At 44.3% G+C, this 115,343-nt stretch carries 87 protein-coding genes, 2 tRNA genes, 3 rRNA genes, 1 other RNA gene, 2 pseudogenes and 2 other annotated features (2 of these 97 cut by a window edge); of the genes and pseudogenes, 85 read left to right on the top strand and 10 right to left on the bottom strand.

Going from position 1 to position 115,343, the window contains the following annotated elements:
* From EYS05_RS17305 to EYS05_RS17265, 9 genes are all read left to right on the top strand, one after another.
* A protein-coding gene (locus tag EYS05_RS17305; protein ID WP_138277645.1) for an ATP-dependent Clp protease ATP-binding subunit crosses the window boundary here: on the top strand, positions 1-1,970 show its 3' portion. It extends 496 nt beyond the left edge of the window; the window shows 1,970 of its 2,466 coding nt (coding positions 497-2,466); its start codon lies off the left edge, out of view; the stop codon is at positions 1,968-1,970.
* 96 nt (positions 1,971-2,066) lie between these two features.
* On the top strand, positions 2,067-2,480 hold the full coding sequence (locus EYS05_RS17300; protein ID WP_118626401.1) for an endosialidase: 414 nt from the start codon (positions 2,067-2,069) through the stop codon (positions 2,478-2,480).
* Positions 2,474-3,847 carry a DNA repair protein RadA gene (gene radA, locus EYS05_RS17295; protein ID WP_118626403.1) on the top strand — a complete coding sequence of 458 codons (1,374 nt, stop codon included), beginning with the start codon at positions 2,474-2,476 and terminating at the stop codon, positions 3,845-3,847. The genes EYS05_RS17300 and radA overlap by 7 nt, the downstream gene beginning before the upstream one ends.
* Before the next feature lie 122 nt (positions 3,848-3,969).
* A complete protein-coding gene (locus EYS05_RS17290; RefSeq protein WP_173733054.1) occupies positions 3,970-4,203 on the top strand; it encodes a hypothetical protein in 234 nt (77 codons plus the stop codon).
* Between the two features lie 75 nt (positions 4,204-4,278).
* Positions 4,279-4,473, top strand: a complete 195-nt coding sequence (locus EYS05_RS17285) for a hypothetical protein (protein ID WP_138277644.1) — start codon at positions 4,279-4,281, stop codon at positions 4,471-4,473.
* Positions 4,474-5,994: 1,521 nt separating this feature from the next.
* Positions 5,995-7,524: ribosomal RNA gene (locus EYS05_RS17280) — 16S ribosomal RNA — on the top strand.
* A 111-nt stretch (positions 7,525-7,635) separates the two neighbouring features.
* Positions 7,636-7,753 (top strand): 5S ribosomal RNA (gene rrf / locus EYS05_RS17275).
* Between the two features lie 441 nt (positions 7,754-8,194).
* Positions 8,195-11,082, top strand: a 23S ribosomal RNA gene (locus EYS05_RS17270).
* The 16S, 23S and 5S rRNA genes sit together here with 1 tRNA gene alongside, the layout of an rRNA operon.
* A 288-nt stretch (positions 11,083-11,370) precedes the next feature.
* Positions 11,371-11,443: transfer RNA gene (locus EYS05_RS17265), tRNA-Asn, on the top strand.
* Between the two features lie 105 nt (positions 11,444-11,548).
* On the opposite strand, the gene EYS05_RS17260 is transcribed toward EYS05_RS17265, so the two are convergent.
* Positions 11,549-11,800: an RDAC family protein gene (locus tag EYS05_RS17260; RefSeq protein ID WP_021977951.1), complete on the bottom strand. Its 252-nt coding sequence runs from the start codon at positions 11,798-11,800 to the stop codon at positions 11,549-11,551.
* 345 nt (positions 11,801-12,145) lie between these two features.
* On the opposite strand from EYS05_RS17260, the gene EYS05_RS17255 reads away from it, so the two are divergent.
* The 18 genes and pseudogenes from EYS05_RS17255 (at position 12,146) to EYS05_RS17175 (ending at position 33,531) form a co-directional block, all read left to right on the top strand.
* Positions 12,146-13,231 (top strand): IS701 family transposase, encoded by a 1,086-nt coding sequence (locus tag EYS05_RS17255; protein WP_055290736.1) that lies wholly within the window; start codon positions 12,146-12,148, stop codon positions 13,229-13,231.
* A gap of 312 nt (positions 13,232-13,543) precedes the next feature.
* A complete protein-coding gene (locus EYS05_RS17250; protein ID WP_138277048.1) occupies positions 13,544-15,160 on the top strand; it encodes a mannitol dehydrogenase family protein in 1,617 nt (538 codons plus the stop codon).
* Positions 15,161-15,230: 70 nt separating this feature from the next.
* A complete protein-coding gene (locus EYS05_RS17245) occupies positions 15,231-16,589 on the top strand; it encodes a GntP family permease (RefSeq protein WP_118512608.1) in 1,359 nt (452 codons plus the stop codon).
* Positions 16,590-16,603: 14 nt separating this feature from the next.
* Positions 16,604-16,741 (top strand): annotated as a pseudogene (locus EYS05_RS18265) (HPr family phosphocarrier protein); the annotation flags it as partial.
* A gap of 126 nt (positions 16,742-16,867) precedes the next feature.
* Positions 16,868-17,836 carry a carbohydrate kinase family protein gene (locus EYS05_RS17240; RefSeq protein WP_243119298.1) on the top strand — a complete coding sequence of 323 codons (969 nt, stop codon included), beginning with the start codon at positions 16,868-16,870 and terminating at the stop codon, positions 17,834-17,836.
* A gap of 81 nt (positions 17,837-17,917) precedes the next feature.
* On the top strand, positions 17,918-18,310 hold the full coding sequence (locus tag EYS05_RS17235) for a VOC family protein (protein WP_118623640.1): 393 nt from the start codon (positions 17,918-17,920) through the stop codon (positions 18,308-18,310).
* 301 nt (positions 18,311-18,611) lie between these two features.
* Positions 18,612-19,622, top strand: coding sequence for a leucine-rich repeat protein (locus EYS05_RS17230; RefSeq protein WP_138277050.1), 1,011 nt, complete (start codon positions 18,612-18,614; stop codon positions 19,620-19,622).
* Between the two features lie 279 nt (positions 19,623-19,901).
* Entirely contained in the window at positions 19,902-21,188 is a 1,287-nt protein-coding gene (locus EYS05_RS17225; protein WP_243119300.1) for a vWA domain-containing protein, read from the top strand.
* 93 nt (positions 21,189-21,281) lie between these two features.
* Positions 21,282-22,868 (top strand): AAA family ATPase, encoded by a 1,587-nt coding sequence (locus EYS05_RS17220; RefSeq protein ID WP_138277051.1) that lies wholly within the window; start codon positions 21,282-21,284, stop codon positions 22,866-22,868.
* 239 nt (positions 22,869-23,107) lie between these two features.
* Positions 23,108-24,193 (top strand): IS701 family transposase, encoded by a 1,086-nt coding sequence (locus tag EYS05_RS17215; protein WP_055290736.1) that lies wholly within the window; start codon positions 23,108-23,110, stop codon positions 24,191-24,193.
* Positions 24,194-24,331: 138 nt separating this feature from the next.
* Positions 24,332-24,916 carry an NUDIX hydrolase gene (locus EYS05_RS17210; RefSeq protein ID WP_021977952.1) on the top strand — a complete coding sequence of 195 codons (585 nt, stop codon included), beginning with the start codon at positions 24,332-24,334 and terminating at the stop codon, positions 24,914-24,916.
* Entirely contained in the window at positions 24,913-25,473 is a 561-nt protein-coding gene (locus tag EYS05_RS17205; RefSeq protein ID WP_021977953.1) for a flavin reductase family protein, read from the top strand. The genes EYS05_RS17210 and EYS05_RS17205 overlap by 4 nt, the downstream gene beginning before the upstream one ends.
* 460 nt (positions 25,474-25,933) lie before the next feature.
* Positions 25,934-26,551 (top strand): annotated as a pseudogene (locus tag EYS05_RS17200) (sugar O-acetyltransferase).
* 193 nt (positions 26,552-26,744) lie between these two features.
* On the top strand, positions 26,745-27,974 hold the full coding sequence (gene hydF / locus EYS05_RS17195) for a [FeFe] hydrogenase H-cluster maturation GTPase HydF (protein WP_138277643.1): 1,230 nt from the start codon (positions 26,745-26,747) through the stop codon (positions 27,972-27,974).
* Between the two features lie 461 nt (positions 27,975-28,435).
* Positions 28,436-29,062 carry a TetR/AcrR family transcriptional regulator gene (locus EYS05_RS17190; protein ID WP_021977956.1) on the top strand — a complete coding sequence of 209 codons (627 nt, stop codon included), beginning with the start codon at positions 28,436-28,438 and terminating at the stop codon, positions 29,060-29,062.
* Between the two features lie 66 nt (positions 29,063-29,128).
* On the top strand, positions 29,129-30,874 hold the full coding sequence (locus tag EYS05_RS17185) for an ABC transporter ATP-binding protein (protein WP_138277642.1): 1,746 nt from the start codon (positions 29,129-29,131) through the stop codon (positions 30,872-30,874).
* 13 nt (positions 30,875-30,887) lie between these two features.
* Positions 30,888-32,615, top strand: coding sequence for an ABC transporter ATP-binding protein (locus EYS05_RS17180; RefSeq protein ID WP_138277641.1), 1,728 nt, complete (start codon positions 30,888-30,890; stop codon positions 32,613-32,615).
* A gap of 229 nt (positions 32,616-32,844) precedes the next feature.
* Entirely contained in the window at positions 32,845-33,531 is a 687-nt protein-coding gene (locus tag EYS05_RS17175; RefSeq protein WP_174235854.1) for a hypothetical protein, read from the top strand.
* A gap of 77 nt (positions 33,532-33,608) precedes the next feature.
* On the opposite strand, the gene EYS05_RS17170 is transcribed toward EYS05_RS17175, so the two are convergent.
* A complete protein-coding gene (locus EYS05_RS17170) occupies positions 33,609-35,372 on the bottom strand; it encodes an ABC transporter ATP-binding protein (RefSeq protein WP_138277639.1) in 1,764 nt (587 codons plus the stop codon).
* Positions 35,369-37,135: an ABC transporter ATP-binding protein gene (locus tag EYS05_RS17165; RefSeq protein WP_138277638.1), complete on the bottom strand. Its 1,767-nt coding sequence runs from the start codon at positions 37,133-37,135 to the stop codon at positions 35,369-35,371. Before EYS05_RS17165 ends, EYS05_RS17170 begins: the two co-directional genes overlap by 4 nt.
* A 307-nt stretch (positions 37,136-37,442) precedes the next feature.
* Between EYS05_RS17165 and EYS05_RS17160 the strand changes: the two genes are divergently transcribed.
* Positions 37,443-38,318: a LysR family transcriptional regulator gene (locus EYS05_RS17160; RefSeq protein WP_138277637.1), complete on the top strand. Its 876-nt coding sequence runs from the start codon at positions 37,443-37,445 to the stop codon at positions 38,316-38,318.
* A 32-nt stretch (positions 38,319-38,350) separates the two neighbouring features.
* On the opposite strand, the gene EYS05_RS17155 is transcribed toward EYS05_RS17160, so the two are convergent.
* Positions 38,351-40,510 (bottom strand): SulP family inorganic anion transporter, encoded by a 2,160-nt coding sequence (locus EYS05_RS17155; RefSeq protein WP_138277636.1) that lies wholly within the window; start codon positions 40,508-40,510, stop codon positions 38,351-38,353.
* A gap of 205 nt (positions 40,511-40,715) precedes the next feature.
* Here EYS05_RS17155 and mnmA point away from each other — a divergent pair, with 205 nt between their 5' ends.
* Together mnmA and EYS05_RS17145 are read left to right on the top strand one after the other, a co-directional pair.
* Positions 40,716-41,804 carry a tRNA 2-thiouridine(34) synthase MnmA gene (mnmA, locus tag EYS05_RS17150; protein WP_138277635.1) on the top strand — a complete coding sequence of 363 codons (1,089 nt, stop codon included), beginning with the start codon at positions 40,716-40,718 and terminating at the stop codon, positions 41,802-41,804.
* A gap of 261 nt (positions 41,805-42,065) precedes the next feature.
* On the top strand, positions 42,066-43,373 hold the full coding sequence (locus EYS05_RS17145) for an O-acetylhomoserine aminocarboxypropyltransferase/cysteine synthase family protein (RefSeq protein WP_138277634.1): 1,308 nt from the start codon (positions 42,066-42,068) through the stop codon (positions 43,371-43,373).
* A gap of 176 nt (positions 43,374-43,549) precedes the next feature.
* Here the strand turns inward: EYS05_RS17145 and EYS05_RS17140 are convergent, their stop codons facing one another.
* Entirely contained in the window at positions 43,550-44,407 is an 858-nt protein-coding gene (locus EYS05_RS17140; RefSeq protein ID WP_138277633.1) for a polysaccharide deacetylase family protein, read from the bottom strand.
* 621 nt (positions 44,408-45,028) lie between these two features.
* On the opposite strand from EYS05_RS17140, the gene eno reads away from it, so the two are divergent.
* The 17 genes from eno to EYS05_RS17060 all read left to right on the top strand — a co-directional run bounded on the left by eno (position 45,029) and on the right by EYS05_RS17060 (position 61,878).
* Positions 45,029-46,378, top strand: a complete 1,350-nt coding sequence (gene eno / locus EYS05_RS17135; RefSeq protein ID WP_138277632.1) for a phosphopyruvate hydratase — start codon at positions 45,029-45,031, stop codon at positions 46,376-46,378.
* A 70-nt stretch (positions 46,379-46,448) separates the two neighbouring features.
* The gene (gene secG, locus EYS05_RS17130) at positions 46,449-46,682 is read left to right on the top strand and encodes a preprotein translocase subunit SecG (protein ID WP_118515926.1); all 234 of its coding nucleotides are present in this window, start codon (positions 46,449-46,451) and stop codon (positions 46,680-46,682) included.
* A 155-nt stretch (positions 46,683-46,837) separates the two neighbouring features.
* Positions 46,838-49,129, top strand: coding sequence for a ribonuclease R (rnr, locus tag EYS05_RS17125; protein ID WP_138277631.1), 2,292 nt, complete (start codon positions 46,838-46,840; stop codon positions 49,127-49,129).
* Positions 49,130-49,140: 11 nt separating this feature from the next.
* Positions 49,141-49,611 (top strand): SsrA-binding protein SmpB, encoded by a 471-nt coding sequence (smpB, locus tag EYS05_RS17120; protein WP_021652954.1) that lies wholly within the window; start codon positions 49,141-49,143, stop codon positions 49,609-49,611.
* Between the two features lie 54 nt (positions 49,612-49,665).
* On the top strand, positions 49,666-50,157 hold the full coding sequence (locus EYS05_RS17115; protein WP_138277630.1) for an acyl-CoA thioesterase: 492 nt from the start codon (positions 49,666-49,668) through the stop codon (positions 50,155-50,157).
* 198 nt (positions 50,158-50,355) lie between these two features.
* Entirely contained in the window at positions 50,356-51,378 is a 1,023-nt protein-coding gene (locus EYS05_RS17110; protein WP_243119170.1) for a hypothetical protein, read from the top strand.
* A 14-nt stretch (positions 51,379-51,392) separates the two neighbouring features.
* Positions 51,393-52,088: a UMP kinase gene (gene pyrH / locus EYS05_RS17105; RefSeq protein WP_138277628.1), complete on the top strand. Its 696-nt coding sequence runs from the start codon at positions 51,393-51,395 to the stop codon at positions 52,086-52,088.
* 43 nt (positions 52,089-52,131) lie between these two features.
* Complete coding sequence (frr, locus tag EYS05_RS17100; protein ID WP_015526785.1) at positions 52,132-52,683, top strand: ribosome recycling factor; 552 nt, start codon at positions 52,132-52,134, stop codon at positions 52,681-52,683.
* Positions 52,684-52,749: 66 nt separating this feature from the next.
* Entirely contained in the window at positions 52,750-53,457 is a 708-nt protein-coding gene (locus EYS05_RS17095; protein ID WP_015526784.1) for an isoprenyl transferase, read from the top strand.
* A 3-nt stretch (positions 53,458-53,460) separates the two neighbouring features.
* Entirely contained in the window at positions 53,461-54,255 is a 795-nt protein-coding gene (locus EYS05_RS17090; protein ID WP_021652949.1) for a phosphatidate cytidylyltransferase, read from the top strand.
* Between the two features lie 12 nt (positions 54,256-54,267).
* The gene (gene dxr, locus EYS05_RS17085; protein WP_138277627.1) at positions 54,268-55,410 is read left to right on the top strand and encodes a 1-deoxy-D-xylulose-5-phosphate reductoisomerase; all 1,143 of its coding nucleotides are present in this window, start codon (positions 54,268-54,270) and stop codon (positions 55,408-55,410) included.
* Positions 55,411-55,420: 10 nt separating this feature from the next.
* The gene (gene rseP / locus EYS05_RS17080) at positions 55,421-56,698 is read left to right on the top strand and encodes an RIP metalloprotease RseP (protein ID WP_330575621.1); all 1,278 of its coding nucleotides are present in this window, start codon (positions 55,421-55,423) and stop codon (positions 56,696-56,698) included.
* Positions 56,699-56,855: 157 nt separating this feature from the next.
* Positions 56,856-57,017 carry a hypothetical protein gene (locus tag EYS05_RS17420; protein WP_158293345.1) on the top strand — a complete coding sequence of 54 codons (162 nt, stop codon included), beginning with the start codon at positions 56,856-56,858 and terminating at the stop codon, positions 57,015-57,017.
* Between the two features lie 123 nt (positions 57,018-57,140).
* A complete protein-coding gene (locus EYS05_RS17075; protein WP_138277625.1) occupies positions 57,141-58,415 on the top strand; it encodes a peptidoglycan-binding protein in 1,275 nt (424 codons plus the stop codon).
* A 224-nt stretch (positions 58,416-58,639) separates the two neighbouring features.
* Positions 58,640-59,698 carry an FUSC family protein gene (locus EYS05_RS17070; protein WP_138277624.1) on the top strand — a complete coding sequence of 353 codons (1,059 nt, stop codon included), beginning with the start codon at positions 58,640-58,642 and terminating at the stop codon, positions 59,696-59,698.
* A gap of 84 nt (positions 59,699-59,782) precedes the next feature.
* Positions 59,783-61,051 carry a M18 family aminopeptidase gene (locus EYS05_RS17065; RefSeq protein ID WP_022426517.1) on the top strand — a complete coding sequence of 423 codons (1,269 nt, stop codon included), beginning with the start codon at positions 59,783-59,785 and terminating at the stop codon, positions 61,049-61,051.
* 17 nt (positions 61,052-61,068) lie between these two features.
* On the top strand, positions 61,069-61,878 hold the full coding sequence (locus tag EYS05_RS17060; protein WP_138277623.1) for a Cof-type HAD-IIB family hydrolase: 810 nt from the start codon (positions 61,069-61,071) through the stop codon (positions 61,876-61,878).
* A 182-nt stretch (positions 61,879-62,060) separates the two neighbouring features.
* Here EYS05_RS17060 and EYS05_RS17055 read toward each other — a convergent pair whose 3' ends face one another.
* Positions 62,061-63,005, bottom strand: a complete 945-nt coding sequence (locus tag EYS05_RS17055; protein ID WP_138277622.1) for an AEC family transporter — start codon at positions 63,003-63,005, stop codon at positions 62,061-62,063.
* Positions 63,006-63,158: 153 nt separating this feature from the next.
* Between EYS05_RS17055 and EYS05_RS17050 the strand changes: the two genes are divergently transcribed.
* The 3 genes from EYS05_RS17050 (at position 63,159) to ilvC (ending at position 65,978) form a co-directional block, all read left to right on the top strand.
* Positions 63,159-64,199 (top strand): tyrosine-protein phosphatase, encoded by a 1,041-nt coding sequence (locus EYS05_RS17050; RefSeq protein WP_138277621.1) that lies wholly within the window; start codon positions 63,159-63,161, stop codon positions 64,197-64,199.
* A 164-nt stretch (positions 64,200-64,363) separates the two neighbouring features.
* The gene (ilvN, locus tag EYS05_RS17045) at positions 64,364-64,861 is read left to right on the top strand and encodes an acetolactate synthase small subunit (RefSeq protein ID WP_015526774.1); all 498 of its coding nucleotides are present in this window, start codon (positions 64,364-64,366) and stop codon (positions 64,859-64,861) included.
* A 97-nt stretch (positions 64,862-64,958) separates the two neighbouring features.
* The gene (ilvC, locus tag EYS05_RS17040) at positions 64,959-65,978 is read left to right on the top strand and encodes a ketol-acid reductoisomerase (RefSeq protein WP_118515940.1); all 1,020 of its coding nucleotides are present in this window, start codon (positions 64,959-64,961) and stop codon (positions 65,976-65,978) included.
* A gap of 161 nt (positions 65,979-66,139) precedes the next feature.
* Here ilvC and EYS05_RS17035 read toward each other — a convergent pair whose 3' ends face one another.
* The 3 genes from EYS05_RS17035 to EYS05_RS17025 all read right to left on the bottom strand — a co-directional run bounded on the left by EYS05_RS17035 (position 66,140) and on the right by EYS05_RS17025 (position 68,003).
* Complete coding sequence (locus EYS05_RS17035; protein WP_118625543.1) at positions 66,140-67,036, bottom strand: LysR family transcriptional regulator; 897 nt, start codon at positions 67,034-67,036, stop codon at positions 66,140-66,142.
* A 105-nt stretch (positions 67,037-67,141) separates the two neighbouring features.
* Positions 67,142-67,215, bottom strand: a tRNA-Pro gene (locus tag EYS05_RS17030).
* Between the two features lie 263 nt (positions 67,216-67,478).
* A complete protein-coding gene (locus EYS05_RS17025; RefSeq protein WP_138277620.1) occupies positions 67,479-68,003 on the bottom strand; it encodes a hypothetical protein in 525 nt (174 codons plus the stop codon).
* An 802-nt stretch (positions 68,004-68,805) separates the two neighbouring features.
* Here EYS05_RS17025 and EYS05_RS17020 point away from each other — a divergent pair.
* From EYS05_RS17020 to tnpB, 20 genes are all read left to right on the top strand, one after another.
* Positions 68,806-70,011, top strand: coding sequence for a zinc ribbon domain-containing protein (locus EYS05_RS17020; protein ID WP_138277619.1), 1,206 nt, complete (start codon positions 68,806-68,808; stop codon positions 70,009-70,011).
* Between the two features lie 209 nt (positions 70,012-70,220).
* Complete coding sequence (locus EYS05_RS17015) at positions 70,221-73,298, top strand: fucose pyrophosphorylase domain-containing protein (RefSeq protein ID WP_243119167.1); 3,078 nt, start codon at positions 70,221-70,223, stop codon at positions 73,296-73,298.
* A gap of 64 nt (positions 73,299-73,362) precedes the next feature.
* Positions 73,363-74,643 (top strand): glycosyltransferase family 4 protein, encoded by a 1,281-nt coding sequence (locus EYS05_RS17010; protein WP_138277618.1) that lies wholly within the window; start codon positions 73,363-73,365, stop codon positions 74,641-74,643.
* Positions 74,644-74,658: 15 nt separating this feature from the next.
* A complete protein-coding gene (locus tag EYS05_RS17005) occupies positions 74,659-75,243 on the top strand; it encodes an acyltransferase (RefSeq protein WP_138277617.1) in 585 nt (194 codons plus the stop codon).
* A complete protein-coding gene (locus EYS05_RS17000) occupies positions 75,243-76,334 on the top strand; it encodes a glycosyltransferase family 4 protein (RefSeq protein WP_138277616.1) in 1,092 nt (363 codons plus the stop codon). The genes EYS05_RS17005 and EYS05_RS17000 overlap by 1 nt, the downstream gene beginning before the upstream one ends.
* Positions 76,335-76,382: 48 nt before the next feature.
* Positions 76,383-77,774, top strand: coding sequence for an O-antigen polysaccharide polymerase Wzy (gene wzy / locus EYS05_RS16995; RefSeq protein ID WP_158293344.1), 1,392 nt, complete (start codon positions 76,383-76,385; stop codon positions 77,772-77,774).
* Between the two features lie 99 nt (positions 77,775-77,873).
* Complete coding sequence (locus tag EYS05_RS16990) at positions 77,874-79,136, top strand: hypothetical protein (protein ID WP_138277614.1); 1,263 nt, start codon at positions 77,874-77,876, stop codon at positions 79,134-79,136.
* Between the two features lie 15 nt (positions 79,137-79,151).
* Positions 79,152-80,606 carry a flippase gene (locus tag EYS05_RS16985; protein ID WP_138277613.1) on the top strand — a complete coding sequence of 485 codons (1,455 nt, stop codon included), beginning with the start codon at positions 79,152-79,154 and terminating at the stop codon, positions 80,604-80,606.
* The gene (locus EYS05_RS16980; RefSeq protein ID WP_138277612.1) at positions 80,599-81,528 is read left to right on the top strand and encodes a glycosyltransferase; all 930 of its coding nucleotides are present in this window, start codon (positions 80,599-80,601) and stop codon (positions 81,526-81,528) included. The genes EYS05_RS16985 and EYS05_RS16980 overlap by 8 nt, the downstream gene beginning before the upstream one ends.
* 20 nt (positions 81,529-81,548) lie before the next feature.
* Positions 81,549-82,379, top strand: coding sequence for a LicD family protein (locus EYS05_RS16975; protein ID WP_138277611.1), 831 nt, complete (start codon positions 81,549-81,551; stop codon positions 82,377-82,379).
* Positions 82,380-82,394: 15 nt separating this feature from the next.
* On the top strand, positions 82,395-82,829 hold the full coding sequence (locus EYS05_RS16970; protein WP_138277610.1) for an adenylyltransferase/cytidyltransferase family protein: 435 nt from the start codon (positions 82,395-82,397) through the stop codon (positions 82,827-82,829).
* Between the two features lie 5 nt (positions 82,830-82,834).
* Positions 82,835-84,058, top strand: a complete 1,224-nt coding sequence (locus EYS05_RS16965) for a DUF1015 domain-containing protein (protein ID WP_138277609.1) — start codon at positions 82,835-82,837, stop codon at positions 84,056-84,058.
* A 22-nt stretch (positions 84,059-84,080) separates the two neighbouring features.
* The gene (locus EYS05_RS16960; RefSeq protein WP_207670814.1) at positions 84,081-84,476 is read left to right on the top strand and encodes an adenylyltransferase/cytidyltransferase family protein; all 396 of its coding nucleotides are present in this window, start codon (positions 84,081-84,083) and stop codon (positions 84,474-84,476) included.
* A gap of 121 nt (positions 84,477-84,597) precedes the next feature.
* Complete coding sequence (locus EYS05_RS16955; RefSeq protein ID WP_138277607.1) at positions 84,598-85,641, top strand: SGNH/GDSL hydrolase family protein; 1,044 nt, start codon at positions 84,598-84,600, stop codon at positions 85,639-85,641.
* A gap of 136 nt (positions 85,642-85,777) precedes the next feature.
* Positions 85,778-86,941 (top strand): ATP-binding protein, encoded by a 1,164-nt coding sequence (locus EYS05_RS16950; RefSeq protein ID WP_138277606.1) that lies wholly within the window; start codon positions 85,778-85,780, stop codon positions 86,939-86,941.
* A 21-nt stretch (positions 86,942-86,962) separates the two neighbouring features.
* Positions 86,963-88,537: an ATP-dependent nuclease gene (locus tag EYS05_RS16945; RefSeq protein WP_138277605.1), complete on the top strand. Its 1,575-nt coding sequence runs from the start codon at positions 86,963-86,965 to the stop codon at positions 88,535-88,537.
* Positions 88,538-88,739: 202 nt separating this feature from the next.
* Complete coding sequence (locus tag EYS05_RS18260) at positions 88,740-88,880, top strand: cupin domain-containing protein (RefSeq protein WP_158293343.1); 141 nt, start codon at positions 88,740-88,742, stop codon at positions 88,878-88,880.
* Complete coding sequence (locus EYS05_RS16935) at positions 88,877-89,284, top strand: hypothetical protein (RefSeq protein ID WP_138277604.1); 408 nt, start codon at positions 88,877-88,879, stop codon at positions 89,282-89,284. Before EYS05_RS18260 ends, EYS05_RS16935 begins: the two co-directional genes overlap by 4 nt.
* Positions 89,285-89,361: 77 nt before the next feature.
* Entirely contained in the window at positions 89,362-89,568 is a 207-nt protein-coding gene (locus EYS05_RS16930; protein ID WP_138277603.1) for a hypothetical protein, read from the top strand.
* Positions 89,568-89,921 carry an IS66 family insertion sequence element accessory protein TnpB gene (tnpB, locus tag EYS05_RS18255; RefSeq protein WP_138277602.1) on the top strand — a complete coding sequence of 118 codons (354 nt, stop codon included), beginning with the start codon at positions 89,568-89,570 and terminating at the stop codon, positions 89,919-89,921. Before EYS05_RS16930 ends, tnpB begins: the two co-directional genes overlap by 1 nt.
* A 51-nt stretch (positions 89,922-89,972) precedes the next feature.
* Here the strand turns inward: tnpB and EYS05_RS16920 are convergent, their stop codons facing one another.
* Complete coding sequence (locus tag EYS05_RS16920; RefSeq protein ID WP_138277601.1) at positions 89,973-92,243, bottom strand: glycoside hydrolase family 3 C-terminal domain-containing protein; 2,271 nt, start codon at positions 92,241-92,243, stop codon at positions 89,973-89,975.
* 316 nt (positions 92,244-92,559) lie between these two features.
* Positions 92,560-92,833 (top strand) — a binding site (T-box leader).
* A gap of 97 nt (positions 92,834-92,930) precedes the next feature.
* Here EYS05_RS16920 and EYS05_RS16915 point away from each other — a divergent pair.
* The 15 genes from EYS05_RS16915 to EYS05_RS16845 form a co-directional block, all read left to right on the top strand.
* Positions 92,931-94,586 carry a 2-isopropylmalate synthase gene (locus EYS05_RS16915; RefSeq protein ID WP_174235852.1) on the top strand — a complete coding sequence of 552 codons (1,656 nt, stop codon included), beginning with the start codon at positions 92,931-92,933 and terminating at the stop codon, positions 94,584-94,586.
* 123 nt (positions 94,587-94,709) lie between these two features.
* Positions 94,710-96,656, top strand: coding sequence for a DUF2142 domain-containing protein (locus EYS05_RS16910; RefSeq protein WP_138277600.1), 1,947 nt, complete (start codon positions 94,710-94,712; stop codon positions 96,654-96,656).
* A gap of 488 nt (positions 96,657-97,144) precedes the next feature.
* Positions 97,145-97,978 (top strand): cell wall hydrolase, encoded by an 834-nt coding sequence (locus tag EYS05_RS16905; RefSeq protein ID WP_138277599.1) that lies wholly within the window; start codon positions 97,145-97,147, stop codon positions 97,976-97,978.
* 215 nt (positions 97,979-98,193) lie between these two features.
* On the top strand, positions 98,194-99,684 hold the full coding sequence (gene thrC, locus EYS05_RS16900) for a threonine synthase (RefSeq protein ID WP_021652923.1): 1,491 nt from the start codon (positions 98,194-98,196) through the stop codon (positions 99,682-99,684).
* An 82-nt stretch (positions 99,685-99,766) separates the two neighbouring features.
* Positions 99,767-99,944: non-coding RNA, 6S RNA (gene ssrS / locus EYS05_RS16895), on the top strand.
* A gap of 59 nt (positions 99,945-100,003) precedes the next feature.
* Positions 100,004-101,062, top strand: a complete 1,059-nt coding sequence (locus EYS05_RS16890) for an aldose epimerase family protein (RefSeq protein ID WP_138277598.1) — start codon at positions 100,004-100,006, stop codon at positions 101,060-101,062.
* Positions 101,063-101,097: 35 nt separating this feature from the next.
* Positions 101,098-101,685 carry a GNAT family N-acetyltransferase gene (locus tag EYS05_RS16885; protein WP_129975315.1) on the top strand — a complete coding sequence of 196 codons (588 nt, stop codon included), beginning with the start codon at positions 101,098-101,100 and terminating at the stop codon, positions 101,683-101,685.
* 21 nt (positions 101,686-101,706) lie between these two features.
* Complete coding sequence (locus tag EYS05_RS16880) at positions 101,707-102,600, top strand: YihY/virulence factor BrkB family protein (protein WP_118369068.1); 894 nt, start codon at positions 101,707-101,709, stop codon at positions 102,598-102,600.
* A gap of 47 nt (positions 102,601-102,647) precedes the next feature.
* Positions 102,648-102,869: a binding site (T-box leader), on the top strand.
* Between the two features lie 95 nt (positions 102,870-102,964).
* On the top strand, positions 102,965-103,984 hold the full coding sequence (gene pheS, locus EYS05_RS16875) for a phenylalanine--tRNA ligase subunit alpha (RefSeq protein ID WP_118515952.1): 1,020 nt from the start codon (positions 102,965-102,967) through the stop codon (positions 103,982-103,984).
* Positions 103,985-104,050: 66 nt separating this feature from the next.
* On the top strand, positions 104,051-106,468 hold the full coding sequence (gene pheT, locus EYS05_RS16870; RefSeq protein WP_138277597.1) for a phenylalanine--tRNA ligase subunit beta: 2,418 nt from the start codon (positions 104,051-104,053) through the stop codon (positions 106,466-106,468).
* Positions 106,468-107,076, top strand: a complete 609-nt coding sequence (locus tag EYS05_RS16865; RefSeq protein ID WP_138277596.1) for a histidine phosphatase family protein — start codon at positions 106,468-106,470, stop codon at positions 107,074-107,076. Before pheT ends, EYS05_RS16865 begins: the two co-directional genes overlap by 1 nt.
* A gap of 296 nt (positions 107,077-107,372) precedes the next feature.
* Positions 107,373-107,585 carry a ferrous iron transport protein A gene (locus EYS05_RS16860; RefSeq protein ID WP_044962386.1) on the top strand — a complete coding sequence of 71 codons (213 nt, stop codon included), beginning with the start codon at positions 107,373-107,375 and terminating at the stop codon, positions 107,583-107,585.
* 145 nt (positions 107,586-107,730) lie between these two features.
* The gene (locus EYS05_RS16855) at positions 107,731-109,392 is read left to right on the top strand and encodes a MotA/TolQ/ExbB proton channel family protein (protein WP_138277595.1); all 1,662 of its coding nucleotides are present in this window, start codon (positions 107,731-107,733) and stop codon (positions 109,390-109,392) included.
* Between the two features lie 14 nt (positions 109,393-109,406).
* Entirely contained in the window at positions 109,407-110,501 is a 1,095-nt protein-coding gene (locus tag EYS05_RS16850; protein WP_138277594.1) for an OmpA family protein, read from the top strand.
* 40 nt (positions 110,502-110,541) lie between these two features.
* A protein-coding gene (locus EYS05_RS16845; protein ID WP_138277593.1) for a leucine-rich repeat protein crosses the window boundary here: on the top strand, positions 110,542-115,343 show its 5' portion. Its footprint extends 193 nt past the window's final position; only the first 4,802 of its 4,995 coding nucleotides appear in the window; it begins with the start codon at positions 110,542-110,544; its stop codon lies beyond the right edge, outside the window.

Below are 115,343 nucleotides of genomic sequence, written 5' to 3'. Positions count from 1 at the left end.
GTGTAACACCAACTCTGGATCAGTATAGCCGAGATCTGACGGCCATGGCAGAAGAAGGTAAGCTGGATCCTGTAGTGGGAAGGGATAAAGAGATTGCCAGACTGATCCAGATCCTGAGCAGAAGAACAAAGAACAATCCCTGCCTGACTGGAGAGCCGGGAGTAGGAAAAACGGCTATCGTAGAGGGACTTGCACAGCGGATCGTCACAGGAATGGTACCGGATACTGTGAAGGATAAGCGGGTCGTAGTTCTGGATCTTTCCGGAATGGTCGCAGGAAGTAAATATCGCGGTGAGTTTGAGGAACGTATCCGAAATGTGATCGATGAGGTAAGCGAACAGCAGGGAATATTGCTCTTTATTGATGAAATCCATACGATCATCGGAGCAGGTGGAGCGGAAGGTGCACTGGATGCTTCCAATATCCTGAAACCGTCTCTTTCCCGCGGAGAGATCCAGCTGATCGGAGCAACGACACTGGAAGAATATCGGAAATACATTGAAAAGGATGCGGCGCTTGAACGGCGTTTTCAGCCTATCATCGTGGAAGAGCCTACAGAAGAGGAGGCTGTTGAAATCCTGAAGGGGCTGCGCCCGTATTATGAAAAACATCATGGTGTAGAGATTCTGGATGAGGCGATTGAGGCTGCTGTAAAAATGTCCGTTCGTTATATCAATGACCGGTTTCTTCCGGATAAGGCCATTGACATTATTGATGAGGCAGCGTCGAAAGTACAACTGGCGGGATATTGTCCGTCTCCGAAAGCAGAAGCCCTGGAAAGAGAAATCCACGATATTCTGAAACAAAAAGAACAGGCAGTCATAAATGCAGATCTCGAAGGTGCGAAAGCAGCACAGGCAAAGCAGAATGAAGCGGAAGCAGAATTGGAAAAGATCCGAAGAAAGGCGGAGCGGAAAAATCGGAAAAATCCACTTACAGTTGATGAAGAGGCAGTTGCCGGTATTGTGTCTGACTGGACCAAAATACCTGTACAGCGTCTGACAGAGGGGGAATCCCGTAGGCTTGCAAATTTGGAAAAGGTTCTGAAAAAACGTGTGATCGGACAGGATGAGGCGGTTTCTGCAGTTGCCCGTGCGGTAAAAAGGGGAAGAGTAGGATTAAAGGATCCCGCAAGGCCTATAGGTTCTTTCTTGTTCCTGGGACCTACCGGAGTGGGAAAAACGGAGCTTTCCAAAGCACTGGCGGAAGCTGTATTTGGAAGTGAGCAGGCAATGATCCGTGTAGATATGTCCGAATATATGGAAAAACACAGTGTTTCTAAAATGATCGGATCGCCTCCCGGATATGTAGGCTATGAAGAAGGTGGACAGCTCAGCGAAAAAGTGCGCAGAAATCCATACAGTGTCATTCTTTTTGACGAGATTGAAAAGGCTCATCCGGATGTGTTTAATATTCTTCTGCAGGTACTTGATGATGGTCATATTACAGATGCTCAAGGCAGAAAAGTGGATTTTAAGCAGACGATCATTATCATGACTTCCAATGCAGGTGCGCAGATGATCATGGAACCGAAACATCTTGGATTTATGTCCGGAGATACGGAAAAGCGTGATTATGAACGGATGAAGTCCGGAGTGATGGAAGAAGTGCGGCGGATGTTTAAGCCGGAATTTCTGAACCGGATCGATGAGATCATGGTATTCCATTCTCTGAATAAAGAAAATATCAGGAAGATCGTTACTATTCTTTTGAAAAACCTGGAAAAACGCTGTCAGGAACAGCTGGATATCATACTGAAAGTTACCGGAGCAGCTAAAGATCTTATCGCAGATGCAGGCTTTGACAGTAAATACGGTGCAAGACCGCTGCGTCGTGCGATCCAGACAAAGATCGAGGATGAGATGGCAACAGAAATCCTTGCAGGTCAGATCAAAGCCGGTGATACCGTACAGGTGAAGGTCAAAGACAAGAAAATCTGCTTTGAAGTAAAAGATGCGGAGAAAGCGTAAGAATTTTATTACTTTCTATAGCCAAAAAAACAGAAATAAGTTATAATTAACAAAATTAAAACTATACAACGAAAGATTTCAGGAGGACATAAGATCATGGCAGTGGTACAGGAATTGATCCGCACAGAAGATAATGGGACTATCAGTTTTGGAAATTATGAATTAAATCAGAAATCCAAATTGTCGGATTATCAGTATCAGGGAGATATGTATAAAGTAAAAACATATAAGGAGATTACCAAACTTGAGCGTAATGGAATGTTCGTATATGAGTCTGTTCCGGGAACCAGTGTGTTCCATCTTCAGCAGGATGGAACAGCAATGAGGTTTGAGGTTCAGGGCTTTGAGGATTCTCAGATTACTGTTGAACTGGAAGCTGAGACAGAGTATCAGGTATTTATTGACGATGTAAGTACAGGTACAATGACCACAAACCTGGGCGGCAAGCTTTCATTCAGTGTTGAACTGGATGCGAACACCAAAGCAGAAGTTAAAATTGTAAAATGCTAAAAAATAAAAAAACGGTTTATTTCTGTCAGGAATGCGGGTATGAATCAGCCAAGTGGATGGGACAGTGCCCGGCATGTAAGGCATGGAATACTTTTGTGGAGGAAACGGTTTCTTCCCAAAAATCTTCCTCGGGGAGTATTAAAACTACACAAAAGAAAACGGAGCCTGTAGTTCTGAAAGATATCAGTCTTTCTTCAGATGAACGTCAGAGTTGCGGAATCAGTGAACTTGACAGGGTGCTGGGAGGCGGAATCGTCCCCGGCTCCCTTGTTTTGGTAGGTGGAGATCCTGGTATTGGCAAGTCTACATTGTTGTTGCAGGTGTGCAGAAATTTATCTTCACAGGGGGTTTCTGTTTTATACATTTCTGGTGAGGAGTCTCTCAGACAGATCAAGCTCCGGGCAGATCGTCTTGGAACGTTTAATGATAAACTGAAACTGCTCTGTGAGACGAATCTCGAAAATATCCGAGAGATCATTGAGCGGACGAAGCCAGATGTAGCTGTTGTGGATTCTATCCAGACGATGTTTCATGAAGATATTTCGTCTGCACCGGGAAGCGTTTCTCAGGTGAGGGAATCTACCAATGTACTGATGCAGATCGCTAAGGGTATGGGTGTGTCCATTTTTATCGTGGGTCATGTGACTAAGGAGGGAAATGTGGCAGGTCCTCGTGTACTGGAGCATATGGTAGATACTGTGCTTTACTTTGAGGGGGACAGGCATGCGTCTTACCGGATCTTGCGTGCGGTGAAAAATCGTTTTGGTTCTACCAATGAAATTGGTGTTTTTGAGATGCAGAATTCCGGACTTGAAGAAGTGAAGAATCCTTCCGAGTTCCTTTTGAATGGAAGACCGGAGAATGCTTCGGGATCTGTTGCTGCATGTTCTATGGAGGGGACGAGACCGATTTTGGTGGAGATTCAGGCTCTGGTGTGTCAGAGTAATTTTGGAATTCCGAGAAGAACAGCAGTTGGTACGGATTTTAATCGTGTGAATCTTTTGATGGCGGTTCTGGAGAAGAAGGCGGGAGTTCATCTTGCTGCTTCAGATGCTTATGTGAATATTGCGGGTGGTATGAAAATGACAGAGCCGGCAATTGACCTGGGTATTTGCCTTGCTATTATTTCCAGTGCGAAGGAGATCGTGATCCCGGATTCGGTGATGGCGTTTGGTGAAATTGGTCTGAGTGGCGAGGTTCGTGCAGTGAGTATGGCCGGACAGCGTGTGCAGGAAGCGAAAAAGCTTGGGTTTGAGACGGTGATACTTCCTAAGGTGAACCGGACGGCTACAGAGAGGATTAAAGGAATTAAATTGGTTTATGTGGCTGGAATCAGGGATGCGATTTCTTTTATCAGAGGGTTGTGAGTTCCCGGCAGGTTATTTTGAATATGAGCATGTGGTCAGCCGCTGTATGGTTTGTACGGCGGCTGTGTTTGGGTTAATAGATAAAAAACATAGATAATAGTAAGGAAAGGCTGGTGTTGATTATGGGTATTGGTAATATTGGAAATATGATGAAGGTTATGAATGCATGGAATACATTTAAACAGAATCATCCGAAGTTTCCGGCATTTTGTAGTGCGGTTTCACGGCGTGGGATTCGTGAGGGGAGCATTCTTGAGGTGACGTATATTAGTCCTGAGGGTGAGAAGCTGACTACGAATATTAAAGTTCAGGCCAGCGATCTTGAGTTGCTGAGAGAACTTTCTGGTGGTAATTGAGTTGAGCAGATGGCGAATGTTGATTATATATTGTATATGTCTGTTTGACGGGTGTTTTGTTTCCGGTGTCTGGCAGTGTTGAATCTGCCGGGTGCCGTTTTTTTTGTTGGGATGGAGAGGGGGACGCCAGAGGAAGGTGGAATCGGTCCGGGGGTGGATGGAGTTGTGGATGCTGTTGAGGTTTTGTGGGGGATGGAGAGGGGAACGCCAGAGGAAGGTGGCATCGATCCGGGTTTAGATGCAGTTGTGGATGCTGTTGAGGCTTTGTGAGGGTAGATGGAGAGAGGGACGCCAGAGGAAGGTGGCATCGGTCCGGGCAGGGACTCCGTCGGGGGATACTACTAGGGCTCCGTGAGACGGCTAAAAGCATTGCGGCAGGGCCAGAACTCGCCTTCGGCTCAGACAGCAGACCCTGCCGCAATAACGCCGTCTCCCGCAGCCCAAGTAGTAATCACCCCTCCTCCGCAGCAGCCCGGCCCGATGCCACCTTCCTCTGGCTGACACTTCCAACCGACAGGAAAAAAACAGAACAGGTGACGGAAGCGGACTGGGCGTCCTGTCCTGAAATGCCAGATTGGTACAGAATATTCCTATAAGTACCGAAGAATCCCCGGAACCAGATTGGCTCAACATACCACTATAAGTACCGAAGAATCCAGAAACGAGATCGGCCCAACGTACCACTATAAGTACCGAAGAATCCAGAAACGAGATCGGCCCAGCGTATCACTATAAATATCGAAGAATACAGGACCGGATCGGCCCAGCATACCACTATAAATATCGAAGAATACAGGGATCAGATTGGCCTAGCGTACCACTATAAATATTGAAGAATACAGGAACGAGATCGGCCCAACATACCACTATATTGAAGAATACAGGGACCAGATCGGCCCAGCGTACCACTATAAACATCGAAGAATACAGGACCGGATCGGCCCAGCGTACCACTATAAATATTGAGAATCCAGAAACGAGATCGGCCTAACGTGCCACTATAAATATTGAAGAATCCGGAAACGAGATCAGCCCAGCGTATCACTATAAATATCGAAGAATACAGGGATCAGATCGGCACAACGTTCCACTCTGAGTACCGCAGCATACAGACAAAAGTCAACAACGCAGCACACACAACAATGAAGAACTCCTTCCGTGCCCAACGGGGTGGGAGCGCGAGGGAGGGCGTTCGGGCTACGGAACTCTGAGATCGCCTTCCCTCGCACTTACCGCATTGAAAATGCGACCGGCATAGCGCACTCAGCGAAGAGACTTATAAAAAACATATATATAATAAATAATAAACAGGGAGATAATAGGATAATAAAAGAAAAGAAATTGTCCCTTTAAGATAAACTTCCAGGAAAATCTAAAAAAATTGAATTTTATGGTTGACAAGCATAAAACCCTATGGTAATATAACTGAGCTGTCGCAAATAATTGTTTTTGGAAAACAAACAATTAAAAAGAATTTCAGAAAAATGAAATCCACAGTTGACAAAAGACAGAAGATATGATAAAGTATCCAAGTCGTCAACGAAGCGACAACAAAATCTTAACTCAAAAATGTTTGAAAAAAACTTAAAAAAGTTCTTGACAAACAGTTGAGGATGAGATAAAATAAGCAAGCTGTCTGAGAGACGGACGCAACAAACCTTGATAACTAAACAGTGAAACACATACGATTCTCGAAAATTTCTTTACATTTAAAGAACGGTTTAAACAAACCAAAAGCAGTAAAAACGAGAGATAGCCAAACGGTTGTCTTGAGTAAATGAATCAAACATTTTATCAGAGAGTTTGATCCTGGCTCAGGATGAACGCTGGCGGCGTGCTTAACACATGCAAGTCGAACGGGAAACCTTTTATTGAAGCTTCGGCGGATTTAGCTGGTTTCTAGTGGCGGACGGGTGAGTAACGCGTGGGTAACCTGCCTTGTACAGGGGGATAACAGTCAGAAATGACTGCTAATACCGCATAAGCGCACGGAGCTGCATGGCTCAGTGTGAAAAACTCCGGTGGTATAAGATGGACCCGCGTTGGATTAGCTAGTTGGTGAGGTAACGGCCCACCAAGGCGACGATCCATAGCCGGCCTGAGAGGGTGAACGGCCACATTGGGACTGAGACACGGCCCAGACTCCTACGGGAGGCAGCAGTGGGGAATATTGCACAATGGGGGAAACCCTGATGCAGCGACGCCGCGTGAAGGAAGAAGTATCTCGGTATGTAAACTTCTATCAGCAGGGAAGAAAATGACGGTACCTGACTAAGAAGCCCCGGCTAACTACGTGCCAGCAGCCGCGGTAATACGTAGGGGGCAAGCGTTATCCGGATTTACTGGGTGTAAAGGGAGCGTAGACGGATGGACAAGTCTGATGTGAAAGGCTGGGGCTCAACCCCGGGACTGCATTGGAAACTGCCCGTCTTGAGTGCCGGAGAGGTAAGCGGAATTCCTAGTGTAGCGGTGAAATGCGTAGATATTAGGAGGAACACCAGTGGCGAAGGCGGCTTACTGGACGGTAACTGACGTTGAGGCTCGAAAGCGTGGGGAGCAAACAGGATTAGATACCCTGGTAGTCCACGCGGTAAACGATGAATGCTAGGTGTCGGGAAGCAAAGCTTTTCGGTGCCGCCGCAAACGCATTAAGCATTCCACCTGGGGAGTACGTTCGCAAGAATGAAACTCAAAGGAATTGACGGGGACCCGCACAAGCGGTGGAGCATGTGGTTTAATTCGAAGCAACGCGAAGAACCTTACCAAGTCTTGACATCCCTCTGACGGACTCTTAACCGAGTCTTTCCTTCGGGACAGAGGAGACAGGTGGTGCATGGTTGTCGTCAGCTCGTGTCGTGAGATGTTGGGTTAAGTCCCGCAACGAGCGCAACCCCTATCCTCAGTAGCCAGCATTTAAGGTGGGCACTCTGGGGAGACTGCCAGGGATAACCTGGAGGAAGGCGGGGATGACGTCAAATCATCATGCCCCTTATGATTTGGGCTACACACGTGCTACAATGGCGTAAACAAAGGGAAGCGAACCCGCGAGGGTGGGCAAATCCCAAAAATAACGTCCCAGTTCGGACTGTAGTCTGCAACCCGACTACACGAAGCTGGAATCGCTAGTAATCGCGGATCAGAATGCCGCGGTGAATACGTTCCCGGGTCTTGTACACACCGCCCGTCACACCATGGGAGTCAGTAACGCCCGAAGTCAGTGACCTAACCGCAAGGAAGGAGCTGCCGAAGGCGGGACCGATGACTGGGGTGAAGTCGTAACAAGGTAGCCGTATCGGAAGGTGCGGCTGGATCACCTCCTTTCTAAGGAAAATGGATTTAGTAAGCTGTGAAAGCAGCTGAATCAATCCAACTAAAACGGAAAAAGTAGAGAAGAGAAATGTGTTTTACTGTTTAGCTATCAAGCAAAACTTTTCTGGTGCCGATGCGGTTGGGGGACACACCCGTTCCCATCCCGAACACGACGGTTAAGACCCAATCGGCCGATGGTACTGCACTGGAGACGGTGTGGGAGAGCAGGTGGGCGCCAGATCAAAAAAAGAAAAACAGGGAGACCTGATGAGAATAGATACTGGTTTTACCAGTGATTTAAGAAGAAAAGATATTTTCTTTTTAAATGGCTGATAAAACATCAGTCAGCATTGTACCTTGAAAACTGCATACATGAGATTTGATTAAGTTAATCAAATATCCTTAAACGCAAAGTATTAAGAAATTAATGCAAACGCAAAGATAGGAAGACATCGATTTATCTGTTATGAACAGAGTAATCAAACACATACGTTACGAACGTAAGTGCGAGCTTCATGAATCTTCGATTCATTCAGCCGCGACTGCGTCGCATATACGATCAAATTTAAAAAGCCTTATGGAAGCGAGCTTCCAACAGCTTTTCAAATCCGATCGTGCACTTACTGGTAGTAACACGAGAATCAAGAGACCGCATCACCTACGCTAGGGTGATGAAGCGAAAGGTCAAGCAATAAGGGCACAGGGCGGATGCCTTGGCACTAAGAGCCGATGAAAGACGTGATAAGCTGCGAAAAGCTTCGGGGAGGAGCAAATATCCCGTGATCCGGAGATGTCTGAATGGGGAAACCCGCATGAGCAGACCTCATGCATCCATACGCCAATCCATAACGTATGGAGGGGAACCCGGGGAACTGAAACATCTAAGTACCCGGAGGAAAAGAAAGAAACATCGATTCCGTAAGTAGCGGCGAGCGAACGCGGAGGAGCCTAAACCGGTGTGCGTGCATGCCGGGGTCATGGACTGCATTTAAGATTCAGCGAAGTTAACAGAACGGTTTTGGGAAAGCCGGCCGGAGAGGGTGAAAGCCCCGTACGTGAAAGCAGAGCTGACTGAGCAGGATCCGGAGTACCACGAGACACGAGGAACCTTGTGGGAAGTAAGGGGGACCACCCCCTAAGGCTAAATACTACTTAGTGACCGATAGCGCATAGTACTGTGAAGGAAAGGTGAAAAGGACCCCGGGAGGGGAGTGAAAGAGAACCTGAAACCCTGTGTCTACAAGCTGTGGGAGTACTTTATATGTACGACCGCGTACTTTTTGTAGAACGGTCCGGCGAGTTACGCTTACTGGCAAGGTTAAGCACTTCAGGTGTGGAGCCGTAGGGAAACCAAGTCTTAAGAGGGCCAGAGTCAGTAGGAGTAGACCCGAAACCGGGTGATCTATCCATGTCCAGGTTGAAGCTGCCGTAAGAGGTAGTGGAGGACCGAACCCACATCCGTTGAAAAGGGTGGGGATGAGGTGTGGATAGGGGAGAAATTCCAATCGAACCCGGAGATAGCTGGTTCTCCTCGAAATAGCTTTAGGGCTAGCCTCGGTGTGAGTCTTGCGGAGGTAGAGCACTGAATTTCCTAGGGGGCGTCAAAGCCTACCGAAGAATATCAAACTCCGAATGCCGTGTAGATATCACCGGGAGTCAGACTGCACGAGATAAGTTGGGCGGTCAAAAGGGAAAGAGCCCAGACCTACAGTTAAGGTCCCAAAGTGCGCGTTAAGTGGAAAAGGATGTGGGATTTCGAAGACAACCAGGATGTTGGCTCAGAAGCAGCCATACATTCAAAGAGTGCGTAATAGCTCACTGGTCGAGAGGTCCTGCGCCGAAAATGTCCGGGGCTGAAACGCGCCACCGAAACTAAGGAATCTGAAAAGATTGGTAGAGGAGCATTGCATGCGGGAAGAAGCAGTACCGAAAGGAGCTGTGGACTGCATGGAAGAGAGAATGCCGGAATGAGTAGCGAGATAGAGGTGGGAATCCTCTAGGCCGAATATCCAAGGTTTCCAGGGTAAAGCTGATCTGCCCTGGGTGAGTCGGGACCTAAGGTGAGGGCGAGAGCCGTAGCCGATGGACAACAGGTTGATATTCCTGTACTGCAGTATAACAGAACTGTGGGGACACGTAAGGAGAGCGGGAGCCGGGAATGGAAAGCCCGGTACAAGCGAGGTACCAGTACGGTAGGAAAATCCGCCGTGCAATGGGAAGACGTGATGTGGAGCGAAATATAGTAGCGAAGCCCGTGAGCCATGCGTCAAGAAAAGCCGCTATTGTTTATACTGTACCCGTACCGTAAACCGACACAGGTGGATGAGGAGAGAATCCTAAGGCCGGCGGAAGAAGTATTGCCAAGGAACTCGGCAAAATGGCCCCGTAACTTAGGGAGAAGGGGTGCCTGCGAGAGCAGGCCGCAGAGAATAGGCTCAAGCAACTGTTTAGCAAAAACACAGGTCTATGCGAAACCGAAAGGTGAGGTATATGGGCTGACGCCTGCCCGGTGCTGGAAGGTTAAGAGGAGAGGTTAGCAGCAATGCGAAGCTTTGAATTTAAGCCCCAGTAAACGGCGGCCGTAACTATAACGGTCCTAAGGTAGCGAAATTCCTTGTCGGGTAAGTTCCGACCCGCACGAAAGGCGTAATGATTTGAGCGCTGTCTCGGCAATACATCCGGTGAAATTGAAGTGCCAGTGAAGATGCTGGCTACCCGCGCCAGGACGGAAAGACCCCATGGAGCTTTACTCCAGTTTGGCACTGGGGTCCGGTGTTGCATGTACAGGATAGGTGGGAGGCTGAGAAACGGTAACGTCAGTTGCCGCGGAGCCGCTGTTGGGATACCACCCTTGTGATATTGGGCTTCTAACCAGCCGCCGTAATCCGGCGGTGGGACAATGCCAGGCGGGGAGTTTGACTGGGGCGGTCGCCTCCGAAAGGGTATCGGAGGCGCCCAAAGGTTCCCTCAGAATGGACGGAAACCATTCGAAGAGTGCAAAGGCAGAAGGGAGCTTGACTGCGACACCGACGGGTGGAGCAGGTACGAAAGTAGGGCTTAGTGATCCGGTGGTATTAAGTGGGAATGCCATCGCTCAACGGATAAAAGCTACCCTGGGGATAACAGGCTTATCACTCCCAAGAGTTCACATCGACGGAGTGGTTTGGCACCTCGATGTCGGCTCATCGCATCCTGGGGCTGTAGTAGGTCCCAAGGGTTGGGCTGTTCGCCCATTAAAGCGGTACGCGAGCTGGGTTCAGAACGTCGTGAGACAGTTCGGTCCCTATCCGGCGTGGGCGCAGGATATCTGAGAGGAGCTGTCCTTAGTACGAGAGGACCGGGATGGACGGACCGCTGGTGGACCGGTTGGCTTGCCAAAGCCATGGCCGGGTAGCCAAGTCCGGAAGGGATAAACGCTGAAGGCATCTAAGCGTGAAGCCCCCCTCAAGATGAGATATCCCATTCTTAGTGAAGTAAACCCCCTTGAAGACGACGAGGTAGATAGGGCAGAGGTGGAAGTGTGGCAACACATGGAGCTGACTGTTACTAATCGGGTGAGGGCTTGACCAACCAGTCGAGGAAGCGGGCAAGGCAGGTAAGGGTCATACGGGAGCAAGCTTGCTTGTGGACGTATGAGCATTAGCTGACTTGAACATTTGCGAAGCAAATGACATCGAACGACGGAGTCGTGAGATGACCCCCGCTGGAGTAGCCTAAAAGAACAGGCGATGCAGCGCAAGCTGCGAGCCCGTGAAAAAAGGCAAATCGGCACGCAGGTTAAAAATTGATTCAACAAAAATGATTAACCATCAACAAACACATGTATGTAGTTTTTAAGGTACAAACCTTAATAAATAATCCTCCTTAGCTCAGTCGGTAGAGCATGCGGCTGTTAACCGCAGTGTCGTTGGTTCGAGTCCAACAGGGGGAGTTTTTTTATGCCTGTAAACAGAGTGCTGTTTACAGGCATATTTATATTTTCACATAATATCTGTTTTAACTGAATCGGGCAAGTCTCCTGCGGGATGGCGAATCCTCAATCTGCAGACAAAATCCAGAAATTCAGTTTACTCTCATCATACTCGATCGAGGCTCTTTTTCCTGCAAAAAAATTCTCCAGAACCTGATACATTTCATCAAAATGTCCTTCACATGCACAATTCCCAAGCGGTTCGATCCAACAGGATTGTTTTCCACAAGCATCACGAAGATGAATGCGAAAATGAAGTCCCTGATCTTTAAGTAGTCCATTTAGTTCAATGATATCATTAAAAGAAATACAATACATAAAATCAACCTCCCGTCAAATAATTATTGTGGTTAGAAATATCATAGCAAAGAAAAGAAAAACAGGCAATACAGATGCCGGTTTTCCGACAACAGACTGGAAACTGTTTTCAAATCATGTTAAAATATATACTATACTATAAATGAGCAAGTTCGTGATTTTGCATAAAAGAAAGACACCTCGATTCCATGTGTTGTATAATGAAAGTGCCAAAACAAACATTTGCAACATTTACGAAAGAAGGTGTCTCTCGCAAATACTATACATCATTCCTCATTCATATACAACCAGTTTAAAAAATTAAACTTATGCAAATTTTATTCGAACCGAGTAATAAACCATCTTATGAGTATCCTAATCAGTATTTTCATTTCAGGATATCATGGAAAAACCACGGACTTTGCTAAAAACAGTTCCTGCCACAGAACTACGATTGCCCATTTCCTCAATTCCGGAAAATGGGATGATTCCTTACTTTCAGATACGTTAAAATGCTCTGTCATTGAGATTATTTATTCAGAAGCAGCACGCACCGGAAAACCTGTTCTCTGTATTGTGGACGATACGATTGCTTCAAAGACAAAGCCTTCGTCACAGGCTTTACATCCGATTGAAGATGCGTATTTTCACCAATCCCATTTAAAGGGAAAACCGGATTACGGGCATCAGGCAGTTGCTGTTATGCTTTCCTGCAATGGCATTGTTCTGAACTATGCTTTTGTAATGTACAATAAGTCAATTTCCAAGATTGACATTGTACAAAGCATTGCAAAGGAGCTGCCTGTTCCACCGGTAATGTCCTATTTTCTTTGCGACTGCTGGTATGTTTCTGAAAAGATAATCAATACCTTTGCACAGAGAGGGTTCCATACCATCGGTGCTTTGAAAACAAACCGTTTGCTGTATCCATCGGGAATGAAAAAGAAACTTCGTGAACTGGCCGCCGAATTGTCTGTTACACATCGTGAATTTGACCTTGTGACAGTCAAAAAACGAAACTATTATGTGTACCGGTACGAGGGAAACCTCAACGGCATAGAAAATGCGGTAGTTCTTTTGAGTTATCCGGAAAAAGCATTTGGTAATCCCAAAGCATTGCGTGCTTTCATCAGTACAAACGCAGCCCTGTCTACACAGGAGATTCTTTCCTGGTATGTGTGTCGATGGCCGATTGAAGTATTTTTCCGCCAGTGTAAGGATAAACTGGCACTGGACAGCTATCAGATACGCTCTGCACAGGGAATCAAAAGGTACTGGCTACTTATGTCACTGGCACATTTCATGTGTGCAGTGGGTACTGGTAGGTTCTGTTCGTTTGAAACTGGATATCACGAAATCTGTGATACCATTCAGCTGGAAAAGTATCGTTATCTTTTTCAATGCGCAAAGGAAAGCAATGATTTTGATTCATTTATGAAATTCGCAGTGTAGTTTTGTGCAATTTTTCAAATTTGCTCATTTATAGTATTTTAGTATAAATTTGCAGGAAATGCAATGTCAGCGCATGAAGCAGAGCAGAACAAAAGTTTTTTCGAGGAATAATAAGTAACAGTATATGGATTGGCAAAGGATATATGTCTTGTGCATAAGTAAAAGTAAACAAAAATATAAGAACAAAATTAGGTGTTTTGTCAATGGATTTTTAAAAAAAATAGTTTTATACTCTACTTACAGTTAAGACATAAGCATAAGTGAAACGCATAAATGACAACGAAATAGAAGAAAACAGGGAGGTCTAAGATTATGAAATTAACAAGAGAAGGAATCAAAGAACGTGAAGCATGGAAGAAAGCAGGCATCGATCTTCCAGGATACGATGTAGAGGCAGTTACTGAGAAAGCGAAGAAGGAGCCAGGCTGGGTACATTTCGGAATCGGAAATATCTTCCGTGTATTTATCGGAGGTATTGCAGATGGTCTTCTGGAAGAGGGAGTTCTTGACAGAGGCATCACATGTGTAGAAACCTTTGATTATGATGTAGCAGATAAGATTTACGCGCCATATGACAACCTTGGCTTAAATGTCATTCTCCATGGTGATGGAACCCGTGAATACAAAGTTCTTGGGGCACTTGCAGAAGCAGTGAAAGCACAGTCTTCTGATGCTGAACAATGGAACCGCCTGAAAGAAATTTTTGCGGCTAAATCCCTGCAGTTAGTTTCCTTCACTATCACAGAGAAGGGTTATGCACTCCGGAAAGCAGACGGAACATGGTTCCCGTTTGTGGAAGCAGATATTAAAAACGGATCGGATAAGGCAACGGGAGCAATGGCAGTTCTTGTGGCTATGCTGAATGAGAGATATAAAGCAGGGAAATATCCGATCGCCCTGGTATCCATGGACAACTGCTCACAGAACGGCGCCAAGCTTCGTGAGTCCGTACTGACTATGACAGAGGAATGGCATAAAGCGGGCTTCGTAGATGATGGCTTCGTAGATTATGTAACGGATGAGAAGGTGGTTGCATTCCCGTGGACCATGATCGACAAGATCACACCTCGTCCAAGCGAGCAGATCGCAGCAGACCTTGAGAACCTGGGCGTTGAAGATATGCAGCCGGTGATCACAGGAAAGAAAACATACATTGCACCATTTGTTAATGCTGAGAAGCCACAGTATCTTGTTATCGAGGACAGCTTCCCCAACGGACGCCCTGCTTTGGAAAAAGGCTTCGGCGTATACATGGCGGACAGAGATACCGTCAATCTCTCCGAGAGAATGAAAGTAACCGTCTGCCTGAATCCGGTACATTCCGCAACCGGCCCTCTTGGTGTGGTACTTGGATATGATCTCTTTGCACATATGCTGAACACCAACGAAGATATGATGAAAATGGCCCGTATGGTTGCTTATGACGAGGGACTTCCGGTAGTTGCAGATCCTGGAATCCTTTCCCCACAGACATTTGTGGATGAGCTTTTCAATGACCGTTTCCCGAATGAGTATCTTGGAGACACCAACCTTCGTCTGGCTGTAGATGTGTCCCAGATGGTAGGTATCCGTTTCGGTGAGACTGTAAAAGCATATGTGAAGAAATTTGGAGATGCTTCCAGGCTGACAGCAATCCCGCTTGGAATCGCAGGATGGCTGAGATACATGCTGGCTGTAGATGACGAAGGAAACAAATTTGAGCTTGCACCGGACCCGATGAATGAGGAGATCACAGAGCAGCTTGACGATATCGTGATCGGAAAACCGGAGACCCTTAAGAATCAGCTGAAGCCGATCCTTTCCAATGAGAGACTGTTCTTCACAGACCTTTATAAAGATGGTGTCGGAGAGAAAATCGAGGATATGTTCCGTGAGATGATCGCAGGACCGGGAGCTGTAAAGGCAACTATTCATAAATATGTAAAATGAAACATCAGAGTTCAAAAGTCAGACAGCAATCCGTAAGTAGTGAATAAAGAGAAATGAGGTAAATGGAAAGATGACAGAACCGGTATTTGCGGCAGATCCGTTAAGACTGTTGATCGCGGCAGCAGCAGGGATTTTATTATTATTGTTACTTATCATAAAATTTAAGATTCACCCGGTTTTATCCCTGTTGATCGCTGCACTGGTTATCGGGCTTGGTGCCGGAATGCCGGTTCCAACGCTGGTAAGCACTGTGGAAAACGGCGCAGGAGAAACCTTACAGGGAATCATACTCCTGATCGGATTGGGCTCTCTGTTCGGTGGGATATTGGAAGTGTCCGGCGGCGCACAGTGCGTTGCCCAGACACTGATAAACAAATTCGGTGAGAAAAAAGCGGGGATCGCTCTTGGAATTACAGGACTTGTTGTAGGAACCACCGTGTTTTTTGAGGCAGGCGTTGTGATCCTGATCCCTCTGGCATTCGGACTTGCGAAGAAAACAAAGAAATCTACTTTATATTATGTGATTCCTCTTCTCGCCGGACTTGCCACCGGTTTTGCATTCATTCCGCCATCAGCAGGATCTGTTCTGGTGGCAAATATGCTGAATGTGGATCTCGGAGTGATGATCGCGGTAGGTGTGCCTGTGGGTATTTTATCATTGATTTTTGCAGGAATCTTATGGTCCAAATTTATCGGCAAAAAGATCAACACAGGGCTTCCCTCCAATATCCAGGAGGTACGTGAGGAGGAAGAAGCCAATCTGCCGAAATTTTCTACAGTATTATGTATCATTCTTGTTCCGCTGGTACTGATCCTGTGCAATACAGTTTCTGAATACATTCCGGGAATCGACGCGGCACGTCCTGTTCTGGAATTTCTGGGAACACCTTTTGTGGCACTGATCATAGCAGTATTGCTTGCCATGTATTTTCTCGGAAAGAAGCAGGGCTATAATGGAGAGCAGCTTAAGAAAATCCTGGATCGTTCTCTGAAGCCTACCGGACAGATCCTTCTGGTCATCACTGGTGGAGGTATCATCCGCTGGGTTCTTCAGGACTGCGGTATGGGAAACATTATAGGACCTGCCCTGGAAAAAAGCGGACTTCCGCTTGTACTGGTCGCATTTCTTATTGCAGCTCTGATCCGCGCATCTGTTGGTGCGGCAGTTGTGGCTATGACAATGGCAGCAGGAATTATGGCTGCTATGCCCGGAGTTGCAGACTTGTCACCGGTTTATCTGGCAGCAATGGTCTGTGCCATCAACGGTGGTGCAACCGCATTCAGCCATGTAAATGATTCTGGATTCTGGCTGGTAAGCTCTCTTCTGGAGATTGATGAAAAAACAACCCTGAAATCCTGGACAATGATGGAAACTATCGTAGGAGTAACAGGCCTGGTTTGTGCTGTTGTGATCAGCCTGTTTGCATAGGAGAGTGGACAAAAATGATAGTAAAAGTAATTTTAGGCACAATGCAGAATGCAAGAAAGTTGGTAAGTATTGCAGAATCCATCCCATGTGATGTAGAATTATGTTACGGTCGTTATGTTGTAAATGCAAAGTCTATGCTTGGGGTCTTAAGTATGCCTGAGTTTGATGGGGGAGAGCTTCATATACATACAGATAATGAGAAAGAATGTGAGAAGATCCTTTTTCAGCTGCTTGATCAGAACCTTCTTGTGGACACAGGAGATGCTGTGAAAAGATCCATCTATGATATCACAACTTTTGGTGAGATCCTGATCGATTTTACTTCCCGGAATATTAATGAGGACGGACAGATGCTGTATGCCAGAAATCCGGGCGGTGCACCAGCCAATGTTGCAGTTGCAGCCAGCAGACTGGGAGCTCATACTGCATTTATCGGTAAAGCAGGAAAAGACATGCACGGAAAGTTCCTGAAATCTGTTCTTGAGAAAGAAAGCGTGGATACCAAGGGTATGCTTCTGGACGAAAATTATTTTACTACCCTGGCTTTTGTGGAAGTCAGGGAGACCGGAGAGAGGACTTTCTCTTTTGCAAGAAAACCGGGAGCGGATACGAAGATCCAGAAGGAAGAAGTGGACGTGGATGTGCTGGATCATACCCATATTTTTCATGTTGGATCATTGTCCCTGACGGATCAGCCTGCAAGAGATACCACGTTTTATGCGGTAAAAAGAGCGAAAAACAAGGGCAGCGTGATTTCTTACGATCCCAATTACCGTGCATCTCTGTGGCCGGATGAAAAAACTGCCAAAAAACATATGAGAAGTCTGGTACCCTATGTGGATCTCATGAAGATTTCAGATGAGGAAACCGAGCTTCTGACAGATCATAAGGATGTCCGGGAAGCAGCGAAGATACTGTATGAGCAGGGCGTGAAAGTCGTGGCAGTTACTCTTGGCGGTGAAGGAGCTTATATTTACAGCAAAGATGGAGGCTATATGGTGCCGGGATTTTCAGTGAAACAGATTGCGGATACGAACGGAGCCGGTGATTCCTTCTGGGGAGGATTCCTGTATAAGGTCAGCACATCGGAGAAACAGCCGGACGAGCTGACACAGGAGGATCTGAAGGAATTTGCACGTTTCGGTAATGCGGTGGCCAGTCTATGCGTGGAGAAAAAAGGTGCGATCCCGGCAATGCCGGAGCTTGCACAGGTGGAACGCAGAATTGCAGAGGAATCGTATTCATAAACCTGTAGCAGAGTTATATCTAAATTGCGAAGCAATTGTGTTTATGAGCATGTCAGATTTATGAAAGGATGGGGTTTTGAAATGAATTTAAAAGATCAGATGAACGGAATTCAGCACGTAGGTGTGCCGACCAATGACATTGAGACAACCATTAAATTTTATGAAGCACTGGGATTTGAGATCGCTTTTCAGACAGTGAACGAGGCTGCCAATGAGAAGGTTGCTTTCCTGAAGCTTGGAAATCTTGTGATCGAGACGTACGAGAACAAAGCTGCAAAAATGGAATCCGGTGCCATCGACCATGTTGCCATTGATGTGAAGGATGTGGAGAAAGTCCACGAGCTGGTAACAGCAGCCGGACTGAATACTACCAATGATGAAGTCCATTTCCTGCCGTTCTGGGAGAATGGCGTGAAGTTCTTTACCATTGAAGGCCCGAATAAGGAGAAAGTGGAGTTCAGCCAGTACTTATAAGAAGTAAATAAAGTTGTGCTCATGGGTGTGAAACAGAGTATAATGCAGATGTTTATTTTGTGTTGCATACAGCCTGTCAGATATCAGATGAATTAAAGATCATCGTATGTCTGACGGGCTGTTTTATGTATCAGAAAGAATTTACGGACATGGGAAAATTTCTTGCATGAAATGGATAATGAGACTACAATGAAATGCAGACGTGCTATAGAAGATCAGGATCAGCAGTAGATGAGATGATTCCTGAAGAATGAAAACGGGAAATGGATTTCGGATATCCGTTCACGTATAATGGAGAATTATGAAAATACATTACAGAATCAAAAATAATACAATAGAAATCATCCGTTGTTACGGTACTGATGACCGGATCGTGCTTCCGGAAGAGATCAATGGTCTTCCGGTAGTCAGTGCGGCGCCGTATGCGTTTTCCGTACACAAGGATGGAGAAGAAGAGGCGGAAGTCTGGGAGAATGAAGATACATTTTCGTTTGGAGAAGAGAGGCTTCTTGCCGGCGAAGAAGTGCAGGAGATCGTTTTCCCGGATACGCTGAAGGAAATCGGAAGATATATTTTTTATGGATGCAAAAAACTGGAGCGGCTGGAGTTTTCGGATACGCTGATGCAGGTGGGAACCGGGGCATTTACGGGATGCAGCGGGTTGAAGGAGCTTGTGATCCATCAGAAAAAGGGAACCAAATCCTGTGCGAAGGAGATTCTTGGGGAGTTATGGCAGAAGATCGATGTGGATTTTCTGTACGAAAATGGCGAGGCAAGTGGAAAACGTGCGCATATGGTTTTTCCGGAGCATTATGATGAGGCGGTGGAGAATACGCCTGCGAGAATTTTGTTTACGGAGTATCATGGATCCGGGACCAATTACCGGCAATGCTTCTATAGTAAAGAACTGGATTTCGCGGAGTATGACAGCCTGTTTGATATGGCAGTGGTGATGGATAAGCTAGAGGTCCTGGTGGATATGAGCTTCGGACGACTTTGTTATCCGTGGCTGCTGAGTAAAAAAGCGAAGAAGCAGTATGAGGATTATATCCGGGGAAATATTAAGGATATCGGGGAATATCTGGTGGAGAGCGGAAACTTAAATGGTTTGGAACTGCTTTCCCGGGAAAAACTCTGGAACAGAGAGGGCCTGGAACACAGTATTGATGTGGCTTCCGGAAAGAAGGATATGGAGATTTCCGCGTTTTTGATGAATGAGCGCAGCAGGATGCTGGAGGAAGAACAGAAGGTGGCCGGGGAGACAGAAGATTCAGTTCGACCGGTGAGAAGGAAACAGAAATTTCAGTTGTAAGTTGGAAGTGCCCACTGATAACTGCGGAGTGACTGCACTAACTTTATAACATATGTGAGTATGTGAAAAATAAGTTGCATGTAGATAGATTACGATATTATGAAGTAGTAATGGCAATTATAGTAGTTTCTGAGAGAACTATAATGAAGACAGAATTGTGACAGCAGATCAGAGGGGGTGAGAATTCTGAGTGAAATAGAAATAACCGAAAATAACAAAAATAACTATCTATCCGGTCAGGGATCCAATTCCCAGGAAGCAGCCCAGCGTCTCCAGGACATCGGCAGCAGCATCCTGCGGGCGGCAAGAGACGAGCTGTATCTGGGCATGCGCTTTCTGGACGTGGCGCTGAGCAGCTTTGTTTATCGGATGGATGGTTCGGTCAGTCCATTTGGAACAGACGGGGCTGTGATATACTTCCATCCGGCGCAGCTTGGCGGGCTTTATAGGGAGAACCGGATACTTGTGAACCGGGGATATCTTCACATGGTGTTCCACTGTATTTTCCGACATTTCGGAAAGCCAGGGGCAGACAAGCGCCTATGGAATTTAAGCTGTGACATTGCGGTGGAGCATATGATCGACGGTATTTATCACCGCTCAGTCCGATATTCCAGAAGTCTTCTTCGGAGGGAGACCTACCGTCTTCTGGAAAAGGAAAAGAAGACGTTGAATGCGGAGTGGATCTACAAGATTTTGAAAGAACAGTTCCTGAAGGAAAAAGAACTGCTGCAGCTGGAAAAAGAGTTCTATGTGGATGATCACAAATACTGGGTCAACCAGCAGCCGAATCAGAAACCCAATCCCCTGATGAGCAAAAAATGGGGAGATATCAGCGATGGGATCGAAACAGACCTGGAGACTTTTTCCAGGGAGGCAGGAGAACAGGACGGAGATTTTCTGGATCAGCTGAAAATAGAGAACAGAGAACGGTATGATTACCGGGATTTTCTGCGGAAGTTTGCGGTATTCCGGGAAGAGCTGACGGTAGATCCGGATAGCTTTGATCATAATTTTTATACCTATGGGCTTTCTCTTTATGGGAATATGCCGCTGATTGAACCCCTGGAAACCAGAGAAGTGAAAAAAGTTTCGGAATTTGTCATCGTGATCGATACCTCCATGTCCTGTTCTGGGGAACTGGTGCGGAGATTTCTGGAGGAAACTTACGGAATCTTAAGTGACAGCGGGAATTTTTTCCAAAAGGTAAATATACACATTATCCAGTGTGACGAGAAGGTGCATTCAGATGTGAAAATCACCGGCAGAGAAGAACTGCAGGATTACATGGATAGTCTGGAGCTTTACGGCGATGGGGGCACAGATTTTCGCCCGGCTTTTGCTTATGTGGAAGAGCTGATGGAGAAACGAGAGTTTGAAAATCTGAAAGGCCTGGTGTATTTTACAGACGGTTACGGCATTTTTCCGGCAAAGATGCCGCCATACCGGACTGCATTTGCATTTATGGAGCAGGAGCCGGAGGATGTGGATATCCCGGCCTGGGCCATGAAGCTGGTGATCACGGAGGATGAACTGGAGGATAAGCGGGATACGTCGATAAAGTAATCCGCTGCAGGCAGGAAATGAGATATTTTGGATCAGAGAAACGTGCAGCCGTGAGACAAAGAGAAGCATACAGAAGGAGACAATAAGAAAACCATGAACATAAAACGAGCAAAACAGGAGATCAGAGATTCCATAGAAGCATATCTTGCAAAAGACGAATTCGGTGAGTACCGGATCCCGGCAATCCGTCAGAGACCGATCCTTCTTATGGGCCCTCCGGGAATCGGAAAGACACAGGTTATGGAGCAGATCGCAAGGGAATGCGGGATTGCCCTTGTTTCTTATACTATTACCCACCACACCAGACAGAGTGCCGTGGGACTTCCTTTCATTGTAAAAAAGAATTACGGTGAGGAAGAATTTTCTGTCACGGAATATACCATGAGTGAGATCATTTCATCCGTTTACGACAAAATGGAAAAAACAGGTCTGAAAGAAGGCATCCTGTTCATTGATGAGATCAACTGCGTATCTGAAACACTGGCACCGATGATGCTGCAGTTCCTTCAGGGAAAAACCTTCGGAAACCAGAAGGTGCCGGAAGGCTGGGTAATCGTCACAGCAGGCAACCCGCCGGAATATAACAAATCCGTCCGGGAATTCGATGTGGTCACTCTGGACCGTATCAAGAAGATTGATGTGGAGGCAGACTTTGATGTATGGAAGGAATACGCCTACCAGCAGGGAATTCATCCGGCGGTGATCTCCTATCTGGAGCTTCGCAGAAAAAATTTCTACAGGGTGGAGAATACCGTAGACGGAAAGATCTTTGCCACAGCCAGAGGCTGGGAGGATCTTTCACGTCTGATCCAGGTTTATGAGATCCTTGGAAAAACCGTAGACCGTGAGGTGGTCAGCCAGTACATCCAGCACAGGATGATCGCGAAGGATTTCGCCAGCTATCTGGCTCTTTATTATAAGTACAGAACGGATTATAAAGTGGAGGACATCCTGAAAGGAAAGTGGGATTCCATTACCCTGGGTAAGATCCGCACGGCCTCTCTGGATGAGCATCTGAGCATTGTAAGCCTTCTCAATGGAAAGCTCAGCGAGCTTTTTACAGAATGCTATCTTACCGATGCCTATCTCACGAAACTGTATGATTATATGGTGTACTTCAGAGAAGATCAGGACATCCTCACAGCAAAAAATCTCATGGAAAAAGCAGAGGCGGATCTTGAAAAGGACAAAAAGAGTGAGCTTCTTACAAAACAGCAGGAGCGTATACAGAAACGTGTTGTGTCATTCTTTGAAAATGCGTCCGGATTGAAATCAGCTTCGGAATCAACCGGATCAGATAAAACCGGATCAGGTTCAGAGCCGGCAGGAGGCAGAAGTGCTGCAGCAGAATCGGAAGTTTTATCGTCAAACAGGAACTATGAGTTTGTGAAAGCCCTCTTTGAATCCGAAACCGAAGCCTACGAAAACCGAACCGACGAAATATCCTTTACTCTTCAGAACGTTTTCGACTTTATGGAAGCTGCCTTTGGGGACAGTCAGGAAATGGTGGCATTTATCACGGAACTGAATGCCAACTACTATAGTCTCTGGTTCATTCGGGAGAACGGTTCCGACCAGTATTACAGGCATAATAAAGGTCTTCTTTTTGACGACCGCCAGAAAATGATTCTGGGTCAGATGGAGGAAGTGGAAAACATTCTCAATAATGGAATAATGTAATATGTCTTACCAATTTATTATTTACTATTGCTATAAATGAGCAAGTTCGTGATTTTGCATAAAAGAAAGACACCTCGATTCCATGTGTTGTATAATGAAAGTGCCAAAACAAACATTTGCAACATTTACGAAAGAAGGTGTCTCTCGCAAATACTATACATCATTCCTCATTCATATACAACCAGTTTAAAAAATTAAACTTATGCAAATTTTATTCGAACCGAGTAATAAACCATCTTATGAGTATCCTAATCAGTATTTTCATTTCAGGATATCATGGAAAAACCACGGACTTTGCTAAAAACAGTTCCTGCCACAGAACTACGATTGCCCATTTCCTCAATTCCGGAAAATGGGATGATTCCTTACTTTCAGATACGTTAAAATGCTCTGTCATTGAGATTATTTATTCAGAAGCAGCACGCACCGGAAAACCTGTTCTCTGTATTGTGGACGATACGATTGCTTCAAAGACAAAGCCTTCGTCACAGGCTTTACATCCGATTGAAGATGCGTATTTTCACCAATCCCATTTAAAGGGAAAACCGGATTACGGGCATCAGGCAGTTGCTGTTATGCTTTCCTGCAATGGCATTGTTCTGAACTATGCTTTTGTAATGTACAATAAGTCAATTTCCAAGATTGACATTGTACAAAGCATTGCAAAGGAGCTGCCTGTTCCACCGGTAATGTCCTATTTTCTTTGCGACTGCTGGTATGTTTCTGAAAAGATAATCAATACCTTTGCACAGAGAGGGTTCCATACCATCGGTGCTTTGAAAACAAACCGTTTGCTGTATCCATCGGGAATGAAAAAGAAACTTCGTGAACTGGCCGCCGAATTGTCTGTTACACATCGTGAATTTGACCTTGTGACAGTCAAAAAACGAAACTATTATGTGTACCGGTACGAGGGAAACCTCAACGGCATAGAAAATGCGGTAGTTCTTTTGAGTTATCCGGAAAAAGCATTTGGTAATCCCAAAGCATTGCGTGCTTTCATCAGTACAAACGCAGCCCTGTCTACACAGGAGATTCTTTCCTGGTATGTGTGTCGATGGCCGATTGAAGTATTTTTCCGCCAGTGTAAGGATAAACTGGCACTGGACAGCTATCAGATACGCTCTGCACAGGGAATCAAAAGGTACTGGCTACTTATGTCACTGGCACATTTCATGTGTGCAGTGGGTACTGGTAGGTTCTGTTCGTTTGAAACTGGATATCACGAAATCTGTGATACCATTCAGCTGGAAAAGTATCGTTATCTTTTTCAATGCGCAAAGGAAAGCAATGATTTTGATTCATTTATGAAATTCGCAGTGTAGTTTTGTGCAATTTTTCAAATTTGCTCATTTATAGTACTATAGTAAATTTTGTCAGTTCTCAGACATTTTGGTAATCAGATAAAAAATCATCTGATTCACTTAAGAATAATTATAAGAGAAAGAAGCAGACAGATAAGAATGGAAATATTTGATATCATAGATGAAAACGGAAATCCCACCGGAAAGACCGTAGAACGGAGCATTGCCCATGCAGAGGGAATCCGCCATCGCACTGCGCATATCTGGATCATCCGCCGGAAAAATGGAAGAACAGAGATCCTTCTTCAAAAAAGATCCAGAAACAAGGATTCTTTTCCAGGAAAATTTGATACTTCATCTGCAGGCCACATACAGGCAGGGGATGAACCGTTGGAATCAGCATTGCGGGAACTAAAGGAAGAACTGGGGATACATGCAGTGCCAGAAGATCTGCAGTTTGCAGGAAAATTCCCGATATCTTTTGCCAAAGAATTTCATGGAAAAATGTTCCGGGATGAAGAGATTGCCTTTGTTTATATCTACGATCATCCGGTAGAGATCGATCGTCTTACACTTCAGAAAGAAGAAGTAGAAGAGGTACAGTGGTTTGATCTGGAAGAAACGTATCAGCAGTGCAGACAGCACAGAGATAAATTCTGTGTTCCATTAGGAGGCCTGCAGCTTGTGCGGGAATTCATAAAAAATAACAACAATAACGAATATAAAGGAGAGAAACAGTCATGAGAAAAGATTTTGGTGCAAAACCTTATACCTATCCACAGCCAGTATTAATGATCGCCACATATGGCGAGGATGGCAAACCGGACGTTATGAATGCTGCCTGGGGCGGAATCAGTGATGATAAGGAAATTTCCATCTGTGTCAGTGAGAGTCACAAAACAACCGAAAATATTCTGAAAAAAGGCGCTTTCACAGTAAGCATGGCGGATGTGGATCATATGACAGCCTGCGATTATGTGGGAATTGTTTCCGGAAACAAAGAGCCGGATAAATTTGCAAAAGCCGGATTTACAGCAGAAAAGTCCGAAAAAGTAGATGCCCCCATCATCAAAGAGCTTCCCATCTGTGTAGAATGTAAACTGAAAAGCTACGACAAAGAAACCTGCCGTCTGGTTGGTGAGATCGTAAATGTCAGCGTGGACGAACGTGTTCTGGACAAAAACGGAAATGTAGATGTAGCAAAAGCTGCACCGATCACGTTTGATCCGTTTAACAACGCATATATCCGTCTTGGCGAAAAGGTGGGCGATGCTTTTAAAGCTGGAGCTGCATTGAAATAAATAATATTTATGGAAACAAAAAAGTCTCTTTAAGAAGAAAGGATTGAAAAACCTGCCTTCTGGAAGAGACTTTTTTTATAATATTCCAAACTCTTTAACCAAATCAAGTAAGTCCCCTGCTTCAATTGCGAAAAGCAATAAGCAGTGGGTGGGGACTTGCTTGTATCAGGAGGAGTGCAAGCTCCTCCTGATAAACTGCGGAGCAGTTATTTGGTGTAGAGCCACGTAGCGAAGCGGATTGCGAATATCCGCTTGACATGCCTGGAAAATCCCGTCCTGATCATTACTTTTTGTTATAAAAGAAACAGCAGATGAAGCTACAGATCATATATGAACATAACAGATTCACGAAAAAACTTCGGATTATTCAGAAATTTCATGCTTGTATGTAAATATACGATATGATAACATAATCCATATATTATTTTTTGTAAAAAACATACAAAAAGGAGGAGCTGCCATGCGCCCAATGAGAGAAAAAATGCATACAGGAGAATTATATCTCCCTAATGACGATGAAATCTTTCAGGATCAGATCAGGAAACTGGACAGGCTTTATGATTTCAATATGACACGCCCTACATAGCTGGATAAAAGAAAAGAAATGCTGAAAGAGATGTTTGCGGAGATTGTTGAAGATTGTTATATCGAGCCACCGCTTCACGCCAATATGGCAGGTGCATATGTCCATTTTGGAAAAAATGTCTATGCCAACTTTAACCTGACACTGGTAGATGACGGTCATATTTATGTTGGCGATTATACCATGATCGGTCCAAATGTGACCATCGCAACTGCGGGGCACCCGATCTTACCGGAGCTTCGTGAAAAAGGATATCAGTATAATATGGAAGTTCATATCGGTAAGAACTGCTGGCTGGGATCTGGAGTTGTTGTGTTACCGGGAGTTACTATTGGTGATAATGTTGTAGTTGGGGCCGGAAGTATAGTAACGAAGGATCTGCCTTCCAATGTGGTTGCAGTCGGTAATCCATGCAGGGTGCTGAGAGAAATGAATGAGCGGGATAAAGAATATTATTTTAAAGACAGAAAAATTGATTATTCTGAGATCGTTTAACCAAATCAAGTAAGTCCCCTGCTTCAATTGCGAAAAGCAATAAGCAGAGGGCAGGAACAGAGGCGTAAGCTTTTGCACATCAACAGATAATGCCGGGAGCAAAGGTCGAATGATCTTATGAAATATGAAACAGGTGGATGAGAACAGGAATGGATGAGGACCTGTCTGATGCTGAAAGAAAAGAGGAAAAATTATGGGAATGAATGAAACACCGTCAGCAGACCGTGTACATATCGGTTTTTTTGGCAGAAGAAATGCAGGAAAATCCAGTATTGTAAATAAAGTGACAGGTCAGGAACTTGCTGTGGTTTCCGATGTTAAAGGAACTACCACGGATCCGGTGAGCAAGGCCATGGAGCTGCTTCCAATGGGACCGGTTGTAATTATTGATACGCCGGGTATTGATGATGAAGGACATCTTGGAGAACTTCGAGTCCGAAAGGCAAAACAGGTACTGAACCGTGTGGATGTGGCAGTTCTTGTTGTGGATGCTACCCTTGGAAAAACCAATGTGGATGAGGAGCTGATCCACATTTTTAAAGAAAAGGAAATTCCGTACCTGGTTGTATACAATAAATCCGACCTTCTTTCGGAAAATCAGAAAATAAATGCGGATTCTCCGGATCGGAATCAGGAACCCTTCATTTACGCCAGTGCGGCAACAGGTCAGAACATCTATGAACTGAAAGAAAAGATCGCATCTCTTGCAGTAACCGATGATCTGAAATTACGTCTGGTAGGAGATCTCCTGGAGCCGTCAGACTTTGCGGTTCTTGTAGTACCGATCGATAAAGCCGCACCAAAAGGCCGCCTGATCCTTCCACAGCAGCAGACAATCCGGGATGTGCTGGAGGCTGGAGCAGCAGCCATTGTCATCAAAGAAAACGAGCTTTCCAATACACTGAAAACCCTGGGCAAGAGCCCCAAAATTGTGATCACAGACAGCCAGGTTTTTGCAAAGGTCAGCAAAGAAACACCGAAGGATATCTGGCTCACTTCATTTTCAATTCTGTTTGCCAGATTTAAAGGAAATCTGAAAACAGCGGCAGCCGGTGCAGCAGCCATTGACCGACTGAAAGACGGAGATAAGATCCTGATCTCTGAGGGATGCACCCATCATAGACAGTGTGATGATATCGGAACAGTCAAGCTTCCACGCTGGATCCGAAATTATACGGGGAAAGATCTGGAATTTGAGTATTCTTCAGGAAGAGATTTCCCGGAAGATGTGACGAAGTACAACTTGATCGTGCACTGTGGTGGATGTATGCTCAATGAGCGGGAAATGCGCTACCGTCAGAAATGTGCGCTGGACCAGGAAATCCCCATTACCAATTATGGAATTGCCATTGCTTACATGCAGGGAATCCTGAAACGATGTGTGGAAATGTTCCCGGATGTAAGAAAAGAGCTGGATGTTTAACCAAATCAAGTAAGTCCCCTGCTTCAATTGCGAAAAGCAATAAGCAGTGGGTGGGGACTTGCTTGTATCAGGAGGAGTGCAAGCTCCTCCTGATAAACTGCGGAGCAGTTATTTGGTGTAGAGCTACGTAGCGAAGCGGATTGCGAATATCCGCTTGACGAAAAGTCTGTAAAAAAAGCCAGATGTTAAATACAACAGTGACATTAGGTTTCGGATGCGTAGAGAATTATGCTACGCTAATGATGGAACAGAAAGATATAGTAAATTTATGAAGCAGTTGTTTTTTGTACAGAATTGATTTCTGTGCAGAGAGCAGCTGCTTTTTGCATGCCATTCGTAAATCTGGAAATTTTTGAAAAAAGATAGTTTTATTTAACTTAACCAATTGACAAACAAAGAAAGTTATCTTAAAATAACATTGTTATTAAATAACGGCGTTATTGAATAAAGGAGACAATCATATGAGACCTGTAAATGAGAAACTGGCAGCAGATCTTCTGGAAGCAGGAAAGCAGGAATTTCTGGAAAAAGGATTTCAGGGAGCTTCCATGCGTGGGATCGCATCCAGACTGTCTGTGACCACAGGAGCACTGTACCGCTATTATACAGACAAGGAATCTCTGTTTGATGTACTGGTGGAAGAACCGGCCAGAGTGCTGGAAGAGAGATACCGGGCGATCCAGAGAAACTTTGCAGATCAGCCGGTGAAGGACCAGGTGCAGACACTTCCGGAGGTGTCTGATGAAGGTCATTCCTGGATGGTGGAATATATTTATGATCATTTTGATGCATTTAAACTGATCGTATGCTGTTCTGCAGGAACCCGTTATGAACATTATCTGGACGTACTCACAGAGATCGAGGTTAATTCCAGCATTGTCCTTATGGAAAAAATGAAAGAGGCGGGTTATCAGCCGGAAGAACTGGATGAGAATCTGATCCATATGGTGGCGAGCAGCATGTTTAACGGCATGTTTGAAACGGTACGTCACGATATGCCCAGGGAAAAAGCCATTTCCTATATGAACAGCCTGCGGGAATTTTATTCTGCCGGATGGTTCCGGTTACTGGGAATCAGCGGATCGTGACAAAGCAGAAGAGTGTAGTGGAAGTCAGTTTAATTATCTGATATCTGCAAAAAGGAGTTGATACATATGGAAAAAAAGAAAGAACCATCTCCAATATCCGTCGTATGGGGATGGGCAGAAAAATATCACAGTAAATTTTATGGTTCAGTAGTTCTGGCTGTACTTGGTGTGGCAGGAACCATGGCTGCGTATTTCAGTATTGCGGCGATGATACGCATTCTTCTGGAAAATGGAGATTTCAGCCAGTGCCTGCCATGGTGCGGTCTTCTTCTGATCGGTTATCTGGTGAAGTCTGTGGGTTCTGCATGGTCCACGTCCATGTCCCATACAGCAACCTACTATACTCTGCGGGATATCCGTAAAAAAATGCTGGCCAAGCTTTCCAGAGTGCCAATGGGAACCATTCTGGATACTCCATCCGGACAGTATAAAACAACCATCGTAGACCGTGTGGAAGGGATGGAGCCCACGCTGGCCCATCTGATCCCGGAGATGACAGCCAACCTTCTGGTACCGGTTGCCATTGCAGTATATATTTTTGCACTGGACTGGAGAATGGGATTTGCTTCCCTTGTCACAACTGTGATCGGTATGGCCATCATGAGCCAGAGCGGAAAAACCTATGCAGTCCGCTGGGAAGGCGCAGTTGCAGTAGGAAAACGTATGGCAAATGCCATCATCGAGTATGTAGGCGGGATCCAGGTAGTAAAGGCTTTCAGCCAGTCCGCCGGATCTTATAAAAAATATTCCGGAGCAGTGGAAGAGAACGCACAGTACTATGTGGACTGGATGCATGACAACCAGAAATATATGTCCACCATGCAGACCTGGACGCCGTCCGTCCTGATCACCGTGCTGCCTGTAGGACTTCTTCTGTGGTCTCACGACAGCCTTTCCGCTTCGGATTTTTTCACCATTATTGTCCTTTCCATGGGATTTGCGGGCCCGTTTCTGGCGGCTTTGTCCTTTGTGGATGAGCTTGCCATTGTGGGTGCCAACGTAAAAGAAATCAACGGTATCCTGGACAGCCCGGAACTGAACCGTCCGGAGGGAAAAACTTCTCTTTCTGATGAGAAGATCTGTCTGAAACAGGTATCCTTCAGCTATGGTAACCAGGATGAAAAAGTGCTGAAAGGCGTAAACCTTACCATCAACCCGGGAACAGTTACCGCACTGGTCGGACCATCCGGTTCCGGAAAATCCACCATTGCAAAACTGATCGCAGGTTTCTGGAATGTAACCGAAGGAAACATTACCCTTGGGGGAAAAGATATCAAAGAGATTCCTCTGGATCAGCTGAATCAGGAGATCGCCTATGTTTCCCAGGATAATTACCTGTTTGACCGTACCATCCGCGACAATATCCGTATGGGAAAATTAAATGCCACAGATGCAGAAGTGGAGGCAGTGGCAAAAGCTGCCGGATGCGACGGTTTTATCCGGAAGCTGGATAAAGGATATGATACCATCTGCGGTGAAGGCGGCGGACATCTTTCCGGAGGAGAGAAGCAGCGTATCTCTATTGCGAGAGCTATGCTGAAAAATGCGAAGATCGTGATCCTGGATGAGGCCACCGCAAGCATTGACCCGGAAAATGAGGCCATGATCCAGAAGGCCATCTCCGCACTGACAAAAGGTAAGACACTGATCGTGATCGCGCACCGTCTGGGAACCATCACCGATGCGGACAACATTGTAGTGGTTCAGGATGGTCATATTGAGGCACAGGGAACCCATGAGCAGTTGAAAGAAAACTGCCCGCTGTACAGCAAGATGTGGAATTCCTATCTGGGTGTCCGCGACGTGGCATAAGGGGGAAAGAGAAATGATCCGGATATTAAAAGAAATCATCGCCTTTTCAGGCAAAAAGAAAAAACTTTTTACAAAAGCCATGATCGTTTCCTTTATCGGAGCGGTCTTTGGAGCACTGCAGTTTCTGGCGCTGATGATGACGCTGGATATCATCGTAGGTGGGAAAGAAGCACATATTCTTCCGGTATTTGCAGTAATGCTGATCTCCATGCTGGGAAGGCAGGCCTGCTTTTACTATGCGACCAATGCGGAGACAGAAACCGGATATTTTATGGCAGCAGAGAAAAGAGTCCATATCGGAGACCGTCTGCGCTATATCCCAATGGGATTTTTTAATGACAACAGCCTCGGAAATATCACAGCAGTTGTTACTACTACACTTTCGGATGTGGAAAACAATGCGTCCAGATGTCTGGTCATTGTGATCGGAGGATTTTTAAATACTCTGGCTTTCTGTCTGGCGCTGTTTGTGATCGATGTGCGTCTTGGAGTGATCGCTATTATTGGTATTCTGGTTTACCTTGCAGTAACAGAATGCTCCACGGCAGCAACCGCAAAAACAGGCCCTGGAAGACAGCAGGCGCAGGAAGGACTGGTAAAATCTGTTCTGGAATATGTGCAGGGCATGAGCGTGGTAAAATCCTATGGTCTGGAAAAAGATAACGATCAGGCAGCAGCCAGGGCAGTGGATGACAGCTGCAAAAAAGCGCTGGCTCTGACAAGATCTGTGACACCGTGGATCGGTATCCGACAGGTAACTGCAAAGGTATTTGGCGCGGCGCTGGCAGTGGCAAGTCTTGTATTTTATTACAGTGGAAGCCTGGATCTTTCCAGATGTATCCTGATGCTGATCGCTTCCTTTATGGTATATCAGGAGCTGGAAAATGCAGGAAATATGTCCGACAATCTGCAGATGCTTGGGGAATCCATGCGAAAAGCAAATTCTATTGATGACACACCGACGATGGATACCGACGGCAGTGAGATCCGTCCGGAAGATGCATCTGTGGAATTTAAAAACGTAAGTTTCTCTTATGGTGACCGTAAGATCCTGGATGGCGTTTCCATCCAGATCCCGGCAGGAAGCACCACTGCGGTAGTAGGACCTTCCGGCGGCGGAAAAACTACGCTCTGCAATCTGATTGCCAGATTCTGGGATGTACAGGGCGGAGAGATTCTGGTAGGCTGCCACAATGTAAAGGAATACAAGCTGGACAGCCTGATGAAAAATATTTCCATGGTATTCCAGGATGTATATCTTTTTAATGACACCATCGAAAATAACATCCGCTTCGGAAAACAGGATGCCACCCATGAGGAAGTGGTAGAAGCTGCAAAAGCTGCCTGCTGCCATGATTTTATCATGTCCCTTCCGGAGGGTTACGATACGGTTCTCGGAGAAGGTGGTGGAACTCTTTCCGGTGGCGAAAAACAGCGGATTTCCATTGCAAGAGCCATGCTGAAAGATGCGCCGATCATTATCCTGGATGAGGCAACTGCAAGTGTGGACCCGGAAAATGGGGCGGAGCTGCAGAAGGCAATCGATGTGCTGATTCATAACAAGACCATTATCATGATCGCCCACAGACTGAAAACAGTCCGAAATGCGGACCAGATCCTGGTATTAAACGGAGGAAAGATCACCCAGAGAGGAACCCACGAGGAACTTTCCGCCCAGAGCGGCCTTTATGCAGATTTTATTCATGCAAGAGAAGAGGCAGCCAGCTGGAAACTGGCGTAAGGCAGATTTATGCCTGAGATAAAATAAGGGGTATTGCCGGCAGTTCTTAACGACTGCCGGCAAAATGGTGTTCAGGAGATGTTTACAATTCCGGGAGAAAGTGCTATATTACTAGAGTTTGTATTTTTAAACATAGGCAGGCGTTCATTTATCTACAACAGATAATCCAGAGAATGTCTGTTATTCTGTAGTAATATTGTATAAATATGGAGATTAGGAGTTGTAAATAATGATCGACCAGACACTTGCACAGGCTCTGCAAAAAGAAATTCCCATACTTACAGCCCAGATCCGCAGCCTTTATGCGGAATTTGATAAAAAATTTCATCTCAATGGAGCGAAGATTCCCATTACCTTTGGTATGGAGACAGATCTTCTGGGATCCTATACAAGAGGCAGTTACCACGAAAAAGAGCATTTTCATTTTTCCCTGCTGTTTATCGGCTACGCGGTAAAAAATCCTCTGAAAAAAGAGGACAGGCTGGACCTTTACAAACATGAATATGCCCATTATATGCAGCATAATGTTCACATTCCCCAAGAGTATCAGTGGCAGCACGGAACTCACGGAAGTGCCTGGAAATACTGCTGCTCCCTGACCGGCGCGGCGCCAACGCCATATTATAAGGCAGGGGAAGCCCTGATGAAACACGACTACGAGAAAAAGCTCCGAAGCCCAATCCATGACCGGACAGTAACAGTACGGGATACTTACCGGAGAAAGCAGCAGCATGAAAATACCCGGAACAGCATTGTGCGCTACGAGATCGGAGAAGATGTGAGCCATCCGAAATTCGGAACCGGAAACATTGAACATGTGGAGCAGCTTCCAGGCTCAGTAAGGCTTCATATCCGGTTTGGAGAAGAATTGAAAGTGATCGATCAGAAGTGGCTTCTCCGGTCAAAATATAAATAGAACAAAATGGTATAAAAAAATCTCCGGCACAGAAAAACTGTGATCCGGAGATTTTTGAATTTTATAAATTTGATATTTTATTCAGAAACTTTCACAAACTGGCTGTTATAAAGATTCTGATAGAATCCGCCTTTTGCCATAAGTTCCTCATGATTTCCCTGCTCAATGATGCTTCCGTCTTTCATGACAAGGATCTCATCCGCATTACGGATGGTAGAGAGACGGTGGGCAACGATGAAGCTTGTTCTGCCCTGCATCATCCGGTCGAAAGCTTCCTGGATCAGCATTTCGGTTCGTGTATCAATGCTGGAGGTTGCCTCGTCAAGGATCAGCATTGGTGGCAGGCACAGCATGACACGGGTGATACAGAGAAGCTGTTTCTGTCCCTGGCTTAAGCTGTCTTCATAGAGAATGGTATCCAGGCCATTTGGAAGACGGCGGATAAATTCCCAGCTGTGGGACATTTTTGCTGCCTGGATCACTTCCTCATCAGAAGCATCCGGTTTTCCGATACAGATGTTGTCGCGGACAGTTCCATGTTTGATCCAGGTATCCTGGAGAACCATGCCATAGCTTCCGCGGAGGGCATGTCTGGAAACTTCGGTGATCGGTTTTCCGTCTACGGAGATACTTCCGCCGGTGACGTCGTAGAAACGCATTAGCAGGTTGATAAAAGTTGTCTTACCACAGCCGGTAGGACCTACGATGGCGATTCGTCGGCCAGGCTCTGTGTGAAGGTTAAATCCTTCAATGAGAGGTTTGTCCTCTTCGTAGCGGAAAGAAACATTCTGGATATCTACGGCACCTTTTACATCATCAAGAGTTCCGGACAGGTCCGGGCTTTCCGGTTTTTCTTCCAGAAGGTCAAAGATCCTGGTAGCGCAGGCCAGAGCGTTCTGAAGCTCTGTAATCACGGAGCTGATATCATTAAATGGTTTCATGTACTGGTTAGCATAGGCCAACAGGACGGAAAGCCCACCTACCGTCAGATGACCGCCCGGGATCAGGAATGCACCTACAAGAGCTACACCTGCATAGATGATGTTGTTGACACATCGTGTGGACGGGTTGGTGAGACTGCTGTAAAAAACAGCTTTCTGGCTGGCATTTCGAAGCTCCTCGTTGATCGAAGCGAAACGCTCCGAAGAACGGTTCTCATAGCCAAATGCCTGAACCACTTTCTGGTTTCCTATCATTTCCTCGATCAGTGCAGTCTGACGTCCACGGGCATCGCTCTGTGCACGGAACATCTGGAAGGAATGGGAGGAGATGAATTTTGCCACAAAAAAGCTCACCGGTGTCAGGACAATGACCATCAGTGTGATCCACACGTTTTTGGAAAACATGAAGATCAGAGTTCCGATGATGGTGATGATACCGGAAAACAGCTGTGTAAATCCAAGAAGCATACCATCGGAAAGAATATCCGTATCCGCAATGACACGGCTGATGATATCACCGGTGCTGTGTCCGTCCAGGTAAGACAGAGGAAGCTTTTGGATATGGCGGATGGATTTCGCACGGATATCCTGTACTGTGCGGTAGGTCATCCGGTTGTTGATAATGCTCATGATCCAGGTGGCAATGCCGGAAAGTATGATCATGACCAGGATACGGGAAAGATAGAATCCCATTCTGGAAAAATCAACCTCATGGGCAGCAACCACTTCATCAATGGCATAGCCGAAAAGTACGGGAACATACAGCTGTAAAATTACGGTAACTGCGGCAAGGATCACACTTAATACAAGAAGAAAACGGTATTTTCCGATAAAGCGGAGCACCTTGAAGAAGGTTGCCATGCTGTTTTTGTTCTGGGATTTTTTGCCTGTTTTACTCATGCCAGGACCTCCTTTCCCGTTGCTTTTTCATATTTGATCCGTTCTTCCGGGAACTGTGAGAAAAAGATCTCACGGTAAGTTTCACAGGTGGAAACCAGCTCCTGGTGGGTCCCTTTTCCGGCGAGCTGGCCATCGTCCAGTACCAGGATCAGATCGGCCTGACGGATGCTGGCTGCTCTCTGGGATACCAGGAAGGTGGTGGTGTTTCCGCCAAGCTGGTGGAGGGATTTCCGAAGTGCCGCATCTGTGGCAAAGTCAAGAGCACTGGCACTGTCGTCCAGGATCAGGATCTCCGGCTTTTTCACAAGGGCGCGGGCAATGGTAAGTCTCTGGCGCTGGCCACCGGAAAGGTTCCGGCCGTTCTGTTCCAGCTTAAAATCCAGCTGGCCATCTTTTTTCTCCACGATCTCACGGGCCTGGGCAGTGGTAAGAGCCTCCCACATTTCCTCATCTGTGGCGTCTTCCCGTCCCCAGCTTAAGTTCTCGCGGATGGTTCCCTGAAAAAGTGCTGCCTTCTGAGGAACCACGCCGATTTTTTTCCGGAGCTCATTCTGAGAATAGGTCTGTACATTCTGGCCGTCCAGGGTAACGGTTCCGGAACTTGCGTCATAGAAACGTGCGATCAGATCCACAAGGGTGGATTTACCGCTTCCGGTACCGCCGATGATTCCGATGGTAGAGCCTTTTTTTGCGGAAAAAGTAATGTCCGAAAGGCTGGGCGCGCCGGTTCCTGCATAGGAGAAGGTCACATGGTCAAAATCAACGGCACAGTCGTTCTTTGCAGCTACCAGTGCGGAAGTTTTCTCCGGGTAGGCCATGGTGGAATCTACTTTCAGGATTCCGGCAACACGGTCTGCACAGGCCATGGATTTGTTCAGGGTAATGATCAGGGAAGCAAGTTTGATTAGCTCCACGATCATCTGTGCCATGTAGTTGTAAAGGGCAACGACTTCACCCTGCTGCATGTTTCCCAGATTGATCTGTACACCTGCAGTCTGAATCAGGATTACGGTTGCGATATTGATCAGTACATAGGTGGCCGGATTTAAAAGTGCGGAGATTTTTCCCACAAATTCATTCAGTTTTGTGAGAGCAAGGTTGCTTTCGTCAAACTCTGCAACTGCGTGATCTTCCCGGCAGAATGCACGGATCACACGGACACCGGTCAGGTTTTCTCTGGTAAGGCGTGTGACAGTATCCAGGCGCCCCTGTACTTTTTTAAAAAGAGGGATACTTAAGAACATGATCACAAAGACAACCAGGAACAGTACCGGGATGGCAACTACGAAGATCAGTGCACAGCGCACGTTGATGGTAAAGGCCATCACCATGGCACCGAAAACAATAAACGGGCTTCGAAGAAGAAGACGAAGGCCCATGTTTACACCGTTCTGTACCTGGTTTACGTCGTCGGTCAGACGGGTGATCAGGGTATCGGTTCCAAGGGTATCCAGTTCCGTATAGGAAAGCTTCTGGATGTGGTCAAAGACTGCCTGGCGTACTTCTGTGGCAAAACCTACACTGGCTTTTGCCGCAAAAAACTGGGCGGTAATGCTGACTGCCAGTCCTGCGGCAGCCATCAATATCAGGATAAAGAATTTCTGTACGATGTAGCCGTGATCGTTATGGGCAATACCCACATCAATGATCTGGGCAATGACGATAGGCACCAGCAGGTCAAACACAACTTCCAGAAACTTGAAAAAAGGAGCCAGAATGCTTTCTTTTTTGTAGTTTCGAAGATATTTTGCGAGTGTTCGCATTTCTTTTTCTTTCCTCCATTTCCTTTTTATTACAATAAACCTCTGTTATTATACTCCCTCCGGGATGATACGTATAATATTGTTTTTAATGTATTATAATATAAAAATTATATTGAAGAAAACGTGAGTTTATGGGAAGATGATCATAGTATCTGCAAAAATGAAAAAATCATTAGTATGCAGTACAGAAGAATATAGATTGCGAATATCCGCTTGACACAAAGACAGAGAGTGTTTGATGCGGATCATCCGGGAACGGAATGCGGAAATTACAGAAATTATTATATGCAATTAAAAGGAGAAGGATATGGAAATCAGACAGCTGGAATATTTTCATGAGATCGCAGCAACAGGAAGCATCAATGAAGCCGCAAGGAGACTGAACATGTCCCAGCCGCCGCTGAGCTATCAGATCAAGCAGCTGGAAGCAGAGCTGAAGGTGAAGCTTTTTGAGCGGACCAGGGCAGGCGTGACACTGACAGAAGCCGGAAAGCTTCTTTATGACAGGACAGAGAACATTTTGAGCTACGTTCGGTCTACAGAGCTGGAAGTATCCAAAGCAGGGAAAAAACAGGTTTTACGTATCGGGATCACGCCAACCACAGTGACTACCATTATGCCTTATATTTCCAGATTTTCCAGGGAAAATTGTGATGTAAACTTTGAGGTAAGGGATGCGATCACCTTTACACTTCTGAATTATCTGATGGATGGGATCATTGATGTTTCGGTAGTGCGTACACCTATCAAGCTGGAAGGTTTAAATTATCTGGAGCTGGATGAGGAACCCATGATCGCGGTCCTTCCTCCGGAGATCCCGGAAAATGAGACAAAAAAAGAGGGCATCAGCCTTAAAGAGCTGACCGGATGCCCTCTCATTATTTACCGCCGGTACGAAGAATTTCTGATGAAAGCCTTTGGAGAAAAAAATCTCCAGCCGGATATTTTCTGTGTCTGCGATGATCCCAGAGACGCCATGCTCTGGGTGCAGGAAGGTCTTGCAACCGCAGTTTTTCCAAGATCCATGGAAGATCTCTGTACAGATCTTCCGATCCGGATCATTGAAGAAGAGAAGTTGAAGACCAGGATCCTTCTTGCCTGGAAAAAGGATCGCAGGCCTTCTGCCGTGATGCAGGATTTTATTAATATCTGTGAGAAATATGCAGGAAATCCTGTGATCTGATCATGGACCTGGAAAGGGGAGGTATGCAGAAATCAGTCTTTGAGATGCTCTTCCTTCCAGTGCTTCCATTTCTGAACAGCTTCCGGATTCTGCTTTTCCAGCCGTTCTTCCAGCTTTTTCCGGCGCTGTTCCAGTCGTTCCAGGACTTCCGGATGCTCGGCAAGGATTTTTTCTTTCAGCTTGCCACGGCGCTTTTCCAGAAGCTGAAGGATCAGTTTCCGGTCGGAAGTTAATTCTTCAGGCAGCTCATCCATATGTAATTCAATTCTTCGAAGCAGTTCATCCTCATCCAGAACACCCAATCCATGCCAGTTATCCAGAAGCTCTTCCAGACCTTCTTCGGAGAGACGTTGGATATCCGGGATCTGGTGCAGCTGTTCAATAATGTGATGGACAGATTCTTCGATCTCTTTTACTGCATCGTCACCAAAAGCCCAGGCGAACTCTTCCAGGGTATTTTCTTCCTCTGCCGGAAGAAAAGCGATACTGCGGCGCAGAAGCTTTGTCTCGTCTTCCTTTGGAACATCCAGTTCATAAGGAGCTTCGATCCCTGCGTCATGCAGAGCAGCAAGAATGGTACGGCGGACCATACCATCCTTGATCATATGACCGATGCCGAACTGACGCAGCTGGTCATTGATCTGGGTGGAATGCTCTGTGAGGTAAAAACGGATCCCACGTTTTTTCAAGCTTGCGGAGATGGCATCCAGGCGGTCTGCTGCTGTGACATCAATGCTGTTGATAGCACTGGCATCTACGATCACAACCCTGGTGTCTTTTTGGATGCTGTTCTCAATATCTTCCTGAAAAATCTTTATATTTGCAAAAAAAAGGTTTTCACTGAAACGGTAGATCACAACGCCCTTAATAGGGTAGGCGAAACGGTTTTTGGACAGATCAAAATAAGCATCTCTTCCAGGGATCATACCACGGAAGGAGCGCGGCGGGTTGGTGGCCTTCAGAATCACAGCTACGAAAGAGAGCAGGATACCAATGATAACCCCATAAATGGTTCCGAGACAGAGTACACTGAAACCGGCAGCCATGAAGATGTAGAATTCTGTACGGCTTACTTTGAAAAGACGTACAGCCAGATGGGTTTCCACCACATCCATCAAAGCAGAGATCACTATGGCTGTCAGTACAGGAACCGGAAGATATCCGATAAAACCGGTGCCGAAAAGAAGAATCAGAGCCATAGTAATCCCGGCAGTGATGGAAACCGCCTGAGATTTTCCACCGTACTGTTCATTGAGGGAGGTGCGGGAGATACTGCCGTTTACCGGGCAGCAGCCTACTGCGGCGGCAGCAATATTTCCGGCGGCACAGGCCAGGATTTCCTGACGGTCGTTCAGCTTATAATCATTGCGGAACGCAAAAGTATTTTCTGCAAGAAGAGTTTCTGCCATAATGACAACGGCAACCATAAGACCGCGGCCTGCCGCCTGGGTCAGATCAACATTTCCGAAATCCGGGATCATCAGGGAGGGAAGCCCACGTTCTACAGACTGCAGGAGGACTACGCCTTTTTCGTCTACATGAAAAACAATAGTGGAAAGAACACCCAGAGCCATAATAACGATAGCCATGGGGAATTTTGGTGCCAGCTTTTTAAATGTGCGGATCAGCACCAGAGTACCAAGCCCCATGAAGAGGGAAAGCCAGCTGATATTTTGGGCGGTAGCAAAAATATGCTCTGTCAGTTCCAGGAGTTCTCCGGATCCTGCAGGACTTCCCATAAGTTTCGGGATCTGCATCAGGATGATGGTAACCGCGATACCGCTGATAAAACCGCCCATAACAGGTGTGGAGATAAAGTCCACGATCTTATCTGCGTGGAGCAGAAAGAAGATAAACAGCCACAGACCTGCAAAAAGTGCGATGGCAGGAACATAATCCATGGCAGCTTCCGATTCAGCAGCAATACTCAGAGTAGACAGTGCACCGCCTACAATAGCAGCGGGGGCAGCATCAACTCCGAATATAAACTGTCTTGAAGTGGAAAATAGAGCAAACAAAAGGATCGGCAGAACAGAACCGTACAGTCCGTATACCGCCGGGATCCCGGAAATCTGGGCATATCCCATAGAAATAGGGATGGAAACAGCTGCTATGATGATGCCGGAGAAAATATCTTTGGGAAGGTATTCCTTCCGATATCCACGCAGCGTGGAAAACAGGGAAAGTTTCATATAGTCACATCCTTTTCTGAAAAATATTTTCTATTATATACCAAAGAGAGTCTGCAGGAAAGAAGCAAAGCAAAGGTTCCGGGTGAAAAATCGTGGACAAAGAATAACTGCCATATTATAATAAATGCGAAATTGCAGTAACCGTAAGAGAATACAGGCTGCAAAGCTGAGAAATCATCAATCATCAGGAAAGGTTAAGATATAAATGAAAAAAGCGATCATAGCAATGAGCGGCGGTGTAGACAGCTCCGTGGCAGCTCTTTTGACAAAGGAATCCGGTGACGAGTGCATCGGCGCTACCATGAAACTTTACAACAACGAAGATATCGGTGTCCGCAGGGAAAAGACCTGCTGTTCCCTGGACGATGTTGAGGATGCCAGAAGCGTAGCCTATCAGATGGATATGCCTTACTACGTGTTCAATTTTACCGCAGATTTCCATACAGAGGTTATGGACAGGTTTGTGGAGGCCTACGAAAACGGCTGCACACCCAATCCATGTATCGACTGTAACCGATATTTGAAATTTGATAAAATGTTCCACCGTATGCAGGAGATCGGCTACGATTATATTGTAACCGGACATTATGCAAGAGTGGAGTACGATGAGAAACGGGACCGCTACCTTCTGAAAAAAGCAGTGGACGATACAAAGGATCAGTCATACGTTCTCTATATGCTGACACAGGAACAGCTGGCACATGTAAAGCTTCCACTTGGAGGTCTCCGGAAGGACCAGGTCCGTGTCATTGCCGAAAAACATGGCTTTATCAATGCCAGAAAGCATGACAGTCAGGATATCTGTTTTGTCCCGGACGGCGACTATGCGAAATTTATTGAAAAGTATACAGGTAAAAAAACACCTGAGGGTGATTTTGTAGATAAAGAGGGAAACTATATCGGACGCCATAAGGGAATCATCCATTACACGATCGGCCAGCGTCGCGGTCTTGGCATTCCGGCAGCCAGTCGTCTTTATGTCTGTGAAATCTCTCCGAAGACCAATACGGTAGTTCTCGGGGACAACGCAGATCTTTTCAGCAGTGAACTTGAGGCAGACAGTGTAAATCTGATTTCTGTGGACAGCTTAACTGAGCCGAAAAGAGTGACTGCCAAGATCCGTTACCGTCACAAAGAGCAGCCTGCCACTGCATGGCAGACACCGGATGGTATCCTTCATGTGAAATTTGATGAACCGCAGAGAGCCATCACAAAAGGTCAGGCTGTGGTGATGTATGACGGAGATGAGGTTGTAGGTGGTGGCGTTATAAATAAAATCTATAGCCAGTCATAAATAAAGGTGAGAACCTAAACAGATAAACCCCATTGACATACTAGGAAAAGGGTGATATGATTGCATCATCAAAAAACGGAGCACACAAAACAAGGTGAGCAACGTGATGATCAGGAGGAAATCATGAAGGTTTTACAGAAGTCAACAAGGGTGTTTATCGAAGAAAAGCGAATGTGTTGTCGTCGCTGATAAGCAGATGATCATAAGATAAGAAATTACTATTTTACCGAATATAAGAATAAAAGAAAAGAGGACAAACACATGAGCAAAATTACAAGAGATCAGAGAAAATTCAAATTTGAAACATTACAGCTTCACGTAGGGCAGGAACAGCCGGATCCGGTTACAGATGCAAGAGCAGTACCGATCTACCAGACTTCTTCCTATGTATTCCGCAACTGCGATCATGCAGCAGCGCGCTTCGGACTTGCAGATGCCGGTAACATTTACGGACGTCTTACAAACCCGACAGAGGACGTATTCGAGAAGAGAATCGCAGCACTTGAAGGTGGTTCCGCAGCACTTGCAGTAGCATCCGGCGCAGCAGCTATCACATACACGATCGAGAACCTTGCACAGCAGGGAGATCACATTGTAGCAGCCAAAAATATTTACGGCGGTACAACAAACCTTCTGGAGCATACGCTTCCGGCATACGGAATCACAACAACATTTGTTGATGTATTTAATCTCGAGGAAGTGGAGAATGCGATCCAGGAGAACACAAAAGCTGTTTATATTGAGACTCTTGGAAACCCAAATTCTGATGTTGTAGATATTGAGGCTCTTGCAAAAATCGCTCACAAACATAAAATTCCGCTTGTTGTAGATAATACATTTGCAACACCATACCTCGTAAGACCGATTGAGTACGGCGCAGATATCGTTGTTCATTCCGCAACAAAATTCATCGGTGGCCACGGAACTACTATCGGTGGTGTGATCGTAGAGAGTGGTAAGTTTGACTGGGAGGCATCCGGCAAATTTGCATCTCTTACAGAGCCAAACCCAAGCTATCATGGCGTAAGCTTCACAAAAGCATGCGGACCGGCTGCATTTGTTACAAAGATCCGTGCGATCCTTCTTCGTGACACAGGAGCAACAATTTCTCCGGTGAGCTCTTTCATCTTCCTTCAGGGACTTGAGACACTGTCACTCCGTGTAGAGCGTCATGTTGAGAACGCACTGAAGGTTGTACAGTATCTGAATGCTCATCCACAGGTAGAGAAGGTTCATCATCCGTCTGTATCCGCAGATCCAAGCCAGCAGGAGCTTTATAAGAAATATTTCCCCAACGGCGGCGGTTCCATCTTTACATTCGAGATCAAGGGAGATGCGCAGAAGGCAAAGGATTTCATTGATAACCTTGAACTGTTCTCACTTCTTGCAAACGTTGCAGATGTGAAATCCCTTGTTATCCATCCGGCTACTACAACACACAGCCAGTGCACAGAGGAAGAGCTTCTTGATCAGGGAATCAAGCCAAACACGATCCGTCTTTCCATCGGAACTGAGAATATCGATGATATTATCCAGGATCTTGATGAGGCATTCAAGGCTGTCCAGTAAATAAGACAATTAAATAAGAAGAACACCTTCTGAAATCAATAGCACAGAAAAATCTGTCCCGGGACATATGAGAACATAGTTCCGGGGCAGATTTTTTGTGTGCTTATCTGGAAAATCCAAAAGTGGGAAGATCCGTGTCGATGGCACTGAGGATGCATGGATCATGTGCGTTTTTTTCAGGCGGATCCCGATGCCACAAGTTCTTCTAATGTTCCAAAGGTATATCCCATCTCTTCCCATTTTGTCAGTAGCTCATCCAGAATGGAAGCATTGGTGGAAGAGGTGCTGTGCAGCAGCACGATAGCACCCGGATGAATCCGTCCCAGAAGCTTTTCAAAAGCTTCTTCTTTCGAAGGCTGATTATCCTGATACCAGTCCACATAAGCCAGACTCCAGAAAAAGGTGTGGTATCCCATCTCTTTTGCCATCTCTAAATTTTCCACGCTGTAGATGCCCTGGGGCGGGCGATAAAATTTTGTCATTTCTTTTCCGGTGGCTTCCTTATAAAGAACCTCCACATCCTCAAGCTGCTTCTGAAAGGCTTCCTTTGTGGAGATGCCGGACATATCCGGGTGTGTCATGGTGTGGTTGCCTATGGTATGGCCTGCATCTACGATCTCACGGATCAGTTCCGGTTTTTCACGGATCAGTGTTCCCACAACAAAAAATGTAGCATGTACCTGGTGCTTATGTAAGGCATTCAGAATGGCAGGCATATTTCCATTGTCATAGCCTGCATCAAAGGTAAGATATATTTTTTTCTCATCGGTATCGGCTGCATACCAGGCATTGTATTTTTTTAACTCTTCAATAGAAGCATTTCCTGTGGGCCGTTTGCCTTCTTCCTGAAAACCGAGTCCCCAGTTTTCATTTTGGAATGTCATAGAAGCAGAAGAGGTCTGGCTGTTTTTGGCAGAATTCGGATCGGATCGTGGGTCGGAAGTAAAATGAGAATAGATCTTTCCTGCAAGACTGCCAAGAGCAAAAGCCATGACAAAGAAAAAAATAAGACGGTAGATGTGTTTTTGTTTCATGGGAACCTCAGAGAAAGTGGAGTTATTAATATGTTTATGAACACGAAGCAGAAGATATGAAAGCAGAAGATCATGAGATCATGTCTGTGAGACAGAGGTCAAAATAAGAGTCATCAGCGATTGATTTCTTCTGCCGATGACTCTTTTAATTTTCATTATCCAATGGAATATACCTCTCATTTCTTAGATTTAAAACTTATACGGAATTAAAATTTACGTTCTCGGTGGTCCGTACCTCCTTGTTTTAATTATGATGGAAAATCTTTAAATCTTCTGGTGGACTGTACCTCTCTTTCTTAGATTATGGGAAGTAAGTTATGTTTTCGGTGGGTTCACGCTCCTTTTTGATTTAGTTTTTTGTTTTCCGTTTGTTTTATTTGATGGTTAAACTATAACAGATAAAATAGATATTGTCAATACTGAATTTGAAAAAAAATAAAAATAAATTCAAAAAGAAAAATAATAAAAATAAAATAACTAAAAAATCAGATAATATCGGAACCAGATAAAAGGTATAGACCAAAACCTTTTCGGACAAGCTACCCTCATAAACATAAGAAGAAAATCAGAAAGTGCAGGAGATCATAAACAGTATTATTATTTTCAAGGAGGGAAAAACTTATGCTACGTTATCTGCCTGTTCGAAAAGTTCATGCAAGACAGGTCCTTGATTCCAGGGGGAATCCTACAGTGGAAGCGGAAGTGACTGTAGGTGAAGGAATTGTGGGGATCAACGGATACACAGGAAGAGCCATGGTGCCGTCTGGAGCATCCACAGGTAAATTTGAGGCTGTGGAGCTGCGGGATGGAAACCGTGAGGAATATCTGGGCCAGAGTGTAAAAAAAGCGGTGGAAAATATCAATACACGTCTGGCAGATGCCATTATCGGAGAAAATGCCCTGAACCAGGCATGGATCGACCATCTTCTGATCGAAACCGACGGAACGGAGAACAAAAGCAGTGCAGGAGCCAATGCCACACTGGCAGTATCTCTGGCAGCAGCCCGTGCAGCAGCCGGGGCCCTTCGGCTTCCTCTTTATCAGTATCTGGGCGGCTGCCATACCATGCAGCTTCCGGTACCGATGATGAATATTTTAAACGGGGGAAAGCATGCGGACAATACGGTAGATCTTCAGGAGTTTATGATCATGCCAACCGGAGCTGACTGCCTGGAAAAGGGTATCCGCATGTGTGTGGAAGTCTACCAGCACTTAAAGCTTCTTCTCCGGGAAAAAGGACTCTCCACAGCGGTTGGAGATGAAGGCGGCTTTGCTCCGGATCTTTCAGATTCGGAGGAAGTGCTTACCTTGATCGTTCATGCCATAGAAAAAGCAGGATATAAACCAGGAGAAGAGATCACCATTGCCATTGATGCAGCCTCCAGCGAACTTTATGATGAGGAAAAGGGCGTGTACTTTTTCCCTGGGGAGAGCCGCATGAAAGGAGAAAAGATCTACCGGGATGCTGGTGAGATGACAGAGTATTATGAAAAACTGGTGGAAAAATTTCCCATTGTTTCCATTGAAGACGGTCTCTGGGAGGATGACTGGGAAGGCTGGAAATATCTGACGGAACACCTGGGAAAAAAGATCCAGCTGGTAGGCGACGATCTGTTTGTCACCAATATCAAACGGCTGCACTGCGGCATCGGGCTTGATGTTGCCAATGCTATCCTTATTAAGGTAAACCAGATCGGAACTCTCACGGAAACTCTGGATGCGGTGGAGATGGCTCAGCATGCCGGGTATCGTGCAGTGATCTCTCACAGGTCCGGGGAAACAGAGGATTCCTTTATCGCAGATCTGGCAGTTGCCTGTGGGGCAGGACAGATCAAAACTGGCGCACCCTGCCGTTCGGACCGGAATGCCAAATATAATCAGCTTCTGCGGATCCATGAACAGCTAGGAACTCTTGGAAGATATACAGATCCTTTTGCAAAAAAATCTCAGAAAAAGCCCTGCATAAAATAAACGGAAAATGGTTGAAATCCCGGTTTAGCTATGGTAAAATAACCTCTAGTTGATTAGGAGGTGTAACCGCGTGAACATTTTGAAGATTATTCTGACTGTAATTTATGCAATAGATTGTATCGCTCTGACTGTTGTCGTACTGATGCAGGAGGGCAAGCAGCAGGGTCTTGGCTCTATCGCCGGAGTAGCTGATACTTACTGGGGTAAGAATAAGGGCCGTTCCATGGAAGGTGGTCTTGTAAGAGGTACCATTATCATGGGAGTTATTTTCTTTGTACTGTCAGTCGTACTGAACATTATCTGATCTGCCAGGGGCAGAACGGAAGTTGGTAACACTCTTGCTGCGTTAGCATGCAGAAGAAACTCGGATGGGGACTTCTTTTGTTAATCAGCAGGAGTGTTTTTGCGTTGATACAGGGGCACGGGTGAACCTTCCTTCGGAATGATAACAGGGTAAAAATGAAATATAAATATGAAACAGGAGAAAATGTGAAAAGATCGAAAAATTTTGAAAAAAGAAAAAAATTTATAATGGAGCTTCTGGGAGATCCGCTGTATAAGCCCATGCGCCTGCGTGAGATCGCATCCCTCCTTCAACTGGATAAGAGTGAGAAAAAAGAGCTTTTTGACGTGCTGGACGAGCTTTGCGCCCAGGGCAAGGCTGAAGTGGATAATAAAGGAAGATTCAGCAAGATTTCCGGCAAGCGCAGAGACAGACGAAAGAATAAAGAAGCTCTGAAGGCAGAAAAGCCGGAGCGTGGCCGTAAGGGAAGAGAACGCAGAGAGAAGAATCATGAGGAACATCGTTTCTCCGAGAAGGACGGAACCCTCATGGAGGGAACTTTTATTGGCCATTACAAGGGCTTTGGCTTTGTGGAAGTGGAGGATCAGGAACAGGATATTTTTATTCCGGAAAATGACACGGGAAGCGCCATGCATCAGGATAAGGTGCAGATCCTTGTACGGAACGGACATAAAGAGGGAAAACGTCAGGAAGGCGTTGTGCTGAAGGTTCTGGAAAGGGGAATGCCTTCGATCGTGGGAACATACCAGAGCAGCCGTGATTATGGCTTTGTGATCAGTGATAACCCCAAATTTTCCAAAGATATCTTTATTTCCAGAAAAAACTCCATGGGAGCAAAGGACGGAGACAAGGTAGTTGCAGAGATCACAGATTACGGCTCCAGAAACCGGAAGCCGGAAGGAAAGATCACAGAAGTACTGGGAAACTTACGCTCACCTGGAACAGATATCCTTGCTATTGTGAAGAGCTTTAACATTCCAAGTGTATTTCCTGACAAAGTACTTCGTCAGGCTGACCGTGTGCCGGACCATGTACAGGAAGCGGATCTGGATGGAAGACTGGATCTCAGAGACCTTGTTACAGTCACCATTGACGGTGAGGATGCAAAGGATCTGGATGATGCCATTTCCCTGACAAAGGAAGACGGAATCTATCATCTGGGTGTGCACATCGCAGACGTGAGCAACTATGTTCAGGGCGGCAGTGCCCTTGACAGAGAGGCACTGAAGCGCGGAACTTCCGTCTATCTTGCAGACCGTGTCATTCCCATGCTCCCGGAGCGGCTTTCCAACGGTATCTGTTCTCTGAACCAGGGACAGGACCGTCTGACCTTAAGCTGTCTGATGGATGTTAATGAAAAAGGAAAGGTGATTTCCCATAAGATCGCAGAAACCGTGATCCGTGTAGATGAGCGTATGTGTTACACAGATGTGAAAAATATTCTGGAGGATACCGACGATGTGGCGAAGAAACGCTATGAAGCTCTGATCCCCATGTTTTTCCTGATGAAAGAGCTTTCCGGGATCCTGCGCAGCCGTCGACATACAAGAGGTTCCATTGATTTTGATTTTCCGGAGAGTAAGATCATCCTGAATGCTGCAGGAAGAGCTATTGATGTACAGCCTTATGAGGCCAATGTGGCAACCAGGATCATTGAGGATTTTATGCTGCTTGCAAATGAAACCGTGGCACAGGAATACTGCACCGGAGATTATCCCTTTGTATACAGAACCCATGAAAATCCGGATCCGGAAAAGATTGAAAGTCTTCTGATGCTTCTTCATAATGAAGGAGTCAATATACAGAAATCCGGACAGGAGATCACGCCTGGTGAGATCCAGGAGATTCTGGAAAGTATTGAGGGAATGCCCAATGAGGCACAGATCAGCCGCCTGACCTTGCGTACCATGAAACAGGCAAAATATACTACGGAATGCAGCGGACATTTCGGACTTGCAGCGAAGTATTATTGCCACTTTACTTCTCCAATCCGAAGATATCCGGATCTTCAGATCCACAGGATCATCCATGACCGTCTGAGAGGCAGACTGGTAAGGGAAGGACGTACCGAGCATTACAAGGAGATCCTGGATGAAGTGGCACGCCAGTCCAGCGTGTGCGAACGACGTGCAGACGAAGCAGAAAGAGAATCCGATAAGCTGAAGAAAGCAGAGTATATGTCCTATCATCTCGGAGAGGAGTATGAGGGGATTATCTCCGGCGTTACAGGATGGGGACTTTATGTGGAGCTTCCGAATACCGTGGAAGGATTGATCCATATCAATACATTGCGAGATGACTATTATGTATTTGACCAGGATGCATATGAACTGCGGGGCGACATGACAGGAAGGATCTTCCGTCTTGGGCAGAAGGTCCGTGTCCGTGTGGCAGATGCGGATAAAATGCTGAAAACCGTGGATTTTGTCCTGGCTGAGGAAGACTGAGGGAGCGCGAAATGGCAAAAAAAACAGGAATGAAACTGATCGCAAATAATAAAAAGGCTTTTCATGATTATTTTATAGAGGATACTTATGAGGCCGGGATCGCACTTGCAGGAACCGAGGTGAAATCCTTACGTTCCGGTAAATGCAGCATCAAGGAGGCCTTTGTCCGTGTGGAAAACGGAGAAGTTTATGTATATGGAATGCATATCACTCCTTATGAGAAAGGAAACATTTTTAACAAAGATCCTCTTCGTGTGCGTAAGCTTTTGCTGCATCGCTACGAGATCAATAAGATCGAAGCTAAATTAAAGGAAAAAGGATTGACTTTGGTACCACTGAAGGTTTATTTCAAGGACAGCCTGGTAAAAATAGAGATTGGCATGGCACGTGGTAAAAAGCTTTATGACAAGCGCCAGGATATTGCAAAGAAGGATCAGAGAAGAGAAGCGGAGCGAGACTTTAAAGTAAAAAATCTTTATTGATCGGCTGGTTTCAACTGAAAAAGTAAAAGTATGATAAAATGCGGGGAATGAGAAATGACAGAGATACAGGATAGACGTAAAAAAACGGTAGAAGCATCGATGACGGAGCAGGTTCATCTGATCATGCAGCAGCATCTGAACGGAGGCGGAAGACTTTTTGGCGGAGCGCTGATGCAGTGGCTGGATGAGGTTGCCGGAGTGGTAGCTATGCGTCATGCGGAGACATATCGGGTGGTAACTGCGGCAGTGGACAATCTTCAGTTCAAGCATGCAATCTATGAGGGAGAGATCGTAGTACTTAAGGGATATGTGACTTATGTGGGAAGAACTTCCATGGAGGTCGAGATCGATACGTATGTGGAACAGCCGGATGGCATGCGTCATACTGTAAACCGGGCATTTTTTGTGATGGTGGCTGTAGATGAAGACCAGAAACCGATCCAGGTGCCGGAACTGATCATTACCACAGAAGCGGAAAAAGCCCGGAATGAAGCTGCGAAAATGCGCCGTGATATGCGCAGACAGCGAAGGGAAAACGGGTTCTGACCTCAGCTGTTCCAAATGTCTCGGGTTTTCTGTGACCTTCGCTCACAAAAAACACCTCGCGGAATATTACCAGTGAACAGTAACTCTAAAGATTCTGTGAAATTCAGAACGGTCAGGTTGACAAGAAAGTGATACTCTGTAATAATAGAAAAGGAAAACCTGACAGCGAATAGAACCATTTTATATGGAGGAGATATAATGAAAAAACGTTATTTGATTCTTGCCGGAATTCTTGCAGCGAGCATGCTTGCAGCCGGTTGCGGAAAGAAGAACTCTGTGGCACCGGAGCAGAAGGTGGAGGCAACGGCAACCCCGACGGTAACGGAAGCTGCGAAAACGGATGTGGTGGAGATGCAGACCTCTACGGATGAAACAGCAAATATCAAGAACGTAATGGGAACCAAGAGCGAGACCACTACCAGTATTGTATTTACCAATAAGATGAATTCCACGATTTCTGCAATTTATGTCCGTCCTACCAGAGATGATGGCGATGACAGTGATGAGACCTGGGGAAGCGATCTTGTAAATGGTAAATTCACACTGGCTTCCAACGACAAGGCTGTTTATTATATGGAGAAGAGCCAGAAGGACGATAACGGAGATACAGCAACAAGCTTTGATGTAAGGATCACATTTTCTGACGAAGAGCAGAATGAATGTTTCTTCCGCCAGCTGCCGCTTCTGACGATCTCACAGCTGAGTCTGTGCATGGACGGTGAGGGTGAAGACGGAATTCCATATGCTACATATCTGGCGAGCGGAAGTACCAAGGAGGTGTCTACCCTGAAGGATGTAAAGGCAAGGCTTGGCATTGAGGATGACAGTGAGGAAAGTGATTCCAGTGACAGTACAGATTCTTCAGACAGTACGGCTGTGACTCCGACTCCGAAGAACTCTTATGATAATGGAGACAGTACAGACAGCAGTTCGTCCGGCAGTTCGGACTCCACATCCACACCGGATCCAACATCTGCACCAGCTTCCGATGCACCGGATCCTACGGAAGCACCATCCGGCGAGAAGGATCTGGCATCTGTAGCAGCAGGATATATTGGTCGGTCCATGTCTGAGCTTGAGAATGCATGCGGCAGCCCAAATGGCAGTGATTATGAGGACGAGCCGGAGTCCGGTAAGACAGGTTATTATTATTATGATACGTTTACGGTATCCACAACTTTTGACGATGACGGCAATGAAGTTGTATCCGGCGTATGGTAAAGGAGAATAAACATATGAAAAGAGTGTTACTGAAATTAAGCGGAGAGGCTCTTGCAGGAGAGCAGAAGAGAGGCTTTGATGAAGCAATTGTTACAGAGGTTGCCAAACAGATCAAGACGATCGTGGATGAAGGACTTCAGGTTGGTATCGTGATCGGAGGTGGAAACTTCTGGAGAGGACGTACCAGCGGAGCCATGGACAGAAGCAAGGCGGATCAGATCGGCATGCTTGCTACGATCATGAACTGTATCTATGTGTCTGACATCTGCAGATATGTGGGACTTAAGACAGAGGTGTTTACCCCGTTTGTATGTGGTGCATTTACCACACTTTATTCCAAGGATGCTGTAGAAGAGAGCTTCGCAGAAGGAAAGGTTGTATTCTTTGCAGGTGGTACCGGCCATCCGTATTTCTCTACAGATACAGCTACTGTACTTCGTGCTGTTGAGATCGGCGCAGATGCCATTCTTCTTGCCAAGGCTGTTGACGGAATCTATGACAGTGATCCGAAGGTAAATCCAGATGCCAAGAAGTATGATGAGATTTCCATTGATGAAGTAGTTGCAAAGAAGCTGGCAGCTATGGATCTTACCGCTTCCATCATGTGTATGGAGCAGAAGATGCCGATGCTGGTATTCGGTCTTGATGAAAAGGACAGCATCGTCAATACCGTACATGGCAAGTTCTCCGGAACAAAGGTAACCGTGTGATCAAAAGGGAATAATAAAAAAACCATACAGGGAGATATGTGAAATGGATGAGAGAATTCAGGTATACGAAACAAAAATGGGAAAAACACTGAATGCTTTGGAGAGTGAGCTGACAACCATCAGAGCCGGCCGTGCAAACCCGCATATTCTTGACAAACTTACCGTAGATTATTATGGAGCACCGACTCCGCTCCAGCAGGTTGCAAACATTTCTGTACCGGAGGCACGTATGATCCAGATCCAGCCGTGGGAATCCAGCATGATCAAAGCGATCGAGAAAGCGATCCTTTGCTCTGATCTGGGATTAAACCCGAGCAACGATGGAAAAATGATCCGTCTTGTTTTCCCGGAGCTTACCGAGGAGCGTCGTAAAGAGCTGGTGAAGGACGTTAAGAAAAAAGGCGAGGGTGCCAAGGTTGCAGTAAGAAATATCCGTCGTGATGCCAACGATGCATTTAAGAAACTTGCAAAACAGGATGTTTCTGAGGATGAGATCAAAGAGCTTGAGGATCAGATCCAGAAACTTACAGATAAGTACATCAAGGAAGTTGACAAGGCGATCGAGAACAAGTCTAAAGAGATTCTGACTGTATAATTGTAAGAAATACGAGGATAGAGAGGGCTTCTTTGAAGAAGCTCTCTTTCTGTATGGAGGAGATTTATGAACGTACCAAATCATATCGCGATCATTCTGGACGGAAACGGACGTTGGGCAAAGGAACGAGGAATGCCGAGAACCTACGGACATGTAAAGGGATGCGCCAATCTTGAAAACATTTGTTATGATATCAAAGACCTTGGGGTGAAATATCTTACGGTTTACGCTTTTTCCACAGAAAACTGGAAACGCTCCAGAGAAGAAGTGGAAGCACTGATGAAACTGTTCCGCGGTTATCTTAAGAAATGTATCAAGATTTCCAAGAAAAATAATATGAAGATGAAAGTCATCGGAGATGTTACTGCCTTTGCACCGGATATCCAGCAGAGTGTCCGGGAACTGGAGGAATATTCCAAAGATTTTGACGGTATTTATTTTCAGCTGGCATTAAATTACGGAAGCCGTGATGAGATCCGCCGTGGAATGCAGAAGATGGCACAGGATGTAAAAGACGGAAAAGTTGAGCCGGATGGTATTACAGAAGATACGATTGAGAGCTATCTGGATACTGCAGGTGTACCGGATCCGGATCTTTTGATCCGCACAAGCGGTGAGCAGCGACTTTCCAATTTCCTGCTTTGGCAGCTTGCCTATTCCGAGTTTTATTTTACACCGGTTGCATGGCCGGATTTCAATAAAGAAGAGCTGATCAAAGCCATCGAGAAATACAATCAGAGAGACAGACGCTACGGTGGCGTCAAGGAGGAGTAGATCATGTTTAAGACAAGACTGATAAGTGGTATCGTCCTTGTCATTATTGCCCTGGCAACTATCATTTCCGGAAGCTGGATTTTATTTTTTACACTTCTGGCTGTTTCATTGATCGGAATGAGAGAACTTTACAAGGTAATGAAGGTAAGTGATGAGCATGTTACCGTGCTGGAACTTGTAGGATATCTTGGAGCAGTGCTTTATTATATTGCCATGAAAGCTGATTTTGGAAATTACGGAACAATGGCGATCATCATCAGTATGATCCTGATCCTGTTTGTTTATGTATTCGGTTATCCGAAATACCATGCAGAACAGGTGATGGCAGCATTTTTTGGAGTTGTATATGTTGCTGTGATGCTTTCCTTTATCTATCTTACCAGAAGCCTTCCGGACGGAAAATTCCTGGTATGGCTGATATTCCTGTGCTCCTGGGGATGTGACACCTGTGCTTACTGTGTGGGAATGCTTATCGGAAAGCATAAAATGGCGCCGGTTTTAAGCCCGAAGAAATCCATCGAGGGAGCTGTAGGAGGCGTTGCGGGAGCGGCGCTTCTTGGAGTGATCTATGCAGCGGCAACACAGGGAAAAATGGCTGAGTATGCCTTGATCTGCGCAGTTGGAGCTCTGATCTCCATGGTGGGTGATCTGGCTGCATCTGCGATCAAAAGGAACCAGAACATCAAGGACTATGGAAAGCTGATTCCGGGCCATGGAGGAATCCTGGACCGTTTTGACAGTGTGATCATCACAGCCCCTGTTATTTACTATCTTGCAAAAACGATTCTTGGAATTTAGGAGACATTAGAAATGAAGAATATTGCAATCTTAGGTTCTACCGGCTCCATCGGGACCCAGACACTGGATGTGGCAAGAAAAAACGAAGACCTTCGGGTTGTTGCAGTCAGTGCAGGCAAAAGTGTGGAGAAACTGGAAGAGCAGATCCGGGAGTTTCATCCACTTCTGGCAGCAGTCTGGGATGAAAAAGCAGCCCAGGATCTGAAAACGCGTATTGCGGATACGGATACAAAGGTAGTCAGCGGAATGGAGGGACTTCTGGAGCTTGCGTCCATGCCGGAATCAGAAATTCTTGTCACTGCGATCGTGGGAATGATCGGAATCCGTCCTACGATGGAGGGAATCCGTGCCGGAAAGGACATTGCCCTGGCAAATAAGGAAACCCTTGTCACAGCCGGTCATCTGATCATGCCGATGGCAAAAAAGTATGGCGTATCTATCCTTCCGGTAGATAGTGAACACAGTGCTATTTTCCAGGCTATCCACGGAGAAGAAAACAAAGAGATCCACAAGCTTCTGATCACGGCATCCGGTGGCCCCTTCCGCGGACGTACCACAGAAGAGCTGCGAAAGGTCACTGTTGCAGATACTCTGAAGCATCCAAATTGGGTAATGGGACGAAAGATCACCGTAGATTCTGCAACCCTGGTAAACAAAGGGCTGGAAGTTATGGAAGCCAAATGGTTGTTTGACATGGATCTGGATCATATTCAGGTGGTGGTGCAGCCACAGAGTATCATCCATTCCATGGTGGAGTTTAAGGATGGTGCGATCATGGCACAGCTTGGAACTCCGGATATGAGACTTCCAATCCAGTACGCTCTGTACTATCCACACAGACGATATCTGGACGGAGATCGCCTTGACTTCACAAAGCTTCATGAGATCACATTTGAGGTTCCGGATATGGAGACATTCCGGGGACTGCCTATGGCGATCCAGGCGTCCCGGGAGGGCGGAAGTATGCCGACTGTCTTTAATGCAGCCAATGAGCTTGCAGTAAAGAAATTCCTTGAGGAAAAGATCGGTTTTCTGGATATTTATGAGATTATTGCACAGTCTATGGAAAGACATAAAAAAATCGCACATCCGGATCTGGATGAGATCCTTTCTGTAGAGCAGGATACTTATCAGTGGATCGAAAGCAGGTGGTAAATTGAGATTTGTGATTGCTGTAATTATTTTCAGCGTTGTGATACTGATCCATGAGCTGGGACATTTTCTTCTGGCAAAAAAGAATCACATCGAGGTATTGGAATTTTCTCTTGGTATGGGACCCAGGATCATAAGTACAGTAAAGGGTGGTACACGTTATTCTGTGAAATTGTTTCCTCTTGGAGGCTCCTGTGCCATGGCCGGAGAGGATGCGGAAGATGACAGTCCGGGAACCTTTAATTCTGCTCCTGTGTGGGGCAGGATCGCAGTGGTTGCTGCCGGTCCGGTATTCAATTTTCTTCTGGCATTTATTTTGTCTGTGATCATTGTGGGCTGTGTGGGCTATGATCCGGCAACCGTATTAGAAGTAACCCAAAATTCTGCTGCGGATAAGGCAGGATTGAAAAAGGGTGATGTGATCACGGAATATCAGGGCTACCATATTGATCTGGGGAAAGATCTTTATGTATATTCGTATCTCAACGAACTGAAAGAGGGAGATACCATCCGGCTGAAAGTAAAACGTGATGGAAAGGAACAGGAGATTTCCTATAAACCAGATGTAAATGTGCGGTATCTTCTTGGCTTTAACCGTTCCGATGTAAATTCCATGACAGTGGAATCACTGATCAAGGGAATGCCACTGGAAGAGGCAGGTCTGGAAGCAGGCGATGTGATCACGAAGATCAACGGTGTGGAGGTTCCGGACGGAAATGCATATGAAAAATACATCGAGGAGCATCCGTTATCCAAGGAACCTGTGACGATCACCTATGAGCGTAACGGACTGGAATATGAGGCAGAGATAACACCAAGGGAATACAGAACACCGGTTTCCGGTTTCGGATATAACACATACAGTGAAAAAACTTCCGGCTTTAATGTTCTGAAATATGGTGCTGTGGAAGTGAAATACATGATCCGTACTACGATCTTAAGCCTGAAAGAGCTTGTGACCGGTCACCTTGGAATGAAAGACTTAAGTGGTCCTGTGGGTGTTGTGGATGCCATTGGCGACACTTACGAACAGTCCAAGAGTGAGGGAACGCTGATGATCTGGATGAATTTGCTGAATATGGCAGTTCTTCTTTCTGCAAACCTGGGAGTGATGAACCTTCTTCCTCTTCCTGCACTGGATGGAGGAAGGCTGGTATTTCTGGTGGTAGAAGCGATCCGGAGAAAACCGGTAAACCGTCAGGTAGAAGGCATGATCCATTTTGCAGGGCTGATGCTTTTGATGGCGTTGATGGTTATCGTTATGTATAATGATATTCTGAAGATATTCTGATATCTGGCGGAAAAAGGTAAATATCAAGTGTTACTGAGAACGGAGTGAACAGTAACTAGCAAGTGCTGTATGATCTGTGAGGAGATGATACAGCACTTTTTTTGTGCAGATATTTATTATATAATAAAAGCATCAGAGTAAAGGGGGATATGTAAATTTGAAAAAGGATATTTTAATACTGGCGGCATTGATAGCAGTTGTTATAGCAGTTCCTTTTCTGGCTACAAAGGCAGAAGAGGCAATCCAGATCAAAAATGAGGAATTTAAGGAAAAACAGAATAGGGAATGTTATGAAAAAGCGGAAGAATACATGGATTGATGATATCCAGGATGCGGAAGATTAGTGGGAGGAAGCACAGTAGGAGATATGGCATTTTGAGATTTTGTACATATACTAGCAGAGAACCAGTGTGCTTTCAGGCACAAAAAGGAGCCTCTGTTTATGAAAAATCATTCTTATATTTCCATGCAGCAGGATATGCCGGATCAGGGACAGCTGCAGGTGACGGTGCTGGACAGTGCCAGTAACCGTCCTGTGGAAAATGCTGCAGTGCGGATCTCGTACACAGGAGTCCCGGACAATGTGATCGAAGAAGTTCACACGGATTCCTCCGGAAGAACGCCGATGCTGGAACTGGCAGCTCCTCCGCTGGAATACAGCATGAAACCGGTGGAGCAGCAGCCCTATGCAGAATACACAGTTCAGATCAGTGCAGAGGGTTTTACACCAAAAGAAATAGCCGGGACAGAAGTTCTTCCCTATTCCATTGCCAGGCAGGGAGCATCCCTTAGCAGACAGCAGGGTAATGGAGTGGATTATCAGCGGATCGTCATCGGACCCCATACGCTTTTTGGGGAATATCCTCCTAAAAATCCGGAAGCAGAGATCAAGCCGATAAATGAAACCGGCGAGATCGTATTAAACAAAGTGGTGATCCCGGAGTATATCGTAGTCCACGACGGGCCAATAGGGGATACCTCTGCACAGGATTATTATGTAAGATATAAGGATTATATCAAAAACGTGGCCAGCAGTGAGATCTACGCAACTTGGCCGGAGGACACGATACGTGCCAATGTTCTGGCAATCATGTCGTTTACTTTGAACAGAGTTTATACAGAGTGGTACCGGAATAAGGGATATGATTTCACCATTACGTCCTCTACAGCATACGACCACAAATGGATCTATGGCAGGAATATTTTTGAGAGTATCGACCGGATCGTGGATGAACTTTTTGAAAACTACCTTTCCAGACCGAATGTGCGTCAGCCGATCCTGACCCAGTACTGTGACGGACGTCAGGTGCAGTGCAGGGACCGGGGATGGATGACCCAGTGGGGAAGCAAAGCTCTGGGAGATCAGGGATATTCCGCCATTGAGATCCTGCGGAGCTTCTATGGAAACGATATGTATATCAATGTGGCGGAAGCAGTTTCCGGGATTCCCGCATCCTGGCCGGGATATGACCTGACTATCGGTGTTACCGGAGAAAAGGTACAGCAGATCCAGGAACAGCTTAATGCCATAGCAAAAGCCTATCCTGCCATCCCGTCAGTGATCGTGGATGGTATTTATGGTCCGGCTACTGCTGCATCTGTAAAAAAATTCCAGAATATATTTGGGCTTCCTGCATCCGGAGTGGTGGATTATCCAACCTGGTATAAGATACAGGACATTTATGTAGCAGTGACCAGGATAGCGGAGCTACAGTAAATATAAAAATAATAAAAATGTTCCTGGCCATTTTCGGAGTGATCTGATCGGGGCTGGGAGTGTAATGCGTGAACATGATTTCAGAAAAAAATGTTTGACGTTTCAGAATAAACCAAGTATAATGGCTGTTTGTATCTTTGAACGTAAATTGTAAAGAGATTGCGTTTATGAGCATGTGAAAAAAGCGAAATGAGAATGTCTGCTTTACAAAAGGAGTGATGAAAATGACATTTTATCAGGAACTGCAGTTAAGCTCAACCGGATCAAAACAGCTGATCAGAAATACCACAGACAAAAAGGAGAAAAGAAGGCATATTCTGATCTATAATTTTAAAGTGTATCTTGTCATGGCATTTTGTGTGGCGGTTGTGACATTGTACAGTAAGATAACCGGCAATGACAACAGTGTTGTAGGAGTAACCGTACTGCTGGCAGTGCTGGTTTTAAGACAGGCGGATTTCGGGATCCGGACGTCCCACGGATTGTTGTCCATTGCCGGGATTTTCTGTATTCTGATCGCAGGGCCGAGATTATCCAACATGGTTTCACCGGTACCGGCATTTTTTGTTAATGCGATAAGCATCCTGTTACTGATGATCCTGGGATGCCATAATGTAATTATGTATAACCATTCCACATTTGTTCTCGGATATCTGCTTCTGATGGGATATGACGTAACCGGAAAGGCGTATCTGCTTCGTGTAGAGGGGCTTTTGGCCGGAATGGTTCTCTGCATGGTAGTTTTTTATAAGAATCAGAAAAACCGCCCGTATCGCAGGACATTTCTGGACCTGTTCCGGGAATTTGATCTGCATTCCGCAAGAGGCAGGTGGTATTTAAGACTGACGCTGATCGTTTCCAGCGCTATGCTGATCATGTCTCTTCTGGGACTCCCAAGAGCAATGTGGGCCGGAATTGCCTGTATGTCCGTGTGTTTGCCGTTTACCGCGGATTGCAGGGGAAGAGCCGGAAAAAGAGCTATGTTCAACATCGTTGGCTGTATTCTGTTTGCAGTGCTTTATCTGATACTTCCGGAATCTATGTATCCCTATATTGGAATGATCGGAGGAGTCGGTGTGGGATATTCCGCAGGTTATGCGTGGCAGACTGCATTTAATACATTTGGAGCACTGTCCATTGCATCAGGACTGTTTGGAATGCCGGCAGCAGTGCTGCTCCGTATTGGAGCCAATGTATTTAGTTCAATTTATACTATGCTCGTAAATAAGCTTGGGGATAAGCTTGTGCAGCATATGTGGGTACGAAAGAGTGCAGAAATCTGAGATATTGCCCTGAAAAAAGTTTTGCCGTATAATGGGTAATAGCATAACAGCCTGGATATTACCGGGCCGACAGAGGAGAAGATTATGTACGAAGAAACAACAGAAAAACTGCTGGAATTTATCAGTAAAAGTCCTACAGCCTTTCAGGCGGCAGAGGAAACAAGAAGACGTTTTTTGGAGGAAGGCTTTACAGAATTGAAGGAAGAGGAGCGCTGGGAGCTGGAAAAGGGCGGAAAATATTTTGTCATGAGAAATCATTCCGCGATCATCGGATTTTCCATTCCTGTCAATGACTGCAGGAGATATCATATCATTGCAAGTCACAGTGACTCCCCGTCTTTTAAAATAAAAGAAAATCCGGAGATGTCTGTAAACGGAGCTTATGTGAAGCTGAATGTGGAGCGGTATGGAGGAATGATCCTTTCTACCTGGTTTGACCGTCCCCTTTCTGTGGCAGGCCGCATGATCGTCCACAAAAACGGAAAAATTCTGGAAAAGCTTGTAGATATTGACAGAGATCTGGTCATGATCCCGAGCCTTGCGATCCATATGAACCGAGATATTAACGGAGGCTATCATTATAATGTCCAGAAGGATATGCTTCCATTGTACAGTGGCAGTGGCGAAAAAGGCAACTTCATGCGGATGCTGGCAGAAGAGGCAGAGATCCGTCCGGAGGATATCCTGGGCCATGATCTGTTTCTCTATAACCGGATGCCCGGAACGATCTGGGGATCCAGGAATGAATTTGTTTCCAGTCCAAGATTGGATGATCTGCAGTGTGCTTTCGCTTCAATGGAAGGCTTTCTTCAGGCAGATAAGAAGAAGGTCATTGCAGTCCACTGTGTACTGGATAATGAAGAAGTGGGAAGCACTACCAGGCAGGGAGCTGCATCCACATTTCTTAAAGATGTACTGTTTCGTATCAATCTGGCCCTTGGCGGAGATCAGGAAAGTTATCTGATGGCCCTTGCAGAGAGCTTTATGATCTCTGCGGACAATGCACATGCATTACATCCGAATTATACAGACAAGGCAGATCCTGTAAACCGTCCGGTGATGAATGGTGGAATTGTGATCAAATATAATGCCAATCAGAAATATTGTACCGATGGGATTTCCACAGCAATCTTTAAGGAACTCTGCAGAGAAGCAGATGTGCCATATCAGACATTTGTGAACCGTTCTGATATTGCCGGTGGTTCCACTCTGGGAAATATTTCCAATACCCAGGCAGCCATAAATACGGTCGATATCGGTCTGCCGCAGCTGGCGATGCATTCCGCTTATGAAACAGCCGGAGTGAAAGATACGGAAAGCCTGATCCGTGCGGCAAAGGTATTTTACAGGTGATATCGGAGGACAGGAAAATGAGCAGAAAAGCAGTATTTTTTGATGCGGACGGAACAGTCTGTGATATGAAAAAAGGAGTGCCGGACAGTGCCATAGAAGCCATCCGTGCGCTGGTAGATAACGGACATGAAGCGTGGCTCTGCACAGGAAGAAGTCGTGCGTTTGTATCCTGGTATCTGGAGCAGGTCCCTTTTACGGGAATGATCAGTGCCTGCGGATCCACCATTGAGAAGGACGGGAAGAGACTTTTTAATAAAGAGATGACGCCGGAGGTTGCAAAGCTTTCTGTGGAGGTTCTCAGAAAATACGGACTGATCCCGGTAATGGAAGGCGCGGATTTTATGTATTATGACAAAGAGGAGTATACCGATGAAGTGAACTGGTATGCCAGTCTGATCACAGAATCCCTGGGCGATAAATGGAGGCCTATCCGTGGAAATGAGGATTGTATGCGGATCAATAAGATCAGTGCAAAAATGACGGAGGGATGTGATGCGGAGGCAGCGTTATCCATTTTATCAGAATACTATGATATCATTCGCCATGAAGGCAGCAGTTCGTTTGTGGGAAATACCATTGAACTGGTGCCAAAGGGCTTTAACAAGGCTGTTGGGATCGCAACTGTGATCCGCCTGTTTGATATTCCGTGGGAGAATACCGTTGTTTTTGGAGACAGCAACAATGATCTTGCCATGTTTGAATACGCTGCAACAAAGGTTGCCATGGGAAATGCTTCTCCGAAGATCAAAGAACTGGCAGATTATGTTACGTCTGATATGTTCCACTACGGCATTCGGGATGGCTTGAAATATCTGAAGCTGATCTGAGAAAATGCTTCGTTTGTTTTGTAGGCTATGAGATTGTAAGAACAGAAACATCCACATCAGAAATGATAGCTTTATGTGAATATGCTTTTATAAAAAAATGCTGTAAGAACCAGAAATCATAGTTCTTACAGCATTTTATGTTACAGATTTTTCCGGGTAGATAATATGCAGAAGCTGCAATATCAGATCAGTCCCAGACCTTTGCAGATAAACAGCCAGAGTGTCAGGGTAAAGGCACTGAATAATGTGGTAAGAAGCACGACTCCCGAAGAAAAAGAGCCCTCATGTCCCATGTTTTTTGCCATGACAAAGCAGGTAACGGTGCTGGCGGACCCCAACATGATAATGATGGAAACCAGCTTGTCCTTTGTAAAACCGCAGCGGATGGCAAGAGGAAGAAAAAGTGCTTCATAACCGACAAGTTTCATAAATGTACAGGCAACAGATGCTTTCAGCCGGGAAAAGGCTTTTCCGAAGTGCAGAGATCCGCCCATGGCCATGAGGCCAAGAGGAGTGGCTGTTTTTGCAAGATTGCCTGCCGTAGAGTCCAGGATCTTCGGAAATGGAAGACGAAGAAGGGACCAGAGTGTACCGGCTGCAATGCCAAGAATGATGGGATTGGTGACAATTCCCTTTAAAGTACGCTTCAGAATGGTACCATCTATTTTTCTCTGACCTGGTTTAAAGACAGAGAGAATTACAACAGCCATTACATTGTAAAGAGGGACGCTGGCAATGATCATCAGTGGTGCCATACCTGCATTTCCGTAAAGGTTCTGGATAATGGCGATACCAAGGATCGCCGCGCTGCTGCGGTAGGATGCCTGGATAAACTCGCCCCGGATATCGGAAGGATGGAGAAAACGTGACAGGAGCACGGAGATCATAATACTGAGCGATGTGATCGCAAAACAGAAAAGAACCATTTGGGGATCCCAGGCCTCATAGATATCAATTTTAGCGATGTCCTGAAACAGAAGCACAGGCAGGGGGATGACAAACACAAATTTGTTCATACGGTTGACAAATGTCTCATCAAATAGCCCGATCCTCCGGAAAAAATATCCCAGGAGAAGTGTAAGAAAGATGGGCACGGTAACATTCAGACAGAAAATAAGATTGTCCATAAAAGAAAGCCTCCCTGTGGTAAAATTTCTCTGTTTATTATATCCAAACTACGAAAATTGTCAAACGAGGTATACGGGACTGGAGATTTCTGGTATGATAAAAAGTGTTGCGAAGAAAGCAGCACAGGGGTTGAGAAGGAGAAAGGAAAGAAAATGAGATACGGAAAAATACGGATCGAAGATGGCTTTTTTGTGTTTACCAGACATATGATGCTCAACAGTCTTCCGTGTAAAGATATTCTCTGGGCGTACATGCGCCGTGAGGGAACCGATAAAATCGGTGAAAAGCAGTTGATCATCAATTATCTGGTAATCATAACCAGACGTCAGAAGCGTTATAAATTTGATATGACAGAGCAGGAGGTACAGGATTGTCTTCAGCTTCTTAAAGTACTGAATCCGGATCTTGCGGTTGGCTTTCCAAAAGGAAGCAGGCTTCCGCTTCAGAATCTTCCGAATACAAGAGATCTGGGTGCATTGATGACAGTAGACGGTTCGCATATTCTTCCCAGAAAGCTTTTGCGTAGCGGAGAAATCTATCATGCTTCTGCTGCAGACAACCGGATCCTTTCAGAAGAATATAATGTAAAAACAGTGATCGATTTCCGGTCAGCCGCAGAAGTAAAGAAAAAACCAGATGATATCATGGCAGGAGTGGAATATTATCATATTCCGATTCGGGATGAAGACAGCAGTGGAAACAGTTTTTTTGAACATGTGATGTCCTGTTATGGTGATGTAGACCGATATATGCAGGATTGGTACCGGAATTATATTACGGATGAATATTCTTTGAAGCAGTATGCACGTTTTCTGGATGTCCTGCTTCACGTAAAGAACGGAGCTGTTGTTTTTCACAGTGCCACAGGAGAAGACCGGGCAGGAGTTGGAACGGCACTTTTGCTCTTTGCTTTGGGTGTACCTAAGGAAACGATAAGAAGGGATTATATGCGGTCGAATCCATGTCTGGAAGATGAACTGAAGTATATGCGCAGGCTTTACCGGGCAGACCGGCCGGAAAATAGCCGGAAGCTTGCAGATCTGAATGCCTTCTATCAGGTGAAGGAGTCTTATATCAATACAGTTTTTGATGTCATCGAAAAAGAAAACGGGGGAATTGAAAGATTCCTTCGGAAAAAACTCTACCTAACATCAAAGGCATCCGAGGAGCTTAAGAAAAAATATCTGATCTGAGGATAAAAACATTTCTTATCATCCTGAATGGATTTTGCAGGAAATTTTGATTGACAAAATTTTCGAAGTTGTTATAATGGTAAGAAAGCAAGGGTTTATTAGATTAAAGCGTTAACTGACGAAGTCGGTTTTCTATACATAAAAGTGTTGAAAGCAGGTGTATTATGGAAAAGAGAATACTATCCATCCTTGTGGATAATACCTCCGGAGTCCTTAGCCGTGTGGCTGGCCTTTTCAGTCGCCGTGGTTATAATATTGACAGCATTACCGCAGGAGTGACTGCAGATCAGAGATATTCCCGTATGACAGTTGTTTGTGAGGGAGATGACCAGATGCTCCAGCAGATTACTAAGCAGCTGGCGAAGCAGGAAGATGTACGGGATGTTAAGGTCCTTGAACAGGACGACAGCGTTGCCCGTGAGCTGATGCTCGTTAAAGTTGCTGTGAAGCCAGAACAGAGACAGGGAGCTCTTTCTGTTGCAGATATCTTCCGTGCCAAGGTGGTGGATGTAAGTAAGGATTCACTTATTATGGAGATGACCGGAAGTCAGAACAAGCTGAAAGCGTTTGTGGAGCTGATGGCTGACTATGAGATCCTTGAGCTTGCAAGAACAGGAATCACAGGTCTGTCACGAGGCAGTGACGATGTCCGGTACCTGTAAAAATTTTTACATATGTTTGCTAGGAGAGCAGATACTCTCTTAACGATAAATAATTTTTATGAAGAAGATGTTGTAAACATCAGAGGAGGAAAGTAAAATGGCAAATAAGATTTTTTACCAGGAAGACTGTAATCTCGGATTATTAGATGGTAAGACAATTGCGATTATTGGATACGGAAGCCAGGGACATGCACATGCATTGAACCTTAAAGAGTCCGGATGTAATGTAATCATCGGCCTTTACAAAGGAAGCAAATCCTGGAAAAAAGCTGAGGAGCAGGGCTTTGAGGTATATACAGCTGCTGAAGCAGCTAAGAAAGCAGATATCATCATGATCCTGATCAACGATGAGAAACAGGCTGCACTTTACAAGAATGATATCGAGCCGAACCTTGAGGAAGGCAACATGCTTATGTTCGCCCATGGTTTCAACATTCATTTCGGATGTATCAAACCACCGGCATATGTTGATGTTACAATGATCGCTCCGAAAGGACCTGGACACACAGTAAGAAGCGAGTATCAGGCTGGCAAAGGTGTTCCTTGTCTGATCGCTGTAGAGCAGGATGCTACAGGTAAAGCTCAGGATATCGCACTTGCATATGCACTTGGAATCGGCGGAGCAAGAGCTGGAGTTCTTGAGACAACATTCCGTACAGAGACAGAGACAGACCTCTTCGGTGAGCAGGCTGTACTTTGCGGTGGTGTTTGCGCACTTATGCAGGCTGGTTTCGAGACACTTGTTGAAGCTGGTTATGACCCAAGAAACGCATACTTCGAGTGTATCCATGAGATGAAACTGATCGTTGACCTGATCTATCAGTCAGGATTCGCCGGAATGAGATATTCTATCTCCAATACAGCTGAGTATGGTGATTACATCACAGGACCGAAGATCATCACAGAGGATACAAAGAAAGCAATGAAGAAAGTTCTTTCCGATATCCAGGATGGTACATTCGCAAAAGAGTTCTTACTCGACATGTCCGATGCAGGTGCACAGGTACACTTCAAGGCTATGAGAAAATTAGCTTCTGAGCATCAGTCTGAGAAAGTTGGCGAGGAGATCCGTAAACTCTACAGCTGGAACGGCGAGGATAAGCTTATTAATAACTAAGCAAAATTTATTGCAGGTGCAATAAATTTTGCGCTACTCGAACGAAGCGCAGCGAAGTTTGAGACAAAAAAGTTACATATGTAATACAGTGGCAGGAAACTTTTTTGAAATCTAAAAATCCCATCTGGTCGTAATGATCAGAGGGGATTTTTTTACACTCTTTATCTATCCGGATGCCCTGTTTCATCATCGAAAAACGGCGCGATTAAAGCCGAATCAGCATCTTTCTGTCTGCACACAAACCCGATCTCACGCAGCGGAAAAGAAAATCCTACCGGTACTTCCACCAGAGTCCCTTCTTCCAGCTCTTTTTTTACAAAATCGCGGATCACACAGGCAATCCCAAGACCGATTTCCGCAAACTGGATCAGAAGATCCATAGTTGTTACTTCCAGAATGTGGCTTAATTCCACATGATGTTCTTTCAGCTGAGAGTTCACAGTCTGACGTGTAATATTGTCCTCATCCAGCATCATGAAAGTTGCTGCCTGAATCAGAGGTTCATCAGGATAGAGCTGTTTCTGGTTTTCCAGATACTGTTGTGTACAGACAAAGGTATCCTGGATTTTCAAAAGAGGTTGAAAATAATATCCCCGAAGTTTCTGCGGCCGTCCGATGAGTCCCAGATCGATTTTTTCCTCATCCAGAAGCTGCAGAGTCTGATAAGTAGACTGGCAGGAAATTGTGATACGTACATGAGGAAAACGAGCGATATAGTTTTTCAGGTGGGAGAGCAGTACATATCTGGTAAGAGTAGAACTGGCACCCAGACGCAGCTTTGGAATGTCCCGGGAACGGTTATGGCGAATGGAATTTTCTCCTTCATCCAGAAGTGAAAGAGCTTCTTTTACTTTTTCAAAAAGAAGCTCACCGTCCGGAGTCAGAGTGACACCCCGGGAACTTCGTTTAAAAAGAACGGTATCCAGATTCTGCTCCAGCTTCTGGATCGCCTTGCTGATAGCAGGCTGACTGATATAAAGATCCCGGGAACTGTGGGAGATACTGCCGGTACGTGCTACCGTATAAAAAATATGATAAAGAGACAGATTATCCTGCATGTAAAACCTTCCTTTCGAAAAATAGTAAAGTAATAAAGGTAATAAAAAAATCCGAAGTCATCAGACCTCGGAAACCTTAGCTGTTATAATATCTATAATTTTTAATCGGGGCAACAGGATTTGAACCTGCGACCTCACGGCCCCCAGCCGTGCGCGCTACCAAGCTACGCCATACCCCGCAACGCATATAACTATAACATAAACGAATTGTAAATGCAACCATTTTTTGAGGAGAAAGAGTGTGATCCCTTGATACTTGTTACTGTTCACTCCGTTCTCAGTAACACGCTTCGCGATGCACAGAATTTATGCTGATCGCATAAATTCGCGCGGTATGTCTCGGGTTTTCTGTGACCTTCGCTCACAAAAAACACCTCGCGGAACATTACCAGTGAACAGTAACTGATACTTTCATAGGCTTCACACTCTTTACATGGTATGATCAGGCTGTCTGTATTGTGTTACCTGGGTCAGGTAAAATACCTCTTCCCTGAAGTACAACAACAAGAGTTTCTGTTGTGTCCTGTAAATTCTTGATATCTTTTCGGATATCCCGTTCTGCAAGCTTAACATCCAGTGAAAGGTCGTCCAGGCGTTTTCTGTTGGTATCACATTTCAGATCGATCATTTCAAGTCTGTTTTCTACCCGGTTGAAGCGGGCATCTATTTCATCGAAGCGAACATCCATAGAATCGAGACGAGCGTCGATACCGTCGAAGCGAACATCCATAGCATCAAGACGAGCGTCGATACCGTCGAAGCGAACATCCATAGCATCGAGACGAGCGTCGATACCGTCGAAACGAGCATCCATAGCATCGAGACGAGCGTCGATACCGTCGAGACGAGCATCCACAGCATCCAGTCTGGCGTCGATACCATCTAATCGGTTATTTATATTGCCCAGCTGGACATTGATCGGGTTTATCATACCAGCTAATAATTCCAAATCTTTCTGATCTAACATATGCGCATCCTCCCATAAAAACTGTACCGCATATTTCTCTGTGCGGATATTGTATCATGTTTCGAGTGTGAAGTCTATGAAATTATCAAAGAACAAACTGGACAGGAACAATAAGTTCTTAATCAGTATAATATATGAAAGAGGAAAAAACAAGACATATTTTTATATCTTTAATAATAATAGAAAATGCAGGCGAACTGCCTGAAGAATAAAAAAAGGAGGCCGGGAGTTGTGCAGACTCCCGGCAAAAAAGTATGAAAAAGAAAAAGATTATTTAGCATTTGCATTTGCTATCTACGGTTAATAATATAGTAAAAAAATGTGTGCATTGTGTGAAAGGAAAATGAAGAGAATGTGAAAACTGCCGCTTAATGTTAGATTAAGCGACAGTAATTTTTTTGGATTATTCTGTTGTTTGATCCAAGATTTTGAACCATATGTAATGATAACATCCGCTTTAATGCTTGTCAAGCGATCTGAAACTGCCATAGCTGTCCAATTATGTCGTTTTTTGTGCCGTTTTACGCAACTTTTTATATATCGAAGAAATAAAAATACATATCAATATATAAAAGTGGTCATGATAAGTGGTCAGATGTATAGTCCCAGGGACCTGTATTTTGCGGGAAATATCAGGCTTCTTGGTATAAGATTCATGGTCATAAGTGGTCGGCTTTTGTGGTCAGAAAAATGGCGAATTCCCTTATATACAGGTTTTTTCAGGTCCTGTCGCTTAATCTAACATTAAGCGACAAGATAATAATATTGGATAAGTTATATAAATAAATGGAAGGAAGAGAACATGCCGTCCAATACAGGCTACAGCATAACAACCAGAAGACTCCGACTTTGCTGCGGACATCCGGAATGGCTCAGGAAAACCCAGGATTTCTATAATGAAATTGAAAGCTTTTATTATGATCTTCTGCTGGCTCATGAGGAACTGGGAGAACTGGGAAGCCAGAAAACTCTTCGGGCCCTGGAAGTCCTGACCATTATGGGAAGAGATAAGCAGGTTCCACAGAATCCCCTTCCCTGGGAAAAAGTCCCATTGTATTTCAGGCGTGCTGCGATAAACAGTGCCATAGCCGCAGCAAAGAGTCACATATCCAGGCAAAAGTCCATTCCGGGGAGAAAAGCAGAAAAGCTTCATTCGGCAGTTACCTATTATAAAGGAATGTACAGAGATTTTTCCCATAAGGAGATCACACTGAAGGTATGGACAGGAGAACAGTGGAAATGGATGAGATGCAGGCTGTACGGCAGAGAATTTCCCGCAGAAGCAGAGCTGATGTCACCCTCAGTAACATTTGAGAAGAAATATCTCATGCTGCATGTTCCCGTAAAGGAATTTACAGCAGACACTGCAACAGTAAAACAGCGTATCCAGGAAGGACGGAAGATCTGTGCCATCCAGTTTACAAACGGAGATGTTTTTGCTGTGGGGACAGTATGTGACGGCATGGGGAAGGAAACAGATGTGAAATTCTGGGGCGGCGGAAAAGAATATACGCACCGCTGCAATCAGATCAGGAAAAAAATCGAGAAAGCCCGGAAATCTCTCGGCGGGGAAAAACAGCCCGGAGAAAACAGGAAATACTGGATGCATCTGAAGCATCTGTCGGAGCATTATGCCCATGAGATCAGTTCACAGATCATAGGCTTCTGCCTGGAAAAGCAGGTTTCGCTGATCGTCCTTCCAAAATACAAAAAAGAATACACAGACTATGTGATGATCGGATCAGGAAACTGGAGCACTATGCATCTAAGCTCCGGGATCAGGAGCAATCTGCCCTATAAAGCATGGAAAAACGGCATTCTGGTCATTGAAACCTATGCAAAAGGGATATCCGAAACTTGCTCTGTCTGCGGTGCGCCAGTTAAGACAGCAAACCGCAAAACAGATGAATATACCTGTGAGAACGGGCACAGAGGAAATCGAAGCCTGAACAGTGCCAGAAATCTGAGTCATAAATGTATTCTTCAGTTTGGGAAACAAGTGGTATGACCACTGTTTTATAGAGCGAGAGCACAACTCAGCTTCTGCTACAGGCAGATGCTGACAGGTTGAATACCGCCTGTCGTGTCTCCCTTATCATAAGGAAGAGTCGGCCAAGAATTTCCGCCAGAAGCTCCGGCGTAGCCGTGACAGCGGATAAGAGTATTCGAAGTTATGTAAAAAAAGAAAGTATGAAAAAGCAAAGGATAAGGAAAGCAATGAACACAGAATACAGGAAACTGAAAAATCTTTTTCTGCGGCAAAGCTGCCAGGATGCATGGGAAGACTATGCACGAAGCATCCGCAAAGTAAATTTTCCCAGATGGGACTATGTGATCCTGACCTCATCAAATGAAGAACAGGCTAGATCCTTCCGCAGCCAGATCGCAGACAGATTGGAACAGGGCGTACTGCCGGGATGGACAAAATATTTCGTGCTCCCGGATCCGGAAGGCAAAAGAGTAGGCTCCGGCGGAGCAACCCTGAATGTGCTCCGATTTCTTTCGGAGGAAGAAGGACTCCGGGGAGATTTCCATAACAAAAGAATCCTTGTGATCCATTCCGGCGGAGACAGCAAAAGAGTCCCACAGTATTCTGTGTGCGGAAAGCTTTTTTCACCAGTACCAAGAGAACTTCCGGATGGAAGAGGCTCCACACTGTTTGATGAATTTCTCATCAGTATGGCAGGCGTTCCGGCTAGGTTCAAAGAAGGAATGCTGGTACTTTCCGGAGATGTGCTCCTCCTTTTTAATCCTTTACAGATAGATGCCCAGTTCCGCGGAGCTGCGGCAATCTCCATGAAATCTCCGGTAGAAGTGGGAGTCGATCATGGAGTGTTTTTAAACGATGGAAGCGACCATGTAAAAATGTTTCTTCACAAACAGCCGGCAGAAACACTTCGCAGGCTGGGAGCCGTGAATGGACAGGACTGCGTGGATCTTGACACAGGCGCCGTACTTTTGGACGCCGAAATACTGGAAACACTGTTCAGTCTGATCGCAGATGCATCAGGAAAAAAAGCAGATCCGGATAAATACGAAAGCTTTGTAAATGAAAAAGCAAGAGTCAGCTTTTACGGAGATTTTCTGTATCCGCTGGCGGCAGATTCCACCTTTGAACAATATCAGAAAGAAAAACCGGAAGGCGAATTCTGCACAGAGCTTTTTACCTGCAGAGAAAAAATATGGAAGGCATTAAGTCCTTTTCAGATGAAGCTGATCTGTCTTTCTCCTGCAGAATTTATCCATTTCGGAACAACGAGAGAGCTGCGTGCTCTGATGACAGAAGAAGTAACCGATTATGAGTTCCTTGACTGGAAAAAACACGTATTCACCAATGACTTAAATTGCCAGGGAGCTTTGCACACAGCACTGATCGGACCGGAAGCTGACATCGAGGAAGGAACATATATTGAAGACACCTGCCTTGAGGGAAGAACCCATGTCGGAAAGGGCGCTGTAGTATCCGGCCTTTCCCTGAAGGATGTACATATACCGGCGAACACAGTATTTCACGGTGTGAAGCTGAAGGACGAGATCACAGAGCTTTACGGCGGTCAGACAGGACGATGCGTGATCCGTACATATGGAGTCATGGATAATCCGAAGAAAACGCTGGAAGAAAGAGGAAGCTTTCTGCGGGGAAACCTGGCAGATTTTCTTTCGGCCAATGGACTGGCGCCGGAAGATATCTGGACAGGCGAAACCCACGCACTCTGGAATGCAAAACTGTATCCGGTCTGCAAAACATTCCAGGAAGCAGCACAGGCAGGAAACCTTCTTGTAAAAATGAGCGAAGGACTTGCTGAACCCCGGCAGATCGAGAGCTGGAAAAAACAGCCGAGACTGAGTCTGGAAGAATCCTTCCGGTATGGAAATACAGAAAATATCCTTTCCTGGAAAAAAGATCTGGAAGCAAGGATCCTGGTGGCAGTATTTCTGGGAGAGCTGAAAAAAGGCGGACATTATATTCCTGCACTTAAGATCTTTGGTGAAAAAGAAATCCAGGAACGACATTACCATCTGCTGATGAAAGAAGCTGAAAAAGCAGATTTTTCACAGAAAATACGGATCCTGTATGCAGTATCACGCTCCATGAAATTCACTAAAAAATGCTTTGACGGAAAAACATACGATGTGTTGGAGCAGGAGTGCTTTTCCCAGATCCAGAAAGAGATCGCATCTCAGACACAGCTGACAGGAAACAGCGGCTATACGATCGCAAAAGAACAGGTAAAGGTAAATCTGCCGGTACGTGTGAACTGGGGCGGCGGCTGGTCAGACACACCGCCATACTGCAACGAACACGGAGGAACTGTTCTTAACGCAGCAATCCTGCTGAGAGGCTGTGAACCCATCGAGGTAGAGATCCGGAAGATACCGGAATTACATATTGAGCTGGCAAGTACAGACACAGGTGCTTACGGAACAGCAGAAAGTGCAGAAGAGATCCAGGACTGCCATAATCCATACGATCCTTTTGCCTTGCACAAGGCAGCCATTATCGCCTGCGGGATCCTTCCGCTGGAGGAAAAGGCCGACCTGAAAAAGGTCCTGGAAAAAATGGGCGGCGGATTCTACCTTTCCACCTGTGTCAAAGGCGTTCCCAAAGGCTCCGGCCTTGGAACAAGCAGTATCCTTGCAGGAGCCTGCGTCAAAGCTTTTGCAGAGTTTCTTGGAGAGAGCTGGGATGACAGCCAGATCTATGATACAGTCCTCAACCTGGAGCAGATCATGAGCACAGGCGGTGGCTGGCAGGATCAGGTTGGCGGCCTGACACCCGGAATCAAATTTATCACATCAAGACCCGGAATCCGCCAGCAGCTGAAGGTAGAAAAGGTAGAAATCTCGGAAAAAACGAAACAGGAGCTTCAGGAACGATTTGCTCTGATCTATACAGGCCAGCGGCGCCTTGCCCGAAACCTTCTCAGAGAAGTCGTAGGAAATTACATCGGCGGCCGAAAAGAATCTCTGGAGGCGCTGGATGAGATGCAGAAAGTAGCAGCACTCATGAAATTCGCCCTGGAAAAAGAAGACATCGACGAATTCGCGAGCCTTCTCAACCAGCACTGGGAAATCTCCAAAAAGCTGGATGCCGGCTCAACCAACACCTGCATAGACCAGATTTTCAGTGTATGTGAAGACATGATCGACGGAAAATTCATCTCCGGAGCCGGAGGCGGCGGCTTCCTGCAAGTAATACTGAAGAAAGGCGTCACACGGGAGATGCTGCATCAGAGGTTGAGAGAGGTGTTCCAGGATTCCGGAGTGGATGTCTGGAACGTGGAGTTTGTGTGAAGATAAGTTTTGAAAAACTTCATTTCTTAATAAGGAATGAAGTAAATTTGGAGGAATATAGCAGATGAAGAAAGAAAGCGCAGGTAAGAAAAATCTTCTGATTTATGCTCATTACTATATTCCAGATACTGCGTCAACGGGGCAGATCCTCCGTGAACTGGCGGAGGGTATGCTGGATAAATTTAATATTACAGTGATTTGTGTGGTTCCGAGTTACCTTGGAACGATTGAAGATAAATATAAGACACAGAAGTATTATGAAGAAGAAATCAACGGCGTGAACGTGCTGAGAATCCGGGTTCCGGAGTTCAGCAAGACCAATAAGGTGAGCCGTGTAAGGAATATTTTGTCCTACTTCTTTGGGGCAATGAGTGCGACCTTCAAGGTCGGAAAACAGGACTATGTGTTTTCCATTTCTCAGCCGCCAATCCTTGGCGGTCTGTTGGGTGTCTGGGGCAAGTGGGTAAAACACGCTAAGTACATTTACAACATTCAGGACTTCAACCCGGAGCAGGTGCTGGCTGTTGGTTATACCAAGAGTAAATTTGTCACTGATGCCATGATGTGGTTTGACAAGTTCAGCTGCAAGAGAAGTGACTTGATCATCACAGTTGGGCGGGATCTGGTCGAGACGGTAGAAGGCAGATTCAAGGGCAAGAAAGTCCCGAAGACTGTTATGATCAATAACTGGATCGATGAAAATGAAATCTATCCGTTGGAAGCAGGCAACGAGAGAGTAGTTGCTTTTAAGAAGAAGTACGGCCTAGATAGCAAGTTTGTCATCATGTACTCCGGCAATATCGGTTTGTACTATGACCTTGAGAACCTGATCAAAGTGGTTGAGAAGTTTGGTGCTGATACCAAGACGGCAGATGGCCGAGAGGTTGTCTTTGCCTTTGTCGGTGCTGGTTCTGTGTTGAAAACACTGGAAGACTATGTGACCGAGCATCAAATGGAGAATGTAGTTTTTATCCCATATCAGGACAAGGTAGACTTGATTTACAGTCTGAATGCTGGAGATGTCCACTGGTGTGTGAATGCGAAAGGCATTAAAGGAGTGAGCTGCCCGTCAAAATATTACGGGTTGGCTTCTGCTGCAAAGCCAGTAATTGGAGTGCTGGAATCTGGATCTGAGATTCGCTGCATTATTGAGGACACAAAGGGTGGCCTGTGTTGCGAGCCGGGCGAGTATGACCAGGTGGAAGAAAACATCCGCTGGTTTATTGAGAATGCTGGAAGTGAAAAGCTGAAGGCCATGGGAGCCAGAAGCCGGGAAAAACTTGAAAAAAATCTGACCAGAAACGTAAGTGTACAGAAGTATGCAGAAGAAATTCTGAAGCTGTAAAGGAGGCGAGAGGGAATGAATAGTAACTGGTTCAAGCTGGTTATGAAGATGACGAAAATTGAATATGGAAAGAACCTCTTGCTGAAAGGCGTACCAATCATCTTCAACAAAGGTGGTGCCAAGCTGAAGATCGGTGAGAACACCACGATTAAGAGCAGCTTCCTCAGTAATCTGGTTGGACTTTACAGCCGGACAATCATCGTTACCCGTGCACCTGGTGCAGAGATTGAAATCGGAGATAATGTGGGAATTTCAGGTGCTACGATTTACGCCCGCAAGAAGATCACGATTGGTGAGAATACCTGCATTGGTGGTAACTGCAAGATTCTGGATAATGACTTCCATCCTATTGAAACAGAAACCAGAAACAAACTGCTCCGGGATGAAAATGGTGGTGACAGTGATCTGGTGCCAAGCAGAGAAATCAAGATCGGTAAGAACTGTTTCATTGGGTGCAACAGTATAATTCTGAAAGGCACAGTGCTGGGGGATGGCTGCGTTGTCGGTGCCGGTGCTGTGGTATGCGGAAAATTCGAAGATAACTGTGTGATTGCTGGTAATCCGGCAAGAGTTATTAAGAGGTTGGAGGGCAATAGCTGATGAAGAAAATATGTTTTATTGCTCAGTTTCCTCCTCCAATGCATGGCTTATCCAAGGCAGTTGAGACTCTTTATAATTCAAATTTGAATTTTGAGATTGATTCGCAAGGGGAGTTTGAATTTGAAAAGGTGGATATTACCAATAACAAGAACTTTATTAAGAATCTCCTGAAGATAAGCCGTAGCAAGGCTGATTTGTTTTATTTTACAATCAGCCAAACGAAAGGCGGAAATCTTCGGGACTTGGTCATTTTTAAGCTATTGGAATTGCAGCACAAGAAATGTTTGATTCATCTCCATGGCGGATATTATCGTCAGTTAGTCGATAACGATATGGCTGGCTGGCAACGCAAAGCAAATTATAAAGCCATCAAGAAACTCTCAGGTGCAATTGTCTTGTCAAAGTCTCTGAAGAAGATTTTTGAAGGGATGATTGATGATGACAGGATTTTTGTCGTAGAAAACTGCGTTGATGATCAATATCTGCTCACAGACCAAGAAATTGAAGAAAAGCTGAAATCATTGGAAAGTAAAAAAGTTCTTCATGTCCTTTGGTTGAGCAATTTTATCAGAAGCAAGGGATATCCATTCGTTCTTGAAATGGCAAAAGCAGAAAAAGAACGTGTGGATGCAGGCGGAGAAAAAAGATTCCATTTTGATTTTGCAGGCAAGTTTTTTGAAGACAGTGAAAAAGATTACTTTAAAAGCTATATAAAGGAAAATGGGCTGGAAGAGTACGTTACATATCATGGAATTGTGGGTGGCGAACAGAAGAGAGAACTTCTGAAAAAATGCTATCTTTTTGCACTTCCAACTCGATATCCCAACGAGGGCCAGCCTATTAGTATTCTGGAAGCAATGGGCAATGGAATGTTTATTATTACAACAGATCATGCTGGTATTCCAGATATTGTGGAAGACGGTGTGAATGGAATTGTGATGAAAAATAAAGAAAACGCGTATAGCAAAGTTGCTTCTTTTAAAGCGAATGAATTAAAAACTGTATGTAAAAGAAATAGGGAATACTGCAAGGAAATGTACACAGAAAAAAGATACTTACATATGATGGAGACGCGTTTTAAGGAAAATTGAGAGTTGAGGAAAATTGTGGTGAAAAAATATCTAATAAAGAGAAGCCAAGTGGTAGCAATATTGATTTTTCTTGTAGAAATTATAGGTTCTTTCGCTTTGGTACAAATAGATGCATCAGAGAATATTCTGGGAAAAATAGGTTATGTGGCCATTATATACGGAGTTCTTTCTACCATAGCGCTATATCAAGTCAAGAAAGAGTGGGACGTTTTTCTCATATTCATGATCATGTGCTACTTGTTCTCTTTCGGACAATGTATATTAACTGCATTTGGATATAAGTTGGGAGTCTTTGCATTTTCGATGGACAGAGGCTTTTTCTCTAACCAGGAAATATTAAATGCAAGTGTTTTTTGCTTTATCGCTATTGCGTTAACTGGAATAGGCTTTTGTTTTCATAGGAGCTCTATCAAATATGAAAAGCTCTCAAATAAACCTGTATTAACAGATAATGTATTGTGTAGAGTGGCGTGGGGACTTTTACTCATATCAGTTGTTCCAACATTTTATGAACTGTATAAAGATGTAACAACTGTTTTTTTTAATGGATATAGTGATACTTTGGGAAATGCAACAGGTATTGATAAAATTTTTGTATTAATTTCAGGATTTTATCCAAGTGCGATTTTGATTTTATATTGCTTTGAGGAAAAAAGACGAAGAACGGTATATTTCGCTTTGGGTAGCTATGTGTTGTTACAATTATTAGGTGGAAGTAGAATAGCTGTTTTCCGTTTGGCTATTGTTCTTCTTGTTATTAGTAATTTGTATAGAAAAGAAATTAGCAAAAAACGAGCTGTCATGATTTGCATTTTTGGATTAGTAGGAGTCTTTGTATTTTCGTTTGTGTCAAGTGCTAGAAATTATATTTATCTTGCAAGTAATGTGCAGCTTTTTTTGAAAGAAACAGCGACAGATTTATTAGAAAACAATTTTATTTTTGCTGCGATTAAAGAAATGGGAAACACACAAGTTATTAACACGCTGGTATATGCTTTGTGTCCGAAAAAAGTGGATTATAGGTACGGAATGTCCTTTGTTAGAAGTATATACAGCGTTTTGCCAAACTTTTTGAACTTAGAGTATATAAGTATCGATGAAGTGTTTTCTCCATACTACACAGTGACAAATGCAGGATGTGGAGCATCGTTTATAGCAGAGGGATACTGGAATTTTGGATATTTCTCAGTGCTCTTTTTTATAGCGTTAGGATACGTTTGGGGAACGTTATCGAATCGTTTTAAGCAACTTTGTAATTCTAAATATGTAAAGCCAGAGAACTTCTTTGTAATCGTATACTTGATGTACTATATGATTTTTCTTGTTAGAAGTGAAAGCATTGAATTGGGACGTTCCTTTGTGTATTATGCTGTAATTCCAATTCTGATTAGCAAATTACTAAAGACAAAAACTGTCCGGGGGGGGGGTAAGACAAGCTAAAGAATGGCTTGCTTACGTTCACTCTTATATAGATAGTATTCCCCAAAAACTTTGTGATGCAGTTTCGTACTGCTATCTCTTTGAAAGAGAGGTGGCGGTATGAAAACGTGGGAAAAGATTATCGTTATTGGATTCGTTATCTTGAATTCGATATCAGGTTTACAAATTTCGGGGATTTCCGTTAATGCTGTATTTGTTGGACTTTTTACAGTATTTGCAGGGGTTGAGTTCCTCAAACATAAAAACAAGGGCGGCATGAAAATACCGAGAGCTTCAGGATTCCTTTTGTTTATATTATGTAGTATGGTATCGTGCCTGTTTTCCATGGCATACGATTTTCGTGTGGAGCACTACGATATAGTAAAAAGTTATTTAATCAATAGCACTTTCTATCTTGTGATTTTTGTGTTGCTTTTTAACTGTACAAACAAGTATTTATCAGAATGTACAGATTGTTATGTAAATGGGATTGTATGGGCAGCACGGATACAGGCTATATGGGGAATTCTTCAGTTGATTTTACAATATGGTGCAGGAATTAATATCAATCAAATTCTTTTTGTAGATATTCTTCACTCTACAAATACGAGAGATTGGATTATGGGATTCTTCTCTGGAAATTCTTGGAACATGAGAATTACTGGCTTGAATTTTGAAAATTCGATGTTTGCTCTTGTGGTATGCTTAGGTGCAGCATTGGAAAAGAAGAAAGTATGGAAATTTTTATTGCTTGCCACAGCAGTTCTTAGCTTGTCAAGAACAGGATGGGTAATGGTGGCAGGTTATGTAATAATTGTAATCATTAGAAAATTGAAGAGTAATTTAAAAATCAAAAAGAGTGCGCTGGTAAGAAATGCAATTGGTGGAGTAACTATAATTGTAGCTTCATTGGCAGCATATTTGAAAATACCATCTATTCGCAGACAGGTTTCAAATATATTGTTGCGGATAACTGATACAGGCGCGATAAATGTTTCGGGAATGCGGCACTTATTATATTATCCGTATGGGTTTGAAATATGGTTGACACGTTCGAACATTTTTCAAATGTTGTTCGGATATGGAATGCGATGTTCTGGAGCCGCGTTTTCTGAACAACAAGATATTTGCAGAATAATAGGCATACAGCAGTATTCAAGTGCATGGGCCGTAGAATGTGATGTTATTGGATTGTTACTTGGGGGCGGAGTATGTACACTTTTGGCGTATTATTATGAAGTAGTAAAATGCATGAAAACAAAGTTTAAGGATGCAATGATAATAATTATATTTGGTGGAATTACTTATCATTATCATTCGATAAGCTATGTAATCTTTTTGCTGATGATGGCTTCATTAAGTAAGGTGAAAAAATTTGACTAAGAAAGGCAAAGTGGTATGAAACAAAAATCGTTAGGATTAAATGCTGTATTAAATGGAATTAAGCAATGCTGTTCTATCATATTTCCACTGATCACATTTCCGTATATATCAAGAGTGTTAGGAAATGATGGTTATGGAAAATACAGCTTTTCATATTCTGTGACGAATTATTTCATACTGCTGGCAGCCCTTGGAATATATACTTATGCGATTCGGGAAGGTGCAAAAGTACGCGATGACCAAAAAGAAGTAGATAAGTTTTGCTCACAGGTGTTTTCCATTAACGTATGTTCAGCAGCAATTTCATTGCTGTTGCTCAGCATAATGGTATTTTGCCTGCCAAAATTTTCGGGATACAAAGCCTATATTTTTATCCAGAGTACAGCAATCATTATGGCTGTAATTGGTACAGACTGGGTAAATGGCATCTTTGAAGATTACTTTTATATTACAGTGCGGTACATTGCAGTTCAATGTGTGTGCCTCATTGCAATGTTCGTTTTCGTAAGGAAGCCAGAGGATATTATTCCATATTGCATTATCTCGGTTTTAGCAACTAATGGCGGAAACCTGATTAATGTATTTTATGTCCGTAAGTATGCGAAGATTCGCTTTACGTTTGATATGGACTTGAAAAGGCATCTTGTGTCATTGCTGATTTTATTTGTGAATTCAATTGCCATCTCAATTTATGTCAATTCGGATATTACTATGCTTGGCTTTTTTGAATCGGATGCACAAGTTGGCGTCTACAGCTTCGCATCTAAAATTTATAATTTGTTGAAGCAACTTATCAATGCGGTGATCGTTGTTTCAGTGCCGAGAATTGCATATATCATAAAGAACAAGCCACTTGAGTATAAAACGTTTTTGAATCGGATTTTTTCTGCGTTGAATATTGTGTTGCTTCCAATTGTAGTTGGAATGTTCTTTATGAGCGATTCTATGATTTTGATTGCAGGAGGAGAACAGTATATCGCTGGTGATGCAGTATTGAAAGTTCTGAGCGTTGCGACCTTATTTGCCATATATGCGTCACTGTTTACAAACTGTGTTCTGATTGTTAATCGCCAGGAAAAGCTTTGCCTTAAAGCAACAGTGGTTTCAGCAATTGTAAATGTTGGACTGAATTTCGTTTTAATGCCTACGCTTGGAATGATTGGCGCAGCAGTTACAACAGTAATAGCTGAGTTGGTGAACTGTATGATGCAGATGTGCTTTTCAAAGGCGTTTTTTGATTGGAGAACCTTGGAAGTGAAACCAATTGTTTCATGCATTTGTGGCAGTGCGTTTATCGGAATTACATGTTTGCTATGTAATGGCTTCTTCCATAACAGCTTGATGAAGATGGCCTGCGCTGTTGTACTTTCTGCTTTGGTGTATGTGATAACTTTGATTGTTATGAGAAATCCATATGCCACTGCCGCCATGGATGTTATAAAGAAGAGAATGAGGAAGAGCAATGGATAAGAGAGTGTCTGTCGTTATGACGACTTATAATGGGCAAAAATATTTGCGGGAACAAATGGATTCTTTGCGAGAGCAGACAATGCCAATTGATGAAGTAATTATTATGGATGATTGTTCCACAGATCATACACCAGATTTAGTGAGTGCTTATATAAAAGAGTACAATCTGAAAGGGTGGAACTTGGTTCAGAATGAGCTGAACCAGGGATGGAAGAAAAACTTTAAGAGTGGTTTTGATTTAGCAACTGGCGGTTACATTTTTCCGTGCGATCAAGATGATATTTGGCATCCTGATAAAGTTGAAAAGATGGTAGGGTGCATGGAAAACAATCCTAAAATTGAATTGCTCGCCGCTAATTATAATACTTTTTTCTCAGAAAAAGATAACGGAAGCGGGAGTAAGCTGTACGCGTCTAACAGTAAAAAAATGAAAAAAGACGAAAGTATAGATCTTTTGGGAATTGACCCAAAATGGCCATATATCAATCGTCCAGGATGTGTATTCTGCTTCACAAAAACGTTTTACAACTCGATTAAGGATAAATGGAATACGAAATACCCACATGACGCAATACTATGGCGTTTTGCAAGGATGGATCATGCTTTAGGATTGTTCAATTACCCAGTAATAGAATTCCGTAGACATGGTGACAATGCAACAAGTGAAGAGAATAGAACCAAGGAAAGTAGAATTCAAACTTTTGATGATTATATTCGTTTTCATGAGATGGGTTTAGAACGAGTAACATCAGAGAATGACAAAGAAATGCTGAAAAAAGGAATTGAGTTCCTTGAACTAAGAAGGCGTTTCTTTGAGACAGGCAATATTGCGTTATGGATAAAACTTGCAAGCAAATATCGTGCTTTTTATAACTCGGCGAGAGGATGTTTGGGTGACTTGTATTTTGTTTATAGAAAATAATATAGAGGAGTAAAGTAAAAATGGATAATGAGACTTTGCGAAAGGTTCAACTCGCACAGCTGGAGATTGCAAAAGAAATAAAGCGAGTATGTGATGAAAATAACATCAAGTACTTTTTGGATTCAGGAACATTGCTTGGTGCAGTTCGACATAAAGGTTTTATTCCTTGGGATGATGATATGGATATTGGCATGCTTCGAGATGAGTATGAAAAGTTCCTTCAAATTGCACCCGAAAAGCTAGGCAAAAACTATTTTTTGCAAACATGGAAAAGTGATGAAAATTATCCACATGCGTATGCAAAAGTGAGAAAACTTGGAACAGTATATATAGAAAATGTTTCACAAAATAGTGGAGCACATAATGAGTTATTTGTTGATGTGTTTCCATATGATGTATATCCGGATTCTGAGTCTGACAGATATAGCCATGGTAGACGGGTGATGCTTTATCGATATGCGTTGCAAATGAAAAATCACGTCAAACCATGGGTTAGACACAAAAAATTATGGAAACGCATATTCGGAAAAATAAAGTATCTCCCTTATATTGCTTTTTCGCTGACTCAAAATAGAAATACTTTGATAAAAAATGCTGATGCTATAAATAGAAAATATAATGATCAGAAAACGAAATATTATTATGAAGCAACTGGGGCAACACCATACGGAAAGTGGATTATTCCTACGAAATGTTTTGATAAATTGAGCATAGCGATATTTGAGAATACAGAATTTTCTGTTCCAGAGGATTCTGACCTGTATTTGCGTACGGCTTATGGTGACTATATGCAACTTCCACCGATAGAAAAACGCGGAAATCAGCACCAGATTATTGAGTTGAAGTTATAAAGGAGGAAATATTAAATGAAGAAGTATCATATTGGATATACATGTGGAGTATTTGATCTTTTCCATGTGGGACATCTGAACCTTTTGGAAAGATGCAAAGAAATGTGCGATATTCTTATTGTTGGTGTCTGTGATGATAAGTATGTTACTGAAATCAAGAAAAAGCAGCCTGTTTACCCAGAAGATCAAAGAGTGCGAATTTTGAATGCTCTAAAAGTTGTAGACAGAGCCGAGTTGGTAACGATTGAAGAAACCGATGACAAAATGTTGGCGCTAAAGAAATTTGGATTTGATGTTCTGTTCTCTGGAGATGACTGGAAGGGATCTGAGCGTTATATGCGTACAGAAAAGCAGTTTGCAGAGTATGGGGCCTCAATTGAGTATTTGCCATATACGCATGGAATAAGCACTACAGAAATTAAAGAAAAAATGAAAGAACAGAAAGTATAATCGAGATGGTATTTGAAAAAACGGATATTTTACTTCCAAAAATTAAAGATTATAGAAAGTGGGCAGTTGTTGCATGTGATCAATTCACATCACAACCTGAATACTGGGAAAATGTGCAAAAATATGTCGGAGATGAAGTATCTACATATAATTTGATTTTACCGGAAGCACAACTGTCGGAAAATAATGATGATAAAATAGCTAGTATTAATGAAACAATGAATAGCTATTTAAAAAGGAATATTTTTGAAACATATAATGATTCGTATATATATGTTGAACGAAAATTAAAAAATGGTGCTATTCGTAAAGGTATAGTTGGCGCAATTGATTTGGAAGATTACGATTATAAACCAAACGCAAAATCTAAAATCAGGGCAACAGAAAAAACAGTGGTAGACCGTATACCGCCAAGAGTCAAGATCCGTGAAAATGCGAACATTGAATTGCCTCATATATTGCTTTTGTGTGATGATCAAAAGCATCAATTGTTGGAATCGATTGAGACGATTAAAGAAAAGCTAGAAATACTATATGATTTCGATTTGATGCAGGATGGAGGACACATCACTGGATGGCTTGTATCTAAAGACAAAGCAGAGATATTTGATACTGCTTTAGAAAAGTATTTACAAGATATTAGAGAAAAATATTATGGATTAGATGAAAATCCGATGATCTTTGCTGTAGGAGATGGAAACCATTCGCTTGCTACGGCAAAAGAATGCTATGAACAGCAAAAGAAAGCTTTTGAAACAAGTATAAAGGCAAGATATGCGTTGGTTGAGCTAGAAAATTTGCAGGACGAATCACAACAGTTTGAACCTATACATAGATTGCTAATGAATGTAGATATCAGTGATTTTCTCACAAAAATAAAAACAATATGCGTATCACACAGTAAGCATAAGGTGGAATATTATACAAAGGAAAAACAAGGCGTACTGTATTTAGATGAAAGTCTAGGAGAATTGACGGTCGGCATTTTACAAAGATTTTTAGATGATTACGTTAAAACAAATAATTGTGACATTGATTATATTCACGATGATGATGTTTTAAAGAAATTGAGCTGTAAATCCGATTGTATAGGGCTTTTATTGTCAGCCATCGATAAAGAAAATTTATTTTCAGAAATCATAAAAAATGGTTCATTACCACGAAAAACGTTTTCCATGGGACATGCTCAGGAAAAAAGATATTATATTGAAGCAAGAAGAATAAAATAAGAAGAATATATGGAGAATGAAAATGAAAAAAGTTGTAACATTTGGAGTATATGATTATTTTCATCTGGGACATCTTCGGTTGTTTAAAAATGCGAAGAACCTTGGAGATTGGTTGATAGTTGCTGTTCAGGATGGCGATTATATATTGAAAACAAAACCAGATGCTAAAGTTATGTATACAACAGAACAGAGAAAAGAATTGGTTAGTGCGCTACGTGTAGTTGATGAAGTGGTAAGTTATACAGATGTTGATGTGACTATTAAGACATTGGATTTTGATGTTTTTGCAGTTGGCGAGGATCAAAATCATGCAGGATTTCAAAGAGCTATTGAGTGGTGCAAAGAAAATGGAAAAGAAGTTGTACGCATGAAAAGAACGCCTGGGATTTGTTCATCGGAAATTAAGAAAAGTCTATAACTGAGGAGAAAAGAATGAGTCATAATCGTCGTGTGGGGGGGACCGCAGTAGATCCCGGAAAAATGTAATACTATCGATTATTATAGCTTTGCTCGCTGTGCTCCTTGGTGTTCTCCTTTGGATGAACAAAAAGGATGAGGACAAGAAATCGGCAGAATTACAAGCATTGAATGCAAAACTGTATCAGGAAGAGCAGGAGAAAGAAGCCGCATTAAAACAGAAAAAGGCAGAGGATAGCTTTTATCAGAAGCTATCAGATGGGTTTGACGTTAATGTTTTGGTTGTGGGAGATTCAATCGGTGCGGGTGCTGGCACAGAAACAGATGGGCAGCAGTGGTTTAAACAGTTACAAGCATATTTAAGGACTGTTAATAAAGCATCTGTATCCGTAACAAATGTTTCAATGGGAGGTAATACCTCTTATGCTGGTTATGTCCAGACAATGGCACTGGATGATGACATCGACTACGACTTGGCAGTTATCTGCTATGGTCAGAATGATGCCTTACAAGGCTTGGACGTATATTATGAAGCGATAGTACAAGCCATCAAAAATAAATACCCGAATTGCTCGATTATTTCAATTTTAGAATCCTCACAGCGTGACTATACATCCAATATAATCACAATCCAAAGCATCTGTGATCATTATGGAATCCCTGTAGCAGACACGATTGTAGCGTTCAATAACTCTGGAAAGGCTTATGATGATCTATCAAATGACGGTGTTCATCCGAATGACGCTGGACAGGAAATCTACTACGAAACGGTAAAGAATGTCATTGACGAAAATGTGGCGGCATCTACCGGAAAGATGGAAAATGTTGATGCTATCAATGCTGATGTACATAAGTTTGATAACTTCATCTGGTATGGTGCAGATAAAGATTTTAAACGTGTAGATGATACAACTTTCACGCTGAATGCATCAGCATCTGGCGTTTTCGGTATAGATTACACCTTTGAATCTGGTGACAACAAAGCGGACATCTATGTAGATGGAGAGCTGTTTGAATCCCCAACAGTAACATTCGATTATGACTTCTCACAGAGACATATTCTGGTAGTCAGCGATGACTGTACAGTAGAGAAGGAAATCAAGGTTGTGTTCAATAGCAAAGAACAAGCGGATGGTTTCCAAGGAATGTGCTTTAGCTGGGAATGACAATTTAGGCCGTGTGAGCGATCTCACACGGTAGCTGCTCAAATCTTCACACACCTCTCCGTGGTGAGCAGCAGGCAACGGTCTTATGACTGGCTGAGATGTGAAGGAATAACTCTGGATAGGAGGAATAAACCACATGAAGATAAATAATAAAGAATTTGGAGAATGGACTGCGGACGATCTTCAGGTCCTTCTTAGTAATGATGCCTATCGAGAGAATAATTTTATTGATTATAAGGTGAATTTTGCACCACTTATAGATAAAAGCAATAAGAAAGAGAAACAAGCTGAATTTAGAAATGATGTTTGTTCCTTTGCGAATGCAGACGGAGGATACATCTTTTATGGAATCGGAGAAACTTCTGGAGTAGCCAGTATATTAGCAGGTATTTCGATTCCTAATATTGATCGCTTTGAATTGGATCGCCGGAATGAACTACAGGCGATTCGCCCAACTGTGCCGGATGTGGCCTTTTCGTTCATTTCATTACAAGATGACAAATATATTGTGGTACTTCATATTCAACGAGGACTGTACAAACCATATATTACAGAAGAACCAGAAGGACAGTTTCATTTCTACATAAGGCACGGGAACAAAAAGCAGGCAATGAGTTATACAGAGATACGAAATGGATTCTTAAACGCTGCAATGCTGTCAGAAGATATCAAGAGCTTTAGAAAAGAACGACTGGAAGAACATATTACAGAAATGAAGAAACCATTTGCACTTGTGCAGGTGATTCCAGCCACATTTAGAAGTGATTGCGTTCCGATGTATGATCTGTACAGAGAAGGAAAATTGAATTTTGATGATCTATTTAATGGCATGATCTATGACCGTGCGGTTCCAAATGTAGATGGTGTCTATTTTCCTGATTACTCTGAACAGCGGAATTTTGAGCAGTTACAAATTTTTAACACTGGTGCTGTTGAACTAAAAATGGATTTTGAGATAAGAGAACAAAATTCAAGAAGCCAGCAACTAAAAACGGAACGATATTTGATTATATTTGACTTCGAAGCTGAACTCAGAAAATTGATACAGGGAACATCGAAAATGTACCAGAAATTAGGCCGTTCAACTGCGATGTATGTTTGTGTAACTATTGTTGGCTGCAAAGGCCTATGGAACTATACCGTAAATGCATATGGAGCAAATGCACCAACGAAAGTAGACCGTAATCAAATTGTTTGTACTCCAATCGAAATTCGGAATATTCAAGATGATGTGCAAGTAAAAGAGGGCATAGAAAACTGTATTCGGATGACAAAGTATTCACTTGGGATAAGAATATAGGAAAATCATGGGAGATACAGAATGACAAAGAAAGTTATAATAGATAACATAAAGAATATTAAACATATGGAGTTTTGCATTCCAACACCAGGGCTTTATGTTGTTACAGGAAAGAATGGAAGCGGAAAAACGACACTATTTACCTGCTTGAGCAGAATAAAAAATAGCAATGCATTTAGAACCGGTTTCCCTGCATCAAATGGAAATGATCGGTTAGATTTCTTTTCTGGTTATATACAGTATGAAGTTGATGGAGAAAGCACTAAATATTCCAAGAGAAGTAGTGGAAAATGGAAGGCTAATAAACAAAATGATGTTCTGAGCCTTATGGGGTATCCTCAAGTAGTAAACATCACAACGAAAGATGAACGTGTTTTTACGCAGACAGATATTACACCACGAAAAAATCATCGGGGCGATGACTGGATAAATGAAAAACTCAATCAAATTTTTGGAACAGACAAGTATTCATCAATGATTCGAATTACAACGGGACAGCTATATCGAGGAAGAGGTAAATCAGCAGTAGATACTAGACGTAGAAACATTGCATATGCAATACCAGTAGAAGATGGAAGATTTTATACGGAAAGAAATTTTAGCTTTGGCGAAATAGTACTGTTGAATCTTTTGTATGATATACATAATGTGTCTAATGGGTCGCTTGTATTAATTGATGAACTTGAGTTGGCGTTGCATCCATCCGCTCAGATTCGATTGCTCTCATGCCTAAAAGAAATGGCAGATGAAAAAGGGCTGACGATTTTAATTACGACACATTCAGCCAGCTTAATAAGAAGCCAAAAAGATGTGATTTTGCTTGAAGAAGGAAATGAAAGCGGACAAATAGACGTGATGTATCATTGCCCACCAGCAAAAGCTATTGGTGCCATTGGTATGCGAGAGGATACAATGCCGGATATTGTCATTCTAGTTGAGGATGATATGGCAAAAGCATTGTTTATGGAACTAAAAAGAAAGTATTTTTCCTATTATCCAGAACAGGCGTATCTTGATATTCGGGTTCTTGAAATTGGCGGATATAAAAACGTTATCAATTTTTATGTTGAAGCAAATAACTATGTATTCTATGACAATGTTTTTGTTACCGCATTTATGGATAAAGATGTTGAAACAGATGTGATACCATATCCTCAGTATGGAAATCAAGAGGATATACAGCGTTATCATGATCATAGTCGCTTTCTCAAATTTTTGCCGTATACGCCAGAAGTGCTTTTGGTTAAAACATATATCGAAAGAAAACAGCAGTTCTTGCAATCGTTACGTGCTGAATACAGTAATCAACAGGTTGATTATTCAATTGCCGAGCAGTTGGATTTTACAGCATATGAAGCTGCCTTGCCAAATTTCTCTAATCAGACACAATATAATAGTAAAATTGAAGAAAGAGGAAGCTTTAGAAAAAAGTGTAAACAGGTGGCCGAGAAAATAGCATTAGAATTGTCGCAACAGTTAAATATAACGGTCAAAGAGGTTTACAGATATTCTTATAAATTTGCAGTAGAAAATATTCCGGAAAATGAATTAAACGTCAGAGCACTTTTAGCACAGACAATGAAAAGAGTAAGGTAAAGATTCGGAAAGAGGGTGAGGACATAATATGGACCAAGAATTATTCAACCCACAATCCTCGTCCGTGACCTCCTCCCGAATTCTGTACACACCGTCCACATTTGCCCGGACATCATTACTGCATCTGCAGGAGGTCGGATCGTTATAGGCCATCCACCCGCATACATCGACCAGAACGAACCTGACCTCGTTTCTGTGTTTTGTGGTCCTGTCTGGAAACGGTACTCTCACCTACGAAGGAACGACCTATGAGCTGTCAGCTGGGGACTGTGTGTTCATTGACTGCAGGAAAGCGTATAGCTTTCGACCGGGTATAACAGTGAGGGAAAAAGCACCAGTGTGAACAACACCAGTATCAGCACACCCACCTGTGTGAACGAGACTGCCTGTGAGAAAGACACAGTTGCTTTTCAAAGCACTGGTACTCTCAACCGTGTTGCTCCTACTCCATCCCTCTGGTCCCTCCAGTGGTGCCATTTCTACGCCCCGTCCCTGCCTGCTATCTATGAGAAGTATAAGGAACGTGGCGGCAGCCCTGTGTTCCATCCCGATGATTCCGCCCCTTTTACCACCATCCTCACGGACCTCTACTCATTGGCTTCAACTTCCGATTATATAAGAGATATGCGGATCAACGAATCGTTGTCCGCCCTGCTTACATTGCTTATGGAGCAGTCATGGCATCCAGAGAGCAAGACGGTGAGCCGGAAGCGACTGGAACTGGTAGAGATAAAGAATTGTAAGTGACTCAAAACATGGCGTAGTGACGAATGGATCTCTTCTTGATATACTGAGAGAAACTTGATATTAAGGAGGAGAATCTTATGTCCAGAACAAGTCAGGAATCATCAACAGCTTTTGGCGAAGTCCTGCGGCCTGCATCTCAGAATTACTCCCATAATCCTCAAGGCCGTATCGTATCTAATGACAACCGGCTGATGATCTATTCTCAGGGAATGAAAATATATGTGCCAGAAAACTTTAATCCAGGTACACTTCTGAAACTTTTGCAGACATTGAAAAAATTGTGATGAAGCGGTTTGCTGAAGGAGCATCCCGTATATTTCTTGCCTGTAGATCTACAGATTTTCGAAAGCAGATTTCAGGGCTGATTGCAACGGTCACGCTAAATTTTAAACTGGATCCGTATAATAGCAGCTATGTGTTCATCTTTTGCAACAGACGGAAGGATTCCATAAAAGTTCTGAGATATGATTATAATGGATTTGTGCTTGCGACCAAAAAACTTCTGGATGATATGAAATTTCAATGGCCCAGGACACCAGATGAAGTAAAAGAGATCACTTTTCAACAGGTAGAATGGCTTCTTCAGGGATTGGAAATAGAGCGTAAGTGCCTCAAAATATGGCGTAGTGTAATATAACAGTTTTTCTGTTATGATATCTACATCATTGTTTGAGGCACTTATGTGAAATTATACCAGTTTATTTAATTTTTCAATAATTTTTGTAAGTTCTTCTCTGGAATACCCGCCGAAGCTTACCAGTGCGCGTAATGGCATGGAGTCGGTCATGGCTTCTGTCATTTCTTCGGTGACAGCTTCGGAAGCGGCTTCAGAAGAGGACTCTTCACCACCATTCATGGCTGAGATATATTTTGCTGTCAGTTCTTTTGCTGTTTCGCTTGTTTTCGGGTTGCGGAACAGTTCGCCCAGGGTAGTGTTCATATGAACATGCATCGGAAGCTCCTGACTGCTGTTCAGATGGATCCTGCTTTCAAGATGGATATCTCTGGAAGAGGTACCGACAAGGAGCTTATATTCGCCGCTGGCTGCGAACCAGTCATGAAGTTCTGTATTGTACCATGCGAAGCTTCTCTTGTCCAGTTCCATGGTTACTGTTTTGGTTTCGCCTGGGTTCAGAAAAACCTTTTCGAAGCCTTTGAGCTCTTTTTCCGGACGGATCGCGGAATGGGTACAGTCTTTGACGTAGAGCTGTACGACTTCTTTTCCTGCCACGTTTCCTGTATTTGTTACATCAACCGAAATGGTGATCGTGTCTTTGTCTGTAGGATTTTCATTGGAGATCTTCAGGTTGCTGCAGGCAAAGGTAGTGTAGGAGAGTCCATAGCCAAACGGATATGCTACATCCATTTCTTTTGTATCGTAGTAGCGATAGCCTACGAATACCCCTTCACGGTATTCAACCTTTTCACCACCGCCAAAGTTCAGGTAAGATGGATTGTCGGAGAGCTTGAGCGGCATTGTCTCGGCAAGCTTGCCGCTTGGATTTACTTTTCCGTAAAGGATGTTTGCGACAGCGGTACCGCCTGCCTGACCGCCGAGGTATGCTTCCAGAAGTCCTTTTACATCATTGAGCCATGGCATCTCCACGGGGGAACCGTTGTGGAGGACGATCACGGTATTCGGCTGTACTTTAAGGATCTCAGCAATGAGACGGTTCTGGCATTTAGGAAGCCTCATGTGGGAACGGTCGTATCCTTCAGATTCAAAGCTGTCCGGAAGTCCGGCGAAGATCACAACCTTGTCAGCGGCGGCAGCAGTTTTAATCGCTTCAGCTGCAAGTGCGTCATCGTAGAGATCTTTGTCTGCAGGAAAACCTTCCGCATAAGTAACCTGTGCATCGGAAGGAACGGAATCCAGTGCATTTGTGATCTTGAAGCAGTTGATATGAGAGCTTCCGCCACCTTGGAAACGAGGCTTCTTTGCAAAACCACCGATGAAAGCAACTTTTTCGGATGCTTTCAGAGGGAGAATTTGCATATCGTTTTTCAGAAGAACCATAGATTCTTCCGCAATGTGGCGTGCTTCTTCATGGTCTTTTTCCATAGTGAAATCCTGCGGTGCACGGTTGTCTGTATATTCAAAAATTATGCGTAAAATACGTTCAACAGCCTCGTCAAGAATGTTTTCCTTGAGGGAACCGTCTTTTACTGCCTGTACGATAAGGGAATCGTTGACTCCATTGGAAGAGGGCATTTCCAGATCAAGTCCTGCCTCAAGGCCTTTAACGCGGTCATTGACTGCGCCCCAGTCAGACATCACATAGCCCTTGAAGCCCCAATCGCTGCGGAGAACATCTGTGAGAAGCCATTTATTCTCAGATGCGAAAGTGCCGTTGATCTGGTTGTAGGAGCACATGAAGGTGTATGGCTGAGCTTTTTTTACTGCAGTTTCGAATGCAGGGAAATAGATTTCACGTAAAGTACGCTCATCAGCCTCGGAAGAGTTGCTCATGCGGTGATATTCCTGGTTGTTTGCTGCAAAGTGCTTGATAGAGGTTCCTACATGTTGGGACTGTATTCCGTTTATAAAAGCGGCTGCGATCTCACCTGCAAGATATGGATCCTCGGAATAATATTCGAAGTTTCTTCCGCAGAGAGGAGAACGTTTGATGTTTACGGCCGGTCCGAGAACTATGGATACATCGTTGGCCTGAGCTTCTTTTCCGATAGTTTTGCCCATTTCTTCCATCAGCTTGCGGTCAAAGGAGCAGGCACTTAAAGCAGCCGGCGGGAAGCAGACGGCTTTGATGCTGTCATTCATTCCAAGATGATCGCCCTTGTCATCCTGCTTACGAAGTCCGTGAGGGCCGTCGCTGACCATTACTTCCGGGATTCCTAAGCGCTCCACATGTTTCAGATGCCAGAAATCAAGACCTGAGCACATGCCGGCTTTTTCTTCCAGTGTCATCTGGCTTACGATTTTTTTCAGATCACGTTTCATTAAAAATACCTCCGAAATTTTTTTCTTACTATGAACTATAGCATGTTTTACTGGTAAAATATAACAAAAATTTGTTAAAAATAAAAAATATTGCAGTTCACCCGAATCAAGTAAGTTCCCTGCTTCAATTGCAAATATCCGCATGACCTTCATATTTCCAGGAATATAAAAATGATCTACAGGTTGATTGACAGAACGGTGAGAGATATCTTTTTCTGGTTTTTTATATAACCATGATCTTGTTTCGTACGGTGCATCGTTAAAATTTCATTGACAAATCTTCCATAACGTGTTAACCTAATACCAGTTTCAAAAAGAAAATGCGTAGATGAGGAATAGTACACAAGAGAACGGAGCACAGAGAGCTGCTGGCCGGTGAGAAGCAGCGGAAGGGATTTGTGGAACTCGCCTCGGAGCATCTGCCTGAAATCTTTATATATTATATAAGAGAGTAGACGCAGACGGTGTCCGCCGTTATCCGGAGAGGATATAAGGATGTATATACATTCAGTATCTGTCAAGTGTGTGAATTTTTATTCATGAAATAAGAGTGGTACCGCGTAGGACAGCAGTTGTCTTTCGTCTCTTGCAGAATCTGCAGAGTCGGAAGATTTTTTTTATGTCTTTATATCAAAAACAGAAACCAAAGAGAAATTTTAATGGAAACAGAAAGTGGAGGAAAACAAAATGATGACACCATCCAAGTACAAACGTCAGTATTACATGCCGCCGGTGAAATGTATGAAATGGGCGGAGAAAGAATATGTGGATAAGGCCCCGATCTGGTGCTCTGTAGACCTTCGTGACGGAAATCAGGCACTTGTGATCCCGATGAGCCTGGAGCAGAAAGTGGAATTTTTCAAGCTTCTTGTAAAGATTGGTTTTAAAGAGATCGAGGTTGGATTTCCGGCTGCTTCTGAGACAGAGTATGAGTTTCTCCGTACGCTGATCGAGCAGGATCTGATCCCGAAGGATGTAACGATCCAGGTGCTGACTCAGGCAAGAGAGCATATCATCCGTAAGACTTTTGAAGCTGTTAAAGGCGCCCCAAAAGCGATCGTTCATGTATACAATTCCACATCCGTATCGCAGAGAGAGCAGGTATTCAAAAAATCAAAAGAGGAGATCCTGAAGATCGCAGTAGATGGCGCTGCACTTCTGAAAAAACTGGCTGATGAGACAGAAGGCAATTTTCAGTTTGAGTACAGCCCGGAGAGCTTTACGGGAACAGAGCCGGAGTATGCACTGGAGGTGTGCAATGCGGTTCTGGATGTATGGCAGCCCACTGCAGATAACAAAGCGATCATCAACCTGCCTGTTACGGTTGAGCATTCTATGCCGCATGTGTATGCAAGTCAGGTGGAATACATGTGTGATAATCTGAAATACCGTGAAAACGTGATCGTTTCTCTTCATCCGCACAATGATCGTGGATGTGGCGTTGCAGACTCCGAGATGGGTCTTCTTGCAGGTGCTGACCGAATTGAGGGAACTTTGTTCGGAAATGGTGAGCGTACCGGTAATGTGGATATTGTAACGCTTGGTATGAATATGTATTCCCAGGGTGTGGACCCGAAGATTGATTTTTCTGATATGCCGCATATTTGTGAGGTTTATGAGAAATGTACTGGAATGCAGATCTATGAAAGAAGTCCGTACAGTGGAGCTCTTGTATTTGCTGCATTTTCCGGATCTCATCAGGATGCCATCGCAAAGGGTATGCACTGGAGAGAGAACGGAGATCTGGAGCACTGGACTGTTCCGTATCTGCCGATCGATCCGACAGATGTGGGAAGAAACTACGACGCAGATGTTATCCGTATCAACAGCCAGTCCGGAAAGGGCGGTGTAGGCTATATACTGGAGACAAAGTTTGGCCTGAACCTTCCTCCGAAAATGCGCGAGGCTATGGGCTATGCGGCCAAAGCAGTGTCCGATCACAAGCACAAAGAGCTTCATCCGGACGAGATCTTCAGTCTGTTCAAATCTACCTTCGAAAATGTGGTTGAACCATACAGCATCAATGAGGTTCATTTCCAGCAGAAGGAAGACGGCATCGTAACACGGGTTACTTCTACATTCCGTGGAAAAACCATCGTTACAGAGGCTTCCGGAAATGGTCGTCTGGATGCGGTAAGCAATGCACTGAAGAAAGCTTACGAACTGAAATACACACTGGAGACTTATCAGGAGCATGCTCTGGAGCAGAGTTCTTCCTCCCAGGCTATCGCTTATGTGGGAATCCGCAAACCGGATGGAACGCTTGCCTGGGGAGCGGGTGTTGATCAGGATATCATCCGTGCCTCTATTGATGCACTGGTAACTGCGATCAACAATCGATAAGCATCCGGTTCCGGATAGGTTTACAAAAAATGAGAAGCTGCCATAAAACGCAGCTTCTTTTTTTGCCGTGCAGATGCTATAATAGTGCGGAATGTGAAAATAACAGTGAGTAAGAGGGATATTATGAAAAATAAGAAAAAAAACAGGAGCTCATACAGCCTGTCTGCAGAGCTGAAAAACGCTCTGAAATATCTGCTGATATGGGGAATGATCCTGATCTTTTCCGCATATCTGCTTAGTGATTCGGAGATCCTCGGAAATGTAAAGCAGCAGGCAAGACCGGATACCTGGTCTATGATCGGTGCGGGAGGAAGCTTTGAAGAGGAGTTTACCTGCAAAACGAACCGTCTGTCCGGTGTGGAGCTTTTTCTTTCTACAGAGAGTGCATCGGTTGCTGGAACGTTTCAGATAACGCTGTATCAGAATGAAAGGGAGATCCAGAGCTGGCAGGCCAGCAGACTGACCATATCGTCGGGGGATACCACGTACTTCCGGCTTGACCAGAAGCTTACGGAATGTAAGGGGCAGAAATTCCGGATCGTTTTAGATGGCGCAAAAGGGGATACCGGAGTGGCTGCAGGGTTGGTGAGCCAGAAGGATGATACACAGACACTTGCCTATCGGATCATTTCCAGGCCATTTCCAAAATCACTGGTGTTTCTGGTGATTGGAGCGGCGGCAGCTGTGATGCTGGTGATCTTTGCATTTCTGAAACGCAGACAGCTCCGGGCAGAAGTGGTGTTTGCCGTTGTTTATATTTTTATGAGTATCTGTACGCTGGCGGCGGTTCCGGCCTTTAATTCGCCGGATGAGTACAGCCATTATCTGAGAAGTTATGAGGTTTCCAGAGGATATCTGACGTCGGAGGGCAACGGAGGAAACGACTTATTCTCATATGGAAGGACGTTTAACAGTGGTCTGGTTCCGGAATTTTCCGCCAAGGATCATGTATCATTATGGGATATCGGAGAGAATGCAGATCAGCGTATCGACCGGGAAAAAACACAGTTTTACGGATTTGGAAATACAGCCTTGTATGCACCTACTTCGTATCTTCCCCAGGCAGTAGGGATCCGCATTGCAGATCTGTTTACGGACCGGCCGATGGTTCTTGCCTATGCGGGAAGGATCGCCAATATGCTTATGTTTGGACTGCTCTTTTTCTTTGCCATTCGTCTGACGCCTGTTGGGAAAAATTTCCTCGTACTTCTGGGGCTGGTACCTGTGAATATCCAGTCAGCAAATTCCATGTCAGCAGATGCCCTGGCCCTGGCTTTGACGGTTGCTCTGGCTGCCTTTGTACTGGCTATGCGATATAAACAAAAAGAAGTGATGAGTAGAAGACAGCTGATATGGATGTACGTGCTGACCGGATTCCTGTGTCTTTGCAAAGTGGTTTACATGCCGTTTTGCCTGCTCCTGTTCCTGATCCCGAAAGAACGGTTTAAAAGCAGAAAAAATTACTGGTTTCATGTGGCCTGTGCAGGAGCTGTGATCCTGATCTTAAGTTTCGGCTGGCTGGCCATTGCGTCCCGATATCTCTGTGAGTCACAGCCAGGTGTGGATACAGCTGCACAGCTTATGGGGATCCTGAAGGATCCGGCTGCCTTTGTCCTGACTTTTGTGCGGAGCCTGGATAATTTTGGTGTGACCTATCTTACAGAAATGATAGGAAGTAATCTTGGATGGCTGAACATTCCTGTCTGTGCCCTGTTGGCAATGGGATATCTTTTGATCCTGGTCCTTCAGGTTTCCGGGAATGATGATATGTCGGGAATCCGTCTGGATCTTCCGGTAAAGAGCATTCTGGGCGGAGTCAGTCTTCTGGTATTTGCGCTGATCTTTGTAACGTTATATGGACAGTGGACAGCCTATGGATACGATAAGATCCTGGGCGTGCAGGGACGGTATTTTCTGCCGCTTCTTTTTCCGCTGATCCTTGCGCTGAAGCCCAAACGGTTTGCCGAAGGAGCCGGGGAAATACCATGGGGACTGTTTCTGGGAGCCTGGAGTATCGATCTGTGTGTTTATGTGACACTTTTCGTGCAGGCCCTGTGCCGTTTTGCATAAGGTGTCGGATCTGGTCGAGCAAAAATCCTTGACTGACTGAAAACAAAATATTATAATCAAATCTGTAAATAACAGAGGAAAAAACTGTTCTGAAAAAGGATAAACAGGCAGATAGAAGTACGATTTCCGGAAAGTGGGTGTACAACATTGGACGGAGATGGAGACGCTATCTGCCTTTTTTTTTCTGAAATGAAATAGGGCATGAGTGTGGATAACTCTGCGATTTTATGTGGATTTTATGTGGAATACATGTGGATAAGGTGTGGATAAAACACAAATACCGCCGTTGAAGCGTTAAATACGGGAAAAAGCTTGACATATTCAATATTATTAAATATAATTTTCCCATACATTACAAAAATGTTACAAACATGTAAAGGAAATCGTAATGATCCGTAAATATCCGGGAAGCGATGATAATGGGGGTTGTGATATCGCATCGGAGGATTATGGGCTGTTACAGAAAATGAAACGCAAGGAATGAGATTATGAAAGTTGAGAAAGATTTACGTGAGGCTGACGGAGTGCAGGATGAACGTAGAAATGGAAAAACCGGAGGAAATTCCGCGCGCAGTTTTGCAGTGCTGACATTATGTGCAGTTTTGGCGATGGTTATTTCTCTGGGGACAAGGACATTTGCAGAAAGTGAAGGGGGCAGGGTTTATGCAGCTTCAGATGGAGGAGAGGAATCTTCCTATGAAGAGGTTGCTGTTCCTACCGGGATCGCAGGTGTGGTTTCAGGAGTTACGGATACACCATTATCCGGAAGCACGGTTACAAGGATCGGAAGCTCCTGTGAGCAGGTGATCGTAGGCCAGAGAGTACAGAGAGTGACCAATACTGCTGCAGATCTTAATGTAAGCTCCTCTATGGAAAACAAAGTAAATGAACTTGATGCAAGATCGATCACACTGGCAGAAAATCCCACACTGATGTCAGATGAGGACTATGATACACTTCTGAGGATCGTGGAGGCAGAAGCAGGAAGTGAAGATATCAAGGGCCGTGTTCTGGTGGCCAATGTCATCATGAACCGTGTAAAAAGCGAAGATTTTCCGAATACGGTGACAGAGGTTGTCTGGGATAACAGTGACGGCGTTCCGCAGTTTTCACCGACCTATGATGGCAGGATCAATGAAGTTGCAGTTTCTGATGAAACAAGGGAAGCGGTCAAGCAGGCGCTGAAGGGTGCCGATTATTCTGAAGGTGCACTGTTCTTTATCCAGAAATCCGCAGCGGAGGAACACAATGTGAAATGGTTTGAAAAGGACCTGAAGAGGCTCTTTAAATACGGGGTCCATGAATTTTATACATATAAATAGGAAGAACTGATGCAGTACAGAAGGAACCAACCGCCGGCAGAAACAGACCGGCGGTTTCTTTTTATCCGAAAGCTGTGAATATCTGTCTGATCACAGGATGGATTGGGCAAGACAGATTCTTTTTTAAAAGTGGTGGCATTTTCCATAATTCCATGCTATAATGTGATAACGTTGAAAAGAAAACGAATATCTTACAATAGAAAGGCGGAACACCAATGCAGGTATTGTACAAGAGCACCAGAGGAAAAGAGCAGGCAGTTACAGCGTCTATGGCCATACTTAAGGGTCTTTCTGAGGACGGCGGACTGTTCGTGCCTGAAAGCATTCCACAGCTGGATGTACCAATGGACAAGCTGGCACAGATGACCTACCAGGAGACAGCATATGAGGTAATGAGCCGTTTCCTTACAGATTTTACTGAGGATGAGCTTAAGAACTGTATCAACAAAGCATACGACAGTAAATTTGATACAGAAAAGATTGCACCTCTTCATGAAGCGGATGGGGCATATTTCCTGGAACTGTTCCATGGCGCGACCATCGCATTTAAGGATATGGCACTTTCCATCCTTCCGCATCTGATGACAACTGCAGCGAAGAAGAATAATGTTAAGAATGAGATCGTAATCCTTACCGCAACATCAGGAGATACCGGTAAAGCTGCCATGGCAGGCTTTGCAGATGTGCCTGGAACGAAGATCATTGTATTTTATCCGAAGCATGGTGTCAGCCCGATCCAGGAGAAACAGATGGTAACTCAGAAGGGTGCCAACACTTATGTGGTAGGTATTACCGGTAACTTTGATGATGCCCAGACTGCAGTTAAGAAGATGTTCAATGATCACGAGCTGGCAGCAGAGCTGGATCAGGCGGGCTTCCAGTTTTCTTCTGCAAACTCTATCAACATCGGTCGTCTTGTTCCTCAGATCGTGTATTATGTATATGCCTACGCATCACTGGTACGTGACGGCAGGATCAAAGACGGACAGGAGATCAATGTGGTAGTTCCTACCGGAAACTTCGGAAATATCCTTGCTGCGTACTATGCGAAACAGATGGGACTTCCGATCCACAAACTGATCTGTGCATCGAATGAGAACCGTGTTCTTTATGATTTCTTCCGCACAGGAACTTATGACAGAAAGAGAGATTTCATCCTTACGACATCTCCTTCCATGGATATTCTGATCTCCAGCAATCTGGAAAGACTGATCTATCGTCTTACCGGAGAAAATGCTGAAAAATGTGCAGAGCTTATGAAATCTTTAAGTGAGGGCGGCGAATATACCATTACTGACGAGATGAAAGCACAGCTTGTTGATTTTTATGGTAATTTCTGCAGTGAAGATGAGACTGCACAGGCCATCAGTGATATCTATAAAAACAGCAATTATGTGATCGATACGCATACTGCAGTTGCAGCCGGCGTATATAAGAAGTATGTAAGTGAGACAGCGGATCATCTTCCGACAGTGATCGCCTCTACTGCAAGTCCGTATAAATTCACAAGAAGTGTTATGGAAGCACTTGGTGAGGAGCATAAAGATCTGGATGATTTTGGCCTTGTAGACGCATTAAGTGCGCTTTCTGGAGTACCTGTTCCACGTGCAGTTGAAGAAATCCGTACTGCCCCGGTTCTTCATGACAGGGTGGTAGATGCAGTGGATATGCCGGCAGCAGTAAAGGATATCCTTAAGATCAAATAATAATTGATAATAAAATCAGTAAGAAAATGTATTTTCTGTTGAAAAAGCACAAATACTGGTTTATAATAAAAACAACGAAAACCGAATCCTGGAATGTTCGATCCCCCTTTTCTTTTTGAACCTACATTGACATTTTGGGAATCCAAAATCGCAGGTTGGATGTCAGACCTCACGTCGTGGTAGGCAGAAGACACTGTTGAGGATACCCACCTAGCATCTGCTAGGCGTCAAAAATAAGGGAACGGCATCCCGGGATTAATCGGTTAAAGACATAGAGCCGGTTAGTGGCTCTTTTTTCATATATGGGAGGAATTAAAACATGAGTGTTTCTGAAAGGAAATTTGGGGCACTTCCTACAGGAGAAGAAGTAAAAATCTATCATCTTGAGAATAAAAAAGGTGCCTATGCGGAAGTGCTTCAGTATGGTGCGATCCTGGTGAAGATATGTGTTCCGGATAAGAACGGAGATCTGAAGGATGTGGTCCTTGGATATGACGATATCCGAGGATATGAGATTAATGGATGCTTTTTCGGTGCGATCATTGGAAGAAGTGGAAACCGTATCGAGAATTCCAGATTTTTTATTGATGATAAAGAAGTGGTTCTTGCAGAGAATGAGAATCATAACAATCTTCACAGCGGTCCGGATGGCTTTGAGAAAAAGCTGTGGGAGGTAAAAGAAATTTCCCAGGAGAAGAACAGCGTGGATTTCTTTCGCATCAGTCCGGATGGAGAGAACGGATTTCCGGGAGAATTTTCCATTGTTGTGAAATATGAATTCACAGAGGAAAACGAACTGAAGATTTTTTACAGAGGACGCTCTGATGCAGCTACCGTTGCCAATATGACCAACCATTCTTATTTTAATCTGAACGGAGAAGGCAGCGGAGATGTGCTTGACCAGGAATTATGTATTCATGCGAAGTATTTTACTCCGGTAAAAGACAGCCAGTCCATTCCTACCGGTGAATATGCACCGGTGGCGGGAACACCGATGGATTTCAATGTTTCCAAACCAATCGGCAGAGACATTGAGGCGGACTTTGAACAGCTGAAGTTTACAGGCGGTTATGACCATAACTATGTAACCGATAATTATGCAAAGGGCAATGTCCGTTCGATCGCTACTGCATACTGTAAGGAATCCGGTATCGGTATGGAGGTTTCCTCCGACTGTCCGTGTGTGCAGTTCTATGCAGGCAATTTTGTTAAGGATGAGAAGGGAAAGAACGGTCATGTTTATCATGAACGTTATGGATTCTGCCTGGAGACACAGGTGGAGCCAAATGCAGTCAATGTAGAGGATTTCCATTCTCCGATCCTACTTCCCGGTGAAGAGTACAGCTCTGAAACGGTTTACCGTTTCTTTGTGAAATAACAGACAAACAGAATTAAAAGAGGTGCGAGAAGGCAATGCAGATACGTGTGGCAGAAGAGAAGGATGCAGCAACACTTTTGGAAATTTATTCCTACTACGTAGAAAAAACTGCGATCACATTTGAATATGAAACACCTTCCATAGAAGAGTTTACGCATCGGATCCATGATATAAAGGCGAAATATCCGTATATTGTGGCAGAAGAGAACGGAGAGATCCTGGGATATGCCTATGGTTCTGCGTTTCATCCGAGGGCTGCTTATGGCTGGTGTGCGGAAATGTCCATTTATGTGAGGCATGACCGGCGGGGCAGCGGTGCAGGAGGCAGACTCTATCGAGCCTTGGAGAGTCTTCTTGCAGAGATGGGAATTCTGAACCTGAACGCCTGCATTGCAGTTGCACCAAAAGAAGATGAATACCTGACCAGTGCCAGTGTGGATTTTCATAAGCATTTCGGCTATAAGCGTGTGGGAGAGTTCCACAGATGCGGCTATAAGTTTAACCGTTGGTATAATATGGTATGGATGGAAAAGATGATAGGCGAACATAAGAGCCTGCAGCCGGAAGTAAAGCTTTTCCCGGAAATCCAGGATAAGATCGGATTTGAACGTTTTTCCTGGTAAAAAAACCTGAGGGAGGTCAGCATGGACGAGGAAAAGAAAAATATAATCCAGCTCATGCTGGGATTTGTGCGCAGGGCAAACGGAGATCATGTCAGTGCATATGCGGCCCAGGCAGCGTATTTTCTGATCATGTCTTTTATCCCGTTTATACTGTTTCTTACAACGCTGATCCGTTATACACCGTTAAGCTATAACGTTGTCAGGGATGCCATCATCGGGTTTGTGCCCGGAAATCTGCAGACCTTTGTGCTGAGCATTGTGGTAGAAGTATACAAAAGAAGTACAGCCATCGTGCCGTTGTCTGCGCTGATGGCGCTCTGGGCGTCCGGAAAGGGAATGCAGGCGATCACCAATGGTTTAAATACCATTTATCATGTAAAGGAAACCCGAAACTGGCTGATGACCAGAATCTATTCGGTTTTTTATATGCTGTTGTTTGTGCTGGCGATCATTGTCACTCTTCTGGTTCTGGTTCTTGGTAACCGGATCCAGGTAGCTGCACAGAGAACCATTCCGATTCTTGGTAGGCTGCTGGCCAAGGTTATGGGGGCCAGGACATTGCTTGTATTTGCCGTGCTGTTTGCAGTGTTTCTGGTTCTTTATAAAGTACTTCCAAACCGAAAGGCAACCTTTAAAAGCCAGCTTCCGGGTGCATTTATGATCGCAGTGGCGTGGATGATATTTTCCTACGGATTTTCCCTGTATTTTGCATTTTTTCCGGATTTCGGAAATATGTACGGAAGTCTGACTGCGCTGATCATGGTAATGCTGTGGCTGTATGTGTGTATGAACCTGCTTCTTTACGGGGCGGAGATTAATGCCTACTTCGAAAATGAATTCCGAAAGGCCCAGAGATCTGTAAAAACACTTCTTTCCAAGAAAGAAAATGAAAAAAACAGTACCAAAGAATCCTGACTTTGCGCTTGACAGAAGACAGACCTTGTGGCATAGTATTAAAAGACAGAAAAGCTGTGAAGGTGTTTATAGAGGATCGTTTTCTCACAGAGAAGGGAAGTCACCGGCTGTAAGCTTCCCCGAGTTCAGATGGTTCTTGAATTTCCCACCGGAGCTTCCTCTCTGAAGTAACAGTAGGAGATGACGTAAGCTGCGCGTTAAGCAGACAAGAGGTGCCCGTGATCTTTTCATGGGAAACTGGGTGGTACCGCGGATATTCCGTCCCTTTTATAAGGGGCGGTTTTTTTATTGCCCATATCTGGATCTTCGGGGTGGGCGGCGGATCATTTGATCATTTTAATTAAAGGAGAAATAGACCATGGATATGAAAGAAAGACTTCAGGAACTGGCTGAAAATGCCAGAAAACGGATCGAGGAATCCGAGGGCCTGGATAAGCTGAATGATGTGCGTGTTGCATATCTTGGAAAAAAAGGTGAGCTTACTGCAATCTTAAAAGGTATGAAGGATGTTGCTCCGGAAGAGCGTCCGAAGGTTGGACAGCTTGTCAATGAGACAAGAGCCAAGATCGAAGAACTTCTGGAAGCCTCCAAAAAGGATTTCGAGGAGAAGGTCCGTGAGGAAAAAATGAAGGCAGAAGTGATTGATGTAACACTTCCTGCAAAGAAAGCGAAGATCGGTCATCGCCATCCGAATACTATCGCTCTGGAAGAAGTTGAGCGTATTTTCATCGGAATGGGCTATGAGGTTGTGGAAGGTCCGGAGATTGAGTATGCGGACTACAACTTTACAAAGCTGAATATTCCGGAGGATCATCCGGCAAGAGATGAGCAGGATACATTCTTTATCAATGATTCCATTCTGCTCCGTTCCCAGACATCACCGGTGCAGGCACGTGAGATGGAAAAAGGCAAGCTTCCGATCCGTATGATCGCACCTGGCCGTGTATTCCGTTCTGATGAGGTAGATGCAACACATTCACCTTCCTTCCATCAGATCGAGGGTCTTGTTATTGATAAGAATGTTACGTTTGCAGATCTTAAGGGAACCCTTCAGGAGTTCGCAAAAGAGCTGTTCGGACCGGAGACAAAGACCAAATTCCGTCCGCATCATTTCCCGTTCACAGAGCCGAGCGCTGAGGTTGATGTTTCCTGCTTCAAATGCGGCGGAAAGGGCTGCCGTTTCTGTAAAGGTTCCGGCTGGATCGAAATCCTTGGCTGTGGTATGGTTCATCCGAATGTTCTCCGTATGTGCGGGATCGATCCGGATGAGTATACAGGATTTGCCTTTGGTGTGGGTCTGGAGCGTATCGCACTTCTGAAATATGAGATCGATGATATGCGTCTTCTCTATGAGAACGACAGCAGATTCCTGAAACAGTTCTAAAACAGTGAATACGGATCATGAGTATCCGTCTGACAGTAAATATAGAAAAAAGAAGGGACAACCAAAATGAATACTTCATTATCTTGGATTAAAACATATGTGCCGGATCTGGATGTAACGGCACAGGAATATACAGATGCCATGACCTTAACAGGCACAAAGGTAGAGGGCTTTACAGAGCTGGATGCAGATCTTGATAAGATCGTGATCGGCCAGATCGATAAGATCGAGAAACATCCGGATGCAGATAAGCTGATCATCTGCCAGGTAAATATCGGAACTGAGAGTGTGCAGATCGTAACAGGCGCTCCAAATGTAAAAGAAGGAGATAAGGTTCCGGTTGTTCTTGATGGCGGACGTGTTGCAGGCGGCCACGATGGAAAAATGACTCCCGGAGGTATCAAGATCAAAAAAGGCAAACTCCGTGGCGTGGAGTCCTTTGGTATGATGTGCTCTATCGAGGAACTTGGAAGTACCAGAGAAATGTATCCGGAAGCACCGGAATACGGAATCTATATTTTTCCTGAGGATGCAGTTGTGGGGGAGAGCGCTGTTAAGGCACTTGGCCTTGACGATGTGGTATTTGAGTATGAGATCACTTCCAACCGTGTAGACTGCTATGGCGTTCTTGGAATCGCAAGAGAGGCAGCAGCAACCTTCCAGAAGAAATTCTGCCCGCCGATTGTAGAGGTTAAGGAAAATGATGAGAAAGCTTCCGATTATATAAAGGTTACTGTAGAGGATCCGGAGCTTTGCCCGCGTTACTGTGCAAGGGTTGTAAAAAATGTCAAGATCGGTCCGTCTCCGAAGTGGATGCAGAGATGTCTGGCTTCCAATGGAATCCGTCCGATCAACAACCTGGTTGACATCACAAACTATGTAATGGAAGAATTTGGACAGCCAATGCATGCATATGATCTGGATACCATCGCAAATCAGGAGATCATTGTACGCCGTGCAGGAAAAGATGAGAAATTCGTTACACTGGATGGCCAGGAGCGTATCATGGATGAGAACGTTCTGATGATCTGTGACGGTGAGAAGGCTGTCGGCATCGCAGGTATCATGGGTGGAGAGAATTCCATGATCACAGACGATGTAAAAACTGTTCTTTTTGAGGCAGCGTGCTTCGATGGAACCAGCATCCGTCTTTCTTCCAAGAGGATCGGACTTCGTACAGATGCATCCGGTAAATTTGAGAAGGGTCTTGACCCGAACAATGCACAGGCTGCAATTGACCGTGCATGCCAGCTGATGGAAGAACTTGGTGCAGGCGAGGTTGTAGGCGGAATGGTTGATGTCTGCAGCGAGACAAGAGAACCATCCAGAGTAAAATTTGAGCCTGAGAAGATCAACAAGCTTCTTGGAACCAGCCTTACAAAAGAAGAGATGATCGATTATCTTGGACGTGTAGAACTGGCTTATGATGAAAAAACAGACGAGATCGTTGCACCGACATTCCGTCAGGATATCCACTGCAATGCAGATGTTGCAGAGGAGGTTGCAAGATTCTATGGCTATGATAAGATTCCGATGACACTTCCTACAGGAGAGGCTACTACAGGTAAGCTGCCATTTAAGCTTCGTATCCAGGAGGTTGCAAGAGATATTGCAGAATACTGCGGATTTTCAGAGGGAATGTCCTATTCTTTCGAAAGCCCGAAGGTATTTGACAAGCTTTGTATTCCTGAGGACAGTGAGCTTCGTAAGGTTATCACCATCAGCAATCCTCTCGGAGAGGACTACAGTATCATGCGTACAAGCACACTGAACGGTATGCTGGCATCCCTTTCTACAAACTATAACAGACGTAATAAAGATGTTCGTCTTTACGAGCTTGGAAATATCTATCTTCCAAAGTCTCTTCCGGTCACAGAGCTTCCGGATGAGCGTACCATGTTTACACTTGGAATGTACGGAAAAGGCGATTTCTTTGATATGAAGGGTGTATGTGAGGAGTTCTTCGAGAAGATCGGAATGAAGAAAAAGGTTACCTACGATCCAAACAGCGGAAAACCATTCCTTCATCCAGGAAGACAGGCTAACATGATCTACGAGGGTAAGGTGGTTGGATACTTAGGGGAGGTTCATCCGGCTGTTGCAGATAATTACTCTATCGGAGAAAAAGCATATATCGCAGTGATCGACATTCTGGATGTTCTGGAATTTGCTGGTTTCAACCACAAATATACAGGAATTGCCAAATATCCGGCTGTAACTCGTGACCTGAGCCTCGTAGTTCCTCATGCAGTTCTTGCAGGACAGATTGAGGAGATTTTTGACCAGAGAGGCGGAAATATTCTTGAGAGCTATCAGCTGTTCGATATCTACGAGGGTGCACAGATTGAGAAAGGTTTCAAATCCATGGCTTATTCTCTGGTATTCCGTGCTCATGACAAGACTCTTGGTGAAAACGAGATCTCCGCAGCAATGAAAAAGATCATGAATGGTCTTAACGGACTTGGAATCGAGCTGAGAAGCTGATGCTGATCTACATTGTAAGACATGGCCTGACCGAGTGGAATAAATTAAAAAAACTTCAGGGTGCAGCGGATGTACCTCTTGCGAAGGAAGGGGTTCTTCTTGCGGAAAAAACAGGAGAAGCTCTCCGTAATGTGATGTTTGATATCTGTTTTACAAGTCCGCTCTCAAGGGCAAAACAGACAGCAGAATATGTTCTGGGGAAACGAGATGTTCCGATCATACCGGATAAGCGGATTCAGGAGATCGATTTTGGCGTGCTGGAGGGTGATCAGGTAAGAGATGCAGATGGCAATTATATCGATCCGCAGATTGAGACTTTTTTCCGTGATCCGGTAAATTTTAAACGACCGGAAAAGGGCGAGGATATTTTTGATGTGATCGCCAGGACAAAGGATTTCTGGGATGAAAAAACATCAGATCCGACTCTTGCGGATAAAACAATTCTTGTTGCCTCTCATGGATGTGCAGTCCGTGCTCTTCTTCAAAATGTAGATCCTGATCCGAAGAATTTCTGGAGAGGCTCCGTGCCGCCTAACTGCTGTATTAATCTTGTGGAAGTAAAGAATGGAATGACAACACTTCTGGAAGAAGATAAAGTTTATGCATAAAAAATAATGAGAAACGCAGAATAACCGTAATGGCTGTTCCGCGTTTCTTTTTTTGTCTGTTTTTATTGGTGGAATTTTACAGGTTATGATTGACTAATCGAGATAAAATGAGATAAAATATACAAAAGAAATAAATAGTTCAGAAAAATAAAAGTTAAACTTTACTAATTATATAAAAATACAGAATTGTGTTGAAATTATATGAAATCATTTAACTGAGTGTGGATTGCGAATATCCGCCTACGGATAGAGGATGATTACTGATAGTGATGTGATATGTGGAATGGGGTGAGTGTATGCAGTCATTAAATGAGACAAAAGCAGGGGAAAGCTACACGATCAAGTGGATGACCGGAATGCCGGAGACTATGGAACAGATCAGGCAATATGATGTCAGTGAAGGAAAGACCGTACAGATCATAAGTAGGATACTTGGCGGAGTGATCGTAGGTGTTTGCGGACGCAGGATCCTGATCAGCGATGATGCAGCCTGCCGTATAAAAGTCTAAATAAAAGTATAAAATAGAAAAAAGACGAAAGGACAATTCTTTTGGCGAAGGAATTGTCCTTTCTGGTTGTTTTAGGGAAGAGGTTATGGTAGTATGGGGACAAAAGAGTAACTTTTTTCAAAAATAAAGACAGGGGAGGCATATTATGGGAAAAAAGTTTATGAATACAGTGCTGTTTCTGGCAGTAACAGTGGCCGCAGCAACCCTGACTGCTTATGTTGGAAAAGGCTCCGGGAATGTGTTGCTTTATAATTTTACATTTCTGGGACTTATGCTGATCATATACGCAGTGGGGCTTTTTGCAGGTTTATATCGGATGGATAACCTGTCAAGAGCACTGAAGCATGGCTCTGGTGAGATCACAGAAGTGTTTCAGCTTCCGGGAAGAGCCAGAAAAGAAGAGATTGGGCAGCTGCGAGGGATTTTCGGTGACCGCTATCTCGACAAAAAGATGGATGATTTTGTTGACAGCATCAGCAGAACAGAAGAAGGAATCGCTGAAGTAGAGGATTTTGTGAATATTGAGGATGTAGATGTACATATCCACAAGAGACTCCTTGAGATGGCTCCGGACATTTTTACAAGCCTTGGTATCCTTGGAACATTTATCGGTCTTGTGTGGGGACTTAAGAATTTCCAGCCCACGGATTATGAAGTGATGACAAGCTCGGTATCCGCTCTTGTAGATGGCATCAAAGTTGCGTTTCTGACCTCCATTTATGGAGTTGCACTTTCTGTTGTGTACACATTTGGGATGAAAAGCGGATATTCTGCGATGTCCCAGGCAATGCAGGATTTTCTGGATCGTTTTCACGCACTGGTGCTCCCTACTGCGGAGAATGAGTCCTGGAATCTCCTTGTTTCCAGCCAGAAGACGCAGACAGAAGCCATGAAACAGATGGCGGAACAGTTTTCTGTGCAGATGGCAGACAGCTTTGAGAAAGTGATCACACCTACTTTTCAGAAGATGAATGATTCTCTGGACGTTCTTACTGCATCTGTGACAAAAGGGCAGCAGGATGCGATCCGGGAGATTCTGGATACGTTTTTAAGCGAGATGCACGGTTCCTTTCAGATGCAGTTTGAAGATTTTAATGATGCCTTGGCAGAACTTAAGAAGGTGCAGAAGGAGAATACAGAATATACATCAGAATTGTACAAGACCATGAGTAGTCAGCTGAGTGAAACCTTTACGAAGCAGGAACGTGCCATGAAGGATGCTATTAAGGAAATCGATGAGATGCAGAGTAGTTATATGAAGACTGCAGACCGTATTATCCGGGATAATCAGACGATCCAGCAGCTGCAGAAACGGGATTACGAAAAGCTTGCCCGGCATATGCATGAAAATGAAAAAGAATCCGCAGATCTCTGGAAAAACTGCAATGCATCTATGCGCCAGTATGTGGACTGTGCTGCAGAAGGGATGAAAGCAGTTGCGGATTCCAATAGGATCAGTGAGGAGCTTCTTCGTGAAGATAAGAAGATGATCGAAGATTTTGAAGCCAGAGTGAAAGAATTTACTGAGAGCCAGAAGATGGTCAACAGTGTTCTGGATGAGGTGCGCAGGCTTCTTTCTGAGATCAAGACGGCAAAAAATAACCGTGATATCCATCTGATCGCCGGACAGCCCTGGGGCTATGGAAGCAATGCCGGTATCCAGGAACTTAAGGATAAGCTGACAGGTCTGGAGGATCTTCTGGAAGGACAGGGTGCAAGACAGGAAGCATTGCTGGATGAGATCGAGCGCAGTATCCGTGAGGCAACGAAGGCAGCACAGAAAAGCCGTTTTGGTTTATTTAAGTAAGAGAGGAATTGTCAATGCGCAAAAAAAGAAAGCCGGAGGAGCATGGATTTAATGTCTGGCGTTCTTATTCGGATATGATGGCAGGAGTTTTGCTGCTTTTTGTTCTGATCATGTGTGTGACACTTTTTCAGGCACAGAAGAGCTATCAGGACAGTCTGAAGGAACGGGATGAAAAAATTGCTCTTCAGGAAAAATATACAGAAGAGCTTCTGGAAAAACAGAATGCGCTGGATAAGCAGGCAGGGACATTAAAGAGCCAGGATGAGCAGATCAAGTCCAAGGACAAGCAGATCAAATCTCAGGATGAAGAACTGTCTTCTCTGGCGGAGAAGCTTGCCAAACAGCAGGAAACGCTTGAGGCGCAGCAGAAGAAACTGAAAGAACAGCAGAAAAAGCTGGCCTCTCAGAAAAAGAAGCTTTCCAGCCAGCAGAATACATTGAAAGAGCAGCAGTCTGCGCTGGATGAAAAAACAGAGCTTCTGGAAGAGCAGCAGGAGAAGATCGATAAGATCATCGGCGTGAAAGCTGAGGTTGTGGAAGCTTTGCAGAAGGAATTTGAGAAAAAGAACCTCAATGTGGATATTGACCCACAGACAGGTGCGCTGACATTGAATGCCAATGTTATGTTTGATTATGATCAGGCAGAGCTTACCGATTCCGGTAAGATGACATTGTCTATGGTGCTGCCGACATATTGTAAGGTATTGCTGGATGATTCCTATAAGAAATATCTTGGCGAGATCATTATTGATGGTTATACGGATACAGATGGAGATTACAGTTATAACCTGGAGCTGTCACAGAAGAGGTCTCTGGCGGTAGCGCAGTATCTTTTGGATATTAAGAGTGATTTTCTGAAGGATTCACAGGTTCAGGAACTGAAGGATTGTCTGACAGTGAATGGGCATTCCATGTCAGATCCGGTTCTGGATGCAGATGGAAATGTAGATAAAGACGCGTCCAGACGTGTAGAGGTAAAATTCCGTCTGAAGGATGAAGAGATGATCCAGGAACTGAATAAGATCATGCAGGGAGATTCTGCAGAGTCCGACGGTAATGCTCAGAAAAAAGAAAAGAATCAGGAAGAAAATCAGGATAATAAGCAGTAATAAAATATGGCTGCTTATTATTTTTTAAGGAGGATTGGGTATGAAAAGAAAACTGGCATTGATGCTGACAATGACGCTTCTGGCTGGCAGCCTGGATTCGGGAATGCTGGTCAGTGCAGCTGATTTTTCAGCAGAAGAGAGTGTGGAACAGGCAGTGGAAGAGGAACTGCAGCCAACTGAGGAAAACGGTGCTGAGGAATTGACGGATGCAGAGGAGGAGTTGCCATCCGATGAGACAAATGTTTCTGAGGCAGAACTGGTTGATGATCCCGGAGAAGACGGATCAGAAATGACAGAGTCCGGTGTGGATGAGGCGGACATTTCTAAGGAACCAGAAACAGAACCGGAATTGGAAGAGGAAGCGGAGCCAGAAGAGGACACGGAAAGGCTGGCAGAAGATTTTGAATCTGGGGATGCTGAGGAAGTGGAAGAAGCTCAGCTTGAGGATGGCAGTGAAGATGCATTTTCTGCAGGTGCGGATAATGCAGAATTTGAATGGAACGGACTGCGCTGTGCTTCCAATGAAAAAGGTGAGGTTACGATCAAAGCGGTCATTAACGATGACCATTATGATAAGAATAACAATAAGATAAAAAGTGACAGATGCGCTTATGTGAATGGAAACATTCCATCTTCGATCAATGGCAAGCCGGTTGTCCGGATCGATACCGGAGCATTTTCAGACTGTATTAATATGACAAGTCTGAATATTCCGGATTCTGTAAAAGAGATCGGACGAGGAGCTTTTTCCGGTTGTACATCCCTTTCTTCCATACACATTCCGGATAATGGGGTGGTGGTAGAAGCAGGAGCATTCGAGCGATGTACAAGTCTTACCCGTATCCATATCCCTGCATCGATGGTCACACATGGTTATGTGGGTGAGAGTCCGGCGTATCCGGGAATTTTTGCGGGAGATGCAGGCCTGACGACGGTCACCTTTGGACAGGGGATCACAAAAATTGCCAAGGGCTTGTTTTTGCAATGTTCCGGTGTGAGAAAGATCGTTGTTCCGGATACTGTAAAAAATATCGAGGCATATGCGTTTCAGAGTTGTTCTGCACTTACGGAAGTGATTCTTCCGGAAGGCCTGGAAAATATTTACAATGGAGCGTTTTCCTACAGTAAGAGTTTGACTTCCGTGAAGCTTCCATCTACGCTGAAATTTTTGGATGTAGGAGCTTTCGGAGACTGTACAGGGCTTACGACGATCAACATCCCACCAAAAATGAAGACCCATGATACCACAGCGGCGAACCGGTATTGGCCAGGTCCTTTTTATGGCTGTGCAAATCTGAAAAATGTGACTTTGGATAACGGAATGGAGGAAGTTCCAAGAGGGATTTTTTATGCACCCTCCGGTGATATAGGGCTGGAGGAAATTGTGATTCCGGATAGTGTGAAATGGATCGGGTACAGTGCGTTTTATGGCTGTAAAAATCTCAAAAAGGTGACTCTTTCCAAAAAGCTGGAGGGTATTGATTCAGAAGCTTTTCAGAACTGCAAAAATATGAAATTATCAGAACGCGACCTTCCGAAAACACTGAAAACGATCCGTGATAATGTTTTTGCTAACTGTATAAGCCTGGAAAATGTTGTACTTCCAGATTCCCTGGAGTATCTTGGGATAAGTGTGTTCTATAACTGCCAGAGCCTGACAGAAGTGAATATTCCGGCTGGTGTGGAGACAAATGGAGCTACAGGAAATTACTATGATATGGGCGGCCCTTTTGCAGATTGCGTGAATCTGAAAAAGGTAACCTTTGGAAAAGGAATCAAGAAAATTGCACAGGGACTGTTTTACCGATGTACGGGAATCGAATCCATAGAGATTCCTTCAACGGTTACAGATGTTGATTATATTGCATTCGGAAGATGCATAAATCTGCAGAAAGTTGTGATCAACAGTGGACTTAAAGTTTTGTGGAAACAGGCGTTTTACAAGTGTGAGAAGCTGGAAAACCTTGCATTACCTTCCTCTATGGAGAAAATCAATGAGTATGTTTTTGAGGATTGTAAATCACTGAAATGGGTTATGATTCCGCCAAGTGTAAAAACAATGGCGTGGTATAATGATATTACATATTTGAATGAAGATACGATTTTTGTTAATGTTTCATCCGACTTTGCAATAAAAGGTTCTGCAGGTTCTTTTGCGGAAGCTTACGCGAAAAAATTCTCCATACCCTTCGTTTCAGTGGGAATCATAGAGAAAACAACCTTTAAGATCACATTTGATAAAAATGCGAAGGATGCGAAGCTTGCGTCAAAAGATAAAACAAAGACTGTAAAAAATGGAAGTGCCTATGGTAAACTTCCGACTCCGACCAGGAAGAATTACTATTTTCTTGGCTGGTATACGACTCCTAAGGATGGGGGTAAGAAGGTTACCGCAAAAACAAAATTTAATATGAAACGGAATCAGAAGCTGTATGCCCACTGGGCAAAAGCAGATCTGAGGAAGGCAAAGATTACAGTGAAAAACTGTACCTGGAATGGAAAGCCACAGAAACCAAAGGTTACTGTGAAGTTTTACGGACAGACTTTAAAAGAAAAAACACACTATACGGTTTCTTATCCTTCCGGGAAAAATATTGAGCCGGGTAAAGTTACTGTCACGATTAAAGGTAAAGGGGTTTTTGCGAAATCTAAGAGCAAAAACGTCTGCTTTACCATTGCGAAGGTAAAGCAGACGATCAAGGCAGTGAATGAGATCTATGCAGCAACAGAGAATGGAAAAACAAAGAATTTAAGTGTTTCAGCGAAAGAGAATGCCAGGATCAGCCTGTCCAGTAATTTTTCCGGTATTGCTGTGGTGAAGGGGAAAAAGCAGGTTACACTGAAAAAACCGGGAGCTGCCACGATCACGGTCCATGCGGCTGAGACAAAGCATTATAAAGCTGCATCCGGAAAAATGAAGGTTATTTTCCAGGGGCGGCAGAATATCAGACTGGTTTCCAAAGCCTTGAAGAGCAGTGGCCTGAACCGCTATACGATATCCAGTGATAATTTTAATCAGCCGATCAGGATTTCTGTCCTTGGAGGAGCAAAATATTCCTGCGCAGTATCAAATTCCGGAAAAACAGCGGCGTGGTATGAAAGCGGCAAAGGTCTGATGGTGAGAGGCCAGGGCAAAGTTGTTGTGACGGTTACTACGAAGACAAGTGCAGATCAGGTATACCTGGCTTCCAAGAGAGTATTTACGATCAATCTGACGGGAAAAGTCCAGAATAGTGATTGGGTATTTAAACAGGATAGTGATGGAAAAGTGATCCTGATGAAATATACCGGAAAGGCTGCGAATGTTACAGTTCCTACGACGATCACGATCGGAATGAAAATGGTTCGGGTAAAAGGACTTGGGAACAGTGTTTTTGAAGGACAGAAGATCCAGAAGGTTGTGATCGCAGAAGAGGGTGTTCTTACTATTGGTAAAAAGGCGTTTAAGAACTGTACTGCACTGAAATCGGTTTCTCTTAACCGTAAGACAGTATCTATTGGTGCGGAGGCTTTTTCCGGCTGTAAATCGTTGACTTCTATTGATCTGCCGGATGGTCTGAAAGAGATTTCCGCAAGTCTGATGAAGGGGTGTAGCTTGCTTTCAGGTTCTGTCTATATTTCGAAAAATGCCAAGAAGATTGGTAGCAGTGCATTTGATGGCTGTGCTAAGATCCGTACGGTAATGGTGTATTCCAATGTGACCAGTGTTGAGGCAAATGCATTCAGAGGCTGCAATAATATTAATAAGGTTTATTATGCGGGGCCGAAATATAAATGGGCTCAGATTAAAATCGCAGGTGGCAATGAGAAGCTGACTGCGAATGTGGTCTTTAATGCAGGTGGTGATGTTGATTCCAGCGTGGATACGAAGCTTTCTACGGATGATCTTTTCAGAAAGTATCCGGAGTTTCTGATCAATGCCGGTTTTGACAAGGTTACAGGTGATCTTCAGGGTGAGATGTTTGATGCGTTAAGTGCGGATACCAGTGCTGCTTCGGGCTTTGGCACTTCAACATATTGGGCTACGGTTAAATCCAATATGCTGAACGGATTTGCGGATTCGATGTGTAATTTGTTTAATAAGGTGTATGGGACGGATTTTTCAGATGATAAACTGAAACAGAGTCTGGCTATGGAGCTTATTGTGGAAACTGCGGAGAGTTCTATGCTGACGTATGGTAACGATACTTTGGCAGAGGCTTATGATATCATTCATAATACAAAGGATCTTTCGGATCACTTCTTTGAAAATGGTGACACGAAATATCAGCTGGCTATGAAGCTGGAGGGTGTGACGCAGTATAGCAGAACTGAGCTTAATGATATGCTTGATTGGTTTTACAAGAAAAACGATAAAGGGGTTTCCAGGTGGGATACCATTGATAAAACTTTTAACAGTGCAGATGCTATTATGAGTGCAGGGGATTATCTGATGAATTTTCTGACGTTGGTTACGGTTGGGCGTGATTGTCTTGACAGACTGAGTTATCGGCTGCAGGCGGATTCTTCTTTGAAGAGGGGAATTGATCTTTTGAAACAGTATTATGACCAGCCGCTTAAGACATTGATGGTGGATTATGCGTCAGACAGGTGTATGAAGAAAGCGAAGAAGATGTTGACGAAGGTTCTGGATACAGTATGGACTCATAAGGGGTATACTGGCAGCTGTTATGTTGAGCTTGCGGAGATGATCTTTAAAGTTACCGGTACAATGATCCCTGGACCGACGATCGAGGGTTATAAGCAGGCATGGGTTTCGGTGTCAAATACGATGACTTTGAGAAATTCTGCTATGCAGCTTCGGAATGAGATCATTCAGGCGAAGAATAATGGTGGAGCTTC

This window comes from Blautia sp. SC05B48 (genome assembly GCF_005848555.1).
Classification (GTDB): Bacteria; Bacillota; Clostridia; order Lachnospirales; family Lachnospiraceae; genus Blautia_A.
The sequence above is the reverse complement of the archived record's forward strand: the minus strand, read 5'-3'. Positions and strand labels throughout refer to the sequence as shown.

Excerpts from the sequence above, each read along its gene's own strand:
- radA (WP_118626403.1), top strand. The coding sequence starts at position 2,474 with ATGCTAAAAAATAAAAAAACGGTTTATTTCTGTCAGGAATGCGGGTAT.
- EYS05_RS17115 (WP_138277630.1), top strand. The coding sequence starts at position 49,666 with ATGACAGAGATACAGGATAGACGTAAAAAAACGGTAGAAGCATCGATG.
- EYS05_RS17185 (WP_138277642.1), top strand. The coding sequence starts at position 29,129 with ATGGAAAAAAAGAAAGAACCATCTCCAATATCCGTCGTATGGGGATGG.
- EYS05_RS17055 (WP_138277622.1), bottom strand. The coding sequence starts at position 63,005 with ATGGACAATCTTATTTTCTGTCTGAATGTTACCGTGCCCATCTTTCTT.
- EYS05_RS17060 (WP_138277623.1), top strand. The coding sequence starts at position 61,069 with ATGAGCAGAAAAGCAGTATTTTTTGATGCGGACGGAACAGTCTGTGAT.
- EYS05_RS17180 (WP_138277641.1), top strand. The coding sequence starts at position 30,888 with ATGATCCGGATATTAAAAGAAATCATCGCCTTTTCAGGCAAAAAGAAA.
- EYS05_RS17035 (WP_118625543.1), bottom strand. The coding sequence starts at position 67,036 with ATGCAGGATAATCTGTCTCTTTATCATATTTTTTATACGGTAGCACGT.
- EYS05_RS16905 (WP_138277599.1), top strand. The coding sequence starts at position 97,145 with ATGAAAGTTGAGAAAGATTTACGTGAGGCTGACGGAGTGCAGGATGAA.
- EYS05_RS16920 (WP_138277601.1), bottom strand. The coding sequence starts at position 92,243 with ATGAAACGTGATCTGAAAAAAATCGTAAGCCAGATGACACTGGAAGAA.
- EYS05_RS17190 (WP_021977956.1), top strand. The coding sequence starts at position 28,436 with ATGAGACCTGTAAATGAGAAACTGGCAGCAGATCTTCTGGAAGCAGGA.
- EYS05_RS17075 (WP_138277625.1), top strand. The coding sequence starts at position 57,141 with ATGAAAAATCATTCTTATATTTCCATGCAGCAGGATATGCCGGATCAG.
- EYS05_RS17255 (WP_055290736.1), top strand. The coding sequence starts at position 12,146 with ATGAGTATCCTAATCAGTATTTTCATTTCAGGATATCATGGAAAAACC.
- EYS05_RS17235 (WP_118623640.1), top strand. The coding sequence starts at position 17,918 with ATGAATTTAAAAGATCAGATGAACGGAATTCAGCACGTAGGTGTGCCG.
- EYS05_RS16985 (WP_138277613.1), top strand. The coding sequence starts at position 79,152 with ATGAAACAAAAATCGTTAGGATTAAATGCTGTATTAAATGGAATTAAG.
- EYS05_RS16990 (WP_138277614.1), top strand. The coding sequence starts at position 77,874 with ATGAAAACGTGGGAAAAGATTATCGTTATTGGATTCGTTATCTTGAAT.
- EYS05_RS16980 (WP_138277612.1), top strand. The coding sequence starts at position 80,599 with ATGGATAAGAGAGTGTCTGTCGTTATGACGACTTATAATGGGCAAAAA.
- EYS05_RS16890 (WP_138277598.1), top strand. The coding sequence starts at position 100,004 with ATGAGTGTTTCTGAAAGGAAATTTGGGGCACTTCCTACAGGAGAAGAA.
- EYS05_RS17220 (WP_138277051.1), top strand. The coding sequence starts at position 21,282 with ATGAACATAAAACGAGCAAAACAGGAGATCAGAGATTCCATAGAAGCA.
- pyrH (WP_138277628.1), top strand. The coding sequence starts at position 51,393 with ATGAAAAGAGTGTTACTGAAATTAAGCGGAGAGGCTCTTGCAGGAGAG.
- EYS05_RS17155 (WP_138277636.1), bottom strand. The coding sequence starts at position 40,510 with ATGAAACTTTCCCTGTTTTCCACGCTGCGTGGATATCGGAAGGAATAC.
- EYS05_RS17215 (WP_055290736.1), top strand. The coding sequence starts at position 23,108 with ATGAGTATCCTAATCAGTATTTTCATTTCAGGATATCATGGAAAAACC.
- EYS05_RS17010 (WP_138277618.1), top strand. The coding sequence starts at position 73,363 with ATGAAGAAAGAAAGCGCAGGTAAGAAAAATCTTCTGATTTATGCTCAT.
- frr (WP_015526785.1), top strand. The coding sequence starts at position 52,132 with ATGGATGAGAGAATTCAGGTATACGAAACAAAAATGGGAAAAACACTG.
- EYS05_RS17015 (WP_243119167.1), top strand. The coding sequence starts at position 70,221 with ATGAACACAGAATACAGGAAACTGAAAAATCTTTTTCTGCGGCAAAGC.
- EYS05_RS16915 (WP_174235852.1), top strand. The coding sequence starts at position 92,931 with ATGATGACACCATCCAAGTACAAACGTCAGTATTACATGCCGCCGGTG.
- EYS05_RS17175 (WP_174235854.1), top strand. The coding sequence starts at position 32,845 with ATGATCGACCAGACACTTGCACAGGCTCTGCAAAAAGAAATTCCCATA.
- EYS05_RS17070 (WP_138277624.1), top strand. The coding sequence starts at position 58,640 with ATGACATTTTATCAGGAACTGCAGTTAAGCTCAACCGGATCAAAACAG.
- EYS05_RS17025 (WP_138277620.1), bottom strand. The coding sequence starts at position 68,003 with ATGTTAGATCAGAAAGATTTGGAATTATTAGCTGGTATGATAAACCCG.
- hydF (WP_138277643.1), top strand. The coding sequence starts at position 26,745 with ATGGGAATGAATGAAACACCGTCAGCAGACCGTGTACATATCGGTTTT.
- rnr (WP_138277631.1), top strand. The coding sequence starts at position 46,838 with ATGAAATATAAATATGAAACAGGAGAAAATGTGAAAAGATCGAAAAAT.
- EYS05_RS17000 (WP_138277616.1), top strand. The coding sequence starts at position 75,243 with ATGAAGAAAATATGTTTTATTGCTCAGTTTCCTCCTCCAATGCATGGC.
- EYS05_RS16865 (WP_138277596.1), top strand. The coding sequence starts at position 106,468 with ATGCTGATCTACATTGTAAGACATGGCCTGACCGAGTGGAATAAATTA.
- EYS05_RS17300 (WP_118626401.1), top strand. The coding sequence starts at position 2,067 with ATGGCAGTGGTACAGGAATTGATCCGCACAGAAGATAATGGGACTATC.
- EYS05_RS16880 (WP_118369068.1), top strand. The coding sequence starts at position 101,707 with ATGGACGAGGAAAAGAAAAATATAATCCAGCTCATGCTGGGATTTGTG.
- eno (WP_138277632.1), top strand. The coding sequence starts at position 45,029 with ATGCTACGTTATCTGCCTGTTCGAAAAGTTCATGCAAGACAGGTCCTT.
- EYS05_RS16885 (WP_129975315.1), top strand. The coding sequence starts at position 101,098 with ATGCAGATACGTGTGGCAGAAGAGAAGGATGCAGCAACACTTTTGGAA.
- EYS05_RS16970 (WP_138277610.1), top strand. The coding sequence starts at position 82,395 with ATGAAGAAGTATCATATTGGATATACATGTGGAGTATTTGATCTTTTC.
- EYS05_RS17290 (WP_173733054.1), top strand. The coding sequence starts at position 3,970 with ATGGGTATTGGTAATATTGGAAATATGATGAAGGTTATGAATGCATGG.
- dxr (WP_138277627.1), top strand. The coding sequence starts at position 54,268 with ATGAAGAATATTGCAATCTTAGGTTCTACCGGCTCCATCGGGACCCAG.
- pheT (WP_138277597.1), top strand. The coding sequence starts at position 104,051 with ATGAATACTTCATTATCTTGGATTAAAACATATGTGCCGGATCTGGAT.
- EYS05_RS17005 (WP_138277617.1), top strand. The coding sequence starts at position 74,659 with ATGAATAGTAACTGGTTCAAGCTGGTTATGAAGATGACGAAAATTGAA.
- EYS05_RS17170 (WP_138277639.1), bottom strand. The coding sequence starts at position 35,372 with ATGAGTAAAACAGGCAAAAAATCCCAGAACAAAAACAGCATGGCAACC.
- EYS05_RS17260 (WP_021977951.1), bottom strand. The coding sequence starts at position 11,800 with ATGTATTGTATTTCTTTTAATGATATCATTGAACTAAATGGACTACTT.
- mnmA (WP_138277635.1), top strand. The coding sequence starts at position 40,716 with ATGAAAAAAGCGATCATAGCAATGAGCGGCGGTGTAGACAGCTCCGTG.
- EYS05_RS16910 (WP_138277600.1), top strand. The coding sequence starts at position 94,710 with ATGAAAAATAAGAAAAAAAACAGGAGCTCATACAGCCTGTCTGCAGAG.
- EYS05_RS17145 (WP_138277634.1), top strand. The coding sequence starts at position 42,066 with ATGAGCAAAATTACAAGAGATCAGAGAAAATTCAAATTTGAAACATTA.
- ilvN (WP_015526774.1), top strand. The coding sequence starts at position 64,364 with ATGGAAAAGAGAATACTATCCATCCTTGTGGATAATACCTCCGGAGTC.
- EYS05_RS16950 (WP_138277606.1), top strand. The coding sequence starts at position 85,778 with ATGAAGATAAATAATAAAGAATTTGGAGAATGGACTGCGGACGATCTT.
- EYS05_RS16975 (WP_138277611.1), top strand. The coding sequence starts at position 81,549 with ATGGATAATGAGACTTTGCGAAAGGTTCAACTCGCACAGCTGGAGATT.
- ilvC (WP_118515940.1), top strand. The coding sequence starts at position 64,959 with ATGGCAAATAAGATTTTTTACCAGGAAGACTGTAATCTCGGATTATTA.
- EYS05_RS16960 (WP_207670814.1), top strand. The coding sequence starts at position 84,081 with ATGAAAAAAGTTGTAACATTTGGAGTATATGATTATTTTCATCTGGGA.
- EYS05_RS17065 (WP_022426517.1), top strand. The coding sequence starts at position 59,783 with ATGTACGAAGAAACAACAGAAAAACTGCTGGAATTTATCAGTAAAAGT.
- tnpB (WP_138277602.1), top strand. The coding sequence starts at position 89,568 with ATGAAGCGGTTTGCTGAAGGAGCATCCCGTATATTTCTTGCCTGTAGA.
- EYS05_RS17205 (WP_021977953.1), top strand. The coding sequence starts at position 24,913 with ATGAGAAAAGATTTTGGTGCAAAACCTTATACCTATCCACAGCCAGTA.
- EYS05_RS17210 (WP_021977952.1), top strand. The coding sequence starts at position 24,332 with ATGGAAATATTTGATATCATAGATGAAAACGGAAATCCCACCGGAAAG.
- EYS05_RS16930 (WP_138277603.1), top strand. The coding sequence starts at position 89,362 with ATGTCCAGAACAAGTCAGGAATCATCAACAGCTTTTGGCGAAGTCCTG.
- EYS05_RS17050 (WP_138277621.1), top strand. The coding sequence starts at position 63,159 with ATGAGATACGGAAAAATACGGATCGAAGATGGCTTTTTTGTGTTTACC.
- EYS05_RS17095 (WP_015526784.1), top strand. The coding sequence starts at position 52,750 with ATGAACGTACCAAATCATATCGCGATCATTCTGGACGGAAACGGACGT.
- EYS05_RS17160 (WP_138277637.1), top strand. The coding sequence starts at position 37,443 with ATGGAAATCAGACAGCTGGAATATTTTCATGAGATCGCAGCAACAGGA.
- EYS05_RS17250 (WP_138277048.1), top strand. The coding sequence starts at position 13,544 with ATGAAATTAACAAGAGAAGGAATCAAAGAACGTGAAGCATGGAAGAAA.
- EYS05_RS17245 (WP_118512608.1), top strand. The coding sequence starts at position 15,231 with ATGACAGAACCGGTATTTGCGGCAGATCCGTTAAGACTGTTGATCGCG.
- smpB (WP_021652954.1), top strand. The coding sequence starts at position 49,141 with ATGGCAAAAAAAACAGGAATGAAACTGATCGCAAATAATAAAAAGGCT.
- thrC (WP_021652923.1), top strand. The coding sequence starts at position 98,194 with ATGCAGGTATTGTACAAGAGCACCAGAGGAAAAGAGCAGGCAGTTACA.
- pheS (WP_118515952.1), top strand. The coding sequence starts at position 102,965 with ATGAAAGAAAGACTTCAGGAACTGGCTGAAAATGCCAGAAAACGGATC.
- EYS05_RS16945 (WP_138277605.1), top strand. The coding sequence starts at position 86,963 with ATGACAAAGAAAGTTATAATAGATAACATAAAGAATATTAAACATATG.
- EYS05_RS17140 (WP_138277633.1), bottom strand. The coding sequence starts at position 44,407 with ATGAAACAAAAACACATCTACCGTCTTATTTTTTTCTTTGTCATGGCT.
- EYS05_RS17110 (WP_243119170.1), top strand. The coding sequence starts at position 50,356 with ATGAAAAAACGTTATTTGATTCTTGCCGGAATTCTTGCAGCGAGCATG.
- EYS05_RS16860 (WP_044962386.1), top strand. The coding sequence starts at position 107,373 with ATGCAGTCATTAAATGAGACAAAAGCAGGGGAAAGCTACACGATCAAG.
- EYS05_RS17165 (WP_138277638.1), bottom strand. The coding sequence starts at position 37,135 with ATGCGAACACTCGCAAAATATCTTCGAAACTACAAAAAAGAAAGCATT.
- EYS05_RS16955 (WP_138277607.1), top strand. The coding sequence starts at position 84,598 with ATGAACAAAAAGGATGAGGACAAGAAATCGGCAGAATTACAAGCATTG.
- EYS05_RS17020 (WP_138277619.1), top strand. The coding sequence starts at position 68,806 with ATGCCGTCCAATACAGGCTACAGCATAACAACCAGAAGACTCCGACTT.
- EYS05_RS16965 (WP_138277609.1), top strand. The coding sequence starts at position 82,835 with ATGGTATTTGAAAAAACGGATATTTTACTTCCAAAAATTAAAGATTAT.
- EYS05_RS17230 (WP_138277050.1), top strand. The coding sequence starts at position 18,612 with ATGAAAATACATTACAGAATCAAAAATAATACAATAGAAATCATCCGT.
- EYS05_RS16850 (WP_138277594.1), top strand. The coding sequence starts at position 109,407 with ATGCGCAAAAAAAGAAAGCCGGAGGAGCATGGATTTAATGTCTGGCGT.
- EYS05_RS16855 (WP_138277595.1), top strand. The coding sequence starts at position 107,731 with ATGGGAAAAAAGTTTATGAATACAGTGCTGTTTCTGGCAGTAACAGTG.
- EYS05_RS17090 (WP_021652949.1), top strand. The coding sequence starts at position 53,461 with ATGTTTAAGACAAGACTGATAAGTGGTATCGTCCTTGTCATTATTGCC.